Consider the following 113918-nt stretch of genomic DNA (forward strand, 5'->3'; position numbering starts at 1 on the left):
ACGCTGAGCTGCCGCTGCGCCGCCACACGCTCGTCACGCTGACGGCGGCCGGGTGGGGCGCGGCATTCGCCCGCGACCCCGCGCTCGCCGGTGATCCGCTCGTGCGTGCATGGGCCGAACGCGGCTGGCCGCTGATCGTGCGTCGCGCGTCGCCGGATGAAGCCGATGCCGGCCGCGTGCCGCTCGGCCTGCCGTTGCCGCCGTCGGCGGGCAAGCGGCGCATCGCGCTGAACGCGGCCGCCGGCGCGCTCGCGACGATCGGCCCGCTGCCGACCTTGACGGACGTACTCGCCGCCGCGCCCGCGGCATGGCATGCGCCGCTGCACGAGCTCGCGGCGCTCGGCGCACGCTGCGGCGTGCAGGGTCGCGTGTTCGGCAGCCTCGCCTGGCAGGCGCTGACGGGCGAGCCTTACCTCGGCGCCTCGTCCGATCTCGATATCGTGTTTCGGCTGCCGGATCCCGCATCGCTCGCCCCGTTGCTCGACGGCCTCGCGGCGATCGACGCGCGCGCACCGATGCGCATCGACGGCGAACTGCTGCGCGCCGACGGCGCGGGCGTCAACTGGCGCGAACTGCACGCGCGGTTGCCCGAAGTCGCGGTGAAGACCGCGATTGAGGTCGAATTGATGCGCGCCGACGCCTTCACCGGAGGCCCGCGATGACCGCACGGGCTGCCTGCCGCGTAGCGGCGCCGTCCGATGCCGAACGCATCGCGGCGCTGGCCGAGCGCAGCCTCGTGCTCGAGATCGACACCTATCCGAAGCCGGGCCTCGTCAGCCACGTCGACACCGGCAGTCACACGGACATGGATGCCGCGACGTTCGCGCGCAGCGCCGCCGTGCTGCGGCCGTACTTCGCGGAACTCGCCGACGCGGGTGCGCGCGACGCCGACATGGCCGTGCTGCGGAAGATCGGCCTGCGCGCCGAGCACGCGATGCTCGCCGCGACCGGCGGCGTCAATACGCATCGCGGCGCGATCTTCGGGCTCGGGCTGCTGTGCGCGGCCGCCGGCCGGCGCGCGATGCCGGGCGCGGTGCCGGCCGGGACGACGCTTGGCGCGTTCGTGTCGCGCCGGTGGGGCGTCGAGATCCTCGGCGGCCCGCGTTTGCCGGACAGCCACGGCGAGCGCGCGAGCCGGCGCTACGGTGTCGGCGGTGCGCGTCGTGAGGCGGCCGACGGCTTTCCGACCGTGTACGCGGTCGGATTGCCGGCGCTGCGCCGCGCCCGGCGCGACCTGCCGGACGATCCGGAAGCCGCGCGGGTCGCCGCGTGTTTCGCGCTGATCGCCGCGCTCGACGACACGAATCTGCTGCACCGGGGCGGGCAGGACGGCCTCGATTTCGCCCGCGTGACTGCCCGTGCGTTCGTCGCGTGCGGCGGCGTGCGGGCGCGCAACTGGCGGCTGCGCGCGACGGCCGCGCATCGTGCGTTCGTGGCGCGCCGGCTGAGCCCGGGCGGGGCGGCCGACCTGCTCGCGATGAGCGTGTTCGTCGATGCGCTCGAAGCCGAACGGGACGCGCGATGACGCTGGCCATCCTGTGCTCGGGCCAAGGCGCGCAGCGCGCCGACATGTTCGACCTCACTGGGTCGGCGCCGCAGGCCGATGCACTGTTCGCGCATGCGGGCCGGCTGCTCGGCGACGATCCGCGCATGTGGGTCCGGCAGGCCGGGCCCGATGCGCTGCGGGACAACCGTGCCGCGCAGATCCTCTGCACGGTCCAGGCACTCGCGGCGGCCGCGCTGCTCGACGCGGTGTGGCCGCGCCGACGCTGTGTCGCCGGCTACAGCGTCGGCGAGGTCGGCTCGTGGAGCGTCGCGGGGATGATCGGGCCGCACGACGCGCTCGACCTGACCGATGCGCGGGCGCGCGCGATGGATGCCGCGAGCAGCGGCGACGAGCGGATGGTGTTCGTGCGCGGCCTGACGCGCGTGCAACTGGCGCAGTTGTGCGACGGTCGCGACGCGGCCATCGCGATCGCGAACCCCGGCGATGCGTTCGTGGTCGCCGGGCGGCATGCCGATGTCGATGCCGTGGCCGACGACGCGCAGCGCGCCGGCGCGCTGCGCGTCGCGCCCGTCTGCGTGCGGATCGCGTCGCACACGCGCCGGCTGGCCGCCGCCGTGCCGGCATTCCGCGCGACGCTGGCCGCGACGCGCGTGCGCCGGCCGCTGCCCGGCACGCGGCTGTTCTCGGGAATCGACGGCGCGTCGGTGCTTGATGTCGATACGGGCCTCGACAAGCTCGCGCGGCAGATCGCGGAGCCGGTCGAGTGGGCAGCCTGCCTCGCCGCGTGCGTGGAAGCCGGCGCCACCGCGTTTCTCGAACTCGGCCCGGGGCGCGCGCTGGCCGAGATGGCGGGCGGCGCGTATCCCGCGTTGCCGGCGCGCAGCCTCGCGGATTTCCGTTCGGTCGACGGCGTGACGAGTTGGCTCGCGCGCGTCGCAGCCGGCTGATCGACGGGGTGAAACCGGCGTGAAACCCGGTCGCCGCGCCCTTGTTTTGCCCGGTGTGTTGCGCCGGCGCAGCAGCGTCGCAGCCGCCCCTTGTCACGCGAATTGGCGCCGCTACAATGGCGCCCGCCATGAGACCAGCCGCCTTCTTTCTCGCCGCGCTTTGCTGCACGACGAGCGTCCACGCCAGCCAGATTCCGTCCGACGCTGCATCGGTCGGCACGTACTTTTCGTATGACAACGCGGCGGCCGACGCGACCGTCGATCTGATCGAACAGGCCCAGCGCCGCGTGCTGCTGGCCGGCTATGCGCAGGTGCCGCCGGCTGTCGCGAGCGCGCTGCGCGCGGCCCGCGCGCGGGGGATCGAGGTACGCGTCGTGCTGGTGCGCCCGCCGCGCGCGGGGAAGTACAGCGGCGCCGGTTATCTCAAATCCGCCGGTATCGACGTCGCGATCGATTCGCGGCATGGCGGCCCCGCGTCGCGCTTCTTGATCGTCGACGACAGCGTCGCGCTGACGACGCTGTCCGACGGCGCGGCCGCGCAGGCCGACACGGTGAACGTGTTCCGGCGCGCGCCCGAACTCGCGCAGTCCTACGCGCAGTCGTTCTGGCGGCTGTACCGGCAGGCCGGCGGCCTCTGACCCTTTCCTGCGGCGACCCGTGCGCCGGTATGACCCTGCTTGCATCGGCGCGACCGATGAACCATCCTCGTTGACAGGCGCCGACGCGGCTTTCGCTCGTCCGGTGCAACGGCAGGGAGCCGATCGTGACCGAAAGCAGTTTTGCCGATCGCGCCGATGCCGGCCGCCAACTGGCCGATGCGTTGCGCGAATACGCGGGGCGAAGCGATGTCGTCGTGCTCGCGTTGCCGCGCGGCGGCGTGCCCGTCGCGTATCCGGTCGCATGCGCGCTGCGCGCGCCGCTCGACGTGCTGGTCGTGCGCAAGCTCGGCGTGCCGTTCGATCCCGAGCTCGCGATGGGCGCGATCGCGACGGGCGGCGCGACGCATCTGCAACGGTCGGTGATCCGCGCGATGGACGTATCCGATGCGCAACTCGCCGACGTGATCGCGCGCGAGACGGCCGAACTGCAACGCCGCGAAGCGCTGTACCGCGGCGCGGTGCCGCCGCTGGCGGTGGACGGACGCATCGCGATCGTCGTCGACGACGGCGTCGCGACCGGCGCATCGATGCGCGTTGCGCTGCAGGCGCTGCGCGAGCGCCACCCGGCGCGCATCGTCGCGGCGGTGCCGGTCGCGCCGGCGGCCGCGGCGCATGCGTTCGACGGGCTGGCCGATGCGTTCGTCACGGTGTCGCAGCCGCTGCGGTTCTTCGGGATCAGCCAGTTCTACGCGCGCTTCGAGCAGACGAGCGACGACGAGGTGCGCGCGCTGCTCGACGCGGCCCGTCCCTGACGCGCCATCAGTTTCGCGTGGTCCGGCGCGGGCGCGGTCGGCCGGCTTCCGCCGCCGCGAACACGCGCTGCAGCGCCGGATGGACGTTGCCGTGCCAGCGCGGCCCCGTAAACAACCCGTAGTGATCGCAATCGTCGATGTCGACGCGATGGCGCTCGTCGGTCGACAGGCCGCTGCACAGCTCGAGCGCCGCATGCGTCTGGCCGGCGCCGGTAACCGCGTCGCGGGCGCCTTCGACGGTCAGCAGCGCGACGTCGCGCAGCGCCGCCGGGTCGACGCGCCGGCCGTGCACGCGCCACGCACCGGTCGCGAGCAACATGCGCTGGAACACGACGTCGACCGTGTCGAGAAAATAGTCGGCCGGCATGTCGAGCAGCGCCGTGTATTCGCGCAGCGCACGCCGCGCGTCGGCAAGCCCGGTCATGTCGAAGCGGGAAGCCGCCAGCGCGTAGGTCTCGATCAGCGTCAGGAAGCGTTGCGGATACAGGAGCGCGATCTCGCCCTGTTGCAGATAGGTCGGAAACACGTGGCGGCCGTGCCCCGCGAAGCCGGGCGGCACGATGTCGATCAGGTGGCGCCGGCACCAGTCGAGCGAATGGGCGGCGGCCGCGGCGCCGAGCGCGCTCGGGTTCAGGCGGGCATCGATCGGACCGCCGATCAGCGTGATACTCGCGGGCGGCGCAAGGCCGCGCGCGGCGCGCAGCGCGAGTGCGCCGAGTGCCGGTACGGTCGCCTGGCATACGGCGACGACGTGTAGCGGCCGATCGTCGTGCTGGAGGGTGCTGACGAAGCCGTCGAGCATCGCGACGTATTCGTCGAGCCCGAAACGGCCTGCCGCGAGCGGCACGTCGCGCGCATTGCGCCAGTCGGTCACGCAGACGTCGCCATCGGCGAGCAGCGTTTCGGCGGTTTCGCGCATCATCACGGCCGCGTGCCCGACGAGCGGCGCGCACAGCAGCACCGTGCGGTGCGCATCGGCGTGCGCGAAGCGCCGCAGGTCGCAAAACGGGGTGTGCGCGACGATCTGCTCGCTGACGGCAGGCCACGCGAGGTCGAAGCCCGGCGGCGCGGCCTGCGGCCCGAGCAGCGGTTCGAACAGGTCGTCGTAGCACGATGACGCGGCGTGCGGCAGCGACGCTGCGGGCCATGCGTCGAACGCGTAGCGCGTCGCCGCGCGCCATGCGCGCATCCATTCCCGCTGCTGCTCGACGACGGCATACCACATGGCGGACCCTGGGGCGGAAGAAGCGTGAATCTCCATTATGGTCACAGTGGCCGGGCAGCGGGAGCCCGGTGCGCGGCCGGCTGATGCACATCAAGCGCACGGGCACGCTAGGCATTGCCGCGCGCCGCTGCTACAGTCGTCAGTCCCATTCCCTCGAAGCGGAGCGTTCGCGATGAAGCTGATCGGCATGCTGGATTCCCCGTTCGTGCGCCGCGTCGCCATTTCGGCGAAGCTGCTCGACCTGCCGTTCGAACACGAGTCGATCTCGGTGTTCCGTCATCTCGAGCGGTTCAGGACGCTCAACCCGGCCGTCAAGGCGCCGACGCTCGTGACCGACGGCGGCGCGACGCTGCTCGATTCGTCGCTGATCGTCGACTATCTCGACCACCTGGCCGCGCCGGAGCGGCGCCTGCTGCCCGACGCCGTCGAGGCCCGGCTGCGCGCGCTGGTGCCGATCGGGTTCGCGCTGGCCGCGGCCGAGAAAACCGTGCAGGTCGTCTACGAGCAGGCGCTGCGCCCGTCGGACAAGCAGCACGAACCGTGGGTCGATCGCGTGCTGAGCCAGCTCGAAGGGGCATACGGCGCGCTGGAACCACTGGTCGCGGCCACCCGCGGCTGGTTCGGCGGTGCGCGATTGCTGCAGTCGGACGTGACCGTCGCGGTGGCGTGGCGCTTCACGCAGTTCATGGCGGCCGACTATCCGGTGCTCGCGCGGATCGATCCGGCCCGTTATCCGGCGCTCGCCGCGCATTCCGCGCGGGCGGAAGCGCTGCCGGCCTTCGTCGACACGCCGCTCGTCTAGGCTTCGAAGCGGGGCGCCGGGCTGTCGCACGCCGCTGTCGGCGGCCGCGCGGCCTTGTCCGGCAAGCCGCGGCCGATTGTTCTCAACGGCTGACAAGTGACTTCGCATTCGCGCTGTTTATCCGGACCCGACCGATCCCTAGAATCCACTCCATCAAATCACGCATTGCCAGATGGAGCCGATGATGAAAGCCCTGATCGAATCGAGCCTGTACCACCCGTCCGTCGTGTTGCCGCTTGCCGCGCTGACGCAACTGATGGTCGAGCGCGATTTCAATCTCGGCCAGGTCGGGTTGATCATGGCCACGCGCGGTGCCCAGGCGGCGGTGTCGCGCTCGCGTGCGCTGATCTTCTGCCGCCATTGCGAAGCGCGCGCGTGAAGGCATCCGCATCGGAAGGATGAAAAAAAGCCCGGCCGGCGCAAGCCGGTCGGGCGGATCGGTTTCGATCGAGCCCCGGCTTCGGCCGGGGCTTTTTCATGGGGTGACGCTCACGCGCGGGCGGGAGTCGCGACGCCGTAGATTTCCGGTTCGTCGTCCTCCTCGCGCAACTGGCGCGCGAGCTGGTGCGCTTCGCGGCGCGTCGCGACGGCCGGCGGCGAGCCCTTCAGCGGCTGGCGCGCGGTTTCGGCGAGTGCGACGACCGACACGATGCCGATCAACGCGGCGCCCATCATGTAGTACGCGGGCATCATCAGGTTGTGCGTCACGTCGACGAGCCACGCGGTGACCAGCGGCGTCGTGCCGCCGAACAGCGACACCGACACGTTGAAGCCGATCGCGAGCGCGCCGTAGCGGATCTCGGTCGGGAACAGCGCGGGCAGCGCCGACGGCATCACGCCGGTGAAGCACGACAGCAGCACGCCGAGGATCAGCAGACCGCCGAACACCGACGCGGTGGTGCCCGCATGGATCAGCATCAGCGACGGGATCGACAGCGCCAGCAGGCCCACGCAGCCGGCGAGCATCACCGGCTTGCGGCCGACCTTGTCCGACAGGCGGCCGGCGTACAGCGTCATCGGCATCATCAGCACCATCACGATCAGCACCAGCACGAGGCTGTGCGATTCGTCGAAGTGCAGCGTCGACGACATGAAGCTCGGCAGGTACGACAGCACCATGTAGTCGGTCACGTTGAAGATCAGCACGAGGCCCACGCACAGCAGCAGTGCACGCCAGTTGCGCAGCAGCGTTTCGCGGAAGCGCGCCTTCGGCACGGCCTTGTCCTGCGCTTCGCGCTCTTCGGCCTGGCGCTTGAATGCCGGCGTTTCCTCGAGCTTCATCCGGATGTAGAGACCGATCAGGCCGAGCGGGCCGGCGATCAGGAACGGCACGCGCCAGCCCCACGACAGCAGCGCTTCCTGCGACAGCGACGCGGTGAGCAGCGCGACGACGCCCGCGCCCAGCACATAGCCGATCAGCGTGCCGAACTCCAGGAAGCTGCCCATGAAGCCACGGCGCTTGTCGGTCGAGAACTCGGCGATGAAGGTCGCCGCGCCGCCGTATTCGCCGCCGGTCGAGAAGCCCTGCACGAGGCGGGCGACGAGCAACAGGACCGGGGCCATGATGCCGATCGACGCATAGCTCGGAATCAGGCCGATCGCGAAGGTGCCGACGGCCATCATGATCATCGTCGCGGCGAGCACGCGCTGGCGGCCGATGCGGTCGCCGAGCGGGCCGAACACCATGCCGCCGAGCGGGCGCACGAGGAACGCGGCCGCGAACGTGCCGAAGGTCGCGAGCAGCTGCGCGGACGGGCTGCTGGACGGGAAGAACACCTTGCCGAGCGTGACGGCGATATAGCTGTAGACGCCGAAGTCGAACCATTCCATCGCGTTACCGATGGCCATCGCGCTGACGGCGCGCTTGAGCAGGCTCTGGTCGACGACGGTGATGTCGTCCGCGGCGAGCGGGGCCTCGCCGGACGACGAAGCGGGGGAAGAGACAGCGGTCGGGCTGACGTGTGTTGCGGTCAAGGTCATGCACTCCTTTGACAGCGCCGGAACGGGCGGGCCGTCCGACACGGTTTGCCGGCGAGCGCGGCGTCGTGTGCTGCGCGTCGGGGCAGACCATTAAGCACTTACTGCACAGGAGGCAGTAACGGGCTGCAAGGGGCTGCTTCGACGCGGGCCCGGTGGGCCGTCGCGACAGTGCGCTCATGAAGAATGGGCCGCGTGATGCAGGCGGCGGATGCCGGTGCGGACGAGGTGTCCGGCGTGCCGGCAACGCCCCGGAGGGGCAGCGAAACGAGAAAAGCGGGCCTGTCGGGCGGGCTTTCCTGTGGATGCAATTTCGATCGAGGCACCGGCCCGCAGCGTGCGGACGGACTTCTCTCAAAATCGAAAAGACAGAGATTGAATGTTGAAACAGGCGACATGATAGCACGATGACGGACGATCGTGCAAATTGCCGGGAGTCGCCCGTCTGGCGGGGCCTCCGGCGCGCCCCGCTCGGGTATGATCGGCGGCGCGCGGCGCGGCCGTGCCGCCCGTCGCGACGGGGCTGAATTCGCGAGGAACCGGATGACCGAACTGATCAGGATCGCGGCGCTGTTCGCCGCTACCGCGCTGGCCGAAATCGTCGGCTGTTACCTGCCGTGGCTCGTGCTGAAGGCCGGGCGTCCGGCCTGGCTGCTGGTGCCGGCCGCGCTGTCGCTCGCGCTGTTCGCGTGGCTGCTGACGCTGCACCCCAGTGCGGCGGGGCGCACGTATGCCGCGTACGGCGGCGTGTACATCGCGGTGGCGCTGGTCTGGCTGCGGGTGGTCGACGGCGTCGCGCTGACCCGCTGGGACGTGGCCGGCGCGGTGCTCGCGCTCGGCGGGATGGCCGTCATCGCGCTGCAGCCGCGCGCGTAAGCGCGGCCGCGGCGCGGGGCGCGTGCGTCAGGCCGCTTCGGCGGTATCCGTGTCGGCGGGCTGGCGCCACACGCAGGTGCCCTTGACCGACTTGTCGAGTTCGTCGAGCTGAGCCTGGTGCGCGGCCAACTCGTCGTCGCTTGCGACCACTACAGGCAGGTCGAGCGCGGCGAGCGACACGCGCTTGCCGTTCGCGGCGCCGCCGTCGGCGCTCGCGTCGTCGAGCATGTCGATCACGAGGCTGTCCTGGCCGCGCGTCATCGCGAGATACACCTCGGCGAGCAGCTCCGAGTCGAGCAGCGCGCCGTGCAGCGTGCGGTGCGCGTTGCTGATGCCGAAGCGGTCGCACAGCGCGTCGAGCGAGTTGCGCTTGCCGGGGAACATCTGCTTGGCCTGCACCAGCGTGTCGATCACGCCGCCGCAATGCTCGGTGAACGGCGGCAGGCCGAGCCGCGCGAATTCGGCGTCGAGGAAGCCCAGGTCGAACGGCGCGTTGTGGATGATCAGCTCGGCGTCCTTCACGAAGTCGAGGATCTGGTGGGCGACTTCCGCGAATTTCGGCTTGTCGCTCAAGAATTCGGTCGTGAGGCCGTGCACTGCCAGTGCGCCCGGATCGCTGTCGCGCTCGGGGTTCACGTAGAAGTGCAGGTTGTTGCCGGTGAGCCGCCGGTTCAGCAGCTCGACGCAGCCGATTTCGATGAGGCGGTCGCTCGTGCGGGCGTTCAGGCCGGTGGTTTCGGTATCGAGAATGATCTGGCGCATATCGGGAAAAGCAACAAAAACAGGAGAGGGCGGCCGCGGTTCAGGCGGCCAGCGATTCGACGCCGCGATTCGCGAGCGCGTCCGCGCGCTCGTTTTCGGGATGGCCCGCGTGACCCCTGACCCAGCGCCACTCGATCTCGTGCTGCGCGACGAGCGCGTCGAGCCGCTTCCACAGGTCGGCATTCTTCACGGGCGTCTTCGCCGCGGTGACCCAGCCTTTCTTCTTCCACCCGTGGATCCACTCGCTGATGCCCTTCTGCACGTATTGCGAGTCGGTATGCACGATCACCCGGCACGGCCGCTTCAGCGCTTCGAGCGCGGCGATCACGCCCATCAGCTCCATGCGGTTGTTGGTCGTGTTCGGCTCGCCGCCGAACAGTTCCTTTTCCTGACTGCCGTAGCGCAGCAGGGCGCCCCAGCCGCCGGGGCCGGGGTTGCCCTTGCAGGCGCCGTCGGTATAGATGTCGATGGTGTCGGTTGTCATGAACGTTCTTGGTGGGTGGTCGGGGAGGCCGCCGGCGTCAGGCCCGGTGCGAGCACGGGCTTCTTCATCTTGATCGGGCCGACGAGGCGCATGCCGCGCACGCGCTTGACGGCCGTCACCATGTAGACGGCGCCGAAGATCGGCCACCAGCGGTCGCCGGCGGCCTCCATGAAGCCGTAGCGGGCCAGCCACTTGTCGGTGGCGAGCGGCGGCCGGTAGCAGCCGAAGCGGCCGCGTTCGAGGTCGAAGCCGAGCAGCTTGATCCAGTCCTTGAGCCGGATGAACGCGATCTGGTCGCGCGTGGCCGGCACGAACGGGCGGTTCGCCATGCGCCCGAACGACTGCCGCATGCCCCACAGGCTCAGCGAATTGAAGCCGGTGATCACGAGCTGGCCTTCCGGCATCAGCACGCGCTCGGCCTCGCGCAGCAGACGGTGCGGGTCGGACGTGAATTCGAGCGTGTGCGGCATCACGATCAGGTCGACGCTCTGCGACTCGAACGGCAGGTCGAGCAGGTCGCACCACGTCGTGCTGCGATCGGCGGGCGCGTGGGCCGCCGTGTGTGCTTCGCGCGCCCACGGATACTGGTACGGCGCGCTCGCGCCGCTCGCCGGGTCGAGCACGAGGCCGCGATACGGCATGCGGTTCTCGCGCAGCGCGTCGAGTTGCGGCAGGCCGAGCTGCAGCGCGTGGAAGCCGAAGACGTCGGATACGATCCGGTCGAGCTGCGCCTGCTCCCAGCCCAGCACGTAGCGGCCGGGCGGCGAGTCGGTCCAGGCGGGCCAGTCTATAATTTGACGGTCAGACATAACGATGATTGCGCGCCTATGAACGAGCTGGAATACGTGCCGGTTCCGGCATTCGAAGACAACTATATCTGGCTCGTCTCGGACGGCCGCGATGCGATCGCCGTCGACCCGGGTGAAGCCGCGCCCGTACGCCGGGTTCTTGCCGAACGAGGCTGGCGGTTGACCGCTATTTTACTCACGCACCACCACGCCGACCACGTCGGCGGTGTCGACGCGCTGCTGCATAGCCAACCGGCCGATGTTCCGCTCACCGTTTACGGCCCCGCGGCCGAAGCGATCGACGTGGTCACGCGGCCGCTGTCGGGCGGCGATCGCGTGACGCTCGACGCGCCGGCCGTCGCATTCGACGTGCTCGACGTGCCGGGCCATACGCGCGGCCACATTGCGTATTTTCAGGCGGCCAGCCAAGGCGCGACCGGCCAAGGCGCGGCCGGCCACGGCAACGCGGTGCCGCACGTGTTCTGCGGCGACACGCTGTTCTCGTGTGGCTGCGGCCGCCTGTTCGAAGGCACGCCCGCGCAGATGCTCGCGTCGCTCGACGCGCTCGCGGCGCTGCCGGATGATACCCGCGTGCATTGCGCACACGAATACACGCTGTCGAACATCCGCTTCGCACTCGCGTGCGAGCCGGGCAATGCGGCGCTCGCCGCGTGGCGCGACGACGCGCAGGCGCTGCGTGCGCGCGGCGTGCCGACGCTGCCCACTACGATCGCCCACGAACGTGCCGTTAACCCGTTCATGCGGGCCGACAGCGCGGCGATCCACGCGACGCTCGAGGCCGAGCTGCACGAAACGGTGACGGATCGTCTGGCGGCATTCACGCTGATGCGCGAATGGAAAAACCGGTTCCGATGACGTTTTCCGGAGGACTCCAAAGCTCAAGCGGTGTCTGTAAAAATTGCTCCAAATGTAGGATTTCGCTGAGTTTTCGGTGTTTTTATTGACGTGAAGCACGCACTTCCGTAGTATCGCCTGCAATTTCCAGCCGTCGGAAGCCGAGATTTTCATGCGACTTATATTGAGTGCGATGGTGGTGCTGCTACTCGCCGCTTGTGCGAGCCAGCCTCCTGTCGCCAACAACGCCGCCGATTCGCAGGCGACGTCCAACTACCTCCGTAAATCAGCCACCGCCAAAGAAACTGTCGACGTCGACAAGCAATCCGTCGGCGACCTGACCAGTGCAGACTCCGATCTCTGGGCGCGCATCCGCCGCGGCTTCCAGATGCCCGATCTGCAGAGCGATCTCGTCGACATGCAGACGACCTGGTATACGCAGCGTCCCGATTACGTGCAGCGCATGACCGAGCGCTCGCAGAAGTACCTGTATCACATCGTCGAGGAACTCGAGGCGCGTCACATGCCGACCGAGCTCGCGCTGCTGCCGTTCATCGAGTCCGCATACAACCCGCAGGCGCTGTCGGTCGCGAAGGCGGCCGGCATGTGGCAGTTCATGCCCGGCACCGGCCGCACGTACAACCTGAAGCGCAACATGTGGCAGGACGAGCGCCGCGACGTGCTCGCGTCGACGAGCGCCGCGCTCGACTACCTGTCCCGTCTGCACGACATGTTCGGCGACTGGTATCTGGCGCTGGCCGCGTACAACTGGGGCGAGGGCAACGTGCAGCGTGCGATCGCGCGCAACCAGGCGGCCGGCCTGCCGACCGACTACCAGAGCCTGCGGATGCCGAACGAGACGCGCAACTACGTGCCGAAGCTGCAGGCGGTGAAGAACATCATCGCGAGCCCGCAGCAGTACGGCCTGACGCTGCCGGATATCCCGAACCACCCGTATTTCGTGACGGTCACGACGTCGCGCGACATCGACGTGGCGGTGGCCGCGAAGCTCGCGAACCTGCCGCTCGACGAGTTCCGCTCGCTGAACCCGTCGTTCTCGAAGCCCGTGATCCTCGGCGCGACCGAGCCGCAGATCCTGCTGCCGTTCGACAACGCGTCCGCGTTCGAGAAGAACCTGAAAGCCTATAGCGGCCAGTTGTCGTCGTGGACCACCTATACGGTCAGCGAGCGTGCGCGTCCGGCTGCGATCGCCGAGAAGATCGGCGTCGACGCCGATACGCTGATGTCGGTCAACAAGATTCCGGCCGGCATGCGCCTGAAGCCGGGCTCGACGATCGTCGTGCCGCGCGGCGATGACGACGACGAGGACATCAGCGCTGACGTCGCCGAAAACGGCGCACTCGCGATGGAGCCCGACGTCCCCGATACGCGCAAGATGCTGATCCGCGTGCGTCGCAAGCAGTCGATGGCGGCGCTCGCCGGCCGCTACGGCGTGTCGGTCGGCCAGTTGAAGGCGTGGAACCGGACGCACCGCGATGTCGTGATGCCGGGGCAGGCGCTCGTGCTGCACGTGCCGGTCGGCCGTTCGGTGCCGGCGGAGCCCGGTCCGGAGCGGATCGCGACGTCGACGGGCGGTGCGCACATCGAGCGCGCGAGCCTGGCGGTCGGCGGCAAGTCGCACGGCGGCAAGCGCGGCGCCGCCAAGTCGTCGGCCCGGCCGGCGGCGAAGTCGGCGAAGGCCGCTCCCGCGAAAGCCGCGCCGGCCAAGACCGCCGCGCACAAGGGCAAGAAGAAGTAAGCGCGGCTAGCGTGGCGGCCGGTCAGGCCGGCACGATTGCGCTATCATCCGACGAATTCGACGAAACGCCGTCACCGAGGTGACGGCGTTTTCGTTTGTGCGCGGCGGGCGGCGCTACGTCACGCGTCTTCATCTTCATGGGGCAAGGGGGAGCGATGTTGTCGGTACAGGTGAGGGTGCTCGCGCTGTTTTCGGTCGGGTATTTCGTATCGTATGTGTTCCGCGGCGTCAATCTGGGCTTCGCGCCGTTCGTCACGCACGAGCTCGGCCTGTCGGCCGCCGATCTCGGTCTCCTCACCAGCCTCTATTTCCTCGGTTTCGCGGGGGCGCAGATTCCGGCCGGCGTGATGCTCGACCACTTCGGCCCGCGCCGCGTGACGGCCGGCATGCTGCTGTTCGCGGCGGCCGGCGCGGCCGTGTTCGGCGCGGCGCACGGCATCGGCACGATGATGGTCGGCCGGCTGCTGATCGGCGTTGGCGTATCGGTGTGTCTCGGCGCGGCGTTCAAGGCGCTCGCGCAGCATTTCCCCGTCGGCCGGCTGCCGCTCGTCAACGGCCTCGTGATGGCCGTGGGCGGCCTCGGCGGCGTGATGGTCGGTTCGCCGCTGACCTGGCTGCTCGGCTGGGCGAGCTGGCGCGCGATCTGTCTCGGCCTCGCGGTGCTGACGGTGGTCGTCGCGGCATCGATCGGCTTCGGCGCGCCCGACGCGCAGCAGGCGCGCCATCAGGGCGGGCTCGTCAGCCAGTTCAAGGGCACGTGGCACATCCTGAGCAGCCGCGCGTTCTGGAAGATCGCGTCGTTCTCCGTCGTCACGCAGGGCGTGTTCTATGCGATGCAGTCGCTGTGGGTCGGCCCGTATCTGCGCGATGTCGGCGGGTTCGATGCGCCGCATGCCGCGCGTCTCGTGTCGGTGCTCGGCTTCGCGATGATGGCCGGCTGCGTCGGCTTCGGCGCGACGGCGCGCGTGCTCGAGCGGCGCGGCGTGTCGGTCTACGCAACCTGCGGCATCGGCATGGCGCTGTTCGTCGCGACGCAATTCGCGATCGTCGCGCGCGTGCCGTTGCCGCCCGCCGTGCTGTGGGCCGCCTACGGAGTGTTCGGCGGCGTGGGTATCCTGACCTACGCGGTGATGGCCGGCCACTTTCCCGCTCATCTGATCGGCCGCGCGAACACGACGCTCACGCTCGTGATCTTCCTGCTGATCTTCGCGTTCCAGATCGGCGTCGGCGCCGTGCTGTCGCACTGGCCGGCGGTCGACGGCCGTTATCCGGCCGCCGCGCACTTCACCGCCTGGGGCGTGCTGCTCGCGCTGCAGCTCGCGAGCGCGGTCTGGTATGTGTGGCCCGCGCGCGGCGCTGGCCAAGCGCACTGATCCGGCGGTACGCTGACAGGCAGGGCGGCCGCGAAAACAGGGCCGCAGCACGTCGCGCCGGGCGGCAGGGCGCGGCGCGCGTACGATCGGACGGCCATATCGATTGAAGATAGGGCCATTTTCAGGCTATAATTTGAAAGTTTGTGCTGATCAACCTCGCACCCTAGCGCCTACCTCATTCATCCCGTTCATCCGCCGCACGCCGCCTGCCGGGCGATGCCGCGAAGCCTCGTGCGCCACGCGCCGGGTTCGCGTCTCGACAACGCAGGCCGCGTCCAGCTAGCGACCACGCGCGCCCACGCAGCGCGGCGCTCGCGCGGCAGGGTAAACAGGTCGGCAGCAGGGTGTTCCCCAAGGAGCCTCCCGTGTTGCCGTCTTTTTCTCCCGCCTTGCTTGCACTCGCCGACGGCACGGTCTTTCGTGGTTATTCGATCGGGGCCGAAGGCCATACGATCGGCGAAGTCGTGTTCAATACCGCGATCACCGGCTATCAGGAAATCCTGACTGATCCGAGCTACTCGCGCCAGATCGTCACGCTCACCTATCCGCATATCGGCAACGTCGGCGTCAACGCCGAGGACGTCGAAGCCACGAAAGTCCATGCCGCCGGCCTGATCATCCGCGATCTGCCGACGCTCGCATCGAACTTCCGCATGGACCGCACGCTCGGCGACTACCTGCGCGACGAAGGCGTCGTCGCGATCGCCGGCATCGATACCCGCAAGCTGACCCGCATCCTGCGCGACAAGGGCGCGCAGAACGGCTGCATCCTGACGGGCTCCGACGACGAAGCGAAGGCGATCGAGCTGGCGCGCTCGTTCCCGGGCCTCGCCGGCATGGATCTCGCGAAGGTCGTGTCGACCACCAAGCCGTTCGAGTGGAAGCAGACGGAATGGCGTCTCGAAGGCGGCTACGGCATGCAGGAAGCGCCGAAGTACCGCGTCGTCGCGTACGACTTCGGCGTCAAGTACAACATCCTGCGCATGCTGGCCGAGCGCGGCTGCCATGTGACGGTGCTGCCGGCGCAGGCGAGCGCGGAAGATGCGCTCGCGCTGAATCCGGACGGCGTGTTCCTGTCGAACGGCCCCGGCGATCCGGAGCCGTGCGATTACGCGATCGCGGCCACGAAGGCATTCATCGAGCGCGGCGTGCCGACCTTCGGCATCTGCCTCGGCCACCAGATCATGGGCCTCGCGGTCGGCGCGAAGACGCTCAAGATGAAGACGGGCCACCACGGCGCGAACCATCCGGTGAAGGACCTCGGCGACGGCCGGGTCGTGATCACGTCGCAGAACCACGGCTTCGCGGTGGACGCCGATTCGCTGCCGGCCAATGCGCGCGTGACCCACGTGTCGCTGTTCGACGGCACGCTGCAGGGTTTCGAGCTGACCGACAAGCCGGCGTTCTGCTTCCAGGGCCACCCGGAAGCGTCGCCTGGCCCGCACGACATCGGCTACCTGTTCGACCGTTTCACCGCGCTGATGGATGCGGCGAAGCAGCGCAACGCCTAAGTCACTGACGCAACCGAAGGACGGGAGATTCACATCATGTTCGGCCACGCACTCGGCATCACGGATATCTGGACCTACGTGTTCGGCGTGATCTTCATCATCCTGCTGCCGGGGCCGAACTCGATGTACGTGCTGTCGCTCGCCGCGCAGCGCGGCGTGAAGGCCGGCTATCGCGCGGCCTGCGGCGTGTTCGTCGGCGATACGGTGCTGATGGTGCTGTCCGCCGCGGGCGTCGCGTCGCTGCTGAAGGCGAACCCGCTGCTGTTCTCCGTCGTCAAGTACGGCGGCGCCGCGTACTTGCTGTACATCGGCACCGGGATGCTGCGCAGCGCGTGGAGCAAGCTGCGCGCGCGCGGCGATGCACCGGTCGATGCGCCGCAGGCGGTGGACGGCGAACGTCCGTTCCGCAAGGCGCTGATCGTGAGCCTGCTGAATCCGAAGGCGATCCTGTTCTTCATCTCGTTCTTCATCCAGTTCGTCGACCCGGCATTCCCGCATCCCGCGCTGTCGTTCGTCGTGCTCGGGGCAATCGCGCAATGCGCGAGCTTCCTGTACCTGAGCACGCTGATCTTCGCGGGCGCGCGGCTCGCCGAGCATTTCCGCCGCCGCCGCAAGCTCGCGGCAGGCGCGGCGAGCAGCGTGGGCGGCCTGTTCATCGGTTTCTCGGTGAAGCTGGCGCTCGCGACCATGAGCTGAGCGCCGCCGGCCGACCCACGACAACGATTACTTATTGAATTCACAAGCCATGCCAAAACGCACAGACATCAAGAGCATCCTCATCATCGGCGCCGGCCCGATCATCATCGGCCAGGCGTGCGAGTTCGACTATTCGGGCGCGCAGGCTTGCAAGGCGTTGCGTGAGGAGGGCTACAAGGTCGTTCTCGTCAACAGCAACCCGGCGACGATCATGACCGACCCGAACACGGCCGACGTGACCTACATCGAGCCGATCACGTGGGAAGTCGTCGCACGCATCATCGAGAAGGAGCGCCCGGATGCGATCCTGCCGACGATGGGCGGCCAGACCGCGCTGAACTGCGCGCTCGACCTGCACCACCACGGCGTGCTCGAGAAGTTCGGCGTCGAACTGATCGGCGCGTCGCCGGAAGCGATCGACAAGGCTGAAGACCGCCAGAAGTTCAAGGACGCGATGACCAAGATCGGTCTCGGCTCCGCGAAGTCGGGCATCGCGCACTCGATGGAAGAAGCGACCAAGGTGCACGCCGAGATCATGGCGGCCACCGGCGGCAGCGGCTACCCGGTCGTGATCCGTCCGTCGTTCACGCTCGGCGGCTCGGGCGGCGGCATCGCGTACAACCGCGAAGAGTTCGAGGAGATCTGCAAGCGCGGTCTCGACCTGTCGCCCACGCGCGAGCTGCTGATCGAAGAGTCGCTGCTCGGCTGGAAGGAATACGAGATGGAAGTCGTGCGCGACCGCGCCGACAACTGCATCATCGTCTGCTCGATCGAAAACCTCGACCCGATGGGCGTGCACACCGGCGACTCGATCACGGTCGCGCCGGCGCAGACGCTCACCGACAAGGAATACCAGATCCTGCGTAACGCATCGCTCGCGGTGCTGCGCGAGATCGGCGTCGACACGGGCGGCTCGAACGTGCAGTTCTCGATCAACCCGAAGGACGGCCGCATGGTCGTCATCGAGATGAATCCGCGCGTGTCGCGTTCGTCGGCGCTCGCGTCGAAGGCCACCGGCTTCCCGATCGCGAAGGTCGCCGCGAAGCTGGCGGTCGGCTACACGCTCGACGAGCTGAAGAACGAAATCACCGGCGGCCAGACGCCGGCGTCGTTCGAACCGACGATCGACTACGTCGTCACGAAGATCCCGCGTTTCGCGTTCGAGAAGTTCCGCGAAGCCGATTCGCGCCTGACCACGCAGATGAAGTCGGTCGGCGAAGTGATGGCGATCGGCCGCACGTTCCAGGAATCGTTCCAGAAGGCGCTGCGCGGCCTCGAGGTCGGGGTCGACGGCCTCGACGAGAAGTCGACCAACCGCGACGAGATCGCGATCGAGATCCACGAGCCGGGCCCGGACCGCATCTGGTACGTCGGCGATGCGTTCCGCATCGGCATGACGGCCGAGGAAATCTTCGCGGAAACCGCGATCGACCCGTGGTTCCTCGAGCAGATCGAGCAGATCATCCTGAAGGAAAAGGCGCTGTCGGGCCGCACGCTCGCGTCGCTGACGTTCGACGAGCTGCGCTACCTGAAGCAGAGCGGCTTCTCCGACCGCCGCCTCGCGAAGCTGCTCGGCGCGACGCCGGAAGACGTCCGCCGCCGTCGCGTCGAACTGAACGTGCGCCCGGTCTACAAGCGCGTCGACACGTGCGCGGCCGAGTTCGCGACGAAAACCGCCTACATGTACTCGACCTACGAGGAAGAGTGCGAGGCGCAGCCGACCACGAACAAGAAGATCATGGTGCTGGGCGGCGGCCCGAACCGGATCGGCCAGGGCATCGAGTTCGACTACTGCTGCGTGCACGCAGCGCTCGCGATGCGCGAGGACGGCTACGAAACGATCATGGTCAACTGCAACCCGGAAACGGTGTCGACCGACTACGACACGTCCGACCGCCTGTACTTCGAGCCGCTGACGCTCGAGGACGTGCTCGAGATCGTCGACAAGGAAAAGCCGGTCGGCGTGATCGTCCAGTACGGCGGCCAGACGCCGCTGAAGCTCGCGCTCGACCTCGAGGCGCACGGCGTGCCGATCGTCGGCACGTCGCCGGACATGATCGACGCGGCCGAAGACCGCGAACGCTTCCAGAAGCTGCTGCAGGACCTCGGCCTGCGCCAGCCGCCGAACCGCACCGCCCGCGCCGAAGACGAAGCGCTCGCGCTCGCGGACGAAATCGGCTATCCGCTGGTCGTGCGCCCGTCGTACGTGCTCGGCGGCCGCGCGATGGAAATCGTCCACGAGCCGCGCGATCTCGAGCGCTACATGCGCGAGGCCGTGAAGGTGTCGAACGATTCGCCGGTGCTGCTCGACCGCTTCCTGAACGACGCGATCGAGTGCGACGTCGACTGCATCTGCGACGGCGAAGCGGTGTTCATCGGCGGCGTGATGGAGCACATCGAGCAGGCGGGCGTCCACTCGGGCGACTCGGCATGCTCGCTGCCGCCGTACTCGCTGTCGAAGGAAACCGTGGCCGAGCTGAAGCGCCAGACGGGCGCGATGGCGAAGGCGCTGAACGTGGTCGGCCTGATGAACGTGCAGTTCGCGATCCAGCAGGTGTCGCAGGCGGACGGCTCGAAGCAGGACATCATCTACGTGCTGGAAGTGAACCCGCGCGCGTCGCGCACGGTGCCGTACGTGTCGAAGGCGACCAGCCTGCCGCTCGCGAAGATCGCGGCGCGCGCGATGGTCGGCCAGAAGCTCGCGCAGCAGGGCGTGACGAAGGAAGTCGAGCCGCCGTACTTCAGCGTGAAGGAAGCGGTGTTCCCGTTCGTCAAGTTCCCGACCGTCGATCCGGTCCTCGGGCCCGAAATGCGCTCGACCGGCGAGGTGATGGGCGTCGGCCAGACGTTCGGCGAAGCGCTGTTCAAGTCGCAGCTCGCGGCCGGTTCGCGCCTGCCGGAGTCGGGCACGGTGCTGCTGACCGTGATGGACGCGGACAAGCCGAAGGCCGTCGAAGTCGCGCGCATGCTGCACGACCTCGGCTACCCGATCGTCGCGACCAAGGGCACGGCAGCCGCGATCGAAGCGGCCGGCGTGCCGGTGAAGGTCGTGAACAAGGTGAAGGACGGCCGTCCGCACATCGTCGACATGATCAAGAACGGCGAGATCGCCCTCGTGTTCACGACGGTCGACGAGACGCGCCAGGCGATCGCCGATTCGCGCTCGATCCGCATGAGCGCGCAGGCGCACAAGGTCACGTACTACACGACGATGTCGGGCGCGCGCGCGGCGGTCGAAGGCCTGCGCTACCTGAAGGATCTGGAAGTCTATGATTTACAAGGTCTTCACGCTCGCCTAAACTAAGCGGTCAGTTACCTGTCGAAGCAACACGTGCCGCGATTAGGCGGTGTTTCCAGTGCATCGGAAGCGCGCTTAATCGCGGTGATTTTTTTTATAGCCGTTTTTAGCGATTGAGCCGTTTATGAGCACCATTCCGTTGACAAAGCGTGGCGCAGAGCAACTGCGCGATGAATTGCAGCGCCTCAAGTCCGTCGAGCGGCCGGCCGTGATCAACGCGATCGCGGAGGCCCGCGCACAGGGCGATCTGTCCGAAAACGCCGAATACGACGCAGCGAAGGAAAAGCAGGGCTTTATCGAGGGCCGCATCGCGGAACTCGAATCCAAGCTGTCCGCCGCGCAAATCATCGATCCCACGGTGCTCGACGCCGATGGCCGCGTGGTGTTCGCCGCGACGGTCGAACTCGAGGATCTCGAGTCGGGCGACACCGTCAAGTACCAGATCGTCGGCGACGACGAAGCCGATATCGATCACGGCCTGATCTCGGTCAGCTCGCCGATCGCGCGTGCGCTGATCGGCAAGTCCGAAGGCGACGTTGCGGCCGTGCAGGCACCGAGCGGCGTGCGCGAGTACGAAATCATCTCGGTCAGCTACATCTGAAGCGGGGCGACGTGATGCCGCATCGCGTGTTCCGTCTGCTGTCGGCCGTGTGGGTCGGCAGCCTGCTGACGATCGGGTATGCGGTCGCGCCCGTATTGTTCAAGACGCTGGAGCGGATGACGGCCGGTTCGGTCGCCGCCCAGCTGTTCCGCATCGAGGCGATCCTCGGCGTCGTGTGCGGCGTACTGCTGCTCGCGTTGTCGAATCAGCAGGTGCGGCGCGGCAGCAGCGAGTATCGCCGCGTGCGCTGGATCGTCGCCGCGATGGTCGTATGCGTGCTGGTCGGGTATTTTGCGCTGCAGCCGTTCATGAACGCGCTGCGCGTGGCCGCGATGGATGCGGGCACCGATATCGCGAATTCGCCGTATGCGAGCCGCTTCGGGATGCTGCACGGCGTCTCGAGCGTGTTCTATCTCGTCGAAAGCGTGCTGGGGCTGATGCTGATCTGGCGTCTGCCGGCACGCGACGCCTGAACGCCCGTCGCTGCGCGTTGCGCAACGACGGGGCAGGGCGGCACGGCAATCCGTGCCGCACCGGCGCGTTACTTGTCCTGGAACGGCCGCTTGGTGCTGGCCTGGCGCTTTTTCGCGCGCTTCACGGTACCGCCTGCCGTCACGCGTTCGTTGCCGCGCACCGTGACCTTGACCGGCCGCGGACGGCGCACGGGGCTCGCGTTCGGCGACACCTTGACGACCTTGACGGTGCGCGGTGCACGGCCTTTCTTGTCGTCCGCGGCTTCTGCCGCGCTCGGCAGCGCACCGGCACGACGGCCGCGGGCCGGCGCCGCAACCGCGGCCTCGGGCTTCCAGATCACCAGCAGCTTGCCGATGTGTTGAATCGGCGCCGCGTTCAGGCGGTCGCAGATCTCGTCGTAGATCGCGATGCGCGTGTCGCGCTCGTCGCCGAACACGCGGATCTTGATCAGCTGGTGCGCATCGAGGTGCACCTTGATTTCCTTCAGCACGGCGTCGGTCAGCCCTTCGGCGCCGATCAGCACGACGGGCTTGAGCGCATGGGCCTGGGAGCGCAGCGCGGAGCGCTCGGCGGGAGAAAGCGAAAGGGCGGGCATGGAAATGTCGAAATCTAAATAAGGGCGCGCTGGCTGAAAAGCGATCGCGGGACGTTACCGCGTCAGCCGTGCGCCGAAACCACGTAAAATCGCGGCTTGGGCCTGAAAAGGGGCCGCAGCCGCGCGAAGAAGACGCGTATTATCCGCTAAAAGCGCGGCTTCACGAAGCAATTGGCAGCAATCTCTCTCTCGAATGGCAAAAAACCGCTTCAACCAGCACTGGCTGCACGACCACATCAACGACCCGTACGTCAAAATGGCGCAGCGGGAGGGCTATCGCGCGCGCGCCGCGTACAAGCTGAAGGAAATCGACGAGCAGGACAAGCTGATCCGTCCGGGCCAGGTGATCGTCGATCTCGGCGCCACACCGGGCAGCTGGAGCCAGTATGCCCGCAACAAGCTCGCGCAGGGCAAGAAGCGCGACGCGGAGCGCGAAGGCGGCATCGACGGCACGATCGTTGCGCTCGACATCCTGCCGATGGAGCCGATCGCCGACGTCCACTTCCTCCAGGGCGATTTCCGCGAGGACGACGTCCTTCACCAGCTCGAAGAAGTGCTCGAAGGCCGCGCGGTGGACCTTGTTATTTCCGACATGGCCCCCAACCTGTCTGGCGTGGCCTCGGCGGACGCGGCGCGCATCGAGCATCTCTGCGATCTGGCGCTCGAATTCGCGCAGAACCATCTGAAGCCGGACGGTGCGCTGCTCGTGAAGTGCTTTCACGGCAGCGGCTACAGCCAGATCGTCGAGAAATTCAAACAGCAGTTTAAGGTTGTCGCGCCGCGCAAGCCCAAGGCATCCCGCGACAAATCGTCCGAAACGTTCATTTTGGGTCGGCAGCTGAAGCATCCGCGCTGATGCGGAGTGCGGTGCCGCAAACGGGCTCCGGCCCTTGCCAGACAAGCGAAGCGCTATCGCCCCGGTTGTCAATGCTTATGGCGGGGGTGGTCGGACTGGATTAGAATGACCGAGGGGCGCCGCAAGGAAAATGTAGGCGCTCGTCTACGAGTGAAGGAGTGGTGCTTTGAACAACAATATGTTTTCGAAGGCAGCGGTGTGGCTGGTGATCGCACTGGTGCTGTTTACGGTGTTCAAGCAGTTCGACAAGCCCCGCGTCCAGGAAGGCGTGTCCTATTCGCAGTTCATGGACGACGCCAAGAACGGCAAGGTCAAGAACGTCATCGTTCAGGGGCGCAACCTCACCGTCACTCCGGCTGATGGCCAGAAATACCAGATCGTGTCGCCCGGCGACATCTGGATGGTCGGCGATCTGATGAAGTACGGCGTGCAGGTCAGCGGCAAGGCCGACGACGAGCCGAACGCGCTGATGTCCGCGCTGTACTACCTCGGGCCGACGATCCTGATCATCGTGTTCTGGTTCTACATGATGAGGCAGATGCAGGGGGGCGGCAAAGGCGGCGCATTCTCGTTCGGGAAATCGCGTGCGCGGCTGATCGACGAAAACAACAACGCGGTGAACTTCTCCGACGTCGCGGGCTGCGACGAAGCGAAGGAAGAAGTGTCCGAGCTCGTCGACTTCCTGCGCGATCCGCAGAAATTCCAGAAACTGGGCGGTCGCATTCCGCGCGGCGTGCTGCTGGTCGGCCCTCCGGGTACCGGCAAGACGCTGCTCGCCCGCGCGATCGCGGGTGAAGCGAAGGTGCCGTTCTTCAGCATCTCGGGTTCGGACTTCGTCGAAATGTTCGTCGGCGTCGGCGCGGCCCGTGTGCGCGACATGTTCGAGCAGGCGAAGAAGCATGCGCCGTGCATCGTGTTCATCGACGAAATCGACGCGGTCGGCCGTCATCGCGGCGCCGGCATGGGCGGCGGCAACGACGAGCGCGAGCAGACGCTGAACCAGATGCTCGTCGAGATGGACGGCTTCGAGGCGAATTCCGGCGTGATCGTGATCGCCGCCACCAACCGTTCCGACGTGCTCGACAAGGCGCTGCTGCGTCCGGGCCGTTTCGACCGCCAGGTCTATGTCGGCCTGCCGGATATCCGCGGCCGCGAGCAGATCATGCGCGTGCACCTGCGCAAGGTGCCGATCGCGAACGACGTCGACGCGGCAGTCATCGCACGCGGCACGCCGGGCTTCTCGGGCGCCGATCTCGCGAACCTCGTGAACGAGGCCGCGCTGTTCGCCGCACGTCGTGGCAAGCGCATCGTCGAGATGCAGGACTTCGAGGACGCGAAGGACAAGATCTTCATGGGTCCGGAGCGCAAGTCGGCCGTGATCCGCGAGGAAGCGAAGCGCGCAACCGCCTATCACGAGTCGGGCCACGCGGTGATCGCGAAGCTGCTGCCGAAGGCCGACCCGGTGCACAAGGTCACGATCATCCCGCGCGGTCGCGCGCTGGGCGTCACGTGGCAGTTGCCGGAGCATGACAACGAGACGTATTCGAAGGATTACCTGCTGGACCGCCTCGCGATCCTGTTCGGTGGCCGCGTGGCCGAAGAGCTGTTCATGAACCTGGTCAGCACGGGCGCATCGGACGACTTCAACAAGGCCACGCAGACGGCGCGTGCAATGGTCGCCCGGTTCGGCATGACCGACGCGCTCGGGCCGATGGTCTATGTCGACGACGAGAACGATGCGTCGCCGTTTGGCCGGGGCTTCACGCGCACGATCTCGGAAGCGACGCAGCAGAAGGTCGACTCGGAAATCCGCCGCGTGCTCGACGAACAGTACGGCCTCGCGCGCCGCCTGCTCGAAGAGAACCGCGACAAGGTCGAAGCGATGACGGCCGCACTGATGGAGTGGGAGACGATCGACGCCGATCAGATCAACGACATCATGGAAGGCCGTCCGCCGCGCTCGCCGAAGAGTTCGCCGGCTGTCGGCGGCGATTCGTCGGGCGGCGGCAGCAGCGCCGAGGTGAAACCCGGCAACGCGCCGGCGCCGGCCACGCCGGCGGCATAATCTCCGCTTTAACGCCGTTCACGGGCTGGTGTGGCTTCACACCGGCCCGTTTTGCATTCATCCACATCCGTTGCTCGTGTCCGACTCCGCAGTGTCCCCGTTCCTTCCCGCGCCGCTCCAGTGCGGCCGCTTCGAACTGACGTTCGAACGCCCGCTCGTGATGGGCATCCTCAACGCCACGCCCGATTCGTTCTCCGACGGCGGCCGCTTCCTCGCGCGCGACGATGCGCTGCGCCAGGCCGAGCGGATGATTGCCGAAGGCGCCGACCTGCTCGATATCGGCGGCGAATCGACGCGCCCCGGTGCGCCGCCCGTGCCGCTCGACGAAGAACTCGCGCGCGTGATCCCGCTCGTGGAGGCGTTGCGGCCGCTGAACGTGCCGCTGTCGATCGATACCTACAAGCCGGCCGTGATGCGCGCGGCGCTGGCCGCCGGCGCGGACCTGATCAACGACATCTGGGGGTTCCGCCAACCGGGCGCGATCGACGCGGTGCGCGACGGCAACAGCGGCCTGTGCGCGATGCACATGCTCGGCGAGCCGCAGACGATGCAGGTCGGCGAGCCCGACTACGGCGACGTCGTGACCGACGTGCGCGATTTTCTCGCCGCGCGCGCGCAGGCGTTGCGCGACGCCGGCGTGGCGGCGGAGCGCATCTGCGTCGATCCCGGCTTCGGGTTCGGCAAGGCGGTCGTCGACGACAACTATGCGCTGCTGGCCGCGTTGCCGGACACGGCGCCCGCGCGGCCCGACGGGCGCGCTTATCCGATTCTCGCGGGCATGTCGCGCAAGTCGATGCTCGGCGCGGTGATCGGCGGCAAGCCGCCGCTCGAGCGCGTCGCGGCGAGCGTGGCGGCCGCGTTGTGCGCTGTCGAGCGTGGCGCCGCGATCGTGCGCGTGCACGATGTCGCGGCGACGGTCGATGCACTCAGCGTCTGGAACGCCGTGCGCGCAGCCGCGCGGCAACGATAAGTCAGAAAACGAAGGAGGAAGGACCCCATGGGACGTCGATATTTCGGCACGGACGGTATTCGCGGCACGGTGGGCGACGCGCCCATCACGCCGGATTTCGTATTGCGTCTCGGTTATGCGGCCGGCAAGGTACTGGCCGGCTCGGCCGACGTCGCGGCAGGCTCGCGTCCGACCGTGCTGATCGGCAAGGACACGCGCGTGTCGGGCTACATGCTCGAAGCCGCGCTCGAGGCCGGCTTCTCGGCAGCCGGCGTCGACGTGATGCTGGCCGGCCCGATGCCGACGCCTGGCGTCGCGTACCTGACGCGTGCGCTGCGCCTGTCGGCCGGTGTCGTGATCAGCGCGTCGCACAACCCGTATCACGACAACGGGATCAAGTTTTTCTCGGCTGACGGCAACAAGCTGCCGGACGACACCGAAGCCGCGATCGAAGCGTGGCTCGACAAGCCGCTCGAATGCGCGGCGTCCGACGGGCTCGGCAAGGCGCGCCGCCTCGACGACGCAGCCGGCCGCTACATCGAATTCTGCAAGAGCACGTTCCCGGCCGCGTTCAACCTGCGCGGACTGAAGCTCGTGATCGATTGCGCGCACGGCGCCGCGTACCAGATCGCGCCGCACGTGTTCCACGAACTCGGCGCGGACGTCATTCCGATCGGCGTCGCGCCGAACGGCTTCAACATCAACGACGGCGTCGGCGCGACCGCGCCGGACGCGCTGGTGCGCGCGGTGCGGGCGAACCACGCCGATCTCGGCATCGCGCTCGACGGCGACGCCGATCGCCTGCAGGTCGTCGACGCGGCCGGCCGCCTGTACAACGGTGACGAGCTGCTCTACGTGCTGGTGAAGGACCGGATCGTCACCGACGGCAAGGTCGAAGGCGCGGTCGGCACGCTGATGACCAACCTCGCCGTCGAAGTTGCGCTGCAGCGCGAGGGCGTGAAGTTCGTCCGTGCGGCGGTTGGCGACCGCTACGTGCTCGAGCAGTTGCGCGAGCATGGCTGGCAGCTCGGCGCGGAAGGGTCGGGCCACATCCTGTCGCTCGACCGGCATTCGACCGGCGACGGCATCGTGTCGGCGCTGCTGGTGCTGGCCGCGCTGAAGCGCAGCGGCCGTACGCTCGCGCAGATGCTCGACGGCGTCACGCTGTTCCCGCAGAAGCTGATCAACGTGCGGATGAAGCCGGGCGCCGACTGGAAGGGCAGCGCGTCGATTCGCGCGGCGATCGACGCAGCCGAAGCCGCGCTTGCCGGCAGCGGCCGCGTGCTGATCCGCGCATCGGGCACGGAGCCCGTGCTGCGCGTGATGGTCGAGGCGCAGCAGGCGGCCGACGCGGTGCGCCATGCGGAGACGATCGCCGACGCGGTGCGGGCGGCGACGACCTGACCGGGACAGGGCGCGCGGCGGCCCGGCCGCTTGCGCGCCCGTTTTCGGTGAATGTGCATGCGGCGCCCTCGGGCGCCGCGGTTTTGTCGGACGCAAAGGTTTGCGACACCTAATAGAAGGGTCCTTCGCCAAACGCATTCTTCCGATCAATTCAGGCATCCGACCCCGGAACCACGCCTGCCACCGAACCGGGCTTCCCGTCCGGCCAACCCTGCGCTACGATGCGCGCGCACGCCCTTGAAAACGGGCGTTCACCCCGTCCCTCCGAGGCAGGCAATTCTTGCCGCCAGCGCCGCTGCGGCGCTCCGACGCGCCACCCGATACTCCCTTTCAACCAGTCATGTTACTGTCACGCCAGTTTCATCGATTGTCACATTACCGTCATGAGCAGCCCCTAACCTTCGCGGTGCCGTAGTCATCCGCTCACACACTGGAGGTCTCATGAAATTGATGCAAACCGCGATTGCCGGCCTGGCTGGCGCGCTTTTCGCCGTCGCCGCCCACGCTGCCGACATCACGGGCGCAGGCAGCACGTTCGCGATGCCGATCTATACGAAATGGGCCGCGGACTACCAGCAGTCCGGCGGTTCGAAGGTCAACTACCAGGGCATCGGCTCGTCGGGCGGCCTGAAGCAGATCGTCGCGAAGACGGTCGATTTTGCCGGTTCGGACGCACCGCTGAAGGATGAAGAGCTCGCGAAGGAAGGCCTGTTCCAGTTCCCGACGGTGGTCGGCGGCGTGGTGCCGGTCGTCAACGTGCCGGGCGTGAAGGCCGGCGAACTGACGCTGTCGGGCCCGGTGCTCGGCGACATCTACCTCGGCAAGATCAAGAAGTGGAACGACCCGGCGATCGCCGCGCTGAACCCGAAGGTCAAGCTGCCGGATACGGACATCGCCGTGGTCCGCCGCGCTGACGGTTCGGGCACGAGCTTCATCTGGACGAACTACCTGTCGAAGGTCAACGACGAGTGGAAGTCGAAGATCGGCGAAGGCACGACGGTCAACTGGCCGACGGGCACGGGCGGCAAGGGCAACGACGGCGTCGCGGCCTTCGTGCAGCGTCTGCCGGGCGCGATCGGCTACGTCGAGTGGGCGTACGCGAAGAAGAACAACATGACCTACACGGCCCTGAAGAATTCGACGGGCACGGTGGTCGAGCCGAAGACGGAAACGTTCAAGGCCGCGGCAGCCGGCGCGAACTGGTCGAAGTCGTTCTACCAGATCCTGACGAACCAGCCGGGCAAGGAAGCATGGCCGGTCGTCGGCGCGACGTTCGTGCTGCTGCACGCGAAGCAGGACAAGCCGGAGCAGGGCGCGGAAACGCTGAAGTTCTTCAGCTGGGCGTTCAAGAACGGCGAGAAGGCTGCCGACAGCCTCGACTACATCTCGCTGCCGGCGACGGTCGAGACGGAAATCCGCAAGCAGTGGAAGACGAAGGTGACGGACGCTTCGGGCAAGCCGGTCGCCGCCGAGTAAGCCATCCAGCGGTTCGCTGCCCGGCCGTGCCGGTCGGGCAGTGTGTGCGGTAAAGCCGGGCGTCACGGCGCCCGGCGATCAAAAGCAGGCACCCATGTCTGATATTTCATACACGTCCTCCCGATCGCCCGACAGTGCGCAGCAGCGCGCGCCGAGCCGTCTCGGGGATGTCCTGTTCGGCGGCCTCGCACGGCTCGCCGCGATCGTGACCCTGCTGCTGCTGGGCGGGATCATCGTTTCCCTGATCATTGCGTCGATGCCGACCATCCAGAAGTTCGGCATCGGCTTCCTGTGGCAATCCGAGTGGGATCCGAACTCGGATGTGTACGGCGCACTCGTGCCGATCTACGGCACCATCGTGACGTCGATCATTGCACTCGTCATCGCGGTGCCGGTCAGTTTCGGCATCGCACTGTTCCTCACCGAGCTGGCGCCCGTGTGGCTGCGCCGTCCGCTCGGCATCGCGATCGAGCTGCTCGCCGCGATCCCGTCGATCGTGTACGGCATGTGGGGCCTGCTCGTGTTCGCGCCGATCTTCGCCGAATACTTCCAGAAGCCGCTCGGCCGCCTGTTCAAGGACGTGTGGGTGCTCGGCCCGCTGACGTCCGGCCCGCCGATCGGCATCGGCATCCTCGCGGCCGGCGTGATCCTCGCGATCATGATCATCCCGTACATCGCGTCGGTGATGCGCGACGTGTTCGAAGTCACGCCGGTGCTGCTGAAGGAATCGGCATACGGGATCGGCTGCACGACCTGGGAAGTGATGTGGAAGGTCGTGCTGCCCTACACGAAGACCGGCGTGATCGGCGGCGTGATGCTCGGCCTCGGCCGCGCGCTCGGCGAAACGATGGCCGTGACGTTCGTGATCGGCAACACGAACCTGCTCGACAGCGTCTCGCTGTTCGCGCCGGGCAACAGCATTACGTCGGCGCTCGCGAACGAATTCGCGGAAGCGCAGCCGGGCCTGCATACGTCGGCGCTGATGGAGCTTGGCCTGATCCTGTTCGTGATCACGTTCATCGTGCTGTCCATCTCCAAACTGCTGCTGCTTCGTCTCGAGAAGGGAGAGGGCAAGAAATGAGCGAGCCCATCATGAATTTCCCGGGGCCGGACGGCGCCGTGCTCGACGCGATGCGCAATCGTCTGCAGCGCCAGCGCAAGGTCGTCAACGCGATCGCGCTCACCGCGTCGCTCGGCGCGATGGCTTTCGGCCTGCTGTGGCTCGTGTGGATTCTCTACACGACCGTGCACCTCGGCGTCGGCGGCCTGTCGCTGCAACTGTTCACCGAGTCGACGCCGGCCCCGAACACGGAAGGCGGCGGTCTCGCGAACGCGATCGTCGGCAGCCTGCTGCTGTGCGGCTTCGGCACGCTGGTCGGCACGCCGATCGGCATCCTCGCGGGCGTCTATCTCGCCGAATACGGCCAGAAGAACCTGCTCGCCAGCACGATCCGCTTCATCAACGACATCCTGCTGTCGGCGCCGTCGATCGTCATCGGCCTGTTCGTGTACGCGATCGTCGTCGCGAAGTCGGGGCGTTTCTCGGGCTGGGCCGGCGTGATCGCGCTCGCGCTGCTGCAGATTCCGATCGTGATCCGCACGACCGAGAACATGCTCAAGCTCGTGCCGAACGCGCTGCGCGAAGCGGCCGTCGCGCTCGGCACGCCGAAGTGGCGCATGGTGCTGAAGATCACGCTGCGCGCGTCGGTCGGCGGGATCGTGACGGGCGTGCTGCTCGCGGTCGCGCGGATCGCCGGCGAAACGGCGCCGCTGCTGTTCACCGCGCTGTCGAACCAGTTCTTCTCGGTCGACATGAGCCAGCCGATGGCGAACCTGCCGGTCACGATCTACAAGTTCGCGATGAGCCCGTTCGCTGAATGGCAGTCGCTCGCATGGGCGGGCGTGTTCCTGATTACGCTCGGGGTGCTCGGACTGAACGTTCTGGCGCGCTCGATCTTCTCGAAAAAGTAACGGCGGAGCAATCCGATGAATATGGCAGAAAGCCACCTGAATCCCGTCGAGCGCACCGCTGCGCCCGCCGGCACGCAAGACGCGGCGCACGGCCGTCCGCTCGCGCCGCTGAACGCGAAGATCGAGGTCAACAACCTCAACTTCTTCTACAACAAGTTCCACGCGCTGAAGAACATCAACCTGCGCATTCCCGAAGGGAAGGTGACGGCGTTCATCGGCCCGTCCGGCTGCGGCAAGTCGACGCTGCTGCGCACGTTCAACAAGATGTTCGCGCTCTATCCGGAGCAGCGCGCCGAAGGCGAAATCCTGATGGACGGCGAGAACCTGCTGACGACGAAGCGCGACATCTCGCTGCTGCGCGCACGGATCGGCATGGTGTTCCAGAAGCCGACCCCGTTCCCGATGTCGATCTACGACAACATCGCGTTCGGCGTGAAGATGTTCGAAAAGCTCACGCGCTCGGAAATGGACGACCGCGTCGAGTGGGCGCTCACGAAGGCCGCGCTGTGGAACGAAGTGAAGGACAAGCTGGGCCAGAGCGGCTACGGGCTGTCGGGCGGCCAGCAGCAGCGTTTGTGCATCGCGCGCGGCATCGCGATCCGTCCGGAAGTGCTGCTGCTCGACGAGCCGTGCTCGGCGCTCGACCCGATCTCGACCGGCCGCATCGAGGAGCTGATCGCGGAGCTCAAGAGCGACTACACGGTCGTGATCGTCACGCACAACATGCAGCAGGCCGCACGCTGCTCGGATTACACGGCCTACATGTACCTGGGCGAGCTGATCGAGTTCGGCGAAACCGAAAAGATCTTCATCAAGCCGGTGCGCAAGGAAACGGAAGACTACATCACCGGCCGCTTCGGCTGATGACGGAGAACAACAGTCATGTCGGATAAACATCTGTCGAGCCAGTTCGACGCGGACCTGAATGCCGTGTCGTCGAAAGTGCTGGAAATGGGCGGACTCGTGGAGTCGCAGATCGTCGGCGCGATGCACGCGCTGAACGAATTCGATCGCGAGCGTGCCGAGAAGGTGATCGCGGCCGAGGAAACGCTGAACGCGATGGAAGTGGACATCGACCAGGAATGCGGCAACATCATCGCGCGGAGACAGCCTGCCGCGCGTGACCTGCGTCTTTTGATGTCGATCTCGAAAACGATTACGAACCTCGAGCGTGCCGGCGACGAAGCGGAGAAGATCGCGAAGCGCGTGCGCCGCCTGATCGACGAGCCGGCCGCGCGCGCGGTCAACATCGCCGAGATCAAGGTGTCGGGCGAGATGGCCGTGACGATCCTGCGCCGCGCGCTCGACGCGTTCGCGCGCCTCGATACGGTGGCCGCCGCGCAGATCGTCAAGGACGACAAGGAAATCGACCAGGAATTCCGCGCGTTCGTGCGCAAGCTCGTGTCGTACATGCAGGAAGACCCGCGCACGATCTCGGTCGGCCTCGAATACCTGTTCATCGCGAAGGCGATCGAACGGATCGGCGACCACGCGAAGAACATCGCCGAATTCATCATCTACATCGTGAAGGGCACCGACGTGCGGCACCAGCCGCGCGACACGCTCGATCGCGAAGCCAACAGTTAATCGACTCCGTACAGGAAGAACAGAGGTGCCGATGCCCAGCAACATTCTCGTCGTTGAAGATGAGCCCGCGATTTCCGAACTGATCTCGGTGAATCTCCAGCACGCCGGTCACTGCCCGATCCGTGCGTACAACGCCGAACAGGCGCAGAACCTGATCAGCGACGTGCTGCCCGATCTCGTGCTGCTCGACTGGATGCTGCCGGGCAAGTCCGGCATCGCGTTCGCGCGCGACCTGCGCAACAACGAACGGACCAAACACATCCCGATCATCATGCTCACCGCCCGCGGCGACGAGCAGGACAAGGTGCTCGGCCTCGAAATCGGTGCGGACGACTACGTGACGAAGCCGTTCTCGCCGAAGGAACTGATGGCGCGGATCAAGGCCGTGCTGCGCCGCCGCGCGCCGCAGCTGACCGAGGACGTCGTGTCGATCAACGGGCTGCGCCTCGACCCGGCCACGCATCGCGTCGCCGCGCACGGCGACGGCAGCGAGATCAAGCTCGATCTCGGCCCGACCGAGTTCCGCCTGCTGCATTTCTTCATGACGCATCCGGAGCGCGTGCACAGCCGCACGCAACTGCTCGACCAGGTGTGGGGCGACCACGTGTTCGTCGAGGAGCGTACCGTCGACGTGCACATCAAACGATTGCGCGCGGCCTTGAAACCGGCCGGCTGCGATGCGATGATCGAAACCGTGCGCGGCAGCGGCTACCGCCTCGCCAAGCACGCGTAACGTATCCGGGCATGCCGTGTGCCGCGGCATGCCGTTCCTTCTTTCGGACGCTGAATCATGAACATCATCTGGGCGCGCTTCCTGGTGTCGCTCGTGCTGCTCGTGCTGATCGGCGTATTGGTCGGCGTCTTCGCCGGCCCGACCGCGGGCCTCGTGTTCGTGGTCGTGATGCTGGTCGCGCAGGGCTTTTTCAGCACCTTCCATACGCAGCGTCTGTGGCGCCTGCTCGATGCGCCGGTCTACGGCGAAGTGCCGAGCGCGCCGGGCATCTGGGGCGAGATCTACTATCGGCTGCACAAGCTCGCGAAACAGTGGCATGCGCAGGTGCGGCAGGTCGAACAGCAGCATTCGCGCTTCATCCAGGCGATCCAGGCGTCGCCGAACGGCGTCGCGATGCTCGACGACCACGACCAGATCGAGTGGTGCAACGCGATCGCCGAAGTGCATTTCGGCCTCGATGCGAAGCGCGACCTGCGCCAGCACATCACGAACCTCGTGCGCCATCCCGATTTCGTCCGCTACCTGAACGCGCAGCATTACGACGAGACGCTGTTGATGCGCGGCATGGGCGACTCGCGGCAGAACGTGCTGGCCGTGCAGGTGTTTCCGTACGGCGAGAACCGCAAGCTGCTGCTCACGCAGGACATCACCGAGCTCGAGCGTACCGACGCGATGCGGCGTGACTTCGTCGCGAACGTGTCGCACGAGCTGAAGACGCCGCTCACCGTGTTGTCGGGCTTCCTGGAGACGATGCGCGAGCTGCCGCTGAACGAGGAGGACCGCGCGCGCTATCTCGACATGATGGAGCAGCAGGCGTCGCGGATGCGGCACATCGTGACCGACCTGCTGGTGCTCGCGAAGCTGGAAGGCGAGAGCAAGCCGCCGGTCGATCACGCGATCGACATGCGTGCGGTGTTCGACCATCTGAAGGAGGATGCGCAGACGCTGTCGAGCGGGCATCACGACATCGCGTTCTCGATCGACGAGACGCTCGGTGTCACCGGTGCGCAGACGGAATTGTTCAGCGCGTTCGCGAATCTCGTCACGAACGCGATCCGCTATACGCCGGACGGCGGCAAGATCGTCGTGTCGTGGCGGCGCGAGGGCGCGCAGGGCGTGTTTTCCGTCACGGACAGCGGCTTCGGGATTCCGGCCGCCGACCTGCCGCGGCTCACCGAACGCTTCTACCGCGTCGATCGCAGCCGTTCGCGCGACACGGGCGGCACGGGCCTCGGCCTCGCGATCGTCAAGCACGTGCTGCAGCGGCACGATGCGCATCTGTACGTGCAGAGCGAGGAAGGCCGCGGCAGTACGTTCACCGCGCGGTTCCCGGGCTCGCGCATCATCGCGATCCGGCCGGCCGCCTACGAAGCATGATCGCGTCGCGTTCCGGCGTTAAAAAAGCAGCCCGCGGGCTGCTTTTTTCATGGCGATGCGGTACGTCGCCCGCATCGCACCGACGGCTCACGAACAGAACTTCGCGAGCAGCCCGAGTTGCGCGTTGCGAATCGTCTTGCCCGCGCGGCGCCGGCGATAGTGGCCGTCGCTGTGCATCTGCCATGCCGACTGGTTGTCGCCGAGGCACACCGACAGCCCCTCGGCGATCACGCGCCGCTTGAGCTTGCGATCGCGGATCGGGAACGCGACTTCGACGCGGCGGAACAGGTTGCGGTCCATCCAGTCGGCACTCGACAGGTAGACGTCCTCGGCGCCGCCTGCGTGGAAATAGTAGATCCGGTGGTGTTCGAGGAAGCGGCCGACGATCGAGCGCACCGTGATGTTTTCCGACAGCCCCGGCACGCCGGGCTTCAGCGCGCAGACGCCGCGCACGATCAGGTCGACCTTGACGCCGGCCTGCGACGCTTCGTACAACGCAGCGATCACCGATGGCTCGAGCAGCGCGTTCATTTTCGCGACGATGCGCGCGCGCTTGCCGGCCTGCGCGTTGTCGATCTCCGCGCGAATCGAATCGATGATGCGCGGATGCAGCGTGAACGGCGACTGCCACAGCTCGTGCAGCGTCAGTTCGCCGCCGATGCCGGTCAGTTGCTGGAACACGTGATGAACGTCCTCGCAGATCTTCTGGTCGGCCGTCATCAGCCCGAAGTCGGTGTAGAGGCGCGCGGTGCGCGGATGGTAGTTGCCGGTGCCGAGGTGCACGTAGCGGCGCAGCGATGCCTTGCCGGCCTGCACGACGCGCCGCACGATCAGCATCATCTTCGCGTGGCACTTGTGGCCGACCACGCCGTACACGACATGCGCGCCGACGGCTTCGAGCTGCGACGCCCAGTTGATGTTGGTTTCCTCGTCGAAGCGCGCGAGCAGCTCGACGACGACGGTCACTTCCTTGCCGTTGCGCGCGGCTTCCATCAGCGCGTCCATCAGCGGCGAGTCGGTGCCGGTGCGGTAGATCGTCTGCTTGATCGCGACGACGCTCGGATCCTTCGCGGCCTGCTGCAGCAGCTCGAGCACCGGCTGGAAGCTCTCGTACGGGTGGTGCAGCAGGAGGTCGCCGGCGTCGATCGCATCGAACATCGTCGGCGCGTTGGCGATTGCCGCGGGAGTCGACGCGGTGAACGGCGTGAACTTCAGGTCGGGTCGATCGACGAGATCTGGAATCTGCATCAGGCGCACGAGGTTCACGGACCCGGCCACGCGATAGCAGTCCTTGTCGCCGAGTTCGCTTTCCTCGAGCAGGCGTCGCACGATGTGCAGCGGCGTGTCCGCCGATACTTCGAGGCGTACCGCGTTGCCGAGGTGGCGCGCGGGCAGCTCGCCCTGCAGCGCGACACGCAGGTTGGTGATTTCGTCTTCGTCGACGAACAGCTCGCTGTTGCGCGTGATGCGGAACTGGTTGCAGCTCTTCACGACGAGTTGCGGGAACAGTTCGCCGACGAAGCGCTGCATGAACGAGCTCAGCAGCACGAAGCCGTGCTCGAAACCCGACAGCGCGTGCGGCATGCGCACCACGCGCGGCAGCGCGCGCGGCGCCTGCACGATGCCCATCACGGCCTGGCGGCCGAACGCGTCGCGGCCTTCGAGCTCGACGACGAAGTTCAGGCTCTTGTTCAGCACGCGCGGGAACGGGTGCGCCGGATCGAGGCCGATCGGCGTCAGCACGGGCAGCAGCTCGTCGAGGAAGTAGTGTCGCGCCCATTCGAGCTGCTCGTCATTCCACGTGTCGCTCGCGTGGAAGTAGATGCCTTCCTGTTCGAGCGCGGGCAGCACGGTTTCGTGCAGCATCGTGTACTGTCGATGGACGAGCCGCTGCGCGCGTTCGACGACGAGATCGTAAGCGTGCTGTAACGACATGCCGTCGGGCGTCAGCGCGCCGGGATTGTCGCGGATCTGCTCCTGCAGGCCGGCCATCCGGACTTCGAAGAATTCGTCGAGGTTGCTGCTGGTGATGCAGATGAAGCGCAGGCGCTCGAGCAACGGGACTTGCGGATCGGCCGCCTGGGCCAGCACGCGCTCGTTGAAACCGAGGATGCCGAGTTCACGATTGAGAAGCGGGTAACGGACGGACATCGGCAGAGTAGGGGGTAATTCAGGCGATGATTCGAAAGGACGCTCGGAAACTCTCACGGTACGATGACGTGCTGATGACAATAATGGTTTTATATCGGGAAATTCTACGCCGTAACCCTTTCGTCGCATAAATGTTTCGGCTATATGGAATCGAGCAGTGTGCATGCCCGTGAAGCGTGGCAACGGCAAGCGTTCCACGCTTAAAATGTCGCCTTTGATTGATCGCCCTCGGTTGCCGGAACGGCTGCCGCGGAAGAACGCGCACGGAGCCCCCTTCTGATGGTTACAACTCCCCACTTGCTGGCTGCCGTGGATCTCGGCTCGAACAGCTTCCGGCTGATCGTCGGGCGCGTCGAGGAAACGCCGGCAGGCAGCCAGATCTATCCGGTCGACGCGCTGCGCGAGCCGGTCCGGCTGGCCGCGGGCCTGTCGAGCGACAAGATGCTCGACCGCGCGTCGCAGGAGCGTGGCTGGGAGGCGCTCAAGCGGTTCGGCGAGCGCCTGCGCGATTTTCATCCCGATCATGTGCGCGCGGTGGCGACCAACACGCTGCGTGTCGCGAAGAACGCCGCGGAATTTCTCGGCGAGGCCGAGGCGGCGCTCGGGTTCCCGATCGAAGTGATCGCGGGCCGCGAAGAGGCGCGCCTCATCTATGCGGGCGCCGCGCACTCGGTGCCGGCGAGCGCCGGCAAGCGGCTCGTCGTCGACATCGGCGGCGGCTCGACCGAATTCATCATCGGCTCGCACTACACGCCGATCGTGATGGAGAGCCTCTATATCGGCTGCGTGAGCCATAGCCGCACGTTCTTCCCGGCCGGCAACGTCGACGAGTACACGATGCGGCAGGCCGAACTCGCGGCCAAGCGCGAGATCCAGATTATTTCGAGCGAGTACAAGAAGGCCGGCTGGGACCAGGCGATCGGCTCGTCCGGCACCGCGCGCGCGCTCGCGGAACTCGTCGAGGCGAACGGCTTCAACGATCCGGGCATCACGCACGGCATTTCGCGCGGCGGGCTCGAGCGGCTGAAGCGCGCGCTGATCAAGTCGGAGAACGTCAACCGGCTGAAGCTGATCGCGCTGAAGCCCGACCGCGTGCCGGTGCTCGCGGGTGGCCTGGCGATCATGCTGGCGGTGTTCGAGGAACTCGGCGTCGACTACGTCGACACGACCGACGGCGCGCTGCGCCTCGGCGTGCTGTACGACCTGCTCGGCCGGACGCAGCACGAGGACATGCGTGCGGTGACCGTCGAGGGTTTCACGCGCCGCTACGGCGTCGATCGCGCGCAGGCCGAGCGGATCGGGGCGCTCGCGGCGCGTTTCTACGACGAGCTCGAGGAAGACGACGAGGAAGCGCGCGAGGAAGGGCGGATGTTCCTCGGCTGGGCGGCTGCGTTGCACGAGATCGGCCTGTCGATCTCGCACAGCGCGTATCACAAGCATTCGGCCTATATCGCGAGCAATGCGGACATGCCGGGTTTTTCGCGCACCGACCAGGCCCGGCTCGCCGCGCTCGTGCTCGGCCATGCGGGCAAGCTCGGCAAGCTGTCGCAGTCGCGTGAGGTCGAGTGGCCGCTGCTGTTCTGCCTGCGGCTCGCGGCGCTGCTGTGCCGGCGCCGGACCGATGCGGGGCTCCCCGATATTTCCGTCTCGCAGATGAAGAAGGGCGGTTATGAGGTGCGCCTGCCGAACGCGTGGGTCGAGCAGAACCCGTTGACCGACTACAGCCTCAGCCAGGAGGCGGCGGAGTGGGAGAAGGTCGGTATCCCGTATCGCGTGGTGTATACCGGCGCGTGACGGGGCGATAGCGGGCCCGGAAGGTGTTTCGGGATGCCTGGAGCCGGGTGGGCGGTATGCTGCGCCATCCGTTCGGCGTGGCCGCACGCTCGTGCTGGCGGCCCGCTCAGTCCGACGAGCAGACGATCGCGGTCAGGAACGGGAATGCCTGCTTGACGGTGGCGTCGCTGCCGGCCTTGCGCACGGCTTCCTCGACCGAGCCCTTCGTGCCGCGTACGACGACGCCGTAGGCCCAGTCGCCGATCGGCGTGCCGTCGCCCGGACGGAAGATCGGGTCGTTCGCCTGGTAGCCGAGCACGACATAGACGCCGAAGCCGTAGGCCGTCAGCGGGTGGTTCGTGCGGAACGCATTGACCGAGTTCGATTCGACGTGCATCGGCTCCGACTGGATGTCGCCGGCGGCGAGCAACGGTGCGACGAACTTGTGGCCGGTCGAATGGCAGTCGAGCGCGTCGTCGAGCGCTTTCGCCGACGCGGTGCCGGCGGCGGCGGTCGCGAGCATGAGCAGCGACGCGCAGAGGGCTGGCTTGAGAACGTTGTTTTTCATGCGCGGTTGCCGGGTTGTTTCACACGTATTATCGCGTGTTCCAGCAAGTTTCGTGCGCGGGCTTGACGGCGGATGCGCGGGCGCATCGACGTGGTGGTGGGCCCGTACCCGGGCCGGGCCGCCGCGCGCTGCGGAAAATCGGTGGGCGATTCCAGGGCCGGTAAAAAGCGCCCGTAAACGGAAAAGGGGCTACGGTGTTCAACCGTAACCCCTTGATTCCTTTGGTCGGAGCGAAAGGATTCGAACCTTCGACCCTCTGATCCCAAATCAGATGCGCTACCAGGCTGCGCTACGCTCCGACGAGCCAAAGATAATAACGTCGAATGGCCGATCCGGTCAATCACGATATGCGGATAAATGCCGCGGCGGCGAGCGGTCCGCGATTTGCGACAATTCACGGGACGATCGGCCGGCCCGTACGCATGCGCGCGCGGGCGCTCGCCGAAGCAAGGAGAACATCATGATGAACCTGATCCTGTGGCGTCACGCCGAAGCCGAAGATTACGCAACGAGCGATCTCGCGCGCCAGTTGACCGTGCGCGGCCGCAAGGACGCGCAGGCGATGGCCAAATGGCTGCGCGGGCGGCTCGAGACGAATACCGTGATTCTCGCGAGCCCGGCGGCGCGCACCGTGCAGACCGTGGAGGCGCTGACCGACCAGTACCGGACCGTCGACGCGCTCGCGCCGGGCGGCGGCGTCGACGACGTGCTGACGGCGGCCGGCTGGCCGGAAGGCATCGCGCCGACGGTCGTGATCGTCGGCCACCAGCCGACGCTCGGCAGCGTCGCCGCGCAGCTGGTCGCCGGCGGCGACGACAGCTGGAGCGTCAAGAAGGGCGGAATCGTGTGGCTGGCGAGCCGCACGCGCGACGGCAACCGGCAGGCCGTGCTGCGGGCGGTACTGACGCCCGAACTGGTGTAAAGCCCCGTCTGAATAGGTTTGAAGGGATTGATCATACGGTTTCGCAAGCTTTCTGCTAAAGTCAATTCGGCGACACGTCATTGAAAGGACACGGTCGTGCCACATAACGGTCACGGCCGATTACTACATTGGCGGGCATGTCGTCCTATTCCTTACGACCAGGAAAGCCTAATGCGAGAACTGCCGACGCCTACGCTCCCCTTTGCCTCGCTGCCCCTCGACACGTCGCGGCGCCACCTGCCGCGCGCCAGTGAAACCGTCACATCCGAGTATCGCCTGCGCGCCGCATGGGCGCGCACGGAAGACGAATTGCGCGAAGCCCAGCGCCTGCGCTTCAGCGTGTTCGCCGAAGAGATGGGTGCGCAGGTCAGCGGCCCGTCCGGTCTCGACGTCGATCCGTTCGACGCGTATTGCGACCACCTGCTGGTCCGCGATCTCGACACGCTGAAAGTCGTCGGCACGTACCGCGTGCTGCCGCCGCACCAGGCGGCGCGGGTCGGCCGCCTGTACGCCGAAGGCGAATTCGACCTGTCGCGCCTCACGCACCTGCGCGGCAAGATGGTCGAGGTCGGCCGCTCGTGCGTGCACAGCGACTATCGCAGCGGCGCCGTCATCATGGCGCTGTGGGGCGGGCTGGGCGCGTACATGATGCAGAACGGCTACGAGACGATGCTCGGCTGCGCGAGCGTGTCGATGGCCGACGGCGGCCACTACGCGGCGAACCTGTACCAGTCGCTGTCGGCCGGCTCACTGACGGCGCCCGAGTATCGCGCGTTCCCGCACACGGCCCTGCCGGTCGACGAACTGCAGACGGGCACCGTCGTCGCGCCGCCGCCGCTGATCAAGGGTTATCTGCGTCTTGGCGCGAAGATTTGCGGCGCACCGGCCTGGGATCCCGACTTCAACTGCGCGGATTTCCTGACGCTGTTCCGCCTGTCGGACATCAACGCGCGCTACGCCCGCCACTTCCTGGGCTGAGTGGTCCGAATCGCAGCGCGCCCTCTGAGGGCGCGCTGCGCGCAAGCGAACGCCGTCGCGTGGCAGACGTCACGCGACGGCGTTCGTGTATCCGGTCGATGTGTGTGTATCGGGCCCCGATAATTTCGGCGACATGCGGCGATCACCGTGCCGCCGAGCGGCACGTTCGCACCGGCCCCGGGGACGGGCCGGACGGCAGCGACGCGCTCAGTGCTTGCGCCGCCAGTCGAGCAGGTGGTGTTCCGCCATCCAGTGGTGGATCATCCCTTCGCCTTCATGGCTGCGCTTGTATTCGCGCGACTCGAAGTACGACAGCGCGACGAGCACCATCAGACCGATGAACAGGCCGATCAGGCCCGCAATTTCTTCAGACGACATGGCAGCCTCCTTTCAACGGCACAGCGCCATGCGTACATAGTAGGACATGCGCGGCGCAACCCCGAAACCCGATTTCCGCTAGACTCGGCGCGGTCTCGGCGTGCGTTCGGCGCGCCGTTTTCCGGAGCCCTACCTGATGACCCGTTTCGTGCTGGCCGTGCTGGCCGCATCCCTCCTTGCCGCTTGCAGCAGCGATCCCCGTCAAGCACGCCGCGGCCACCCGCCGGAAGATCCGGCCGACTATCACGGCGTGCCGACCGACATGACGCCGCCGTCGATGCTCGACGCGCCGTCGCCGAAACCCGTGCAGTCGCAGTAACGGTCGGCCGGGGCCGCTGTCACGCGCGGGCTGCCGATGCGGCCTGCGGGTCGGCGCCGACCCGCCGCAACAGCGCCGGCAGATAGCGCGCGAGCGTCGCGCCGCGCGCCGCCATGAACAGCAGCAGCGCGAACCACAGGCCGTGATTGCCGAACGTGCCGACGGCGGCGAGCGTGGCCGCGACGAAGATCGACAACGACGCGACCATCGCGCGCATCAGCGATTGCGTCTGCGTGGCGCCGATGAACACGCCGTCGAGCAGGAAACCCCAGACCGACACGATCGGCGAGATCGCGGCCCACGGCAGGTAGCGCAGTGCGACGGCGCGGATCTCGGCCTGATCGGTCAGGCGCGCGACGATCCAGCCGCCTGCGGCCCAATAAACGAGCGCGAACAGCAGCGCGCCGAGTGCCGACCAGAACAGCGTGACGCGCACGGCTTGCCGGAATGCGCGGCGATCGCGCGCGCCGGCCGCCGCGCCGACGAGCGCCTCGGCCGCATGCGCGAAGCCGTCGAGGCCGTATGCCATGAAGGTCTGGAAATTCAGCAAGAGCGCATTCGCGGCGAGCGTCGCGTCGCCTTGTTGTGCGCCGAGATGCGCGAACCATCCGAAGGCGCCGAGCAGGCACAGCGTGCGCAGGAAGATGTCGCGATTGAGCGCGATCAGCCGCTTGAGCGCTGCACGGTCGGCAAGCGCGCGTACCGCGAGCGGTGCAAGGCCGCGCGGCCGCAGCCGCCACAGCATCCATGCACCGAGCGCGAAGCCGCACGCGTCCGCGGTGGCGGTCGCGGCGCCGATGCCGGCGATCCCCCAGCCGAAACCATACACATAGAGCAGCACGGCACCGATGTTCACCGCATTGATGAACACCTGCGCGACGAGCGCGAGCCGGACGCGCTGCATGCCGAGCAGGTAGCCGAGCACCACGTAGTTCGCGAGCGCGAACGGGGCGCTCCAGATCCGTGCGTGGCTGTACCCGAGCGCCGTCGCGCGGACGGCCTCGCTGCCGCCGAGCGCGGACAGCGCGAACGACAGCAGCGGCACCTGCAGCGCAAGCACCGCGGCGCCGAGCGCGAATGCGACGATCAGCGCGCGCAGCAGGTTCAGGCGGATCCCGGCGGCGTCGCCGGCGCCATGCGCCTGCGCGACGAGGCCGGTCGTCCCCATCCGCAGGAAGCCGAAGCCCCAGAACACGAAATTGAAGAACAGCCCGCCGAGCGCGACGCCGCCGAGATATTGCGCGCCGTCGAGGTGGCCGGCGACGGCCGTGTCGACGGCGCCGAGGATCGGTTGCGTCAGGTTCGCGAGGACGATCGGGAACGCGAGCGCGAGGACGCGCCGATGCGTGACGGCGGCCGACGCGCTACCGGCCCCGTGCGGTAAGGCGGATTCGGACATGGTGGACGCGTCAGGCGCGTTCCTGCACGCAGACCCACGGCGAGACGACGACCGCCCACAGCTCCGGATTGCGCGCCGCGTAGTCGGCGGCGGTCTCGGCCGGCATGCGCGCGACGAGGCCGGACGACAGCCAGCGCGTGACCTGTCCGGTGTCGTCGCTGGCGACCGCTTCCGCGACGCTGACGAGATCGAGGTCGCGCGCAACGGACAGCAGCTTGCCCTGCGCGAAGAAGCGCTCGAGGTCGCACCAGTCGATCTTGGCGGTTTCGCCGAGGAGTTTGGCGTAGAGCGGGCTGTGCGACGCGCCCGCGGCGGCGTGTTGATCAGAGGACATCGGTTTCTTGGAAAGACTGCGTGGCGCCACTATAAACCATCCGGCCGGGCGGGCCGAGCGGGGACAGTGCGCTCACGCGTCGCGCAGCGCGCGCCGCACGATCTTGCCGGTCGCGGTCATCGGCAGGCTGTCGACGAACGCGATCGCGCGCGGATACTCGTGCGCGGCGAGCCGCGTGCGCACGTGGGCCTGCAGTGTGCTGACGAGCGCTGCGTCGCCGACGTGGCCGGGGTTCAGCACGACGAATGCCTTGACGATCTCGGTACGCGTCGCGTCGGGCACGCCGACGACGGCCGCCATCCGCACTGCCGGATGCGTGAGCAGGCAGTCCTCGATCGGGCCGGGGCCGATCCGGTAACCGGCGCTCGTGATCACGTCGTCGTCGCGGCCGACGAAGCGCACGAAGCCGTCGGCGTCGATCGTGCCCGTATCGCCGGTGAGCAGGTAGTCGCCCGCGAACTTGTCGCGCGTCGCGTCGGGGTTGCGCCAGTATTCGAGAAACATCACCGGGTCGGGGCGGCGCACCGCGATGCGGCCTTCGACGCCGGGCGGCAGCGGCGTGCCGTCCGCATCGACGATCGCGACCGCATGACCGGGCACCGCCTTGCCGATCGCGCCGGGCTGCGCATCGAACAGCGCCGCGCATGACGACAGCACCATGTTGCACTCGGTTTGCCCGTAGAACTCGTTGATCGTCACGCCGAGCGCGTCGCGGCCCCACGCCGTCAGTTCGGTGCCCAGCGATTCGCCGCCGCTCGCGACCGATTTCAGCGACAGCGCGTAACGTTCGCGTGGCGCCGTGACCGCGCGCATCAGCTTCAGCGCGGTGGGCGGCAGGAACGCGTGGGTGACGCCGTGCCGCGCCATCAGCGCGAATGCCGCGTCGCCGTCGAATTTCTCGAAGCGGCGCGCGAGCACCGGCACGCCGTGATGCCATGACGGCAGCAGCACGTCGAGCAGCCCGCCGATCCATGCCCAGTCGGCGGGCGTCCAGAACAGGCGCGCGTCGCGCGGGAAGCACTGCTGCGACATCTCGACGCCGGGCAGGTGGCCGAGCAGCACGCGATGCGCATGCAGCGCGCCCTTCGGCTTGCCGGTCGTGCCGGACGTGTAGATGATCACGGCCGGATCGTCGGCGGCCGTATCCACCGGCACGAAATCCGGCGCTTCGGCGGCGAGCGCCGCGTCGTAGCGCAACACGCCGGGCACGTCGGGCGCATCGTCGCCGATGCAGTAGACGGTATGCAGCGCCGGCAGTTGCGCGCGCAGCGGCGCGATCTTCGCGTAGCCGGCCGCGTCGGTGACGAGCGCGGCCGCCTCGCTGTTCGCGAGCCGGTTAGAAGCATTCCTCAGGTCGTCGAACGTGAGGCGCGAAACGTCGCCTTGCGCCGTTTCGTGGATCAGCGCGAGGCGTCCGCTGCCGTCGGCCCATTTGTCGCACACGTCCACGCCGATGTTGTAGCGCGCCGGAAGGTCCCACCGGAAGCGGGCGAGGAGGTGATCGTAGCGGTCGGCGGCGGGCAGCATCGCGTGGTCTCCTGATGTCGAGCGGGGCGTCCGGTGAGCGGCTTACATCAGGATTTCACGCAGACGAATCCACAATGGTGTTTGCTGATAGGGAATGTTCGGACTCGTCCAGTAGGCGAGCCTCAGTGCACGATTTCACAATGACGCATAAGATCAAGACAAAACAGTGGTGTGACCATGGATTTGCTTCTGATAGCTGCGGGGTTCAGCCTGATCGGAATCGGTGTGCTGGTGGCGTTTGCTCGTCATGTCGATCCGTTGTCCGGCCGTGTCACCGGACGTCTGCGCAAGCGCTGACGCGACTTTTTTCCGTTTTCGCCGCGACGGCACGCGATGCGTGCCGGCATCGCGCGCCGTCTGTCGTGCGCTCAACGCGCCGGCAGGTAGCGTGACGGATCGATCGAGCGGCCGCCATAGCGCAGCTCGAAATGCAGCGCGACACGATCGCTGTCGCTGTTGCCCATCTCGGCGATCGATTGCCCTTGCGTGACCGATTGGCCTTCCTTCACCAGCAGCGCGCGGTTGTGCGCGTAGGCCGTCAGGTAATCGGCGTTGTGCTTCAGGATGATCAGATTGCCGTAGCCGCGCAGCCCGTTACCGGCATAGACGACGACACCCGGCGCGGCCGCGACGACCGGCGTGCCCGGCGAATTCGCGATGTCGATGCCCTTCGATTTCGAGCCGTCGAACGTGCGTACCACGTTGCCGGCCGCCGGCCAGATCAGCGCAATGCTCGTGGCCGGCTTCACGGCCGATTCGACCGGCGCGGAAGGGGCCGGGCGTGCGCGGCCCGCGCTGCCGGTGCCGGTGGTCGATGCGGTGGTCGTGCCGGGCGGCGGCGCGACGCGCAGCACCTGGCCGACTTCGATCGCATCGGGGTTCGTCATCTGGTTCCAGCGCACGATGCTCTGTACCGACGTGCGGTTGTCGCGCGCGATCTTGTAGAGCGTGTCGCCACGCTCGACGCGATAGAACCCGGGGCCGACGGGCGCGGAGCCGCACGCGACGAGCAGGGCGGCGCAGGCGGCTGCGAAGAGTCGCTTCGTTGTTGTTCCGAACATTGAACCTCGCAAAACCCTGCCGCGCGTGACGCGGCAGGCAACACAAAACGTCCGATTTTAACGGGTTCGACCCGCGCACCGCAGTTTCGGTCGCTACCGGGGCCGCCGTGCCCCGGTTCGGTGCGTGTCGAATCAGCCGGCGAGCGGGGCGACACGGATCCGCAGCGTGGCCGTTTCAGTCGCGCCCGGCGCGAGCATGCGCAGGCCGCGGCCGTTGTGGATCGCATCGGGCAGGCCGAGCCACGGCTCGACGCAATAGAAGTCCGAATCCGGCTTTTCGGTCCACGTCGTGACCGCGTACCACGGGATCGAGCCCGGCACGTCGAGTGCGATCTCGATCGTGCGGTGGCGGCCCGGCATCACGATGCGCACCGGTGCGGACGGCTCGCCGTCGAGGCAGTGGAAGCGGTCGAGGATCTCCGGATCGTCGAGGCGGTAACGGACCTCGCCCGGTTCGAGCGGGCTGATCGAGCCGTCCGCGCGCTGGTGGCAACGGCGGGTCGGTGGCAACTCGAGGCGGGTGTCGGCCCGCTCGCCGTGCGGCAGCGCGAAATAGAAATGGTGGCCGGCGTAGTAGGGCAGCGGCGTGTCGCCGCGATTGGTCGTCGTCAGCGCGACTTCCAGCGTATGGGCGTCCGCCAGGCGGTAGGTCGTTTCGAACCGGAAATCGAACGGATAGCTCGCGCGCAGCGTGTCGTTCGCGTCGAGCGTCATCGACAACGCGGCGCCGTCGGCCGACGGCTGCGCGTCGAACGGCAGATCGCGCGCGAAACCGTGCATCGGCAGGTCGCGAACCACGCCGGCGGCGTCGCGCCAGCGGCCGAGTTCGCCGTCGACGCGGTGGCGGCCGAGGAACGGGAACAGCAGCGGATTGCCGCCGCGCACGCGGGCGAGGTTGCTCCAGTCGGCGGTTTCCGGCCAGAAGATCACCGGTTCGCCATCGACGTGCCAGGACAGCAGGCGGCCACCGAATTGCGGGGCGACCCGGACGAGCGACGGGCCGGCGTGAAGTTCGTGAATGTCGTGTTGCTGGAAGATCGGCATGGCGAATCGGGTTGGGCGGGTGAGGGGAGCAACGTGCGTTCCATTATCGGGCCGCGACCGCTCGGGGAAAACCCTTCTCGGGAAATTGCGAGTTTTTAACACTGTCGACGGTCTGGATAATGCCTCTAAACCGGTGATGTTGCCGGGTCATGACACTTCGTGGAGGGGGCCATGGATCTGGCAATGGCAATGGGTATCGCACTGTTCGGCATGTTTACCGGTAGCACGGTATTATTTTTCTATCAGCTCGGCCGCTGACGGCAATTCCTGCCGAAGTGGACAAGCCCGCCATGCAAATGGCGGGCTTTTTGCTTTCTGCGCGCTTACAAATTGCAAGTGTTTGTGTGCATTGCCGCAATATCCTGCCAAATGCCTTGGCGCAGTAATCCTGGCTCGGCATAATCGGGGCGCGTTTTTCAGGACGCGCATCGCGTCGTCCGCCTTCCTTCCCGCTTAATCTTTACTAAAAGGACCGACGCGTGAGCCTCTGGTTTCTGGTATTCCTGAGCGTCCTGCAGGGCGTCACCGAACTCTTCCCCGTCAGCAGCCTCGGCCATACGCTGCTCGTGCCGGCGCTGTTCGGCATGCACATCGACAAGCATGCGCCGCAACTGCTGCCCTTCCTCGTCGCGCTCCACCTCGGCACCGCGCTGGCGCTGCTGTGGTACTTCCGCGCGCGCTGGATCGCACTGATCGGCGGTTTCTTCGCGCAGCTCGGCGGCCGCAAGAACGACGACGGGCACCTGATGTGGGCGCTGATCATCGGTACGATCCCGACCGGCATCGTCGGCCTGCTGCTGGAAAAGCGCATCGAGCGCGTGTTTCATGATCTGCGGATCGTCGCGATTGCGTTGATCGTCAACGGCGTGTTGCTGTGGCTCGGCGATCGCATCCAGCGCAGCCGCGCCCATCAACCGCCCGAGAAGATGACGTTCAAGCAGGCGTTCTTCGTGGGCCTCGCGCAGATCGGCGCGCTGATTCCGGGCTTCTCGCGCAGCGGGCTGACGATAATCGCCGGCAACGCGGCCGGGCTGACGGCGGAGAAGGCGGCGGAATTCTCGTTCCTGCTCGGCACGCCGATCATCTTTGCCGCGGGCGTGCTCGAATTGCCGAAGCTATTCCATGCGCGCGACCAGCTCGCCGATGCGCTGCTCGGTGGCGTGCTGACGGCGATCGCCGCGTACCTGAGCGTGCGATTCCTGATGCGCTATTTCGAGGGGCGCGGCCGGCTCGCGTCGTTCGGCGTGTATTGCGTGATCGCCGGCGTGTTCTGCCTCGGCTGGTTCATGCTGCATCCGCAGCCGGTTTGATGCTGCGAGCGCCGGTCTCCGTGATCTGGCGCGATGATCGGGTATAATTTCGGGCTCGGCTTCGTGCCGGGCCCGTTTTGTTTCGGGGTTTCGAGTTGTTTGGGGCGGCGTCGCTGCTGCTTCGTGACTCAAACCCGATGCCGAATGCGGCCCGTGTCAGACCGTGTCTTTTCTCTTTGACCGCCCTTAGCTCAGTTGGATAGAGCAACGGCCTTCTAAGCCGTAGGTCACACGTTCGAATCGTGTAGGGCGGGCCAGGATTCTTCGCTTATTCAGTCACTTAGTCACGCGAGCGACTGCTGTCAAGTTGGCTCCCTTCGCCGTTCGGTGTGAACGGAGTGTGAATGAATTCCACCCGATGACCGCCCGATACTTTGCCGGAGGCCGCGTCATCATCTGTTGAGCGCTTGGGTTAGCAGTGTTCCTCCAACGCCCTGTACTGCGCCCATGACGGCCGCTATCAATTTAGCGAGGATGTCATTGCGCTTTCGCTGCCAGAACGATTTCCGGGCGTCACGTCGGATGCCATAAAACACAGTGTCCCGTCTTGGGTCTGGCCTAAATACGGCTATGCACATCGCAAGGCCGATACCGGCTAGGCAGGCGAAGGGCACCACTTGCCACGATTTGTAGTGGAGCGCTGCTTGCCCAATTCCAAACCAACTTACGGCTCCCGAAATGAACACAACCCATCCTCGATCTCGAAGACCATTCGCAAGCGCGCCACTTGCCGACCAAGGCCTGATAGCGCACCAGCCGGACAGTCTGGCGTCCAGGTGAGGATGTTTTAGAATTTGGCAGGCTGATACGATCAGCATGGAGCACCCGAATAATTGTAATGAATGTAAACGAGGGCGTCATGTTTAAGGGCATCAGTGCCATTGTGATTGGGGTGGGCCTTCTTGTCGCTGCTGCAATCAGCGCACAGTCGACTAGAGAATTTCTTCGAACATCGATTGTGGTACCGGGCCTCGTCGTTAAGCTCAATGCTGGCGGATACCATCCCGAGATTCAATTCACCACCAAGACAGGACAGCAGATTTCGTATCCGCAAGGCGGGATTGTCACGAAAGTGGAGCTCGGTCAGCGAGTCGAGGTGCGGTACCAGGCCGACGATCCTGATGGCAGCGCAACGATGAATGTCTTCGCCGCGATCTGGGATTCGACGATTGTTTTTGCCTTCATGGGTGCAGTTGCAATCGTGTGCGGGATTATGAATCTGCCGTCACGAACATAACGAGAAGCAGAAGAGAGAGGGCGTATGTCGTATCTTCGAAAGAGCAAGTGGAAATATGACACTGGCGCGGGCGGTGGGGTGAGCGTTGACATCGTAGTTGCGACGGGGGGGAATATCATTCTCACTGATCCACAGAAACATTCGCAAAGCTTCTACTACGGTGGTGTGGGTATTGGTTACGGCTGGGGCGCCAGGATTCCGAAAATCAAATTGCCGAGGTTCACAATCCCAGAATTGAAATTGCCGAACTTCGGTAGCCATGATGCAAGTGCTGCTGGCTCGACGTATGATTTCCCGAGTCATGGGACCGTTTACATGACCAGTGCATTCAAGGGCAGTGAACTTACGCGGTCCGATTTGCAAGGCGGAACCGTTTATCTCGACGGTTACGGTGGGGTGGTTGTCGCACAGGGAGCGACTGTGATGCTGTTGGGCATCAATCCGGCAATGCTTGCGTTGGGCTTGACAAGCCCGGCCATGTCGATGATTTTGGCGGACGCCGTTGCGAATGCTCCGGCGCTGCTATATATGCACGGTCGAACGGCTGGCTTTCAAGCTGGTGTGGGTGGGGGGATTCTGGCTGGCTATCTCCACTGACCTATACCAGCGGTTGTGTCCCAGGGCGTGGAGCGCACCGCAAAAGCTCCTTGCCGCTCTCGGCCGATAACACGACGAGTTGAACGTAGCTGTTTGACTGAGCGTGCGGGCCGAAGAGTCGGTCCATGACAGCCGAGAACCGATGCAGGCTGACATCTCGTGTCGCAGCCTCGGAGAACGAAAGCAGGATCTCCACACCGCGAACAAATGACGGGAAGTGATTGTCGAGAGACATCCACCTGATCGCTGGTTTGCAGTCGAGCGATGCGATCGCGTCGATGCAACGTTGGGCAACCACGCTGGAACGCGGAGCATGGAAACGGAGAAACTCCTTCAGCGCGGGTAGTCCGGTCCGCGTCAGGTCGAGCGGATGCGGCGCCAGTGCCGACAGGACGCGCCAAAGTGCACCGCCACGCGGCAAGGCAGCCGGCAAGGTAGGGCGGGAGAGCAGCATGATCGGGCACGCCAATGCCGAACCCTCGTACAGAAGATCGCTATCGGGGGCTCCGATCGGCAACCGGGACGGCATTGCTCCGTTGGTTGCCAGGACATCGACATCGACCTGAGGGTGTCGCGGATGAGCGGTTTGACCCTTTAAGTCGACCAACGCCAGTTGCGATTCCGCCAGCGCGCCGTCCGGCATGGTCTCCGGATCTCGGTAGGCCAGCCAATAGATGGCGGACGAATCCATGGGCCGCGCGTGACTGAATGCACGATACGGCCACACCTGCGTGCGCGGTGCCGCATGTGAAGCGATGGCGGCCTTGTCTTCGCCCGACTTCGTACGCTCGCCCAGATACACGGCCTCAACCGAGTAGACGCTCAGCGGAATGCCGGTTGCCAACGGGGTCGGCGTGATCGGATAGGTGGCATCGTGACTGGTTAGCTGGATAGGCGTTGCCGCGCGTTCGAACAGGTTGACGACCGGTGTGCAAAACAATCGGAACGTGCTGGTGTTCAGCGTTGCCAGGATCTGAGCGGTGCCGGAATCATGGGCGGTGCCTTGCACGGCGACGTGAAGCGTCAGTCGTCGAGCTGCTTCGGCGCGCGCGGCGCGACGCATTCGACCCAGGTCGATGTCGACGAAATCAAACTTCTCGGGGAAGGCAAAATACTCGATCAGATGCCTGAACGATTGTGCGCTTGTATCGTCTTGCTTCGGCAACAATCGCTCGCCATCGGCAAAGCCGGCCGCCTCAATGGGGACTTTCGACAAGCGGGTCCAGCGTCCGCTTTCGTCCACCTCCACGTAGGCGGCCGATGCACGAAGCAACAGCGTATCGGAAAGCGCAGCGACGAGCGGCCGCTCTCCGGACAGATGTACCCGCACTGGGGTGGACGGAATGGCGTCATCGAATGCTTGCGACGCGGATTCGCTTGTAAAAGTAATCGAAATGATCCCCGTCACTTCTGCCGGGATGCGCGCCGCTGCTGGCGCGAGCGTCGCTGATGAATAGCGTGCCGAGTAAATACGCAACGGCGATAACGTGACGTCGTAGAGTGTACGGAAGCGGCACGGTGCGGCATTGGCGTCCAGCATCGTGCCGCGCGCTATCGTCAGCGGTTCGGTAAGCTGACCGAACAGAACCGATGGGTCGAACGAGGCAACCGCGCATGACGGGACCGTGCGCAGATAGTGCGGATAGGCAATTTCGAGAAGTGCCTCGGTGAATTGCGGATAATCGTCATCAAGCTTCGCATCGACACGAGCCGCTAGCAGCGCGAACGTCTGTACCATTCGGTCGACGTGCAGGTCTTCGACGTGGCCACCAGACATGCCCAGGCGTGCTGCAATCTTCGGAAAGCGTCGAGCAAAGTCCGCCAGACTGCGTGCAAGCAGTCCGACTTCACGTTCGTAATGTGACAGCAGATGGTCCATTCGCTGCAATATTCAATAATCCGCGATAATCGGTCCCCGTTTTCCGGAGCCGACATCTAGTCAAAATGGCGCGCAGGCATATTAAAATGGCCGCGCCGACAAAAAATTGCCCCTCCGCTGAGAGATTCCGAGGCTATATATGCAAATGTCCGAAATTGCGAGCTTCTTCCAGCTCCAGAGCAATCGCCTGTTTACGATTGAAACGCCATTGAAAGGTCGATCGGATCTCGTGCTCGTCGATTTCCATTGTACCGAGGGGTTATCTCAGAATTTCGAGATGCATGTCCGGCTCGCGTCGCAAGACAAGAATATCGAGCTGAAGAAGTTGATCGGCCAACCTGTGACAATCACGTTGCAGTTGACCGATGCGCTCGCCAGCTCGGAAGAGCGTTACTTCCACGGATACGTCGCGGCGTTTTCGCATCTCGACACCGATGGTGGTTTTGCGATGTATAGCGCAACGATCCTGCCGTGGCTCTGGATGCTCTCTCGCCGACAGGACATTCGGATCTTTCAGGAAGAGAACACAGAGGCGATTCTCGCGCGCGTGTTTCGGGAGTACGGCAAGCTCGCGTCGTTCGAATTCCGGCTCTCGAAAGGAACGCAGAATCGCAGCTATTGCACGCAGTACCGTGAGACGGATCTTGCTTTCGTCGAACGGCTGATGCGAGAGGATGGCTTGTTCTATTACTTCGAGCATGCGAAGGATGGGCACAAGCTGATCATCGCCGATAACTCGGTGACCGCGAAGCCGATCGACGGGCGCAGTCCATCGCTGCAATACAATCAGGGCGAGGCGATGGACAATCTCGCCGTCATCACGTCATTTCAAGCACAGCGTCAGCTTGCACCGGACACGGTCGGACTGAAAACGTTCGACTACAAAATTCCTCATGCCCGGCGATTCGTGTCGGGCGGCACGGAAGTCAATCAAGGCGACGTACCGTCCTACGAGATCTACGACTACCTCGGCGAGCATGGTTTCGCTGACAGTGATCGGGGCGAAGAGCTCGCGCGCTTCCGGACGGAAGCGCTGGCTGCACACAGCAAAACGTTCGTCGGGGTGACGACGGGTCGGCGGATGATGCCGTGCCGATACTTCGAGCTGGACGACCACTACGATCACGCCAGTACCAAACAGGAAGACCGGCAATTCCTGTTGCTGACTGTGTCGCACACAGGCACGAACAACTACGAGCCTGGCGAGGGGACTTCTGCGTATTCATGCAGCTTCACCTGCATTCGCAAGAAAATTCCGTACCGTCCGGCATTCGAGGGCGAGCGTCCGACGATCGTCGGGCCGCAGACGGCGATCGTCGTAGGTCCGAAAGGCGAGGAGATTTATACGGATAGTCTCGGCCGGGTGAAGGTGCAGTTCCACTGGGATCGTCTCGGCAAACGCGACCAAGGGAGTTCCTGCTGGGTGCGCGTGAGCCAGCCGTGGGCGGGTAGCGGTTTCGGGATGATTCAGATCCCGCGAATCGGGGATGAGGTGGTCGTGAGTTTCCTTGATGGAAATCCGGACCGTCCCCTCGTGACGTCGCGCGTTTACAACTCGCAGAACATGCCGCCGTGGGCGTTGCCAGCCAACGCGACACAGAGCGGGATTCTGACGCGTTCGACCAAGACCGGTAACGTCAACACGGCCAATGCGATCCGCTTCGAGGACAAGAAGGGTGAGGAAGAGGTCTGGCTTCACGCCGAGAAGGATCAGCGCATCGAGGTCGAGCACGATGAGTCGCATTGGGTAGGTAACGACCGCACCAAGAATATCGATCACGATGAGACGGTGCACGTCGGTCACGATCGTACGGAAACGGTCGACAACAACGAGACGATTCACGTTGGGGTCGATCGCACCGAGACCGTTGGTAACAACGAGACGCTGACGGTCGGCGGCAACCGGAACGAGACCATCCAAGGGATGGAGAATCTCCTGATTGCGCTGACGTCGACGGAGACGGTGGGGCTTGCAAAAGCACTGACCGTGGGCGGCGCGTATACGGTGACGGTAGCGGGCGCGATCAACACGGCGGCCGGGCTTGCCAGCGCCGAGGAGGTGGGGCTATCGAAAACCACGATGGTGGGCAAGACCTATACGGTTACTGCGGGCGATCGTATTGAGTTGCGAACCGGTAAAGCGTCGATCGTTCTCGAAAGCAGCGGACACATCACGATTAGCGGGACGAGCATCGACATTCTCGGTTCCGACGCGGTGAAGGTCGACGGCAAGACCGTCGATCTGAACTAAGTGCTACGACGATGGAGTTCCGTAACCTCACGCCCTTGCATGCGATGGCGTTCAATGCCGTCGACGTGCCGGGCAACGAAATCCACGTGGTGGCGCTCAAGGCGGCGTATCGGCTTGAGCCGGCGCAATCGTTCGACCCCGATGGCGATACACATCGTTGCGTGTTGCTGAGCGGTGACAACGCCGTCCCGTTGGCGATGTCAGACGAATACGAAGGCGAAACGGGTAAGAGCAGCGTGAAATGGGAAAGCGATCTCGCGCCGTTCAAACCGAAGTGTGATGTCCTGGTTCGAGCGACAGCACACGCCCCGCATGGCACGCCTGCGGCATCGTGGCCCGCTCGCGTACGCGTATTCGACGCCGGGACGATGGTCATCGACAAAGGACTGCGCGTCACGGGACCGCGCTCATTTACGAAGGGCTGGCGCGGGTGGAAGCTCGGTGAGCCTGAACCGACACGAGCTGTTCCGGTGCGCTGGGAGCAGGCATACGGCGGCACGAGCCGCGTCGCCCTTGCGCAGAGCGCAAAGGGGACGAGCGCGGATCTTGAACTGAACGAAGTCTGCTTCACCAACCCGCTGGGCCGCGGTTGGGTCGAGAAGCGCTTCCTCGATCGGGCGACCCATAAGTCGGTCGTCGCTTCGTTGTGTGCATCATCGATTCCAGGACCATTGCCGAAGATTGCCGAAATTCTGGCGCCGCAGATAGAAGCATGGGACATTCCGATAACCAGTCTCGACGTTGCCGAGCACTCCGCTTCGGGGCTGGATGCCAAGCAGATGAAAGAGGTCGTAGCCCGCTACGCGACGACGCCTGTCGGATTGGGTGTTGTCGGTCGCGCCTGGACACCCCGTTTGCAGTTTGCCGGGACTTACGACGAGACCTGGCATAAGACAAGATGGCCGTACCATCCGGTGGATCATGACTTCCACTATTGGAATGGTGCGCCGGCAGATCAGCAGATCGAATGGCCTGCGCCGGGACTCGCCTTCGAGCTTGCCAATCTCGCGCTGCCGGAGCACACGCATGCAGGCTTTTTGCGTGCGAGGCTTCCGGGGCATCGCGCCCTTGTGGCGCTTCGCTTCAAGAGCGGGGAAATCGTGCCACTCGAGATGAAGCTCGACACACTTTTGATCGATACCGAAGAAATGCGCGTATCGGCTACATGGCGGGCGGTTTTTCCGTTGCAGCCGGCGGTGCGCGTGTGCGAGGCACGTTTCGAACTCGATCGGCATGCGCCTCTGCTGCGAATGGCTGTCCCGAAAACAACCAGCGAACCGGAGGACGCGTGGCAGACAACGTAATGGCTCGCAAGGATGGCCAGTGGACGATAGTGTCGATGATGCCGGACGTATGCAAAACCCCCATGGGGAGTAGCACGCCGCCCGTACCTTATCCTGTCACAGCGAGCCTCGGCGACAGTCAGATGACGTCGAAGACGGTCTTTGCGAACGGCAATCCGATCGTGCGGTTCGATTCGAGTTTCGCGCCGGATACGATCGGCGATCAGGCCGGTGTGGCACATGGAGTCGAAAGCGGAACCGTTGGCGCCAAGTGCTGGCCTATCGACCATAGCAAGACCGTTCGGGTCGAGAGCAAGATGGTCGTGCGTCACAGCGATCAGTTCTGGATGAACGGCAATTACGTCGGGAAGGAAGCAAAGGCTGCCCGTTGGCGAGGTCGGAAGGCCCAGATTGCCGAGGCACGGGAGAAAGCTGCTTCGATGTCGCCGGGACCGGAGCGGAGCAAACTCGAAGCGGCGGCAAATCGCTTTGAGCAAAACAATACGGCCGTCGAAAAGGCGCGCTTGGCTGAGAACGTTTACCACCCGGGGCAGGCGGCGCCAGAGGGATGGACGAACGTCAGCAGCGACCCTGCGAAACTGGCTCAGTTCAAGTTGAAGCCCAACGATTTTTCGATACCGGGGACAAACTTTCGTGCCCAGGTCTACGAGCCCGATCCGGCAGTTTTCGGAAACGACTTCAAGACGCAGGTGGTTTTTCAGGGGACAGACAAGTACAAATGGTCCGACTGGGCCAATAACATCGCTCAAGGAGCCAATAAGAACTCAGCCTATTACGATCGTGCAGTCAAGATCGGGCGAGCGCTTGAGAAGAGTGGAACCGATGTGGATATTGTGGGGCATTCGCTCGGCGGCGGCATGGGTTCTGCCGCATCGCGCGCAAGTGGCTTGGCTGCGACCACGTTCAACGCAGCTGGCCTCAATCCGGCGACGGTAGCGCGCTATGGCGGGACAACGGTGGCATCCGATATTCAGGCGTACCGCGTGGAAGGGGAGATCCTGACGAAGGTTCAGGAAGGCAGTCACGGCATGATGCCTACAGCTGTAGGCACGCCGCACATCCTTCCGGGAACGGGTGGTGCGGTCGCACGCCATGGCATGAATCAGGTCATCGATGGCATCGAAGCACAAAAAACAGCCGATCAGGCGACGATCGTTCAGGAGACTCGTCCTTGAGGACCAATACGACAACTTCGCCGGCCCGAAGCGTGAGGTATACGGCGCGGTGGCGGTGGATGGCTCTAGCCGCTGTCTCTGCACTAACAATCATCGTAAGTGGATGCAATATGAGCGCGAACTCACCCAGCAAGTATTTTGACGGCAGCTATCTGTCTGCTGCCAAGGCGATCAGCGATGGCGACGTTGCTCAACTGAAATCGGCGTTGTCCGGGATCGACGTGAACAAGCCCGGGCGACAAGAGATGACGTTGCTTTGGTTTGCCATCTCGACCAAGAATTTCCCCGCGATCAGCGAACTGATCGCGCATGGCTCAAAGCCGGACGCTCAAATTGTGGAGGGGCTGGGCAGCGCGATGTACTTCGCGATCACCAATGAAGACACTCGCTACCTGAAGGCCATGCTCGACGGGGGCTTGTCGCCGGATACGGTCGATAGCGATGGCACGAGTCTGTTACAGCGGGCGATGGAAGGCAACGGCGCGATGGAGCGAGTAAAGCTGCTAGTCGAACATCACGCAAACATCAATCATCGCGACAGCATTGGCGGGACCGCACTGGATTCCGCGCTCGACGTCGCCAAGCCGGACATTGCGATTTTTCTCGTTGAGCATGGTGCCGATGTCAACGCCCATACGACGAACGGCGTGAGCGTGGCCTACTCCGTGCAGAAAGACATCGACGCACTGCAACCGGAGGCCAAGCAGGCCACGGTCACCGACATCTCGTTGGATAAGGATGGGCAACCGGTCAGAACGGCACAGACGCCTCCCGCACCAGGGTTGTCGCCCGAGGGCAAGGAGCGCTTGGAAAAATTCGAGCGTCTGCGCGCGCTGATGATTGCGAAGGGAGCGAAGTTTCCGCCCGACCCGCCGGCGAAGGTTCGAGAGCAGATGAGCCAAAAATAAGGCGCGGGGCATATCGTGAGCGATCAAGGGAACACCGTCGGTAGGCTCTACGGACAAACGGCTATGTCGCGTGTTGCTGCGTCGGCGGCCAATCCACCTGTCGTGGCTGAAACAGCGGCGGAAGCGGGATGGTTCAGTCAGGCAGTGGGATACGTTCACACCGGACTGGATGTCCTTGGGGCCATCCCGGAAGTTGGCGCCATATTCGACGGTGCGAACGGTTTGATTTACGCGGCCGAAGGCAACACGGCGGAGGCGGCTATTTCCGGTGGCTCAGTCATTGCGGACCTTGTGCCCGGCTTAGGCACGGCCGGAAAAGCTGTCAAGTACGGGGCAAAGGGCGTGGCAAAGCTGGGGGCCAAGGAAGCTGCGGAGCAACTAGCGAAGCAAGAAGCGAAAGTACTCGCCGAGAGAGAGGCCAAGCAATTGGCAGAGCAGGAAGCTAAACAGGCCGCAGAGCAAGCCGCTAAAAAGGCCGAGAAGGAAGCCGCTGAGAAGGCGGAGAAGGAAGCCGCTTCGAATGGCGGAAAAGACGGCGGCAAGGTCAAGGGTAAGGGTCGCTGCAATCTTCGTCCCTACCAGCCAGATACCTGCAAAGCGGAAGGAAAGACCGGACACCATGTCGTGGCAGACCGAGCTTTTCGCTTACCGGGGGCGCGCAGAGGATCTGAGCGTCGTCAGATTCCTGGAGGCATTTCGGAAGGCGACGGTTTGGTGATCTGTTTAGAGGGCAAGGATCGTACACCGACAACCGAGCATGGTAAGGCGCACGCATTGTACGATGCAGCGGAGTTGGCATTGGGCTTGAAGGGCAATCCGCCGGGTACGACTGAACTCTGGAAACTAGAGGCGGCAGGAGCAGCGTCGGTCGCAGCGGTAACAAAATGTAATCCAGCTTTAATTATGGCTGAGCTTCGGGCGTACCATCAATTGAAAGGCATGGGGCCAGACTTCAAGGTCCGTGCCGATCCGACGGGGGGCTTAACTAAGGGTATGGAATTGAAGGATTTTGCCGAGCAGATGAAGACTGGGGCAGGCGACTTCTGAGGAAGATTTTTATGGCGAAGCAAAAAACGAAGCTGACATTCGGCACTGGTTGCGCAATTAATCGAGACATGTTCTATCTGTCAAGCACTTTGGACGAGTTGGAGGCTACGGAAGACACTCCTGTTTCGCGGATGGTGTTTTATCAACATCAAACGGCCGACAAATGGTTCTACCATGACCTTCCTGCGTGGCGTGTTGTGTCAACCTGCTACCCAAATCCCGCTCCCAATAGTGTTCGCAAGATCTATGCACTGAGTGAGCAAGGAGATGTCGAAAGTTACAGTCGGGATGGTTCGGTAATCGAGAAAATCGCGGATGCTGGCCTAGAGCCGGTGTCACCCAACTACGGATACGTTACGCGTATTCGAGAAATTGATGGTCACCTTTATGTTTGTGGATATGGTGGCCAAGTCTATAAGCGCGACTCAGCGGGCTGGGCACATGTTGATGCCCAGCTTCTCCAGAAGAAAGTTGACATTGGTAGCATTGAAGATGCGAGCGAGTTACTTGCGGCATTGACCAAATCCGCCGACGAAACGATCGGTCTCATCGACATCAATGGTCTCGATGAGAAATCTATCTATGTCGTCGGTAATGATGGATACATGGCGTTCTTTGACGGCACGAGCTGGACAAAATTGCCAAAAGTAACAGCAGCTCATCTCAATTGTGTCATGCCAGTCTCGGCCGATAGCGTTTGGGTCGCCGGAAGCAAAGGGACTTTGCTAAAAGGCAACTTTCAGACCGGTTTTGGTGCGGTGGCCCGAAAGAGCCTCAGTACGGACTTTTATTCGCTGGCGTGGTTTAACGATCGACTCTTCATCGGTGCCGGCGACGGCATCTATGAGCTCGATGAAAATGGACCACAAAGGTTGATGGTTAGCGACAAGTTTTCCTTGGACGGCGTTTCGACCGTGGAGGCGAAGGATGGTGTTTTATGGGTGTTGGCGTCTCGAAGGCTGGCCCGATACGACGGAGCACAGTGGGAAGTATTCGAAAATCCTCACAATAGTCCCTGAAGTCTGGGTAGGTTTGCATATCGTCGACCTCGGGGCTCTCGGAAGAATTGATCATGGACATATATTGAATTAATGCGATCTATGACGTGAGGTCATTCGAGAGTTCTTGTCTGTGACATCGAGGTTGTGCATCGTTGCGTAAGGTTGAAGTCATGAAGCTCTCGGAAGATCTGATCAAAGACATATACGCTTACGGCGTTGCTGGTCGGGAGGCGTGGAAGAAGGGGAAAATTGCTGACGCTGAGGTAAGTTTCATTAGAGCGTGGGAGATTTTGCCTGAGCCTAGAGAACAATATGATCTCGCGCAATCGATGACGCGTGGATTCGTCGTTTTTTATCGAAATACTAAACAGTTCGATAAGGCTGTTCACTGGTTGGCAGAAGTGAAGAGGGCGTACGGGTCTGGAACCGGCCCGGATCTGATAATCGGCTTTCTCAGCGGAACAGTGTATTTCGAAGCCGGCGATCTAGATAAATCCGCGGAATTTTTTGTGCCGCTGTATGAGCAATTTGGAAGCAGACCATTTTCCGGTGAGGATAAGAAGTATCTCGAATTTGCGAAGCTTGCATCGAAGGGAAGCAAATAAAGATGACGAGGTTCCCCAAGAAAATCCAAGATGAGTTAGAGGCTCTCTCGGAACAGGGTAATGTCTTGTGTGATGCATTGAAGTTCGATGAAGCGATTCAGCGATGGAGTGCAGCTCACGAGTTGCTTCCCGAACCTCGGGTTGATTGGGAAGGCATCTCGGCTCGATGACAAGCAGCAGGCTGCGCATCCCGATCAAGATAACGTTCCGGTGGCGCATACGGCCTGCGAAAACAATCCGATCGGTCTGGGATTTGCTGAACGTTGGTTCCTTGATGCGACGAAGCTGCAGCGGGTCGCTGCTCCGCAGATCGAAGCCGGCAGCGAACCCATCTCAATGCAAGGGTGGCTCGCAGCTGTGAATGGGCAGGCGCATCCGTCGCTGCATCCGGCTGGCGTCGGTATCGTCGGGAAGGCGTGGAAATCGAGGCGTGAGCTTGCTGGCACGTACGATGACCAGTGGCTCGCTGAGCGCCATCCGGGCTTGCCGGACGATTTTCAGTTCAGGTACTGGAATGGCGCGCACCCACAGATGCAGGTGCCGCACTTGAAGGGTGACGAGACGATCGTGCTGACGAATCTTGTTCCAGCTGGCACGCCCGGATCGACCGTCGGCGAGCGGGGCAATACGATCCTGCGCATCGCCTTGCCAGGCCATCTACCGATGGGATCGGTCTACACCGACCAGTCGCTCAAGTTCGCGCCGCTGCTGCTCGATACGTTGTCTGTCGACCTGTCGGAGGCTGCGAAGCCCGTGGTGACGTTGGCGTGGCGCGCAACGCTGATGAAGTCCGTGCGTGCGCAGCGCTTCGAGGCAAGGTTTGTCGACCGGGCGGGCTGGAGCGGCTTGCCGCGACATCGTCGGGTAACGCGGTCGATCCGGCGGAGGTGCGGCATGGCTGAACCACTAACGGTCACCATCACCGGAGATGCGGGTGACGTTTTTCGGGAGCATTTCAACATCCAGAGTGTGGAGCAGGCTCGTGACGCAGTAAAAAATCTCGACTCTTTATGGAATACGCCGAATCCGTGGCGCGATCGCCCGGACCTGCACGATATATTCGATGAAGCGGGGAAGTCAGTCCAGAGGCGCTTTGAAACGGGCGTCTATAAGCCGCAGGATCAGGCGCAGCCGTCCGATCACTTCTCCAAGGGCTATCGTGCGCAACAATTGCCTCCGGATACCGTCCAATCGCTTTTTGTAGATATTCGTGGTCAAGTAGTCAGTCGTGGTGAGCTGCAAAACGTTATTCAGTCAATCTCCACGCGCAGTAACGGTATAATTCAGCCAAGTAACATTACCATATTGAGGTAGCACATGTCAGTTGGCGTACGAGTCGGATCGATAGTTGACGAGGTCGGAGCATCGAGCTTTTTTAACTCGTTCTTTTCCACAATCTGGGGGCTCTTGGAGTCCAATGGTCCGGGAACCAAGTTTCCCGTTGTATCGAAAGAGTTTTATGAGGGGCGTGTGCCAGCGGAGCACGTTGGGCAGGGCCTAGAGGAGTTGAAGAAAATTCGTGAAGAGTTGAATAATTTTCCGCCCTCTTCGGTAATATGGGATTATGAAGATCGAGCCAAGCAACCTCCTTGGGGAGCGGATATTAGTTCAGATATTACTTCGATGGGCAATTACTTTGTATCTAGTACGGGGCGCGATTTGTTTGATCTGTTGATTGAGGCTTTTGATGATGCGCTGAAGAATAAAGCGGATGTTGTGATTGAAGAGATTTAGTCTATCTCGTTTACGCATCGTGCTTCAACCGTGAGCGCTCATCTCGAATCGTGACATGACAAAAGGCCCAATTTCTGCTGGCCGAAAAGCTGTGGGGCGGCACGCCTTGTCGGTGTTCGACGGCATGCCCAAGGTGCAGGAATATCTGCACGATGACTTGCCCATGGCGGTCGACGTACTCTCAGTCGCGGACTCGCCTGACCCCGATCTCGTGTCTTACAGCACGATAGGTCTCTTTGAGACTGCTCTTGGCGGCGAGACGGAGTTAGGGACTCGTATTGAGTTGTGTGGTGCAATGCCCGCTGATATTGAGCACTGGCCAAATGTGCTTGCGTTTGCTGCTTTTGCGCTAATGCGATCACGGTGGGCGGTGATGCCAGGGGGCGTGCTGGAAGGGTATGTCGCGGAATGCTACGGCGACACGTTAGTCCCACATCTGTATCTGACAGCACCGTTTCTGTGGAATGACGGGCATTTCAAGCAACTTGACTTGGAGAGCGGAGAGAAAGTCAATTGGTTGCAAGGAATCCCTATTTCTGATGCAGAACTTGAGATCCTCCGCACGCGCGGGGATAGTGAATTTGAAGATTTGCTTGAACAAGCGGATGTAGATGTATTTGACTTGTATCGATCTTCGTTGAAGTAAAGCTACGTTTGCCTGCAAAGCCGTTTGGGCCGGTTCGCGCGTCCAGTCGACGGAGCTCAGCATCTGCGCAGCTACGACTCATCTGTCTGGGCAACCTAACGCCTGCGCTTCGCCGCCGAACATCCGGCGATGTGGGCAGCGGTCGAGTCGATTGCGCCGATGATTGGGTGTACGCCGCAGACGCTGCACGAATGGATCAAGCGTGATCAGGTTGACCAGGGGAGCGCGATGGCGTGACCACTGACGAACGCGAACGGCTGAAGGCCCTGGAGCGCGAGGTCAAGGAACTGCGTCGTGCCAACGAGATTCTCAGGGTTGCGAGCGCGTTTTTTGCCCAGGCGGAACTCGACCGCCGTTTCAAGTCCTGACGGCGTTCGTCGATCAGCATCGCGACACCTTCGGGGGCGAGCCGATCTGCAAGGTCTTGCGGAGCGCCCCGTCGGGCTGCCGATGCCATGCGGCACAGCTTCGCGATCCGTCCAGACGCAGCGCCCGCGCGAAACGCGATGAGATTCTGCAACCCGAGATCAGGCGTGTCTGGCAGGCCAACATGCAGTCTATGGCGTGCCGAAGGTCTGGAAGCAGATGAACCGCGAGGGCATTGTGGTCGCGCGCTGCACGGTCGGTCGGCTGATGAAGCTGCAAGGTCTGCGTGGTGCGGTTCGCGGCAAACGGATTCGCACCACGATCGCCGACAAGAGCGCACCGCGCCCGCTTGACCGGGTCAACCGGCAATTCAACGCGCAGCGGCCGAATCAGCTCTGGGTGTCGGACTTCACGTACGCTTCGACGTGGCAAGGCTGGCTTTACGTCGCGTTCGTGATCGACGTATTCGCCCGCCGTATTGTTGGCTGGCGCGTCAGTTCGTCGATGACCACGGACGGCGCCAGATAGATCGCCTCGTTGCGGACCGCGCCTTCGTCACGAATCTTGACATCCAACGCGTAAAAATAACGAATATTGTCCGCACTACACTGAACCGAGTCCCTGTCTACGGTCAGTATTCACCATGCCCGCCACTGCCCTGCAATTCGCGCTGCTCGCCAAGCAGCAGGAAATCGCGTCGCTGCGCCAGCTGGCCGAGCAGATCGAATTGGTCGACCTGCTCGGCCGCCTGATCCATGCGCTGCAGCGCGAGCGCGGCGCCACCAGCATCTATCTGGCGTCGAGCGGGAAGCGCTTTGTCGCCGAACACGCGGCTTCGCGCGGCGAATCGGCGCCGCTCGTCGCGCAGTTGCGCGAGCGCCTCGATCGGGAGCTGACACCCGCGCGCGGCTCGACGTCGCGCCTGCTGTCGCTGATCGCCTGGGTGCTGCTCGACCTGGAATCGCTGGATGTGCTGCGCGAACAGATCGACCATCTTGCGCTGTCGGCGCCGGATTCGGTCCAGGCGTTCAGTACCGTGATCGGCGGCCTGGTGGAGCTGATTTTCCAGTTTGCCGATAGCGGGGCGGATCCGTCGGTGTCGCGCATGCTGATTGCCCTCGTCCATGTCGTCGAGGGCAAGGAAGAAGCGGGACAGGAACGCGCCGTCGGTGCGCACATGTTTGCGGCGGGCACGTTTTCGGCGGACCAGCAGCAGCGCTTGCTGTATCTGATAGCCGCGCAGGAGCGCAGTCTCGAAGTCTTCGCGAGCTTCGCAAGCACGGCGCAAAACGCATGGTGGGAAACCCGCATGACGGAGCCGCACATGGCGGCGCTCGAGAAGCTGCGCCGCGTACTGTGCACGGTGCACGCCGGCGATGCGCTCGATGCCGGCCTGAGCGAAGCATGGTTCGACGCCGCGAGCGCCCGCATCGATGATCTCTGGCACCTTCAGATTGCACTGACGCTGCAGGTGCAGGAAACGTGCGACGCGCGAATCGACGACGCGCACCGAACGCTGCGCGACTCCGAGCGCCTGATGGCGCAGTTGCGAAACAATCCGCCCCCGCATATCCAGGCGCTCGCCCAGTTCTTTGCCGGCGATCCGTTGTCGGCGCGCGCGGCGGTTCACGAACTGCCGGGACGTCTCTCCGGCTCCGACCCGGGGACGCTCGCCAGCCTGAAATCCCTGCTGGAGGCGCAATCGGCGCGACTGGCCGGCGCGGAGGTCGAGCTCGACGCGGCACGTCGAGCGCTCTACGAGCGAAAGCTCGTGCAGCGCGCGAAAAATACGCTGATGACGCGCTTCAGCCTGCGGGAGGACGAAGCGTATCGGATGCTGCAGAAGGCGTCGATGGACGGCAATCGGCCGCTTGCCGATATCGCGGAAGACGCGCTGACGTCGCCCGAGCGATTCGTCGACGAGCACGCGCAGACTTCCGTGCGACGTCGTATGCAGCGAAGCGCGCCGGAGACACCGCACGACGACGGCACGACCTGACCGGAACGCACCGCACCGCGCTTCACGCACCACGGCGGCGCCCGAAGCGCGTGCACGAAGTGCAGTTCGCACCGCGCGAGTGCGATTCGCTGCGTTCGGCTGCGGCCTTTCCCTCCGGCATCTCGCGTCCGGCCGGCCTGCATCGCGATATCCCCGCCACTGGTATGAAAGTTGCGAACATCTCGCTCGTCGGGCTAATGGCGGCCTGACGATCACGCCATGTCGAACCGTGGCGGCCGATCACGTGGATAACAGCGTCCGCGCCAGGCACTCGCATGTCGAGCGAGTGCCTGGCGCGTTTTTTTTGCCCGTCCAACTTTACGAGCGCATACCATGGCCTACCTCACACCCAACGAATTCGTCACCAGGATGGTGGACGCCGGTGAATCGAAGCTGTCGATGTCGACCCGCGATACGCTGATTCGCGCGTACATGGCGGGCGCGATCCTCGCGCTCGCAGCCGCCTTCGCGGTCAGCATCACCATCAACACCGGCAACGCGCTGGCCGGTTCGCTGCTGTTTCCGGTGGGATTCTGCATGCTGTACCTGCTGGGCTTCGACCTGCTCACCGGCGTCTTCACGCTCGCGCCGCTCGCGGTGATCGATCGCCGGCCCGGCGCGACCTGGGGTGGCGTGTTCCGCAACTGGACGCTCGTGTTCTTCGGCAATTTCGCGGGCGCGCTGACGGTCGCGGTGTTCATGGCGATCATCTTCACATTCGGCTTCTCGGAAGCGCCGAACGCAATCGGACAGAAGATCGGCGGCATCGGCGAAGCACGCACGCTCGGTTATGCGGCGCACGGCGCCGCCGGTATGCTCACGCTGTTCGTGCGCGGCGTGATGTGCAACTGGATGGTGTCGACCGGCGTGGTCGCCGCGATGATGTCGACGTCCGTACCCGGCAAGGTGATCGCGATGTGGATGCCGATCCTCGTGTTCTTCTACATGGGCTTCGAGCACTCGGTCGTGAACATGTTCCTGTTCCCGTCCGGCCTGATGCTCGGCGCCCACTTCACGATCGTCGACTATCTGCTGTGGAACGAGATCCCGACGGTACTCGGCAACCTGGTCGGCGGGCTGGTGTTCGTCGGCGCGGCGCTGTACAGCACGCACTACAAGACCGCACCGAAACGCGCGCCCGTTTCGCCGGTGGGTGTCGTCGCGCGCAAGGCCTGATCGCGCTGCGCAAGCCGCAACCGAACGCCGGCGACGCGCGGAAACGCACCGGGGGCGGGCGAGCTTCACGTCGGCGGATGCGCCGGGGTTGATCTACGACGCGATCACGGTCACGCCGACGAGTGTTGCCGCGCGCCGGACAATCGCCCTGCAGCGTGAGCGGCCGGCGCGCCGCGAGTGGTTCGGCGAGCGACTCGTGGAGGCGCCAGCTAGACGCGTCACCTGGTCGCGCGTGGTGTCGACATCACCCGGCGAAGTGACAACGTAACTTCGCAAACGGTGACGACTTTCTTTGGGGCTATGCAGCGGGCGGCTGTCGAGACACTCACAAAAATGCGCTCAACGTTACAACCCGCGTAGGGATGTGCCGAGCGTGCCATTTCGTGGTTGACGCCCAAGGCGGAACGTCTCTGCTCCATGGCCGGGAACCGCCTGACTTTTCCGATTCTTGCCACGATGCGACCCGCCCTGTGGCGCCGTAACCGTTGAGCATGGATCAAACCTTGCCTTGTCGAGTGCGGCGTCCGCCCCGTTTTCGGGAGCAGGTGCAAGTTTTGCTCCAGTGGCTGGCCGTTATCCACCTTTAGACAGAGGCCAGCCATGGCGAACACGAACGAGACGCAGCGCCACAAGCATGACCGCGATGAAGCTGACACTCCGTCAGCGACCGGCGCTATCGCGCTACTTGAGTCTGACCATCGTGCGGTCGAAAAGCTGTTCACGATCTTTGAAAAAACCGCCGACGAGGACCTCGATGCCAAGCACGCGCTCGTTAGGCGCGCCTGCGAAAAATTGACCGTCCACGCGATGATTGAGGAACAGATTCTTTACCCAGCTGCGCACGATGCGCTGTCCGGCGGCCCCCAAAAGGATGTCGACAAAGCCTACGTCGAGCACTTTCTCGTGAAGACGCTCATCGAGAAATTCGAAACCCTCAAGCCTGGTATGGAAGGGTTTGATGCCACTTTCGCGGTGCTGATGGAAAACGTCCGGCATCACATCAAGGAAGAGGAGACGGAGCTCTTTCCCGAACTGCGCTCATCGGGACTCGACCTTGTCGGACTTGGACTCAAGCTCGCCGAACGAAAGGCGCAGCTGGAGGCCCGACTACCGAAAGACGCGGGCGACCGGACTTGGCCGATGACCCGGATATTTCAGTAGTTGCCAGCGAAAAGGACCCGTGCCGTGTCGCGCGGGCACGGGCAATGTCTGAAGCGTACGAGGTGCGGGATGTCGCTGCAGATAGGCTGAACCCGCAGCGAAGATTCCTGCGTTCGGTGCCAGTCGACGGACCCTGAAGCCGCTGGCGGTTTCGATGCCAACTCGCAAGGCGAGGTCGATCCATCTCGATCAGTGTGACGCCGTGCGTTCTTCTAACCCGTGGGTTACACGTTCGAATCGTGTAGGGCGGGCCAGTTTGTGATCTTCGCGGCTTCGCGCCGGATTGCGCAAACGAATCACTCCACCGTCACCGATTTCGCCAGATTCCTCGGCTTGTCGATATCCGCGCCGCGCAAGCACGCCGCGTGATACGCGAGCAACTGCAACGGCACGACGTGCAGAATCGGCGACAGCAGCCCGTAATAATCCGGCATCCGCAATACCGACACGCCTTCGCCGTTGTCGATCCGCGTATCGGCGTCCGCGAACACGTAAAGCTGCCCGCCGCGCGCCCGCACTTCCTGCATGTTCGACTTGAGCTTTTCGAGCAGCGCATCGTTCGGCGCGATCGTGGCAACCGGCATCGTATGCGTGACGAGCGCGAGCGGCCCGTGTTTCAACTCGCCCGCCGGATACGCTTCCGCGTGGATATATGAAATCTCCTTCAGCTTCAGCGCGCCTTCGAGCGCGATCGGGTAGTGCAGCCCGCGCCCGAGAAAGAGCGCGTTTTCGTGCTGCGAGAATTCCGCCGCCCAGCGCTCGATCTGCGGCTCCAGCCCGAGCACGTCCTCGAGCGCGCCAGGCAGGCGCCGCAACTGCGTCGTATAACGCGCGAGCTGCGCGTCGTCGACGTAGCCGCGCAGCCGTCCGAGCGTGACGGCGAGAATGAACAGCGCGACGAGCTGCGTCGTGAACGCCTTGGTCGACGCGACGCCGATTTCCGGGCCGGCGCGCGTCAGGAAGCGCAGGCCGGTCTGGCGCATCATCGCGCTGGTCGGCACGTTGCAGATCGCCAGCGTGTCGATGTGACCGAGCGCCTGCGCGTACTTGAGCGCGGCGAGCGTGTCGGCGGTCTCGCCGGACTGCGACACGCTGACCACCAGCGTATTCGGCATCGCGAGCGCGTCGCTGTAACGGTATTCGCTCGCAATCTCGACCTGCGCGGGGATGCGCGCGATCGTCTCGAGCCAGCGGCGTGCAGTCAGGCCCGAGTAATGGCTCGTGCCGCACGCGAGGATCAGCACGTTGTCGATCTGCTCGAACGCGCGCGCGGCGTCCGGGCCGAATACGGCCGGATCGAACAGCCCGGCATCGGGAATGGTCGCGGCCACGGCCTGTGGCTGCTCGAAGATTTCCTTCTGCATGAAATGCCGGTATGGCCCGAGTTCGACCACGCCCTGCGCGGACGAGACGGTCTGTATCGCGCGTTCGATCGGTGCGCCGCTGCGATCGAGCACCCGCACGCCGCCCGGCGTCAGCTCGACGATGTCGCCTTCCTCGAGAAAGATGAAGCGGTCGGTGATGCCGGCGAGCGCGAGCGCATCCGACGCGAGATAGCATTCGCCGTCCTTCACGCCGACGACGAGCGGCGAGCCGGCGCGTGCGCCGATCAGCCGTTGCGGCTCGTGCTTGCTGAACACCGCGATCGCGTACGCGCCGTGCAGCTGCGAGGTCGCGTCGCGTACGGCGGCGAGCAGGTCGCCGCGATACTTGCTGTGGATCAGGTGCGCGACCACCTCGGTGTCGGTCTGGCCGTCGAACTCGTAGTGTTCGTCGGCTAGTTGCTTGCGCAACGTTTCGTGATTCTCGATGATGCCGTTGTGCACCAGCGCGATCTCGTCGCGCGAAAAGATCGGATGTGCGTTGCAGGTTGCCGGCGCGCCGTGGGTTGCCCAGCGCGTGTGCGCGATGCCGGTGCTGCCGGTCAGGCCGGCGCTGCGCACGTGCGCGTCGAGATCGGCGACGCGCGACATGCTGCGCTCGCGGCGTGCCTGGCCGTCGACGACCGTCGCCACTCCGCATGAATCGTAGCCGCGATATTCAAGGCGGCGCAAACCTTCGATCAGAATCGGGACGATATCCCGTTGCGCGACCGCGCCGACGATGCCACACATGACACGTTTCCTTCCCTGTAGATTGCCCCGGACCGTGCGCACGCGTGGATCAGCGTGACGCGGTCTCCGTTGTCGCCGCCGTCGTGAAGCCGCATTGAGCGGGCGCGACCGGGTCGGCCATCCGGCTTTCGAATGCCAGGTAAAGCGCCTCCTCCAGTACATTCCAGTGTGCGCCGTGCCGGTACGGGCCCGATCGCGCATGCCAGCACGCGACCGTGTTCCAGTCGTTCATCTTGAATGCGACGAGTGCGATCAAGCCCCACGGATAATCGGAGCCGGCGAGTTGCAGCCAGGTCTTGCCGTACTTCTGCATCCACTGCGCGTAGATCGTCTCGTTCGATTGTTTGGGAACCTGAATGCCGGACAGGAGCGGAAAGACCTGCGCGACTTTCGCCGGATAGAACGTCGTGTCGCTGATGCGCTGCGTGCTCGCGCGAAAGCCGGACTGTGTGCCGCGCCAGAACACCTTCAGGATCGCGGACGCGAGCCGGTCGGCGCGCTGAGTCCACGGGCCGGCGCGGGCAGCGTCGGCATGCCGGACGTAATACGCGGCGAGCGCCTGGAACGCGCTGTGCACCTCGACGTTGTCCATCAGCAGCGCGACGTGCAGCGTCGACGAGATCTGATAGACGCCTGCGGGCTTGCTGAGCAGCGCGTCCAGATGCGCGGCCGCGCGATTGAGGCTGAGTTCCCATGCGGCGGGCAGGCCCTCGGGCGGCGCGAAGCGGGCGAGCAGTTCGATCCAGGTCGCCATCATCGCATCGTCGGCGTCGGCTTCGGCGCATGAGCTGTACTGGCCGCTCTTCACGCAGTAGCGATCGAAACCGCCGTCCGGACGCTGGCGCGGCAGCAGCCACGCGATCCATGCGAGCGCGGCCCGATGTGCGTCGAGCCCGGCATCCTCGGCGCCGAGCAGTGCCTTCGCCGCGAAATAAGGATCGATGCCGGCGCCGTTCAGGCGCACGGTGATCGCCCCGTCGGGGCGTTGATAGAGTCCGTTGAGCTGAAGTTCCGCGGCGCTCGCCTGCAGCGCGATGCCGCACGCGGCGACACAGCAGGCGACGCGCCACAGGCCGCATAGCCGGGCGGTGGCCGTCACGCGTGCGCGTGCGGCCGGGAAAAGCGCGGGCCGGTTCATGGTCGGGGGCTCCTGCGCGATGGTCCTGCGCAAATCCCGCCGGGCGCGGCGTTGGCCGCGTCGCGCGCCGACGGGGGTGTCGATGTCGTAACTCAGTGCACCTTGGCGCTGGTGAACTTGAGACTGGTGCCGCTGTTCGCGGTCACGAGCCAGTACGTCGAGTCGGTGATGACGACGCTGCCGAAGCCTTGCGTGATGATCGGCAGTGCGAATCCCTTCTTCGGCAGCAGCCACGTCATGTTCGCGAGGCTGGTCGGATGGCTGGCGGCGAACGCCCAGCCGCTGCCCGTGTCGGTGGCCGACCATGTGACGTTCAGGCGTGCACGATCGAAGGTCGTGATGTCACTCATCGTGTACCACTTGAACTGACCCGTCAGTTTCAGCGTATTGGCTTGCGAGAAGATCGCGGACAGCGTCGACGTGTAGGACGATGCGCCGAGCGGGTGCGCATAGATCAGCCGGCTCGTGCGGTTCGCGACGACGAAGTTCATCAGCGACGCGTACCAGTTGTTCACGTCGGCAGTCGGCACCGCGTATTGCTGGAACTCCTCGAACGTCGCGTACTTGCCGAACGGCATCACGGGGTAAGCCCACAGGCCCGGGTTCAGCAACGCGCCGTTGCGGTAGGCGCGGGTCGGTGCCGAGCCGGTGTGGCCGGTGAAGTAGTAGCCATTGAAGCCATTGCTTTCGAGCCAGTTGACCGACCAGGTCGGGGTATTGCCTTCCGGTGCCGCGTACTCGACGTCCGGCTGACCGGTCGCGGCCTGGACGGCCTGGTGGTTCATCACGAGGTACTGCGTGAACGTACTTGCGTTCGTTTCGCTCGCATTCGCCCCCCAGTAATCGTGAATCCAGCCGCCGTGGCTGCCGACGCGATGGCCCTTGGTCACGAAATACCTGAGGAGATTCTGCGCGGTCGGGTTGTTCGCGAGGTTGATGCCGTTGCCGTCGCCGAAGGCCGCTTCATCGGGGCCCGCCGTGATCACGAGCGAGAACGGCCCGTTGTTCCACACGCCGAGGCTCTTCAATTGCAGTGCCGGCTGGATCTGGTCGCCCGCGCAGAAGTGCCAGTTGAACACGAGGCCGGCCATCGCCTTCGGCAGCGGCGACAGCGACGGCAGGTTCAGCATCTGCGTGCCGAAATAATGCAGGTAGCCGTGAATCAGCATGCCGTCGGTCTGGCCGTCGAGGTAGGCGAGCGGCAGGTTGACGAACAGCACGCCGCCGTTGCCGTACGTGTTGTAGCCGGACACGAGGCCGAAGGTCGGCGAGGTCAGGATCGTCGTGCCGGTGTACGTGCCCTGCGTGACGAAACTCGGATAGGTGAGGAAGCCGTACACGTAGCCGGAGATGCCTTCGAGCGTGTCGGTGGTGGTGGCCAGCGTCGACGCGAGCGTGTTGGCCGTCTTGCCGGTCGACGTGCTCAGGAGCGAGTTGGCGGTATACGTCGTGGTCTTCTTCAGCTTGCCGGTCACGGTGCCGGTCAGCTTCGGCGGCGTCTGGCTCAGCACGCCGCTGCCCGTAGGCGGCGTCGCGTACTGGAACCAGGCCCCGTGGTTGTAATTGGCGAGGCCGCCCGGATTCGACGGGCTGGCGGCCAGAAACAGCGTGCTGCCCGACGTCGAACTCGTCGACGTGCCGGCGGTGCTGGGCGATGCGAGCGCCGTCGCGGTCGTGGTGGTCGACGACGTCGTGGTCCACGCCATCGACTTGCCGGGCGGCACCTGGAGCGTGCGCAGCCAGCTGCTCATGCCGGTCACGTTGCCGAGGCCGATCATGTTGCCGCCGTATTGGTCATACAGCACGTAGTCCACACCGGCCATGCTGCTGAAGCGCGATTTCGGGCTGACGTAGAAGCCGGCCGAATTCAGCACGCCGAAATCGTAGACGAGCATCACCTTGCCGCCGTTCAGTGCGTAGTTCTGAATCGCGGTCACGAGCGTGTCGTCGGCCGTCGTATGCACCTGATCGGGCAGGATCAGGCCCGGATACTGCGACAGCGACGCGCCGGCCGCCATGAACTGGCTGTCGGTCATCACCTTGATCTGCAGCCCTTCCTCCTGCGCGCTGTCGAGCCAGGCGGACACGCGCGAATCGGGCAGTGTCAGCGTATCGGGCACCAACAGGAGAAGCTGGTTGGTGGCCGCCCGAACGCCGCCCGGACCGAATGCGAACGCGAGCGCGAACAGCGCGAACAGGATCCGCAAGAACTTGCCTGACTTTGCCAACATGGTGTGCTCCTCGCTCAAGGAATGGGGCGTGCGGCAGCCGTGATGCGCGTGCCGCCAGGTCGACCAATCCAGCCCCGTAGACGTGTGCGGCTGTCCGGTTCGTCGGGTATCGAGCGGTGCGTGCCGACAGCGGCCGGAACGCGCGAATGCGCCGGTGTGCCATGCTGTCTTCGCCGATGAGAGGACTCGATGCGACGCATTGGAAGAAGCGAACAACGTGCCATTGGCGCAGGAGGCCCGGTACTGCTGGCTTCTTGCGATGCGGGCCGGGCGGTGCGTCCGGAAACACGGCGGAATCGTTTCATCGCTGATACGGCGCGTTCGAACGCGCTATCAGCAGACGGAATCGCGATCGCGCGTCAGTGCGCCGGGCCAGCTTGCGCAGTAGGTATAGAGCGTGACCAGCAGGCCGATCAGCAGCGGCCCGCCGAGCAGGAAATAGCAGAACGGCAAGAACAGCAGCGAGCCGTGATGGATGATCGTCGCGTGCAGCAGCATCACGAATGGCAGCGCGAACACGAAGTAGCCGAGCACCAGCAGCGATGCGACGGCCTTTTGCAGCAGCGAGAAATCGAGCGGGTAGTACAGCGCGGCCATCACCAGCGGGATCAGCGCGATCGCCGCGCCGTGCAGCACGAACATGTCGCGCAGATGCAGTGGCGGCACATACGGGAACGTGTCAGGCGCGAGCCAGAAGTACGCGCAAATCAGCAGCTGGGTGAAGCTCGCGATACGTAACAGATATGCAACAGGCAGCCAGCGTGTCCGACGGACGAACGAGGCGGCGAAGCCGATCGCGCACAGCGCGGCGGTGGCGAGCAGCAGCGTGCCGCCCGGCAGGCGGGCCGCGACGTCGATCGACAGCAGCGGCACGCGTGGCGCGTCGGCTGGATAACCGAGCACGATCACGTGCAGCGCCGGATCGATCTGCTGCGCGCCCCATGCCATGACCGCCCGCCAGTAGCGCCACGCCAGCGGCAGTCCGAACCACAGCGACGCGTACAGCGCGGGCGTCAGCAGCGCGATCGACGACAGCCAGCGCTGCGGGTACGCGTGGGTGCGCAGCGAACGGTCGACGGGAGGACGGACGGGATGCGTGGGCATGGCGTCCGCCCGCTCACCAGCGATAGAACACGCTGAGCTCGCCGCCGATCCGTGAGTAGTACGGGTTGTGGTAATAGTCGAATTCGAGTTGCGTGCCCCATTTGCGCGTGAACCAGTAGCGCCATTTCGCGGTGATCTCGTGGCTGCGGAAATCCGCGATCTGCGAGCCGGACCCGGTGACCTGATACGCTTCGCGGCCGAACCCGCCGCGCAGCACGATCACGCTCTTGCCGACTTCGCCGTAGGTGACGGCGCCGTAGTACGCAGGTGCCTTGACCGAGCCCGGTGAATCGACCGTATAGTTCGCGCCCGCCTCGAAAATCCACTTCGGCAATGCATACCAGATCACGCCGGCGTGATAGAGCTGATCGCGGTGGCCGCTGCGGTTCCATGCGTAGCCGGCGCCCAGCGACACGACCAGCGAACGATCGGACAATAGCTTGCGGTTGAGCGACAGGTCGACGCGCGCGCTCGGCAGGATCGTGCCCGACGTGGTGCCGGAAAAGCCGATTCCGCCGAACCAGTCGGGCCCGAGGTTCTGCACGTAGGTCAGCGCGCCGAGCTGCGTGTTCTCGCCGAAGCGGTGCAATTGCGCCAGTTCGCCGAGCACGGTGCGCACGCCGTCCTGATAGACGCCGCGCAGATGCACGCCGTACCAGTCGCCATAGCCGTGCGTCAGGTGCGCGCTCGAATAGCCGAGCGACAGTTCGGTGTGCGATTCCTGCGGCGCCTGCGCATGTGTGACGATGGCGTCGGGCAGCGGTGGCCGGTTCGTATCCTCGGGCGTGAACTCGGCGAGCGGCCCGCCGTCGGGGAGGCCTTCGGCGTCCACGCGCACGAACATCGATTCGTCGCGCATCCGTGGCGTGATGACGGTCGCGGGGTCCGGGGGCTGCACGGCGGGCACGGCGGCGGCATCGTCCGGCTGCTCCGCCAGCGCCGCGGGCGCGCCGAAGGCGACGCCGCACAGCATCGCGAGGGTGGCAACCGGCACGCGCGGGCCGCGATGGCTGGGGCGATCGGACATGAGGCGCTCCTTAACGGGATGTGTGGAACCAGCCGCTGCGCCACGCGACGAGATCGCCATGCACGCAGGCATGATTGACGACCGAGACGTCGCGCGCGCACGCGCTGACCGGATGACCGGCGACGCCGATGCGCGCCCCCGTCAGCCGCAGCAGGCCGCCGGCCGACACGACGCCGTCGATGCAGCTCGCGTGGGCGAGCAACACATCGTCGCGCGCGAATACCGCGCCATGCAGCAACGCGTGGCGTTCGAGCTCGACGCGATGCGCCTTGACGCTGCCGCGCAGCACGCAGCCTTCGCCGAGTACGAGCGTGCCTTCGACGATCAGGTTGCCTTGCACGACCGTGTGCGCGGGCAGGCGGACGTCGCACGGCACCAGGTAACGGCCGTGCAGGAAGCGATGCGGCAGCGACGCGAAGTGGCGGGTCAGCGAGATCGCGCGGCGCGGGGCGGCCTGCGGGTCCGCGGGCCGCGCGCCGGGCGCCGCGCCGAACACGAGCGGCTCGCCATACAGGCACGCGAAGCCGCCGGCGCCGTGCAGATGCACCGTGTCGCCGACCACGACGCCGCGCAGTACCGCGCCGTCGACGTCGATCAGCGGTGCATGCGCGAGCGTGCCGATCGTCGCGCCGGCACGAATGTCGATGCGCTCGTCGGCGAACGCGTACGCGGCCCGCGCGCCGTCGTCGAGCGTGATCGTGCGATCGGCGTAAAGCACGTCGTCGCGATGTGTGTCCCGTGCGACGTGGATCGCGTCCGCATGCTGCACGGCCAGGCCGAGCGCTTGCCACGGCGGTGTGGCGGCCGCATCCGCCGGCGACGTGCCGGCCGCGTGCGCGCGCAGCGCGTCGTGCCAGCGCGCGGCCAACAGCGCCTGATCGACGAACGGCCCGTCGCCGATCGGCAGCGCCGCGACGTCGCTGCGCCGGATCAGTTCGTGCAGCATCGGCAGGAACGGCAGGGTGAGCACGCCGGCCACCGGCACCATCACATTGAAGGTCGTCATCGCTCATCGCTCCGGTTTCAATTGCCGGCGAAAACGCTCGGTCTTGTCCCATTTCAGTTCGCGGCGGAACGCGGCGTCGAGCGCGAGCCCCCATAGCGCGGCGACGACCGCCGCAATCGTCACGCAAAAGCCGACGACGTTGACCGGTACGAGCCGCAGGCGCGTCGCGCGGCCGTCGAGCCGCGCGGCGACGACGATCTCGAAGAAAACGCCGAAGTTGCCGAAGGTGCTGAACGAGAACAGCGCGAACAGCGACAGGAGCAGGCCGAGCGCGGTCGAATTGACGCCGTTGAACAGGTAGAGCGCGAGCGCGGCGCTCCACGCGATCGCGAGCAGCGCGGGCATCGTGAACACGCCGAGCAGCAGGGCGCCATCGAGCCGGCAGCGCCGCGAGATCAGCGGATTGCGCAGCACCGGCAACAGGTAGCGCAACATCGTCTGGTTGTGCCCCTTCGCCCAGCGCGTCAGTTGCCGGGCGCGGACGGCCCAGCGCTCCGGTACTTCCTCATAGCATTCGGCGTGGTTCAGATAGACCGTGCGCCAGTCGCTCAGCAGCAGGCGGTAGGTCATGTCGGTATCTTCGGCGAGCGTGTCGTCGCACCAGCCGCCCACGGCGTCGAGCGCACCCTTGCGGATGCCGCCGACCGTGCCGCCGTACTGCGGCACCAGGTCGAGATTGTTGCGGGCTTGCTGGTTGACCTGGTAGCCGCCCGCGCGCTCGAGATCGAGCAGCCGCGCGAGCAGGTTGCTGTCCGCGTTCTGCGGCACGACGCGGCCCATCACCGCGCCGACTTCCGGATCGAAGAACGGCGCGACGAGTTCCTTCAGCAACCCCGGCCGCGGCAGGTAGTCGGCGTCGAATACCACCATGATGTCGCCGCGGATGAAGCGCAGCGCATCCTTCAGCGCGGCTGCCTTGCCCGGCTTGCCGGTCTCGCGATGAAACGGCTGGATCAGTTCGGGCGCGAGTGCGCGGACTTCGTCGATCAGCACGCGCGTGTTGTCGGTCGAGCGGTCGTTGACCGGGATGATCGTCAGCCGGTCGCGCGGGTAGGTCGTGGCCAGCAGCGCCATCAGGCAATCGACGATGACGGTTTCCTCGTTGTGGGCGGCGACGAAGACCGTGAGCCGCGGCCAATCGCCGTGGGTCATCGCGCGGTAGGGCGCGTGCTGCGGCTTGAACAGGCGGTCGAGGCTGAACAGGTAGTGCCGCGCGGCATACCCGCACGTCAACAGCGTGAACAGCCACAGGTACGCCACGCACGGCATCAGCAGCAGCTCGGGATCGAACGTGATGCTCGGCGTGCCGGCCGGCGGCGGTTCGAGCGACGCATCCGGATCGGGCGAGGCCGGTGCGGCGAGCGAGAACGTCACGCTGTCGAGCGCGGTGCGTTCCATTGCGAGCCCGGTGTTTGCCGCGTTGGCGGCGTTGACGGCGGGCACGCCGAACCGGACCGGTTCGGCGATCGCCTGCGATGCGGTGTCGCGGACGATCAGCGAGCAGGCAAGCACGATCAGCAGCAGGATGCCTTGTTCGCAGAGTGACGCCGCCCGCGTTTTCTTCATGTCCTGGTCCCCGTGCCCGCGACGACGACCGATGAGAGCTGAAGGCGCTCCGTGGATCGCGCGGACGTCAATGGGAAGCCGTGGCGCGTGGGTCGTGGCGGGCGATTGTCGGTCGCCCCGGACGAACGCGTCGCGTCGCCTCCCGGCTTCGTTGCTTTGGCGTCCCCGTCTGTCTGCTGCCGTGCGAGTGCTTCGGGACGCACCTGTCTGACATTAAGCAAGGCGTGAGCCATCTGTCGGGATGCCGCGCGCAGCAAGGATCGACGCGAAGGAAGCGGATGCGGAAGTCGCGCGGGCGGCGGGTTTTGATTCACTGACGAATCAGTGTGTATGCGTCGCATTCGACCCCATACGGTCGGTTGCGTGCGTAGAACACTTCGCACGGCGGGGGCTTCGCATCCATCGGTGGCGCCTTGCCGGGTGAAGCTTGCATGACTGATCGTCGTGCTTCATTCGTCGCACGCGCGTTGGTGTGGTGATCGAAACCGACGCCGGTTTCATGTGAGACAAATAGACCGGACTCCGATGTATTTTCCGGTTTTTGAACCGCGTTACACATACGCAACATTTCCCGCGCACCGATTCGTGTGACGCAAGCGCCGTCGCGTGTCGGAGAAATCCTGCGCGTGCGTGGGTGGCCGACGCTCGCGTGCGCGCCGCACAGTGCACAGACGAAAGTGGCGAATCGAGACGACGCAACGCGCGTCGAAAGATGCCGCAGATTCGCTGCGTCGCGGCGGCTCGACATGCGTGCACGATTCGTCGGACGACGTCGTCAGACGGATCGGTTGAGCGTCCGGCTGTTTATCGTTGTCGTGTCGATCCGGCGCGGCGAGCGCCCGTAGCAGTTGTGAAACATTCCGCAACACGCCGTCCGCACGCGACGGCCGCTGAGCGAAGCGGGCCGGGATGCGGGCCCGCTGGTTTGAATATTGCTGTAGTGGGAGGACGTAATGCTCGACACAGCGAGGAACCGCTCATGACGTGATCGATCCAGTGCAACGGGACGCCGGTAGTACGACGATTCGCGCGGCCCGGACCGCGCGGACGAGGTGGCGCGCTCGCCCCGCAGCATCGCCGCGTGTCGAGCGCGTGCGAGTACGCGATGCGCTGCCGAATACATGCTTCGCGCCACGTGCAGGATCGCCAGGCGCGCAGTGGCTAAACGAGGACAACGATGAAGAAGATCTTGCTTGTGTTCGGGACCCGGCCGGAGGCCATCAAGATGGCGCCGCTGGTGCGCGCATTGAAGGCGCAAGCGGATGTCGACGCCCGCGTATGCGTGACCGCGCAGCATCGCGAAATGCTCGACCAGGTGCTGACGCTGTTCGACATCAAGCCCGACTACGATCTCAACCTGATGCGGCAAAGCCAGACGCTGACCGACGTGACGACCGGCATTCTCCAGGCGATCGGCATGGTCTTCGACGAACTGCGGCCGGACGTCGTGCTGGTGCACGGCGATACGACGACCACGCTCGCGGTCAGCCTCGCGGCGTTCTATCGCTATCTGCCGGTCGGGCACGTGGAGGCCGGCTTGCGCAGCGGCGACATCTGGTCGCCGTGGCCGGAGGAACTGAATCGCCGCGTGACCGATGCGGTGTCGTCCTGGCATTTCGCCCCGACCGGGCAGGCGCGCGACAACCTGCTGAGCGAAGGCGTGCCGGGCGGCGCGGTCTCGCTGACCGGCAATACCGTGATCGACGCGTTGCACGAGGTCAAGCGCATGCTGGATCGCACCGCCACGCTGTCGGACAAGGTCGCCGCGTACTTCCCGTTTCTCGAACCGTCGCGACGCGTCGTGCTGATCACCGGCCATCGCCGCGAAAGTTTCGGCGAACCGTTCCGGCATTTCTGCGACGCCCTGTGCACGCTGGCGAACCGCTATCGCGATGCGCAGTTCGTCTATCCGCTGCACCTGAATCCGAACGTGAGGGAACCGGCGCGCGCGCGGCTCGGCGACGTCCCCAATATCTACCTGATCGAGCCGCAGGAATATCTTTCGTTCGTCTTCCTGATGTCGCGCGCTTATTTCATCATCACGGATTCGGGCGGCATTCAGGAAGAAGGGCCGGCGCTCGGCAAGCCGGTGCTGGTCACGCGCGAGACGACCGAGCGGCCCGAGGCGATTCAGGCCGGCACCGCGCGGCTCGTCGGCACCGATCAGGACAGGATCGTATGGGAGGCGTCGCGTCTGTTCGACAGCGAGAGCGCTTACGAGGAAATGTCGCGCGCGAGCAATCCGTACGGCGACGGCCATGCGAGCGAGCGGATCGTTCACGCGCTGATGCGCACGCCCGGTGTGCCGACGAAGACGACGAGTTTCTCGATGGGCGCTGCGGAAATGCCGTTCAACGCGCTCACGCTCGGATTGCAGGCATTGCGGTCGCCGTGAGGAAGGGCGCGCGGTAGCGCCTTCCGGCGCGTTCGACGCAGGCGTCAAGCATCCGGTCCGGCCGCGAGGTCGGCCGGATGCTTGCCTGTGCGCGACCCGGAACCCATTTTCCCGATGCATTCAAAAGTGTTTTCGCGGGAAGCCTCTTTCGCGAAACGGCGCCATGCACGGATACTTCAGCGGATATCCCACCCGCATCTTCCGGAAATCGCATCGACGCGACGAAATCCGATGCGGGCTCCTTGCACTTGCACGCGATCGCCGAGCGCCCGTCGTGTGTCACACCCTGCCATTCCCCCATGACTCAATCCATTCATCAAGCCTCGTTGCCGGCCCGCTATCGCGCGTGGACCTGGCAAGGCAGCGAGCATCCCGCGCAGTTGCGTCTCGAACAACGGGAAACGCCGGGACTGAAACCCGGCCAGGTGCTGGTCCGCAATCACGCGATCGGCCTCAATCCGGTCGACTGGAAAGTGCTCGGCGGCGCGCTCGTGAACTGGCGCCCCGGGCATGTGCCCGGCGTCGATGGCGCGGGCACGGTGGTCGCGGTCGCGGACGACGCGATGCGCCACCTGCTGGGCCGCCGCGTCGCCTATCATCAGGCGCTCGGCGAGCACGGGAGTTTCGCGGAATACACACCGGTTGCGGCCGGCGTGCTGCTGACGGTGCCCGACACGCTCGATTTCGAAACGGCGGCGAGCGTTCCGTGCCCGGCGCTGACCGCATGGCAGGCGCTCGAGAAGGTGCCGTGCCGTGCGGCGAGGGAAATCCTCGTGAGCGGCGCAGGCGGCGCGGTCGGCAACTATCTGGTGCAGATCGCCGCCGCTCGCGGGTTCGTGGTGTCGGTATCGAGCCACGAACGACATTGGGAGCGCCTGCGCGAGCGCGGGGCAAGCCATTGCCTGCCGCGTCCCGTCGATGCAACGATCGGCGCGATGCCCGAACTGGCCCGGCGTTTCTATGCGGTGTTCGACATCGTCGATGCGCGGCATGCGGCCTGCTGGGCACCTGCCGTGGCCGCGAACGGGCATATCGTGTGCATCCAGGGGCGCTTCGACACGCCGCCGCTACCGCCGTTCACGTCGAGCGCGTCGCTTCATGAAGTCGCGCTGAATGCGTTGCACACCTATGGCGACGATGCGGCGTGGCTCGAGACGACCGCGGCGGGCAGCATGCTGCTCGCCGGTATCGCGAACGGCCGGATGCAACCCGAAGCACGCGTCACCGGCGACTTCGGGAAGTTGCCGGCGCAACTGGAAGGGCTGCGGGAGCGGCGGTTCTCGGGTAAGCCGGTGGTGCTGGTCGACTGACGGAAGCGGTCGGCGCGTGGCGCGATCGGCCGGCGACGCATGCCGTGTCCGGCCGAATTCCCGTGCCGTTTGCCTGAAACGCTCGAACCGCGCCGATCCGACATCAAATCCGAAATGGCTCGATAATGCGGACGGCGATTCATGCGGACGAGCGGCTGGCTGGAATGGCGTCGAAAGGTTGCGCGGGCAACCGGCCGACGGCATCGTTCGCAGCATCCGCCCGGCCGTGCCTGCACGCGACACGGTCGACGAAACGGCGCCACGCCTGCCTGGTCGTTCGGAATGTGCGCCGCGCCGTTCGAATCCCCACTCGATGCCTGCCCGGCGGGCATCGCAACCAGGAGGTGAACGATGATCACGCTGACCGTCAACGGTAGCGAGCAGCACTTCGACGGCAATCCCGACATGCCGTTGCTCTGGTATCTGCGCGATGTGCTCGGCCACACCGGCACCAAGTTCGGCTGCGGGATGGCGCTGTGCGGTGCGTGCACCGTGCATCTCGACGGCGTGGCGATCCGCGCGTGCATCACGCCCGTCGCGGCGGCGTCGGGCAAGCGCGTGACGACGATCGAGGGGCTGTCGACGGACCTCACGCACCCGCTGCAGCAGGCGTGGCAGGAACTGAACGTCGCGCAATGCGGTTACTGCCAGTCCGGGCAGATCATGCAGGCCGCGTCGCTGCTGAAGACCAATCCCCATCCGACCGACGCCGACATCGACGATGCGATGTCCGGCAACATCTGCCGCTGCGGCACCTATACGCGCATTCGTGCCGCGATCCGGCTGGCCGTGCGCCGCGGAGGTGCCGCATGAGCGCGCCCGAACTCTCCGTCCACAACGAAAGCCGCCGCGCGTTGCTGCTCGGCTTCGCGTCCGGCGGGCTGCTGCTCGCGTTCGGCGTGCCGTCGCTCGCTCGGGCGGCCGCGCCGGTGCAGCCGCCCGTCAGCGCGAATCCGCAGTATGGCGGCGCCGGGATGCCGCACGGCTTGCGCGACGATCCGAACCTGTTCGTTGCGATCGCACCGGACGGCACCGTCACGGTGACCTGCATCCGCTCCGAGATGGGGCAGGGCGTGCGCACGAGCGTGGCGCTCGTGGTGGCCGACGAACTGGGCGCGGACTGGGCGCGCGTGAAGGTCGCGCAAGCGGTCGGCGACGAGCCGCGCTACGGCAACCAGAACACCGACGGGTCGCGCAGCCTGCGCCAGAGCTTCGCCGCGCTGCGCCGTGCCGGGGCGGCCGCGCGCACGATGCTCGCGCAGGCAGCCGCCGGCGAATGGGGCGTCGACGTGCGCCAGGTGAAGGTGACGGTGCACGAGGTCGTCGACTCGAAGAGCGGGCGCAAGCTCGGCTTCGGCGAACTGGCCGCGAAGGCGGCCGCGCTGCCGGTGCCCGATACGAAAAGCGTGCAGTTGAAGGCGCCGGCCGAATTCCGCTATATCGGCAAGGGCAAGACGGCGCTGATCGACGGACGCGACATCGTCGGCGGCCGGGCGCAGTACGGAATCGATACGCGGCTCGACGGCATGCTGTATGCGGTCGTCGCGCGGCCGCCGGCCTACGGCGATACGGTGGCGTCGTTCGACGCGTCGGCCGCCGGGAAGCTGCCGGGCGTCGTCAAGGTCGTGCAACTGGCGGCGACGCCGCTGCCGTCCGGCTTCCAGCCGCTCGGCGGCGTGGCCGTCATCGCGCGCGATACGTGGACGGCCATCCAGGCGCGCGCGCAGTTGAAGATCGACTGGAAGCACGGACCCAACGCGGGCTACGACTCGACCGAATATCGCAAGACGCTCGAAGCGGCTGCCGCGCAGCCGGGCGACGTGATCCGCAACGACGGCGACGTGGCGGCCGCACTCGCCGGCGCCGCGAAACGCGTACGCGCGACCTACTACGTCCCGCATCTCGCGCACGCGACGATGGAGCCGCCCGCGGCCGTCGCGCGCGTGGCCGACGGCCGCTGCGAGGTATGGACCTGCACGCAGGCGCCGCAGACCACGCGCGACGAGCTCGCGAAGGCGCTCGGCTTGCCGGCGGAGCGCGTGACGGTCAACGTGACGCTGCTGGGCGGCGGCTTCGGCCGCAAGTCGAAGCCCGACTACGTGGTGGAAGCCGCGCTGCTGTCGAAGGCGGTCGGCGCGCCCGTGAAGCTGACCTTCACGCGCGAGGACGACATCGCGCACGACTACTTCCACGCGGTGTCGCTCGAAGCGTTCGACGGCGGGGTCGATGCATCGGGGAAGGTGGTCGCGTGGCAGCATCGCACGGTCGCGCCGTCGATCCAGTCGACGTTCCGGGCCGGCGTCGTGCACGAGCAGCCGGGCGAGCTCGCGCAAGGCATCGCGGATCTGCCGTTCGCGATTCCGAACGTGCGGCTCGAGAATCCGGCCGCGGAAGCGCACACGAGGATCGGCTGGTTCCGCTCGGTGTACAACATCCCGCATGCGTTCGGCATCCAGAGTTTCGTGTCGGAGCTTGCGCATGCGGCCGGCCGCGATCCGAAGGATTTCCTGCTCGAGCTGATCGGGCCCGCTCGGCGTTTCGAGCCGCACATCACGGTGAAGAACGTGAACTACGGCGAGGATCCCGCGCTGTATCCGGTCGATACGGGGCGGCTGCGACGCGTGGTCGAGACGGTCGCGCGCGAAGCCGGCTGGGGCCGCAAGCTGCCGAACGGGCATGGGCTCGGGATCGCCGCGCATCGCAGCTTCGTGTCGTACACGGCCGCGGTGTGCGAGGTGCAGGTCGACGCGGACGGCAAGATCTCGGTGCCGCGCGTCGACATCGCGATCGACTGCGGGCCGCAGGTCAATCCGGAACGGGTGCGCTCGCAGCTCGAGGGCGCGGTGGTGATGGGGCTCGGCATTGCGCTGCACGGCGAGATCACGTTCAAGGACGGCCACCCGGAGCAGAGCAACTTCAACGGCTTCCAGGTGTTGAGAATGAACGAGGCGCCGCGTGAAATCCGCGTGCATCTGGTGGCGCCCGACGACTTCGCGACGCCGCTCGGCGGGGTCGGTGAACCGGGCCTGCCGCCCGTCGCGCCGGCGCTGACCAACGCGATCTTCGCGGCGACCGGCACGCGCATCCGCAGCCTGCCGGTGGCCGATCAGCTCGCGAAACCGCAGGCTGGTTGACGCAACCTCTGTCCCGCGCCGGGCCGCATCGTGCGGCCCGGTTTGCATCGACCCCTTGAACAAGGAGTGTGACGTGGCCTCATCCGATGTCAGTGTGAAGCAGACGGTTTCCCCCGCCGAATGGGAGGCGCGCGTCAACCTGGCGGCCGCGTATCGCCTCACCGCGCTGTTCGGCTGGGACGATCTCGTGTTCACCCATATTTCCGCGCGCGTGCCCGGCCCGGAGCACCACTTCCTGATCAACCCGTACGGGATGATGTTCGACGAGATCACGGCGTCGTCGCTGGTCAAGGTGGATCTCGACGGCCGCAAGGTGTCCGAATCGCCGTACGAGATCAACCCGGCCGGCTTCACGATCCACAGCGCGGTGCATGCGGCCCGCGACGATGCCCAATGCGTGATGCATACGCATTCGATCAACGGTGTGGCCGTCTCGGCGCAGGAAGCGGGCTTGCTGCCGCTGTCGCAGCAGTCGCTCGGCGTGCTCGCGTCGCTCGGCTATCACGACTACGAGGGCATCGCGCTCGACGAGGGCGAGAAGGCGCGCCTCGTGCGCGATCTCGGCAGCAATACGAACCTGATGCTGCGCAATCACGGGCTGCTGACCGTCGGTGCGACGCCGGCCGATGCGTTCGTCGCGATGTACTTCTTCGAAGCGGCCTGCATGATCCAGGTCCGCGCGCAGGCGGGCGGCTCGGCGCTGCTGCCGATCGCGCAGCCGATTCTCGACGGCATCAAACAGCAGATCGCCGCGGTCACGCGCGGGATGGGCGCCGGGGCGCTCGTCTGGCCCGGGCTGCTGCGCCGGCTCGATCGGCGCGATCCCGGCTACGCGGACTAGCGTGTTCGTCGTTGTCGTTTTCGAACGACCGTGCTAAATTCCTGCCAGCACTTGGAGCCACGCAACCCTTCATTCGGCTGACACGGCCGGCACCCCGGGAGGCAGCACGATGAGCCTGTTGATGTCGCGACGCGATCTCGCGTTCCTGCTGTACGACTGGCTCGACGCCGAAGCGCTCGTCGCGCTGCCGCGTTACGCGGAGCATAGTCGCGAGACCTTCGACGCGGTGCTCGACACCAGCGAACGGATCGCCGAAGACCTGTTCGCGCCGCATGCGGCGCGCGGCGATCGCGACGAGCCGCGGTTCGACGGCGAACGCGTGACGCTGATCCCGGAAGTCGAACCGGCCGTGCGCGCGTTCGCGGACGCCGGGCTGATCGCCGCGGGGCATGACGAAGCGCTCGGCGGCATGCGCTTGCCGAAGCTGGTCGAAGCCGCGTCGTTCCTGTTCTTCCAGGCCGCGAACATCGCGACGGCCGCGTATCCGTTCCTGACCGTCGCCAATGCGAACCTGCTCGTCGCGCACGGCAGCGCCGCGCAGATCGACGCGTTCGCGCGCCCCGAGCTGGAAGGGCGTTTCCTCGGCACGATGTGCCTGTCCGAGCCGCAAGCCGGCTCGTCGCTGTCCGACATCGCGACGCGCGCCGATTTCGAATGCGATTCGCCGCTCGGCCCGCGCTACCGGCTGACCGGCAACAAGATGTGGATATCCGGCGGCGAGCACGAGCTGGCGGAGAACATCGTCCACCTCGTGCTCGCGAAGATTCCCGACGAACATGGTCGGTTGCAACCCGGCACGCGCGGCATCTCGCTGTTCATCGTGCCGAAGTTCCTGACGGGCGCCGATGGCGATGCGAACGGCGAGCACAACGACGTCGTGCTCGCCGGGCTGAACCACAAGATGGGCTATCGCGGCACGACCAACTGCCTGCTGAATTTCGGCGAAGGGACGCGTTACCGTCCGGCAGGGCGTGCGGGCGCGATCGGTTATCTGGTCGGCCAGCCGAATCATGGGCTGGCCTACATGTTCCACATGATGAACGAGGCGCGCATCGGCGTCGGCGCGGGCGCGGTGGCGCTCGGCTACACCGGTTATCTGCACGCGCTCGACTATGCGCGCAACCGTCCGCAAGGGCGCCCGCTCGGACCGGCCGGCAAGGATGCGGCCGCGCCGCAGGCGCCGATCGTCGATCATCCGGACGTGCGGCGCATGCTGCTCGCGCAGAAGGCTTACGTCGAAGGCGGGCTCGCGTTGATCCTGTACTGCGCGAAACTTGTCGACGAAGCGCGCGCGCACGACGATGCGGCGGTGCGCGCCGATGCCGCGCGCCTGCTCGACATCCTGACGCCGATCGCGAAAAGCTGGCCGTCGCAGTGGTGCCTTGCCGCGAACGATCTCGCGATCCAGGTGCACGGCGGTTACGGCTATACGCGCGACTACGCGGTCGAACGGCTCTATCGCGACAACCGCCTGAATCCGATTCACGAAGGCACGCACGGCATCCAGGCGCTCGATCTGCTGGGCCGCAAGGTGAGCCAGGACGACGGCGCGTCGCTCCGCGCGCTCGATGCGCGGATCGGCGCGACCGCCGAGCGTGCGCGAGCGCTGGATGCCGGCATGCGCGAGCAGGCCGAGGCATTGGCCCGGCGCTGGGCGCGGCTGGGCGACGTGACACGCCAGTTGAGCGAGATCGGCGATCCGCAGACGCGGCTCGCGAACGCGAGCGTGTATCTCGAAGCGTTCGGCCATCTCGTCGTCGCCTGGCTGTGGCTCGACGTGACGCTCGCCGCGCACGGGCACGACGGCGATTTCCACGACGGCAAGCGCGCGGCGGGCCGCTACTTCTTCCGCTGGGAACTGCCGAAGGTGGATGCACAGCTCGACCTGCTGTCGAGCGTCGACACGACCACGCTCGACATGCGCGACGCGTGGTTCTGAACGTGGTTTCAACGACATTCCGGAATATCGACGAGCGCGCGGATGCCGACGGCCATCGCGCGCGCGTCGTGAACCGGCCGCGCGGGGGCGCCCGCGGACCGTACCGATGCCCGGCCACACCGGGCAAGGAGAGAAGCGCATGAAAGCCCTGTTGTGTACCGCATTCGGCCCGATCGACCGCTTGCGTATCGAAGATGTCGCGATTCCCGAACCGGCGGCCGGGCAGGTCCGGATCCAGGTGAAGGCGGCATCGCTCAATTTCCCCGACGCACTGATCGTCCAGGGGCTGTATCAGGTGAAACCGGCGCTGCCGTTCTCGCCGGGCGCCGAGTTTGCCGGCGTGATCGACGCGGTCGGCGATGGCGTCACCGCGTGGCGGCCCGGCGATTCGGTGATGGCGTTCACCGGGCACGGCGGGTTCGCGGAACACTGCGTGGCCGATGCGCACCAGCTCGCCGCGCTGCCGCCGGGGATGACGTTCGAGCAGGGCGCGGCGCTCGTGCTCGCGTACGGCACGTCGCTGCACGCGTTGCAGCAGCGGGCGCGCCTGCAGGCGGGCGAGACGCTGCTCGTGCTGGGCGCGGCGGGCGGCGTCGGGATCGCCGCGATCGAGATCGCGAAAGCGCTCGGTGCGCGCGTGATCGCCGCGGCGTCGAGCGCGGACAAGCTCGCGCTGTGCCGTGAAGCCGGCGCCGACGAGACGATCGACTATGCGACCGAAGACCTGCGCCGCCGCGTCGACGAGCTGACCGGCGGGCGCGGCGCCGACGTCGTCTACGATCCGGTGGGCGGCGCGTACAGCGAAGCGGCGCTGCGTGCGACCGCGTGGCGCGGGCGGTTCCTCGTTGTCGGCTTCGCGGCCGGCCAGATCCCGAAGATCGCGCTGAACCTCGCGCTGCTGAAGGAGCGCGACATTCTCGGCGTGTTCTGGGGCGATGCGGTGCGGCGCGACCCGGCGCAGCATGCCGCGAACATGCGGCTGCTCGCCGAATGGTTCGCGGCCGGCAAGGTGCGGCCCGCGATCACCGAGCGCGTGTCGCTGGCCGGCGCGGCCGACGCGATCGCGCGGATGGCGAACCGGCAGGTGAAGGGCAAGGTCGTGATTTTTCCGGACGCGTGATCCGGTTTCGCCGCGCGGCGACGCCATGCAGGCCGCGCGGCCGCTTCTTCATGACGGCGAAGGGCGGCGCGACCCGCTGCCACCACGCCGGACTATGCAGGCGAGCACGCGGTGCCGCGCGGCGCTGAAACGAACGCCGCCCGTCCTGCGTCAGCGGCTTCAGTCCTTCGGCAGGCGCAGCGTCTCGAGCGCATGCTGCGAAAACTCGACCCAGAACCGCTCGTTCGCGATGCCGGCCTGCAGCACCAGATGCTGCAGCCGCTTCGTGCGTGAATCGCCGGCCGCCGGAGCGCCGGCCGCCGGATCGCCGGCCGTCGCAAAGTCGCGCGCCTCGATCTGCAGATACAGATCCAGCTTTTCCTGATGAAGCGCAATGCGCCGCCGGATCTCGTGCTCGAGGCCGGCCGGCCCGAGCACGGCTTCCGCGCGCAGACGCACCATCAGCGCCTCGCGCAGCGGCGTCGGATCTTCCGGTTCGGCGATCCAGCGGCGCAATTCCTTCTTGCCGGCCGGCAGGATCCGGTACGCGCGCTTGCGGCCGCGACCGGACTCGGCGGGCAGCGATTCGATCCAGCCCATTTCCTCGAGACGCCCGAGTTCGCGATAGATCTGCTGGTGCGTCGCCTGCCAGAAGTAGCCGATCGAGCGATCGAAACGGTCGGCGAGCTCGGACCCCGAACCGGGGCGTTCGGCGAGGGCGGTGAGAAGCGCGTGCGGCAGGGACATGTCGGATCGAGGCAGGCGGCGGAATGAACCGCATCTTGCCATATCGGGGCCGCAGCACAAATGGCGAACGCATGTTTATGCAACATGTTGCATAAAAAAGGCGGCGGGCTACCATCAATGCAACTTGTTGCATAAACATGGAGACACCCGATGGCTTCCCGTTATCCGCATTTGACGACTCCGCTCGAACTCGGCTTCACGTCGCTCAGGAACCGCGTGTTGATGGGGTCGATGCACGTCGGCCTGGAGGAAGCGCCGAACGGCTTCGAGCGGATGGCCGCGTTCTATGCGGAGCGCGCGCGCGGCGAGGCCGGCCTGATCGTCACGGGCGGCTTCGCGCCGAACGAGCGCGGCCGTCCGGCGCCCGGCGGCGCGATGCTGACGACCGAAGCGGACGCCGAACGGCATCGCGTCGTGACGCGCGCGGTGCAGGCGGAGGGCGGTCGCATCGCGTTGCAGATCCTGCATTTCGGGCGTTATGCGTATCACCCGGCGCTCGCGGCGCCGAGCGCGCTGAAGGCGCCGATCAACCCGTTCACGCCGCATGCGTTGACGAGCGACGAGGTCGACGAGACGATCGCCGATTTCGTGCGATGCGCGGCGCTCGCGCAGCATGCGGGCTACGACGGGGTCGAGATCATGGGCTCCGAGGGCTACCTGATCAACGAATTCATCGCCGCGCGCACGAACCATCGCGACGATGCGTGGGGCGGCGCGTACGACAACCGCATCCGCTTCGCGGTCGAGATCGTGCGGCGCGTGCGCGAGCGTGTGGGAGCGAACTTCATCGTCATCTATCGGCTGTCGATGCTCGATCTCGTCGAAGGCGGCTCCACGCTCGACGAGGTGATCCGGCTCGCGCGGGCGATCGAGGCGGCCGGCGCGACGATCCTCAATACCGGCATCGGCTGGCACGAGGCGCGCATCCCGACCATCGCGACCAAGGTGCCGCGCGCCGCGTATGCGTGGGTGACGCGGCAACTGATGGGCAAGATCGGCATTCCGCTCGTCGCGACCAACCGGATCAATACCCCGGAAGTCGCCGAGCAACTGCTCGCCGACGGCTATTGCGACATGGTGTCGATGGCGCGGCCGTTCCTCGCCGATGCCGAATTCGTCCGCAAGGCGCGGGAAGGGCGCGCGGACGAAATCAACACGTGCATCGGCTGCAACCAGGCGTGCCTCGACCATACGTTCAGCGGCAGGATCACGTCGTGTCTCGTGAATCCACGTGCGTGTCATGAAACCGAGCTCGTGATCGCGCCCGCGCCGCGCCGCAAGCGGATCGCGGTGGTCGGCGCCGGGCCGGCGGGCCTTGGCTTCGCGGTCACGGCGGCCGAGCGCGGTCACGCGGTCACGCTGTACGAAGCGGGCGCCGAGATCGGCGGTCAGTTCAATCTCGCGAGGAAGGTGCCCGGCAAGGAGGAGTTCAACGAGACGCTGCGCTATTTCCGCCGGCAGATCGAACTGCGCGGCATCGCGCTGCACGTCGATACGCGTGCGACGGCCGAGATGCTGTTGCAGGGTGAATTCGACGAAGTGGTGATCGCGACCGGCATCGTGCCGCGCACGCCGCCGATCGACGGTGTCGGTCATCCGAAGGCGCTCGGTTATCTCGACGTGCTGCGCGACGACAAGGCCGTCGGCAACTCCGTCGCGATCGTCGGCGCGGGCGGTATCGGCTTCGACGTCGCGGAATATCTCGTTCATCGCGATCGCGGCGAGCATGGCGACGCGGACCGGTTCTTCAGCGAATGGGGCGTCGATCGATCGTATGCGAATGCCGGCGGGCTGGGCGCCGCGCGGCCCGAACCGGCCGCGCGGGAAGTGCACCTGCTGCAGCGCAAGGCGTCGAAAGTCGGCGACGGGCTCGGCAAGACCACCGGCTGGATTCACCGCACGGCGCTGAAGGCGCGCGGCGTGGGGATGTCGTCGTCGGTCACGTACCGGCGCATCGACGATGACGGCTTTCACGTGACGATCGACGGCGTCGAACGGACGCTGCCGGTGGACAACGTGGTGATCTGCGCGGGGCAGGAGCCGTCGCGCGAGCTGGCGGAACAGCTGCAGGCAGCCGGATGCCGCGTGCATCTGATCGGCGGCGCATACGAGGCCGCCGAACTCGATGCGAAGCGCGCGATTCACCAGGGCACGACGCTGGCCGCGACCCTTTGATACCGATTCGTTTCTTCCCCCGTCCAACAACGTTACTGGAGATTGCGATGACGCACCCGCCGCTGAATGTTCATCCCGCCGTCGCGAAATCGCTCGACGCGTGGCACGCGATGGTCGAACGCAAGGATTTCGGCGCGCTGGAATCGATCGTCCATCCGGACGCCGTGTTCCGTTCGCCGATGGCGTTCAAGCCGTACGGGCCGGCGCCCGCGTTGCTGATGGCGCTGCGCACGGTGATCACGATCCTCGACAACTTCACGTATCACCGCCAGTTCGTGACCGACGACGGCAAGAGCGTCGTGCTGGAGTTCGGTGCGACCGTCGGCGACAAGGCGCTGAAGGGGATCGACATGATCCGCTTCGACGACGACGGCCGGATCGTCGAATTCGAGGTCATGGTCCGTCCGTTCAATGCGCTGCAGGCGCTCGGCGCGGAAATGGGCGCGCGGCTCGGGCAGCAGTTGCCGGCATTCAAGACCGGCGGTTGAGCGGTGCAGCGGTTGCCGCATGTCGTCACGCCCGCGCGAGCCGCTCGACGAACCAGTCGCACGCGAACGCGGTGCGCTCGGATGCGTGGTTGTAGATCGTATGCTCGCCGTCCGGCCAGACCCTGAGCGTCGCGTCGCCGGACGTCGCGGCGTCGAGAAACGGCTGTTGATCGTCGAGCCGGATCAGCGGGTCCGCGCCGCCATGCAGCACCAGCAGCGGGCATGCGATGCGGTCGCGTTCGGACGAAAAGCGCATGCGCGCGAAGTTCGCCGACACCGCCTCGGGATCGTCGTTGCCGAGCATCGCCGCCGCCTGTTCGACGAACGTGCGGAACGGCAGCAGCGTGGGTGCCGCGAGCGCGCCGTTTACGCAACAGGCCGCGATCCGTGCGTCGGATGCGGCGGTCGACGCCGCCCACAACCCGCCGATGCTGTTGCCCCAGATACCGATCGGCCCGGGCACGCGCGCGGCGACGTGATCGACGAAGCGTCGGTACGCGGCGCGCGTGTCGACGTCGACGAAGATCCGCTGTTCGAGCCGCGTCTCGCCCTGGCCGGGCCCTTCGGCAAGCAGCGTCGCGACGCCGCGCGCGGCGAGCGCGCGGGCGATCGGCCAGTACGCGAAGCCCCAGCCGCTCTGGCCGCCGAACACGATCACGGTGCCGCGGATGGGCTCCGTCGTCGGACGAACCAGCCAGCCGATCAGGCGCGCATCGCCGAACGGCACTTCGACGCGTTCGATCCGTTTGTCGGACCAGCGCGCGAGGCCGTACGACGCGTCGACGAGCCGCGCATACAGCGCGCGCTTGCGCGGCACGTCGTGATTGAACGCCATCTGCGCGAACAGCAGATCGGCGATGGCCATTGCCTGCGCGTCGGCGGCCGTGACGAGGTGGCCGGCGTCCGCCGCCTGGGTGGCGCGCGCGAGCTGCGCGTCCGCCAGCGCTTCGGCCGCGACGTCCCATGGTTCGCCGGCCGACGTGCGTGCGTGCAGCGCCACGGCGTCCGCGTAGTCCATTCCGCAATCGAGCAGGCGCGTGACGGGCATCGCGCGTTGCAGCGACAGCGCGAACGGTGACAGTTCGGTCGTCATGCGTGCGTCTCCTTCACGAAACGTGGGCGGTTGGGGCCGACACCGCGGCCGGCGTGGTGGAACGGGGCGACCAGTGCAGCGTGTCGCGCAGGGCGTCGACGAGTGCGCCGAGGCCGCGCAGGTCGGCCACCGAACCGAACACGATGAAATCGGGCCGCTTGATGTACGCGGCGATGCCGTGCGCCTGCAGGAACGCGTGCTGTTCGCCGTCGACGTCGATCACCGCATCCGGCGCGCAGACGTCATCGGCCAGCACGGCAACGTGGCAACCGAGTTGCGCGAGGAACGCGCGCTGCGCGTCGTCGAGATGGCGGGCGGGGTGCTCGCGCGTGACGAGCTGAAAACCCTGGCCGACCACGTCGTCGAAGCGGCCTTCGGCCGCGCCGCGGCGGACGCGCCCTTGCGGCGCCGGCGCGCCGGTCGTCGGCAGCAGCGTACCGTCGGCTTCGGCGTGCACGATGCCGTGCTCGAGCTTCGGGAACGGCGGCATCGGCGGCATGGCGCCGGAGCGGAACGCCGCGTCGCGCTCGGCGACCTTGCGCGGATCGTCCTCGTTGACGATCTGCCCGAGGAACAGCGACATCTGCGTGATCGCGCTCACGTGCGGGCGGCGCTCGGCTTCGTAGGTGTCGAGCAGGTCGGCATGCGCGCGCCCGGTCAGCACGAGATCCAGCTTCCATGCGAGGTTGATGCCGTCGCGCATGCCGGAGCACGCGCCTTGTCCCATGTACGGCATCATCGTGTGCGCGGCGTCGCCGGCGAGCAGCACGCGGCCGGCGCGCCAGCGTTCGGCCATGCGCGTTTCGAACGTGTAGACGACGTGGCGCAGCAGCGTCAGGTCGTCCGGTCCGTAACCGTAGTGATCGTCGAGCCACTTCCAGCCGGCCGCTTCGGTTTCCCAGTCGGCCGTCGATTCGTTCGGCAGCACGCGCAGCTCGAAACGCGTGCGCTTCGTGCCGATCGGCATGTGCATGTACGCGCGGGCCGGGTCGCAGTAGATCGTCGTGCGCGCGCAGCCATCGCCGAGATCGAGCCTGTTCTCCGAGTCGAGATTGAGCCAGCGCTCGTTGTAGCCGAAATCGGACCGCTCGATGCCGAGCGTGCGGCGCACGAAGCTGTTCGCGCCGTCCGCGCCGATCAGGTAGCGTGCGCGGATCGTGCGCGGCTGGCCGGTCCATTGCGCGTCCTGGCCGCCGCGCCACGGATGCGCGGTGAGCGTCACGCCGTCGTCGTCCTGTTGCAGCATGTCGACTTCCCAGCCGCGCAGGATCGTCACGTTGCGGAACGTGCTCGCGCGTGCATCGATCGCATCCTCGATATCGGGCTGGTAGATCGAGATGTGCGCGGGATAGCCGCACGCGCGGCCGGTCCAGTTCAGTTCGAGCAGCAGGTCGCCGTTCGCGTCGCGGTAGTGGTAGGTGTCGACCGCCTTCGCGTTGCGCAGCGCGTGATCGACGTCGGCGCTGGCCTGCACGATCCGCGCGGTTTCGCCGTCGATGTGCGTGAGGCGCGGCAGGCCGTACGGCGTCGGCCAGCGTTCGAGGACGATCACGCGATGGCCGGCGCGGCCGAGCATCGATGCGGCGACGAGGCCGGTCGGGCCGTAGCCGACGATCGCGACGTCACAGGGTTCGACGGTGCGCTCGCCGTGCGCGCTCGATTCGGTATTCATGCGGGTTGTCTCCATGACGGTTTCGTTTATTGGTTTGTCGTGTGTTCGCGCTCAGCGTAGCGTCGAGCCGGGCAGGTTGCCGTCGAACGCATCCTGCAGCAGCGCGCGCAGGCCGTCGCGTTCGATCGGGCGCGGGTTCCAGTACGGATTCGCGGCCGCGAGGTCGGCGGCGCGGTCGAGGTCGGCTTCCCGCATGCCGATCGCCTTCAACGAGATCGGCGCGCCGTTGTCGCGTGCCAGCGCGTAGAGGCCGCGCGCGGCGTCGTCCGTGCCGATCGCGCGGGCGATCCGCTGCATCGCGTCCGGCGCGTGCGCCGCGTTGTATGCGAGCGCATGCGGCAGCACGACCGTGTGGGTCGGTGCGTGCGGCAGATTGAAGCTGCCGCCGAGCGTATGGCAGAGCTTGTGGTGCAGCGCCATGCCGACGTTGCCGAGCACCATCCCGCACAGCCACGCGCCGTAGAGCGCCTGGCCGCGCGCGTCGAGATTGGCCGGGTCGCGGCGCACGCCGGGCAGGCCGCGCGCCAGCGCGCGAATGCCTTCCTCGGCCACGAGGCTCATGACCGGATTCGCGTTGTTCGCGTAGAGCCCTTCCGCCGCATGCGCGATCGCGTTGAGGCCGCTCGTCACCGACAGTTCGACCGGCAGCGTGACCGTGAGCGCGGGATCGTAGATCACCGTCTTCGGCAGCACGCGCGCGTCGTTGCCCGTACGCTTCACGCCGCCTTCGGTGAGACCGTAGATTGGCGTCATTTCGCTGCCGGCGTAGGTCGTCGGGATCGCGAGGATCGGCAGGCCGCTTTCGAGCGCGATGGCCTTGCCGAGGCCGATCGTCGAGCCGCCGCCGATCGCGACCGCGCAATCGGCGTCGCGGGAGCGGGCGAACGCCTGCGCATCGCGGGCGATCTCGATCGGCACGTGCATCGTCGCGCGGTCGTACAGCCCGGCGGCGCGCGCACCGAGCCGCTCGACGATGCGCTCGGCGAGGTCGCGCTGCTCCGGCGTGCACAGCACGATTGCGCGCTGCGCGCCGAGTGCCGGCACTTCGCGTTCGAGATGCGCGAGGCTGCCCGCGCCGAAGACCACGCGGGCGGCGCGCGCTTGGTAGAGGAAGTCCATGTGCTCGTTACTCCGTTGCGTAGTCGACCTGGTGGCGCGCGATGCGCAGCCCGGTCAGCGCGTCGCGCACGCGGGCGTGTTCGGGATGCGTCGCATAGCCGTCGAGCGCTTCGCGCGACTCGAATTCGGCGACGAGGATCAGGTCGCATGCGTAATCGGCCGCGCTGAAATCCGCGCCGATCTCGAGGTGCGTCATGCCCGGAATCCGGCCGCGCAAGCTTTCGAAGGCCGTCTTCACGGTGGTGCGCGCGACGCTGCGTTCGTGGTCGGTTGCGCCGGCAACCTTCCACATCACGACGTGCCGGATCATGCGGCACGCTCCGCGCGATTGAGCACGAAGCCGTAGTCGAGCGTGTAGAACGGCGTGTCCATGCGCGAGCCGTCGGGCGCGATGCCGGGCGCATGCCGGACCCAGTCGGCGACCAGCGTCGAACGCACGCCGAACACCGCATCGGAGTCGAGATAGCGGTCGCCGTCGCGGAACACGTGCGTGATCAGCGTTTCGTAGCCGCGCGCTTCGATCATGAAATGCAGGTGGGCGGGGCGCCACGGATGGCGGCCGAGCGCATCGAGCATCGCGCCGACGGGGCCGTCGTGCGGAATCGGATACGGCTCGGCGAGGATCGAGCGGAACGCATAGCGGCCGTCGGCGCCGCTGCGCAGCCGGCCGCGCGCGCGATGCGTGACCGACCCGTCGTCGCCAGGCAACTGCACGTCGTAGTGGCCGTCCTCGTCGGCTTGCCACACTTCCAGCGACGCATGCGCGACCGGCGTGCCGTCGATGCCGCGTACCTGGCCCGACACGAAGCACGGCTCGCCGCATGCGCCGTTCGCGATGTCGTCGAACATCCCGAATTCGGGGCTGCCGTCGACGTAGAACGGCCCGAACACGGTCGCCTCCGTGCAGCCGGCCGGCTTTGCATGGTTCTGCGCGGTCACGAGCGTCGACAGCCCGAGCACGTCGGACAGCAGGATGAACTCCTGGCGCTTGTCGTCGGTGATGCGGCCGACGGCCGTCAGGAAGCCGATCGCGGCCTGCCACTCGGCCTCGGTGAGCTTCGTTTCGCGGGCGAACGAATGCAGGTGCTGGACGAGGCTCGTCATCACCGTGCGCAGCCGCTCGTCGCGACAGCCGGAGAGCGACGCGATCACGGCCTGCGTGATGGTGTCTTCGTTGAGATTGCGCATTGGGGTTTGTCTCCTGATGTCGTTCGATGGCGCGTTGACGTAACATTAATTCCTCCCCGAATCGTAAAAAAGTGGGTTTGGAGGAGTTTTGTTCTCCGCCAGGTGGAAGAATCGAACGCATGGACAAGTGGACGCAAATCGAGTTTTTCGTACAGGTGGCGGAGCTCGGCAGCCTGTCGAAGGCCGCTGAGCGGCTCGGCATGTCGAGCGCGGCGGCGAGCCGCTGCCTGAACGCGCTGGAAGAGCGGCTGGGCGCGCGGCTCGTCGAGCGGACCACGCGCCGGCTGTGGCTGACCGACGCCGGGCACGAGTACCACCGGCGTTGTGTCGCGATCCTCAACGAGCTGTCGGAAGCGGACGCGGCCGTCAACGAAGCGAGCGTCATTCCGGCCGGTACGCTGCGCGTGACCGCGTCGGTGTCGTTCGCGTCGATCTGCATCGCGCCCGCGCTGCCCGAATTTCACCGGCGCTACCCGAACCTGAACGTGCAGATCGTCGCGGCGAACCGTTACCCGGATTTCATCGAGGCCGGCATCGACGTGGCGATCCGCACGCGCGAACACGAAGCGGATTCGGGCATCACCGTGCGCAAGCTCGCCGAGACACGGCGCGTGCTGGCCGCGTCGCCCGGGTATCTGGCGAAACACGGCGCGCCGGCGACGCCCGACGCGCTGGGCGATCACCGGCTGCTCGTCTACAACCTCGCGAACGATCCGTACGTGCTGCATTTCCGCCATGGTGCGAAGAAGCAGTCGGTCACGATCAAGAGCGTGCTCGATGCGAACGAAGGGCAGGTGATCCGCGCGGCGGCGCTCGTCGGGCTCGGCATCCTGATCCAGCCGCTTTACATCATTCACGACGATATCGTCGCCGGGAAGCTGGTGCCGGTGCTGACCGACTGGCAACTGCCCGCGCTCACCGTCAACATCGCGTACCAGAGCCGCCGACACCAGCCGGCGAAGATCCGCGTCTTCACCGAGTTCCTGATCGAGCGTTTCGAACGACTCGGACTCGCGCGCAAATGGAAGGAAGTCGGCCGCTGAGTACCCGCGGGCGCCGCGCCGTCGCGCATTTCTCCGTGTGACGGAGAACTGTTCTCCCGATCGTCGTCTTTTTCGCCGCTGTCGTGCGTTTTACATTGCGTCTCCCCGGGCCGGCGGTGTCCGGCTCGCGATTACACGATAACAATCGGTCTGGAGACGACATGAAATACGCATTGCGACGGGTGCCGTTGGCACTCCTGATCGCCGGAGCCGTGCACGTTCCGGCGTCGGCTGCCGAGAGCGGGCAGATCAGCTATCCGTTCGGCGTCAACACGGTGCTGAACGGTCTGCTGCCGCCGCCCGGCCACACGCAGTACTTCAACTATTCGCTTTACTACACGGCGAACCGCTTTGCCGGACCGGACGGCGGCGGCGCGGTGCCGGGATTTCACCTGAGCGTGGTCGCCGAAACGCCGCGGGTCGTCCATACCTGGGGCGCGACGCTCGGGCCGTTCTCGTTGTCGAGCAGCGCGATCGTGCCGATCGTGCGCCTGCATCTGTCGACGCCGGGCGGCACCGGCAACCGCACGTCGCTGGGCGACGTGATCCTCGAGCCGTTCATGATCGACTACGCGAATGCGTCGCAGACGTTCTTCGCCTTTTTCTCGCCGTCGTTTGCGGTGCCGACCGGCGCGTATGCGGTGAACCGGATCGCGAACCCGGGGCTGAACACCTATGCGTTCCTGCCGTATCTCAGCACGACGTGGTTTCCGGGCCGCGACTGGGAGATTTCGACGAGCACGCTGCTGGAGCTGAACTCGCCGAACCACGCGACGCGCTATCACTCGGGCGCGCTCGCCGTGCTCGACTACCTGATCGGCTATTCGCTCGACCGGCGCGTGCAGGTCGGCGTGCAGGGCACGTTCCTGAAGCAGTTCACGGACGATACGCAGGACGGCGTGAAGGTTGGCGCGGACGGCTTTCGCGGGCAAACGGTCGCGATCGGTCCGCAGTTGCGCGTCATGTGGGGGCCGGCGTCGGGCGTGGTCGTGAAGTACCAGCACGAGTTCGCGGTGCGCAACCGGCCGCAGGGCGACAAGCTGTGGGTGCAGTTCAGTTTCCCGCTGTAGACGCGCGGGGCGTGAACCCGGGCTGTCGAAACCCTGACGGATCAAGTTGATATATTGTATCATCTGACGTTTTCGTCGCCGGCCGGCCGGGTTGCCGGGCCGGCCGCGTGCGACGACACCAACGAAGATCGATACGACGTGACGAGAACCGGACATACCCCGGCGCGCGGGGAGCGGCGCCATGCCGCGCCGCGCCGGAACACGGGCGCCTGGCGCGCACGCGCGGCACGCAGTTGCACGACCTTGCTGGGCTGCGCGATGGCCACCACCGGCGCGCTGGCCGCCGAAGCCGCCGCCTCGGCGCAGGACGACCGGCACGCGCTGCCGGCGATCAACGTCACCGCATCGTCCGCGTCGGCCGACCCGCTGACGCAACCGCTCGAAACGGGCTCGCGGCTCGGGCTCGCGAGCCTCGACACGCCCGCGAGCGTCGAAACCGTCACGGCCGACACGATCGAGGCGCGCGGCGATCGCACGGTGCTCGACGCGGTCACGCGCACGGCCGGCTTTGCGAGCGCGATCGCGCCGGGCACCGGCGGCACCGCGCTGAGCGTGCGCGGCTTCAGCGGACAGGAGTCGGTGATGACGTTGCTCGACGGCGTGCGGCTGATGCCGGCGGCCGGCACGATCACGTTTCCGTTCGACACATGGTCGGTCGCGCGCATCGAGGTGCTGCGCGGCCCGGCATCGGTGCTGTACGGCGAAGGGGCGATCGGCGGGGTCGTGAACGTGGTGCCGAAGCGGCCGCAGCGCACGCGCGAGACGACGCTGCAGGTCGGCGTCGGTCCGGACGGCGCGAAGCGCTTCGCGTTCGATACGACGGGCGCGCTCGGCCCGCGGCTGTCGTACCGCTTTTACGCGAGCGATGCGCGCGCGAACGGTCTCGCCGAGCGGGCCGATACGCATACGACGGCGATCGGCGGCGCGCTGACATTCGACGTGAGCCCGCGGCTCACGCTGACGCTCGACTACGACTACGGGCGCCAGATGCCGGCGACGTACTATGGCGTGCCCGCGCCGAACGGCGTGCTCGATCCGTCGCTGCGCAAGCTGAACTACACGGTCGGCGACGCGACGATTTCCTACTACGACCAATGGACGCGCCTGTCGGCCAGCTACCGGCCCACGGCCGGCGTGACGATCGACAACCAGCTTTACTATCTGACGTCCAACCGCCACTGGCGCAACGCCGAATCGTACGTGCTCGACCCGGCGACCGCGCGCGTCACGCGCGGCGACTATCTCGACATCGGTCACCACCAGCGGCAGATCGGCGACCGGCTCAGCGCACGCTTCGACGGGATGCTGTTCGGCCGGGCGAACCGTTTCGTCGTCGGCACGGAATTCAGCCAGACCACGTTCAGCGGTACCAACAATTCGCCGTACGGCGGCGAAACGACGGTACCCGTGCACGGCTTCGATCCCGGCGTCTTCACGAGCCCCGACCCGACCGTGCCGCAGTTCAGCACGCGCGCGCGGCAGGCCGCGGTATTCGCGGAGAACCGGCTCGAGGTGCTGCCGCGGCTCGCGTGGGTGAGCGGCCTGCGCTACGACCACATCGCGTTCAGCCGCGAGCAGGCGGCGACCGGCGCGGGCTTCGACAAGCGGTTCGCGAACATCGGCTGGCGCACCGGTTTCGTGTTCGACATCGCGCCGATGTTCAGCGCGTATGCGCAGTACACGACGGGCGCGGAGGGCGTCGGCTCGCTCGTGACGCTGTCCGCGTCGCAGATGAACGACCGGCTTGCGACCGGCGCACAGTGGGAAGCCGGGCTCAAGCAGACGCTGCTCGACGGTCGCGCGTACTGGACGGTCGCGGTGTACGACATCACGAAGCGCAACCTGCTCAGCACCGACCCGTTCAATCCGGCGCTGCGCCAGCAGGTCGGCCGGCAGTCGTCGCGCGGCGTCGAGCTGACCGGCGGCGCGCGGCTGCCGCACGGCTGGACGATCGATGCGAACGTCGCGCTGCTGCGTGCGCGCTACGACGCATTCAACCAGACGGTCGGCGGCGCGACGGTGTCGCGGGCCGGCAACGTGCCGTCCGGCGTGCCGCAGCAGACCGCGAACCTGTGGGTCGGCTGGGCGTTCGCCGAGCGCTGGCAAGCGAACGCGGGCGTGCGTTACGTCGGCGCGACCTACGGCGACGACGCGAATCGCGTGCAGGTGCCGTCGTATACGGTGTTCGATGCGTCGCTGCGCTGGCAGCCGACGTCGCGCACCGAACTCGCGCTGTATCTGCGCAATCTCGCGAACCGCACGTACGCGGTGACGACGTCGAACGGCGGCGAGCAATGGCTGCTCGGCCCGTCGCGCTCGGCGGAGCTCGTCGCGACGATGCGCTTCTGAAGCGGCACGACATGCGCTCCGTGACCCACATGCTCGACATCGAACGCGTGCGCTGGTCGCCCGGCGGCGCGCCCGACGTCCTCGATGCGGTGACGCTGACGGTCGCCGACGGCGAGTTCGTCGGGCTGGTCGGCCCGAACGGCAGCGGCAAGACGAGCCTGCTGCGCTGCGTGTTCCGCTACGCGCGGCCCGACGCCGGCCGCGTCGCGCTCGACACGCAGGACGTGTGGCGCATGCGGCCGCGTGCGGTCGCGCAGCGCATCGCGGTGCTGCAGCAGGAAACGCCGGACGATTTCGGGCTGACGGTCGACGAACTGGTCGGCATGGGCCGCACGCCGCACAAGCGGCCGTTCGATGCGGAGTCGGCCGACGATCGCCGGATCGTCGACGCCGCGCTGCACGATGTCGGTCTCGTCGAGCGTCGCGCGCAACGTTTCGCGTCGCTGTCGGGCGGCGAGAAGCAGCGCGCGCTGCTGGCCCGCGCGCTCGCGCAGCAGCCCGAACTGCTGTTGCTCGACGAACCGACCAACCATCTCGACCTGCGTCATCAGCTCGAACTGCTCGCGCGCGTGCGCCGCCTCGGCATCGCGACGCTCGCGACGATTCATGACCTCAATCTCGCGGCCGCGTACTGCGACCGGCTCCATGTGCTCGCGCATGGCCGCGTCGTCGCGTCCGGCGCGCCGGACGACGTGCTGACCGAAGCGCTGCTGCGCGACGTGTTCGGCGTCGCCGCGCTCGTCGATCGCCACCCCGTCACGGGCCGGCCGCGCATCACGCCGCTTCATCCGGAATGACCGCCATGCTTGCTGCCTTGTCCTCCATCTCCCGCCGGCTGGTTGCCGCTGCCGTGCTCGGCTGCGCGGCCGGTCATGCGGGGGCCTATCCCGTGACCGTGCGCAGTTGCGATCGCGACGTGACGTTCGAGCGTGCGCCGACGCGCGCGGTGAGCAACGACGTGAACCTGACCGAGATGATGCTCGTGCTCGGCCTGAAGGATCGACTCGTCGGCTATACGGGCATCGGCGGCTGGAAGACGGGCACCGCGCGCGTGCGTGACGCGTTGCGGGGCGTGCCCGAACTGGCGAGCCAGTATCCGTCGCTGGAAGTGCTGGCCGCCGCGCGCGCCGACTTCTATCTCGCGGGCTGGAACTACGGAATGCACGTCGGCGGGCCGGTCACGCCCGCGACGCTCGCGCCGTTCGGCATTCGCACGTACGAACTGACCGAATCGTGTTCGCACGTGATGAAGCAGTCGGCCGCGTCGTTCGACGACGTGTTCCGCGACCTGAACAATCTCGGCCGTATCTTCGGCGTCGATGCGCGCGCCGCGCAGGTCGTCGCCGGAATGCGCGCGCGGCTTGCGGCGGTGTCGCGCGCGATCGGGCGCCCGGCGCCGCTGCGCGTGTTCGTGTACGACAGCGGCACCGACAAGCCGATGACGGCAGGCGGGCTCGCGATGCCGACCGCGCTGCTCACGGCGGCGGGCGCGCGCAACGTGATGGACGACCTGCCGCGCAGCTGGACGCAGGTGAGTTGGGAAAGCGTGGTCGCGCGCGATCCGCAGGTGATCGTGATCGTCGACTATTCGGCGGTCACGGCCGCGCAGAAGCAGCAGTTCCTGTCGAGCCAGCCGGCGCTCGCGCGCGTGGCCGCGATTCGCGACCGGCGCTTCGTTGTGATTCCGTACGATGCGGCGACGCCGGGCCCCGAGAACGTCGCGGCCGTCGAGACGCTCGCCCGCGCGCTGTATCCGGCCGCATTCGCCGGCGCGGCACGATGAGCGTGCGCGGGCAGGTGGCGCGGCCCCGCATGCGCGTGGTGCTGCCGATGCTGGCCGTGCTGTTGGTCGTGTCGATCGTCGTGTCGGCCGCGTTCGGTCCGGCGCCGATTGCGATGCCGGATGCCGTACGAATCGTCGCCGCGCACGCCGCGTCGGCGTTCGGTGGTGCCGACGCGTTCGCGGCGGTATCGGGCGACGACAGCATCGTATGGCTGATCCGGATGCCGCGTGCGCTGCTGGCGGCGCTCGTCGGCGCGACGCTGGCGACGGTCGGCGTCGCGTTGCAGGCGGCGACCGCGAACCGCCTGGCCGATCCGCACCTGCTCGGCGTGAGCGCGGGCGCGATGCTCGGCGCGATCGCGGTCACGGTGGTGGCCGGCGCGGCGTTCGGCCCGTTCACGCTGTCGGTCGCCGCGTTCGCGGGTGCGCTCGCGGCGACCGGCTGCGTGGTCGCGCTCGCTTACCGCGGCGGCCGGCTCGAATCGGACCGGCTGCTGCTCGCGGGCGTGTCGGTGTCGTTCATGATGGCCGCGTTCGGCAATCTGCTGCTGTATCTCGGCGACCAGCGCGCCGCGTCGTCGGTGCTGTTCTGGATGCTCGGCGGCGTCGGGCTCGCGCGCTGGGATCTGCTGCCGGTGCCGGCCGTGTGCGCGGTGCTCGCCGGCGGCGCGCTCTATGCGCGTCGACGCGAACTGAATGCGCTGATGTCGGGCGATGTCGCCGCCGCGTCGCTCGGCGTGCCGAGCGCGCGGATGCGGCGCGAGGTGTTCGTCGTCGCGTCGTTCGCGACGGGCGCGATGGTCGCGGTGAGCGGCGCGATCGGCTTCGTCGGGCTCGTGACGCCGCATCTGTGCCGTCGCGTCGTCGGGGCCGAGCACGGCCGGCTGCTGCCGGTCGCCGCGCTGGCCGGCGCGATCCTGCTCGTGTGGGCCGATGTCGCCGCGCGCACGCTCGCGGCGCCGGAGGATCTGCCGATCGGCATCGTGACCGCACTGTTCGGCAGCCTGTTCTTCGTCGCGCTGTTGCGCCGGCGCTGAGCGAAGGGGCGGGCAGGCAGCGGCGGGTGGACACCCGCCGCCTGTTTCATCGCAGCGGGACGACCGTGCCCGTGCCGCTGCGGCGGCGCGCATCGACATGCGTGCTTTCCACGTGCTGCGCGACGTCGAAGAGACTGTCCGGCAGCGCACGCGCGGGGAGCGTGATCACGAAGCGCGCGCCGCCGAGCGGCGAATCCTCGAGCCGCACGTCGCCGCCGTGTACCTGCGCGACGCGCCGTACGATCGCGAGCCCGAGCCCGAAGCCGCCGGTCTGCCGGTCGCGGCTCGAGTCCAGCCGCTGGAACGGCTCGAACACGCGGGCGCGTTCGGCGGCCGGAATGCCGGGGCCGTCGTCGTCGACGCTCAGCACGAGGGCGCCGGACCGGTCGCGGGTGGCGGCCAGCAATACCTTGCGCGACGCATAGCGGGCGCCGTTGCGGATCAGGTTCAGCAGGGCGCGGGCGACGAGCTTCGGGTCGCAGACGTGGGTCGCGGGTGCGTCGAGCGTCGACACGTCGAGCGCGATGCCGCGATCGGCGATGTCGTCCGCGACGTTGCCGGCGACGCTGTCGATCAGCGCGTCGACGACGACTTCCATCGGCGCGAGTTCGCTCGCCCCCTGTTCGAGCCGGCCGATCGTCAGCAACTCGGTGACGAGCTCGTCGAGTTCGCGCACGTCGCGCCGCAGCGCGTCGCGACGCTCGCGCATCCGGCCCGTTTCGTCGGGATCGGCGAGCAGCGCGAGGCCGAATTCGAGCCGGGCGAGCGGCGTTTTCAGTTCATGCGAGATGCCGTGCATCATTTCACGCTGCTGCTTGATCGATGCCTCGATGCGCGCGGCCATGTCGTTGAACTGCTGCGACAGCTCGTAGATGTTCGATTTTCCCGACAGCTTCACGCGCGTCGACAGCGTACCGGCGCCGAATGCGCGCGCGGCGTCCTGCAGCCGGCGAATGTCGCGCCAGTGATAGTGAATCCACAGCACCACCGCGAACAGCGTCGCGAGCGCGAGCAGCATGTACGCATAGATGCGGATGTCGAGGTCCGGCGCCTCGATCGGGCGCGCATGCAGCACCGAGCCGTCCGCGAGCGGCATGTAGTAATCCTTGCCGTTGTAGCTGATCGCGATTTTGCCGGCATCGAGATCGCGCAGCGGCGCGCCGCTCAGCTGCGCACGCGCGTCGGCCATCGACATGAAGCCGAATCCTTCGCGGCCGTGCAGCGCCAATTCGCGCAAGGCGAGCTCGCGCTGCGCGCCCGGATGGCGTTCGAGGTAATCGTTCAGCACGAACGAGTAGGTCGTCAGCGAGTCGCGCTGCGCCTGCGCGCCGCGCTCGTAGAAGATCCGGTCGAACGACAACTGGATGAAGATGATCGACGCGCCGACGAACAGGATCACGACGAGGTACAACCGGAGCAACGGGCGCAGCATTTATTCGTCCCACGCAGAAGGGCTGAACAGGTAGCCGCGACCCCAGATCGTCTTGATCTTGTGCGGCTCCGACGACGCATCCTCGAAGCGGCGGCGCAGCTTCGAGATGCCGGAATCGACCGAGCGGTCGAGCCCGTCGAATTCGATCCCGCGCAACTGCTTCAGGATGTCGTCGCGGCTCAGCACGGTGCCGGCCGCGCGCGCGAGGATCAGCAGCAGGTTGAATTCGGCGGTCTTCAACTCGACCGGCTCGCCGCGCCACGTGACGGTGCGGTTCGGCGGCGAGATCGTGAGTTCACCGAATACCAGTGCGTCGGGCGCGACCGCGGGCGTGTCCGCCGCAGCCGGCTGCGCGCGACGCAACAGCGCGCGGGCGCGGGCGACCAGCACGCGCGGCTCGATCGGCTTCGTCACGTAGTCGTCGGCGCCCGTCTCGAGCCCGGCGACCTGGTCGTACACGTCCGCACGCGCGGTCAGGATCAGCACGGGGACGTTGGTGAACGCGCGGATGCGGCGGCAGACTTCCATGCCGTCGAGATTCGGCAGCATCAGGTCGAGTATCACGAGGGCCGGCTGATGCTCGCGCACCGCGGCGACGGCGAGGTCGCCGCGCCGCACGACCGTCACCGCGAATTCATAGCCGTCGAGGTATTCGCGGACGAGCTGCGCGAGGCGATCGTCGTCCTCGATCAGCAGCACACGGTATTTGAGCGGAACTTCGTTCATGGTCTCCTCAGGATGCACGCGCCAGCTCACACGCAGGCCGATGCGCGGCGCGGCACGCGAATTTTATCCGGCGGACCGGCGGCCGGGGCAGCAGGGCGACAATCTCGAACAATCGAACACAATTGAGCACAGATTCGCCGCACATTCAGGACAGTCTCGGCGCGGGGCGGCACCTAGACTGCGGGCTTCGTCACTCTTATCTCAATATTGTGCGCCCATTACTTCGCCGCTACCGCTATTGCATGCCGCTCGCCGGCCTGACCCTCGCCGCCGCCGCTCACGCGGAAAACCAGTATTCGTTGTCGCTCGGCGGCGGGTTCGCACCGCGCTACCCGGGCAGCAACCAGTATCGCGGCGTCGTTGCGCCGTCGTTTTCCGCCACGTTCGGCAACGGCTTCTTCATCGACAGCACGGAGGGTGCCGGTTATCGGCTGAACCTGCCGCACGGGGCGTTCGTGTCGGCGGCGGTGAGCTACGACGCGGGCCGCGCGGACGAGAACCGCTTCGACCTGCCGGGCTCCGACTACCTGAAGGGGATGGGCCGGATTCCGGGCTCGGTGCTCGTCGGCGTGCGTGCCGGGGTGACGCTTTTCGATGCGGCGGAGCTGAGCGTCACGATCGATACGCCCGTCACGCACACGTCGCGCGGTGTGTCGGGGCACGTGGATCTCGCGGTACCGGTGCTCAAGACGTCGCAGCACGAGATCGTCGTGACGGGCACCGTGCACGCGGGCTCGGGACGCTACATGCAGACTTTCTACGGCGTGACCGACGCACAGTCGATGACGAGCCGGTTCCGGCCGTATTCGGTGAGCGGCGGAATCGACAGCGCCGCGATGGCGGTCGCGTGGACCTGGTCGCTGTCGCGGCACTGGTCGGTGCTCGCGACCGGCGGCGTGACGCGGCTGCTCGGTCGCGCGGGCGACAGCCCGATCGTCCAGTCGCGCAACAACTATTACGGCATCGCGGGCGTGACGTACAAGTTCTGAGCGGATGGCCCGGTGTGCGCAGCGCGCGCACACGAACCCTCGGCGTCGCGCCGTCGCCGCGAACCGCGTGCGGTAACATGCGGGCGGGTTCGGCGTCAGGCCGGGCCTGCGACGCAGGTGCGCCGAGGCGGCTCGGCCGGGTCGCGAAAGACCGCCATTCGCCGGCCGGCTTCGTCAGGAAACGGCCGGCGGCGTGCGGAATCGATCACGCATGCGACGCCCGGTCGCGCACGAATGCCGCACAGGGACCGCCGGGCCGCGACAGGGAGAAACCGATGAAGAAAACGATCGCGATGCTCGTTGCACTCGTTGCGAGCGCAACCTTTTCAGGATGTGCGGACATGGACACGAAACACCCCAACGCCACCGCCGGCGGCGCGGCCAGGGCCCCTTTGCAGCCGGGCGCCGCGCAGGTATGCAAGGCGGATGCCGCGCCCGACGATGCGCTGGTCGGCAAGACCGAAGCCGATGCGACCGCGCTGCTCGACGGCTGCCTGTGGCGCGTGCTCGAGCGCGACGGCAAGTCGTTGCCGGGCACGATGGATTACCGGGAGGAGCGTCGCAATCTCGGCATTCGCGACGGGAAAGTGATCTGGGTGCGGCGAGGGTGACGGATTCAGCCGCCGACGAAAATCGGTTGCGGCCGATGTCGCTTTTGCGAGTGCGGCTATCGCCGGCATGCACGTCGCGCGCGACCGATCGGTCGGCCGCACGCGTCGCGATTCATCGCCGCGGGTAGCGGCATGGGTGTCCGCGGCGGTCAGGCGCCTCGATACCGTCGTCGACCGGGGCTCGCACGACGCGTGACGCGCCGCGCTGACCGGCGCGTCATGTCACGCCGCGACCGTTCCGGATTGCGGCACCGATGCCGTGGTGTCGACCGTCATCGCCGGCGTGACGAGCATCACGCCACGTGCGAGCGGGTCGCTGACCGATGCCGCCAATACCGCTTGCCCTTCCTCTGTCGCGTGATCGGCGGCGACGGCCAGTGCAGCGAGCGCGAGCGCCGCGCCGCCCGCCCCGTTGGCGAGCCCGAGGTGGCGGCTGCGCTCGGCGGCATCATCGCCCCAGATCTGCTCGCTGACCGTCACGACTTCGGTGCGGCGACTGCTGCGTTGATCGGCGTCGGTGACGAATCCGGGTGCCGACAGGTCGGGACGTAACGTCGACAAGCGCGTACGCGTCGCCGCCAGCAACTGTTCGAGTGTCGTCGCTTCGGCCTTGCCGTGATCGGCGGAAATCGCGCGGCGCGCGGCCGCGAGCCGGTGGATCGACGGGACGGACATCGCATGCGGTGTGTCGGGATGGCCGAGCAGCAATGCACATGCGCCTTCACCGGGCATCATGCCGTTCGGTCTATCGCGACCGTAGAGCCGGCCTGCGCGATCCAGCGCGTCGACTGCGTCCTGACTGGCGGTGGAATCGAACGCGAGGACGACGTGCAGTTCGCCGGACGGTTGCAGGTGCAACGCCTGGATCAGTTCGTCGACGACCGCCCATGCTTGTACGGGATCGGCGACCGTGCGCAATTGCGCACGGACGATACCCGGTGCGACGGCTTCCCGCGCCGCGTGCGCATCGAGCCATGCGGCGAGCGTGGCGGCGACGGGTCGCCAGCGCTCCGGCATCAGCAGATGGAGCCTGAGCGGCGGCGCGTCGGCGGCCGCGCCGGACAACACGGCATGACGCTCGCGCAATTCGTCGAGTGCATCGGCGGCCAGCAGCAGCCCGCGCCAATGCTCGTCCTGCAGCGTTTCCCGCGCGTCGGTTGCAAGCAGGCTGGTATCGAGCCGGTCGAGCGACACCGAGTCGACCGTGCTTGCGAATACGCCGGTTCCGTCCGGGCGTTGCAGTTCGGGATGAAGCGCGACGGAACGCTCTTCCCGGGCCGCCGCATCGATGTCTGCGGTCGTCGCCCCCGTCGGCAGCCTCACGCTGCTGTCGAGCAGCAGGGCCGACCACGTGTGCGACGTCGGATCTTGCGTGGCAGCGGCGCCCGTCGATGCGGACGAACTCGGCGGTGCGACGGCCGCGAGCGCCGGATGCGGGCCGAGCGCCCGGCGCAGCCATGCCGCGCAGACGGCGAGGGCCGCCGGCAGCACGAGCCCGCACAGCAGCAACTCCCTGGCGGTGGGGGCATGCCGGGTCGTTTTCCACCAGACGAACACGGCGATCCACACCGCGACGAACAGCGCGGCGACGAATGCCGTCTTGCGCAATCGCGTGATCATTTCCGTCGATTCCCCCGTGACTTGCGGCGTCGTGTATCAGTTGCCGTCGCTGCCCGCCGTCCGGCTCGCGACCAGTACGGCGCCGCAGGCCGTCTTGTAGCCGTCGCGCGCGACGCCTTCGCCCTGCACGATCATTGTGTCGTCGCCGTCGACGATGTAATTCGGGCCATGGATCGGACACGTCACCGTGTCGTTGCGGCGCGCGATGCCGCGGCCGTCGACCGACGACAGCGTGGACGCGCTTGTCACCGTGCCGCCATGGCTGTGCTTGTCCCCGAGGACGATGAAGGGTTGGGTCATCCGGATAGGCCTCCTGGCTGGAATCATCGACGATGCAGCGCCGCTTTGCCGCCCGGTGCGGGAGGGCGCGCGCGTGTCATCGGCAACGTTTTTCGAATCGATTCCGGCTGAATCGGGTATTTATTACCTTTCGGCAATAGTTGCCTGTTTCGATTGAGCCGTAATGTAGCTTTCGAGCCGAAGGCCGTCATTATCGTGCGTGATGGCCGCACGTCAAGGTCGGCATTTTTAAATCCGGGTCTGTTTGCTTATGGCGAAGCCCCGCGACGTAATCTAAAATAGTAAGCTTCAATAGGGGTCGCATCACCTGATCCGATTGGCGTGCGTACAGCCAGACAGCGGGTGGTGTTGCGGGGGAGCCCGCGCATTTCCCGCCGGATCGGCATGTCGATCGCGCGATGCCGGCAGTCGTGCATCATCCCGTGTTCGTCGCAGCAATATCTATTTAAAAACGTCAAATCCTGAGAGAGCGGGATCGCATGAGCGTCATCACGGAATTTGCGTCTCTTTTTGGCGCATTCAATCGCCTGTATTCGCTGGACGGATCGGGCGCGCTTGCGGCATTTCAAATCGAGCGCTGGACCGGCCGCGAATCGCTCTCCGATCTCTTTGAATGGAACGTCGATGCGCTGTCGACGGATCCTGCACTGGATCTCGACGCGATGCTCGGGCAGCGTGTCGCGATTCGCACCACGCTCGCGAACGGCACGACGACGCTGCGCAGCGGTCTCGTCGCCGAGGCCGAGTGCAGGGGCTACGACGCAGGCCTCGCTCGCTACCATCTCCGGATCGTGCCGTGGCTCGCCGCACTCGCGCATGCGCGCGACGAGCGAACCTTTGTGAACCAGACGCTTGCCGACGTGCTCGACACGGTGTTCGCGCCGTACGCCGGGATCGCGCGGTGGCGCCTCACGCCGGATGCTGGCCGGCGGCTCGATGCGCTGGGCCCTACTGCGTATCGCGTGCAGTACCGAACCCATACGCACTACGAATTCGTGCAGCATCTGCTGGCCGAGGCTGGCCTCGGGTTCTGCTTCGTCGAAGACGAGGACGCGCCTGCCGGGCATACGATGCTGGTCTTCGACGACAGCGCGCAGCTGGCCGAGGACGATACGTCCGCGCGACGCGGCGGGGTGCCGCGCCGCTCGAGCGGGACGGCGACCGGCGCCGACGACGTGATCCTCGGGATCGGGCAGTCGCTGTCGCTGACGGCCGATCGCATCACACTGATCAGCAGCGATTATCGCGTGAACCGGGCGACTACCGCGAGTACGACGCTCGGCCGACCGGCGGGCGCGCGCGAACTCTACGACGACGTCGGGCCGGAGGCGTTCGACAGCTTGCGCGAAGCGGAAGATACGGTAAGGCGCCAGGCCGATGCGATCGTGTCGCGCGCCAGTTTCTGGACCGGCTACGGCACGCTGCGCACGGCGCGCGCAGGACGCGCGCTGAAACTCGTCGATGCCGGCTGGCAGCCCGTGCGCGGCGCCGCGGCGCCCGAGGATTTTCTGCTGACGCGCGTCGAGCACGTCGGGATCAACAATCTGCCGGCGACCGTGATGGAGGCCATCGAACGGCGACTCGGGCCGTTGCCGGCGGCGGCGCTCGATCCGCGCGTGGTTCGGCAAGCGCAGGCCGGCGGTTATGCAAACCGGTTCGATGCGGTGCCGCGAACGCAGGTCTGGCGGCCCACGCTGGCCGACGGAACCGGGCAGCGACTCAATCCGGTTCCGACGGCGCTGGGTGCGCAGACGGCGATCGTCGTCGGGCCGGCCGGCGACGCGCGGCCCGGTTCGACGGGGCCCGTGCACGCCGATGCGCAGGGACGGTTGCGCGTTCGCTTCCACTGGCAGGCGCAAGACGATGCGGGTACGTATCCGACGCGCGCCATACAACGGCTCGCGAGCGACGGGCACGGCCTTCAGCAGCTGCCGCGCATCGGTCATGAAGTCCTCGTGCAGTTTCACCATGGGCTGATCCACCGGCCGATCGTGCTCGGCGGCCTGTTCAATGGCCGCGGCGAAGGCGGCGAGTCGCCTTCGCCGGGCGGGGCGGCCGGCAAGCCGCTCGACGCGTCGATCTACACGCAGGCGGGCGATCATGCGCCGAGCGCGCAGGGCAATCTGGCAAGCGGGCTGAGCCCCGCGTGGCATGGCGCCGGCGGCGGCACCGATCGTCACAATCACGCCGGCGCGCTGTCGGGCTTCAAGAGCCAGGGTTTCGACGGGCATGGCCACAACCAGCTCGTCGCCGATGATTCGGACGGCATGGGACGCCTGCAGATGGCGACCACGCACGCGGCCACGCAACTGAACCTCGGTCATCTGCGCCATCAGGCGGACAACTATCTCGGCAGTTTTCGTGGCCAGGGCGTCGAATTGCGCTCGGATGCGTACGGTGCAATGCGTGCGACGCGCGGCCTGCTGGTGTCGAGCTACGCGCCTGCCGGCGCCGCCCAGCCGGCGGGCGATGCGTCCGCGCTGCAGGCGCTGCTCGCGCGGCACACCGCATTGGTTCGGCGATTCGACCAGACGGCCGATACGCACGGGACGCTGCCGTTCGCCTCACAGCGCGGCGTGGAGCAGGCGGGCCAGTCGTCGTTGAACGGCAGCGCCGCGCCGCTGGATGCGCTTGCGCAGAGCTTCGCGACGACGGTCGGCGCGAACGGCTACACGCAGGCGTCGGCCGACGCCGCCCAGCGGTCGACCGGCAACGCACTGCCGCACACGGGCGACCCCGTGCTCGGCATCGAGGCACGGGGCGGGCACGGGCTGGTTGCCGGCCAGGCCCTGCAATGGGCGGCCGGCGAAACGCTGTCGCTCGGCAGCGGTGGCGACTTCAATCTCGCCGCTGCGCAGCAGCTGCGCATTCACAGCGGGCAAGGCATCGGCTGGCTGGCCGGCGCGAGCCATGCGGAGCGTGTCGGCATCGGCATGATCGCCGGCAAGGACGGACTGACGCTGCAGGCGCAGCGCGATGTGCTGGGCCTGCACGCGCGCGACGATCTGACGCTCGCGTCCGCGAGCGCGGACGTCGAGATCGCCGCGAAGAAGACCGTGCATCTCGCGGTGAGCGGAGGGGCGCACGTGACGATCGAAGGTGGCGACGTCACGTTCGGTTGCCCGGGCAAATTCGTCGTATATGCCGCGCAGCATGCATTCGTGGGGCCCGCTCAACTGAATACGCCGTTGCCGCAGTTTCCCGAAAAGGTCTGTGTCGAATGCCTGCTGCACGCGATGCAGTCGGGCAGCGCACTCGCGGGCAAGGCGATCTGAGCATGACGATCGAAACGACCGACTGGATCGACCGCTATCCCGACGACACGCCGGACCGGCTGAATGCGCTCTTCGAGCGCGTGCCGGCCGACGGCCGTTGGCACCTGCTGCTCGACATGAGTTTCGCGCCGGCGTTGCGTGACCGGATGCCCGCGGTCGAGCGCAACGATGCCGTCGTGTTGTACGAAGGGGTGTACGACGGCGACGACTTGCTGGCGATTTCGCCGTGCCTCGTACCGCTGCCGGCGGACGCGGCGGCGCGCCGGGCGATGCTGGAGACCGTGCTGCGCGAGACGTCCGGACGACCGATGGTGAGCCTGCTGCATGGCGCGCGCGATACGGCCGCGCTCGCCGCGCATCTGCGCGGACAGATGGAGGCGAGTGCGGCATCCGACGGCGAGGCATTTCTGGTGCGTCTCGCCGATACGCGTTGCCTGCCCGCGTGGCTCGCGGCGCTGACGCCCGCACAGCGCCGCCGCTTCACGAATGGCATCGACGCGTGGCATGTGTTCGATCGCACCGGCGCGCTCGTCCCGCTCGATTTCGACACCGTGGGCGAGGCGGCCGGCGGTGAAGCGGACGCCGGGCGCAGCGGCGAGCCCTACGTGCTCGACGACGAACAGATCGAATGGCTTCGACAGGCTGCGAAGATCGACACGCTGATTTTTCATGTTCGCCAGCGTCCGGAGAGTTTCGGCCGTCTGGTGGCCACGCCGTCGCAAGCCCATGCGTGTGTGAGTGCGGCGTGGGCGCGGCACGACGGTCCCCCTGAGGCGGCGTCGCGAGCCGCGCTCGATGCGCTCGTGGCGGCCGGGTATCTGGTGACGGAGCTCGCGCCGGCGACGTCGTCCGCATAGAACGACACGGGTTTGCGTGCATGCGACAGCGCACGTGGTTGATAGCGATCCACGCCGCACGGCGTCGGACAAGAGGATGAAAAGATGAGTTTGAATGCCGGTTCCACGACGTTTGCCGCTCGGCTGCTGATGTTCATGGCCATCCTGCTCGGGACGGCCGGATGCTCGCGTGCGACCGACGTGTCGCCTGCCGCATCGACTGCGGCCGGGGCGTCGGGCGGCGCGTCGGGC

General features: G+C 66.2%; 100 protein-coding genes, 2 tRNA genes, 2 pseudogenes and 1 other annotated feature (3 of these 105 only partly in view). Of the genes and pseudogenes, 71 read left to right on the forward strand and 33 right to left on the reverse strand.

What is annotated here, in order from left to right:
- Positions 1 to 7 carry the 3' end of a biotin-independent malonate decarboxylase subunit gamma gene (mdcE, locus tag H0X90_RS05675; RefSeq protein ID WP_077189624.1) on the forward strand. The gene continues 701 nt to the left of window position 1, outside the view, so only the last 7 of its 708 coding nucleotides appear in the window; its start codon lies off the left edge, out of view; the stop codon is at positions 5 to 7.
- Positions 1 to 662 carry the 3' portion of a malonate decarboxylase holo-[acyl-carrier-protein] synthase gene (gene mdcG, locus H0X90_RS05680; RefSeq protein WP_077189625.1) on the forward strand. It extends 7 nt beyond the left edge of the window, so 662 of the gene's 669 nt are visible here — the last part of the coding sequence; the start codon falls outside the window, past its left edge; the stop codon is at positions 660 to 662. The genes mdcE and mdcG overlap by 14 nt, the downstream gene beginning before the upstream one ends.
- On the forward strand, positions 659 to 1525 hold the full coding sequence (mdcB, locus tag H0X90_RS05685) for a triphosphoribosyl-dephospho-CoA synthase MdcB (RefSeq protein WP_077189626.1): 867 nt from the start codon (positions 659 to 661) through the stop codon (positions 1523 to 1525). Before mdcG ends, mdcB begins: the two co-directional genes overlap by 4 nt.
- Positions 1522 to 2454 carry an acyltransferase domain-containing protein gene (locus H0X90_RS05690; RefSeq protein WP_062910848.1) on the forward strand — a complete coding sequence of 311 codons (933 nt, stop codon included), beginning with the start codon at positions 1522 to 1524 and terminating at the stop codon, positions 2452 to 2454. Before mdcB ends, H0X90_RS05690 begins: the two co-directional genes overlap by 4 nt.
- Before the next feature lie 116 nt (positions 2455 to 2570).
- A complete protein-coding gene (locus H0X90_RS05695) occupies positions 2571 to 3092 on the forward strand; it encodes a phospholipase D-like domain-containing protein (RefSeq protein ID WP_034200766.1) in 522 nt (173 codons plus the stop codon).
- Positions 3093 to 3217: 125 nt separating this feature from the next.
- Positions 3218 to 3865, forward strand: a complete 648-nt coding sequence (locus tag H0X90_RS05700; RefSeq protein ID WP_058901313.1) for a phosphoribosyltransferase — start codon at positions 3218 to 3220, stop codon at positions 3863 to 3865.
- A gap of 7 nt (positions 3866 to 3872) precedes the next feature.
- Here the strand turns inward: H0X90_RS05700 and H0X90_RS05705 are convergent, their stop codons facing one another.
- Positions 3873 to 5090 carry an esterase gene (locus tag H0X90_RS05705; protein ID WP_048989191.1) on the reverse strand — a complete coding sequence of 406 codons (1218 nt, stop codon included), beginning with the start codon at positions 5088 to 5090 and terminating at the stop codon, positions 3873 to 3875.
- Between the two features lie 172 nt (positions 5091 to 5262).
- On the opposite strand from H0X90_RS05705, the gene H0X90_RS05710 reads away from it, so the two are divergent.
- Positions 5263 to 5892 carry a glutathione S-transferase family protein gene (locus tag H0X90_RS05710; protein WP_006491322.1) on the forward strand — a complete coding sequence of 210 codons (630 nt, stop codon included), beginning with the start codon at positions 5263 to 5265 and terminating at the stop codon, positions 5890 to 5892.
- Positions 5893 to 6064: 172 nt separating this feature from the next.
- On the forward strand, positions 6065 to 6271 hold the full coding sequence (locus tag H0X90_RS05715; protein WP_006491323.1) for a hypothetical protein: 207 nt from the start codon (positions 6065 to 6067) through the stop codon (positions 6269 to 6271).
- A 110-nt stretch (positions 6272 to 6381) separates the two neighbouring features.
- On the opposite strand, the gene proP is transcribed toward H0X90_RS05715, so the two are convergent.
- Positions 6382 to 7872, reverse strand: a complete 1491-nt coding sequence (gene proP / locus H0X90_RS05720) for a glycine betaine/L-proline transporter ProP (protein ID WP_006497622.1) — start codon at positions 7870 to 7872, stop codon at positions 6382 to 6384.
- Between the two features lie 540 nt (positions 7873 to 8412).
- Between proP and H0X90_RS05725 the strand changes: the two genes are divergently transcribed.
- Positions 8413 to 8745, forward strand: coding sequence for a YnfA family protein (locus tag H0X90_RS05725; protein ID WP_034200763.1), 333 nt, complete (start codon positions 8413 to 8415; stop codon positions 8743 to 8745).
- 27 nt (positions 8746 to 8772) lie between these two features.
- Here the strand turns inward: H0X90_RS05725 and dnaQ are convergent, their stop codons facing one another.
- Genes dnaQ through H0X90_RS05740 form a run of 3 tightly spaced genes read right to left on the reverse strand, consistent with a single transcriptional unit; the run spans position 8773 to position 10800 of the window.
- Positions 8773 to 9507, reverse strand: a complete 735-nt coding sequence (dnaQ, locus tag H0X90_RS05730) for a DNA polymerase III subunit epsilon (protein WP_077189627.1) — start codon at positions 9505 to 9507, stop codon at positions 8773 to 8775.
- A 40-nt stretch (positions 9508 to 9547) separates the two neighbouring features.
- Positions 9548 to 9991 carry a ribonuclease HI gene (gene rnhA, locus H0X90_RS05735; protein ID WP_006490549.1) on the reverse strand — a complete coding sequence of 148 codons (444 nt, stop codon included), beginning with the start codon at positions 9989 to 9991 and terminating at the stop codon, positions 9548 to 9550.
- Positions 9988 to 10800 (reverse strand): class I SAM-dependent methyltransferase, encoded by an 813-nt coding sequence (locus H0X90_RS05740; RefSeq protein ID WP_059721253.1) that lies wholly within the window; start codon positions 10798 to 10800, stop codon positions 9988 to 9990. The genes rnhA and H0X90_RS05740 overlap by 4 nt, the downstream gene beginning before the upstream one ends.
- Before the next feature lie 18 nt (positions 10801 to 10818).
- Here H0X90_RS05740 and gloB point away from each other — a divergent pair, with 18 nt between their 5' ends.
- The 8 genes from gloB to H0X90_RS05780 all read left to right on the forward strand — a co-directional run bounded on the left by gloB (position 10819) and on the right by H0X90_RS05780 (position 21345).
- The gene (gene gloB, locus H0X90_RS05745) at positions 10819 to 11655 is read left to right on the forward strand and encodes a hydroxyacylglutathione hydrolase (protein ID WP_077189628.1); all 837 of its coding nucleotides are present in this window, start codon (positions 10819 to 10821) and stop codon (positions 11653 to 11655) included.
- 151 nt (positions 11656 to 11806) lie between these two features.
- Entirely contained in the window at positions 11807 to 13393 is a 1587-nt protein-coding gene (locus H0X90_RS05750) for a transglycosylase SLT domain-containing protein (RefSeq protein ID WP_012492491.1), read from the forward strand.
- A gap of 155 nt (positions 13394 to 13548) precedes the next feature.
- Positions 13549 to 14766, forward strand: a complete 1218-nt coding sequence (locus tag H0X90_RS05755) for a nitrate/nitrite transporter (RefSeq protein WP_077189629.1) — start codon at positions 13549 to 13551, stop codon at positions 14764 to 14766.
- Positions 14767 to 15131: 365 nt separating this feature from the next.
- Positions 15132 to 16277 carry a glutamine-hydrolyzing carbamoyl-phosphate synthase small subunit gene (gene carA / locus H0X90_RS05760; RefSeq protein ID WP_006490550.1) on the forward strand — a complete coding sequence of 382 codons (1146 nt, stop codon included), beginning with the start codon at positions 15132 to 15134 and terminating at the stop codon, positions 16275 to 16277.
- A 36-nt stretch (positions 16278 to 16313) separates the two neighbouring features.
- Complete coding sequence (gene leuE, locus H0X90_RS05765) at positions 16314 to 16973, forward strand: leucine efflux protein LeuE (protein WP_006490589.1); 660 nt, start codon at positions 16314 to 16316, stop codon at positions 16971 to 16973.
- A 49-nt stretch (positions 16974 to 17022) separates the two neighbouring features.
- Positions 17023 to 20277 carry a carbamoyl-phosphate synthase large subunit gene (gene carB, locus H0X90_RS05770; protein WP_077189630.1) on the forward strand — a complete coding sequence of 1085 codons (3255 nt, stop codon included), beginning with the start codon at positions 17023 to 17025 and terminating at the stop codon, positions 20275 to 20277.
- Between the two features lie 118 nt (positions 20278 to 20395).
- Positions 20396 to 20872 carry a transcription elongation factor GreA gene (gene greA, locus H0X90_RS05775; RefSeq protein WP_006476345.1) on the forward strand — a complete coding sequence of 159 codons (477 nt, stop codon included), beginning with the start codon at positions 20396 to 20398 and terminating at the stop codon, positions 20870 to 20872.
- 14 nt (positions 20873 to 20886) lie between these two features.
- Positions 20887 to 21345 (forward strand): DUF4149 domain-containing protein, encoded by a 459-nt coding sequence (locus H0X90_RS05780; RefSeq protein WP_006497614.1) that lies wholly within the window; start codon positions 20887 to 20889, stop codon positions 21343 to 21345.
- 68 nt (positions 21346 to 21413) lie between these two features.
- Here H0X90_RS05780 and H0X90_RS05785 read toward each other — a convergent pair whose 3' ends face one another.
- Positions 21414 to 21941 carry a YhbY family RNA-binding protein gene (locus H0X90_RS05785; protein ID WP_006490572.1) on the reverse strand — a complete coding sequence of 176 codons (528 nt, stop codon included), beginning with the start codon at positions 21939 to 21941 and terminating at the stop codon, positions 21414 to 21416.
- Positions 21942 to 22134: 193 nt separating this feature from the next.
- Here H0X90_RS05785 and H0X90_RS05790 point away from each other — a divergent pair, with 193 nt between their 5' ends.
- From H0X90_RS05790 to phoR, 11 genes are all read left to right on the forward strand, one after another.
- Complete coding sequence (locus H0X90_RS05790; RefSeq protein WP_006476343.1) at positions 22135 to 22797, forward strand: RlmE family RNA methyltransferase; 663 nt, start codon at positions 22135 to 22137, stop codon at positions 22795 to 22797.
- A gap of 166 nt (positions 22798 to 22963) precedes the next feature.
- The gene (gene ftsH / locus H0X90_RS05795) at positions 22964 to 24862 is read left to right on the forward strand and encodes an ATP-dependent zinc metalloprotease FtsH (protein WP_006490511.1); all 1899 of its coding nucleotides are present in this window, start codon (positions 22964 to 22966) and stop codon (positions 24860 to 24862) included.
- Between the two features lie 28 nt (positions 24863 to 24890).
- Positions 24891 to 25832 carry a dihydropteroate synthase gene (folP, locus tag H0X90_RS05800; protein ID WP_077189631.1) on the forward strand — a complete coding sequence of 314 codons (942 nt, stop codon included), beginning with the start codon at positions 24891 to 24893 and terminating at the stop codon, positions 25830 to 25832.
- A 27-nt stretch (positions 25833 to 25859) separates the two neighbouring features.
- Positions 25860 to 27215 (forward strand): phosphoglucosamine mutase, encoded by a 1356-nt coding sequence (gene glmM, locus H0X90_RS05805; RefSeq protein WP_006497611.1) that lies wholly within the window; start codon positions 25860 to 25862, stop codon positions 27213 to 27215.
- A 441-nt stretch (positions 27216 to 27656) separates the two neighbouring features.
- Positions 27657 to 28691 (forward strand): phosphate ABC transporter substrate-binding protein PstS, encoded by a 1035-nt coding sequence (gene pstS, locus H0X90_RS05810; protein WP_006490565.1) that lies wholly within the window; start codon positions 27657 to 27659, stop codon positions 28689 to 28691.
- A 94-nt stretch (positions 28692 to 28785) separates the two neighbouring features.
- On the forward strand, positions 28786 to 29772 hold the full coding sequence (gene pstC, locus H0X90_RS05815; protein ID WP_006490596.1) for a phosphate ABC transporter permease PstC: 987 nt from the start codon (positions 28786 to 28788) through the stop codon (positions 29770 to 29772).
- Positions 29769 to 30662, forward strand: a complete 894-nt coding sequence (gene pstA, locus H0X90_RS05820; RefSeq protein ID WP_034178403.1) for a phosphate ABC transporter permease PstA — start codon at positions 29769 to 29771, stop codon at positions 30660 to 30662. Before pstC ends, pstA begins: the two co-directional genes overlap by 4 nt.
- Before the next feature lie 15 nt (positions 30663 to 30677).
- Positions 30678 to 31526, forward strand: a complete 849-nt coding sequence (pstB, locus tag H0X90_RS05825; protein ID WP_006490515.1) for a phosphate ABC transporter ATP-binding protein PstB — start codon at positions 30678 to 30680, stop codon at positions 31524 to 31526.
- A gap of 18 nt (positions 31527 to 31544) precedes the next feature.
- On the forward strand, positions 31545 to 32249 hold the full coding sequence (phoU, locus tag H0X90_RS05830; RefSeq protein WP_006490618.1) for a phosphate signaling complex protein PhoU: 705 nt from the start codon (positions 31545 to 31547) through the stop codon (positions 32247 to 32249).
- 31 nt (positions 32250 to 32280) lie between these two features.
- Positions 32281 to 32982 (forward strand): phosphate regulon transcriptional regulator PhoB, encoded by a 702-nt coding sequence (gene phoB, locus H0X90_RS05835; protein ID WP_006750313.1) that lies wholly within the window; start codon positions 32281 to 32283, stop codon positions 32980 to 32982.
- 57 nt (positions 32983 to 33039) lie between these two features.
- On the forward strand, positions 33040 to 34359 hold the full coding sequence (phoR, locus tag H0X90_RS05840; protein WP_006490622.1) for a phosphate regulon sensor histidine kinase PhoR: 1320 nt from the start codon (positions 33040 to 33042) through the stop codon (positions 34357 to 34359).
- 87 nt (positions 34360 to 34446) lie between these two features.
- On the opposite strand, the gene ppk1 is transcribed toward phoR, so the two are convergent.
- On the reverse strand, positions 34447 to 36510 hold the full coding sequence (gene ppk1, locus H0X90_RS05845) for a polyphosphate kinase 1 (protein ID WP_006490552.1): 2064 nt from the start codon (positions 36508 to 36510) through the stop codon (positions 34447 to 34449).
- A gap of 279 nt (positions 36511 to 36789) precedes the next feature.
- Here ppk1 and ppx point away from each other — a divergent pair, with 279 nt between their 5' ends.
- On the forward strand, positions 36790 to 38304 hold the full coding sequence (gene ppx, locus H0X90_RS05850) for an exopolyphosphatase (RefSeq protein ID WP_006490522.1): 1515 nt from the start codon (positions 36790 to 36792) through the stop codon (positions 38302 to 38304).
- Positions 38305 to 38410: 106 nt separating this feature from the next.
- On the opposite strand, the gene H0X90_RS05855 is transcribed toward ppx, so the two are convergent.
- On the reverse strand, positions 38411 to 38851 hold the full coding sequence (locus H0X90_RS05855; RefSeq protein WP_012492497.1) for a hypothetical protein: 441 nt from the start codon (positions 38849 to 38851) through the stop codon (positions 38411 to 38413).
- A gap of 222 nt (positions 38852 to 39073) precedes the next feature.
- A tRNA-Pro gene (locus H0X90_RS05860) sits at positions 39074 to 39150 on the reverse strand.
- A 161-nt stretch (positions 39151 to 39311) separates the two neighbouring features.
- Here H0X90_RS05860 and sixA point away from each other — a divergent pair.
- Both sixA and H0X90_RS05870 read left to right on the forward strand, forming a co-directional pair.
- Entirely contained in the window at positions 39312 to 39773 is a 462-nt protein-coding gene (gene sixA, locus H0X90_RS05865) for a phosphohistidine phosphatase SixA (protein WP_006490592.1), read from the forward strand.
- A 171-nt stretch (positions 39774 to 39944) separates the two neighbouring features.
- The gene (locus tag H0X90_RS05870; RefSeq protein WP_006490555.1) at positions 39945 to 40751 is read left to right on the forward strand and encodes a GNAT family N-acetyltransferase; all 807 of its coding nucleotides are present in this window, start codon (positions 39945 to 39947) and stop codon (positions 40749 to 40751) included.
- 207 nt (positions 40752 to 40958) lie between these two features.
- Here H0X90_RS05870 and H0X90_RS05875 read toward each other — a convergent pair whose 3' ends face one another.
- Positions 40959 to 41129, reverse strand: a complete 171-nt coding sequence (locus tag H0X90_RS05875; protein ID WP_006476323.1) for a hypothetical protein — start codon at positions 41127 to 41129, stop codon at positions 40959 to 40961.
- A 136-nt stretch (positions 41130 to 41265) separates the two neighbouring features.
- On the opposite strand from H0X90_RS05875, the gene H0X90_RS05880 reads away from it, so the two are divergent.
- Positions 41266 to 41448 (forward strand): hypothetical protein, encoded by a 183-nt coding sequence (locus tag H0X90_RS05880; protein ID WP_006490588.1) that lies wholly within the window; start codon positions 41266 to 41268, stop codon positions 41446 to 41448.
- 19 nt (positions 41449 to 41467) lie between these two features.
- On the opposite strand, the gene H0X90_RS05885 is transcribed toward H0X90_RS05880, so the two are convergent.
- The 5 genes from H0X90_RS05885 to H0X90_RS05905 form a co-directional block, all read right to left on the reverse strand.
- A complete protein-coding gene (locus H0X90_RS05885) occupies positions 41468 to 42847 on the reverse strand; it encodes an MATE family efflux transporter (protein ID WP_006490551.1) in 1380 nt (459 codons plus the stop codon).
- A gap of 10 nt (positions 42848 to 42857) precedes the next feature.
- Complete coding sequence (locus H0X90_RS05890) at positions 42858 to 43181, reverse strand: DUF2288 domain-containing protein (protein WP_034200759.1); 324 nt, start codon at positions 43179 to 43181, stop codon at positions 42858 to 42860.
- Positions 43182 to 43253: 72 nt separating this feature from the next.
- Positions 43254 to 44708 (reverse strand): acyl-CoA synthetase, encoded by a 1455-nt coding sequence (locus tag H0X90_RS05895; protein WP_077189633.1) that lies wholly within the window; start codon positions 44706 to 44708, stop codon positions 43254 to 43256.
- A gap of 368 nt (positions 44709 to 45076) precedes the next feature.
- Positions 45077 to 45769, reverse strand: coding sequence for a peptidoglycan DD-metalloendopeptidase family protein (locus H0X90_RS05900; RefSeq protein ID WP_006490610.1), 693 nt, complete (start codon positions 45767 to 45769; stop codon positions 45077 to 45079).
- A gap of 132 nt (positions 45770 to 45901) precedes the next feature.
- Positions 45902 to 46813, reverse strand: a complete 912-nt coding sequence (locus H0X90_RS05905; RefSeq protein WP_006490569.1) for an aldose 1-epimerase — start codon at positions 46811 to 46813, stop codon at positions 45902 to 45904.
- Between the two features lie 479 nt (positions 46814 to 47292).
- Between H0X90_RS05905 and H0X90_RS05910 the strand changes: the two genes are divergently transcribed.
- From H0X90_RS05910 to H0X90_RS05925, 4 genes are all read left to right on the forward strand, one after another.
- Positions 47293 to 48123 (forward strand): undecaprenyl-diphosphate phosphatase, encoded by an 831-nt coding sequence (locus H0X90_RS05910; RefSeq protein WP_077189634.1) that lies wholly within the window; start codon positions 47293 to 47295, stop codon positions 48121 to 48123.
- Positions 48124 to 48303: 180 nt separating this feature from the next.
- A tRNA-Arg gene (locus H0X90_RS05915) sits at positions 48304 to 48380 on the forward strand.
- Positions 48381 to 48982: 602 nt separating this feature from the next.
- Positions 48983 to 49360 (forward strand): DUF3592 domain-containing protein, encoded by a 378-nt coding sequence (locus H0X90_RS05920; RefSeq protein ID WP_012492498.1) that lies wholly within the window; start codon positions 48983 to 48985, stop codon positions 49358 to 49360.
- A 24-nt stretch (positions 49361 to 49384) separates the two neighbouring features.
- The gene (locus H0X90_RS05925) at positions 49385 to 49957 is read left to right on the forward strand and encodes a hypothetical protein (RefSeq protein WP_043205777.1); all 573 of its coding nucleotides are present in this window, start codon (positions 49385 to 49387) and stop codon (positions 49955 to 49957) included.
- A 1-nt stretch (position 49958) separates the two neighbouring features.
- Here the strand turns inward: H0X90_RS05925 and tssF are convergent, their stop codons facing one another.
- Positions 49959 to 51836 carry a type VI secretion system baseplate subunit TssF gene (tssF, locus tag H0X90_RS05930; protein ID WP_077189635.1) on the reverse strand — a complete coding sequence of 626 codons (1878 nt, stop codon included), beginning with the start codon at positions 51834 to 51836 and terminating at the stop codon, positions 49959 to 49961.
- Between the two features lie 139 nt (positions 51837 to 51975).
- Between tssF and H0X90_RS05935 the strand changes: the two genes are divergently transcribed.
- The 15 genes and pseudogenes from H0X90_RS05935 (at position 51976) to H0X90_RS06005 (ending at position 67209) form a co-directional block, all read left to right on the forward strand.
- Positions 51976 to 54087 (forward strand): type VI secretion system Vgr family protein, encoded by a 2112-nt coding sequence (locus H0X90_RS05935; RefSeq protein ID WP_006497600.1) that lies wholly within the window; start codon positions 51976 to 51978, stop codon positions 54085 to 54087.
- 11 nt (positions 54088 to 54098) lie between these two features.
- Positions 54099 to 55391 carry a DUF2169 domain-containing protein gene (locus H0X90_RS05940; RefSeq protein WP_127447487.1) on the forward strand — a complete coding sequence of 431 codons (1293 nt, stop codon included), beginning with the start codon at positions 54099 to 54101 and terminating at the stop codon, positions 55389 to 55391.
- 38 nt (positions 55392 to 55429) lie between these two features.
- Entirely contained in the window at positions 55430 to 56566 is a 1137-nt protein-coding gene (locus H0X90_RS05945) for a PAAR-like domain-containing protein (protein WP_227739796.1), read from the forward strand.
- Positions 56567 to 56676: 110 nt separating this feature from the next.
- On the forward strand, positions 56677 to 57474 hold the full coding sequence (locus H0X90_RS05950; RefSeq protein WP_077189637.1) for an ankyrin repeat domain-containing protein: 798 nt from the start codon (positions 56677 to 56679) through the stop codon (positions 57472 to 57474).
- Between the two features lie 63 nt (positions 57475 to 57537).
- Positions 57538 to 58521, forward strand: coding sequence for a hypothetical protein (locus H0X90_RS05955; protein WP_127447488.1), 984 nt, complete (start codon positions 57538 to 57540; stop codon positions 58519 to 58521).
- 11 nt (positions 58522 to 58532) lie between these two features.
- The gene (locus tag H0X90_RS05960) at positions 58533 to 59540 is read left to right on the forward strand and encodes a hypothetical protein (protein WP_127447489.1); all 1008 of its coding nucleotides are present in this window, start codon (positions 58533 to 58535) and stop codon (positions 59538 to 59540) included.
- Between the two features lie 152 nt (positions 59541 to 59692).
- Positions 59693 to 60127 (forward strand): hypothetical protein, encoded by a 435-nt coding sequence (locus H0X90_RS05965; RefSeq protein ID WP_227739768.1) that lies wholly within the window; start codon positions 59693 to 59695, stop codon positions 60125 to 60127.
- An 87-nt stretch (positions 60128 to 60214) separates the two neighbouring features.
- A complete protein-coding gene (locus tag H0X90_RS35705) occupies positions 60215 to 61441 on the forward strand; it encodes a DUF2169 domain-containing protein (RefSeq protein WP_227739769.1) in 1227 nt (408 codons plus the stop codon).
- A 3-nt stretch (positions 61442 to 61444) separates the two neighbouring features.
- On the forward strand, positions 61445 to 61861 hold the full coding sequence (locus H0X90_RS05980) for an Imm70 family immunity protein (protein WP_077189639.1): 417 nt from the start codon (positions 61445 to 61447) through the stop codon (positions 61859 to 61861).
- 55 nt (positions 61862 to 61916) lie between these two features.
- Positions 61917 to 62507: a suppressor of fused domain protein gene (locus H0X90_RS05985; protein ID WP_227739770.1), complete on the forward strand. Its 591-nt coding sequence runs from the start codon at positions 61917 to 61919 to the stop codon at positions 62505 to 62507.
- A gap of 117 nt (positions 62508 to 62624) precedes the next feature.
- Positions 62625 to 63389, forward strand: a pseudogene (locus tag H0X90_RS36165) (IS3 family transposase); the annotation flags it as partial.
- Positions 62830 to 62946: a sequence feature (AL1L pseudoknot), on the forward strand. Its footprint overlaps the pseudogene before it by 117 nt.
- A 127-nt stretch (positions 63390 to 63516) precedes the next feature.
- The gene (locus tag H0X90_RS05995) at positions 63517 to 64872 is read left to right on the forward strand and encodes a nitrate regulatory protein (RefSeq protein ID WP_062910790.1); all 1356 of its coding nucleotides are present in this window, start codon (positions 63517 to 63519) and stop codon (positions 64870 to 64872) included.
- A gap of 333 nt (positions 64873 to 65205) precedes the next feature.
- On the forward strand, positions 65206 to 66048 hold the full coding sequence (locus H0X90_RS06000; RefSeq protein WP_077189641.1) for a formate/nitrite transporter family protein: 843 nt from the start codon (positions 65206 to 65208) through the stop codon (positions 66046 to 66048).
- A gap of 17 nt (positions 66049 to 66065) precedes the next feature.
- A pseudogene (locus H0X90_RS36170) lies at positions 66066 to 66187 on the forward strand (ABC transporter substrate-binding protein); the annotation flags it as partial.
- A 461-nt stretch (positions 66188 to 66648) separates the two neighbouring features.
- Entirely contained in the window at positions 66649 to 67209 is a 561-nt protein-coding gene (locus H0X90_RS06005; protein WP_006492112.1) for a hemerythrin domain-containing protein, read from the forward strand.
- Positions 67210 to 67505: 296 nt separating this feature from the next.
- Here H0X90_RS06005 and glmS read toward each other — a convergent pair whose 3' ends face one another.
- The 7 genes from glmS to H0X90_RS06040 form a co-directional block, all read right to left on the reverse strand.
- Positions 67506 to 69323, reverse strand: a complete 1818-nt coding sequence (gene glmS / locus H0X90_RS06010; RefSeq protein ID WP_077189643.1) for a glutamine--fructose-6-phosphate transaminase (isomerizing) — start codon at positions 69321 to 69323, stop codon at positions 67506 to 67508.
- 49 nt (positions 69324 to 69372) lie between these two features.
- Positions 69373 to 70461 (reverse strand): hypothetical protein, encoded by a 1089-nt coding sequence (locus H0X90_RS06015; protein ID WP_077189644.1) that lies wholly within the window; start codon positions 70459 to 70461, stop codon positions 69373 to 69375.
- Between the two features lie 92 nt (positions 70462 to 70553).
- A complete protein-coding gene (locus H0X90_RS06020) occupies positions 70554 to 72692 on the reverse strand; it encodes a polysaccharide deacetylase family protein (protein WP_006497592.1) in 2139 nt (712 codons plus the stop codon).
- Between the two features lie 333 nt (positions 72693 to 73025).
- The gene (locus H0X90_RS06025) at positions 73026 to 73796 is read right to left on the reverse strand and encodes a hypothetical protein (RefSeq protein ID WP_006490531.1); all 771 of its coding nucleotides are present in this window, start codon (positions 73794 to 73796) and stop codon (positions 73026 to 73028) included.
- A 13-nt stretch (positions 73797 to 73809) separates the two neighbouring features.
- A complete protein-coding gene (locus tag H0X90_RS06030; RefSeq protein ID WP_077189645.1) occupies positions 73810 to 74823 on the reverse strand; it encodes a YaiO family outer membrane beta-barrel protein in 1014 nt (337 codons plus the stop codon).
- Positions 74824 to 74833: 10 nt separating this feature from the next.
- A complete protein-coding gene (locus tag H0X90_RS06035) occupies positions 74834 to 75829 on the reverse strand; it encodes a polymer-forming cytoskeletal protein (protein WP_059721272.1) in 996 nt (331 codons plus the stop codon).
- Between the two features lie 3 nt (positions 75830 to 75832).
- Positions 75833 to 77395, reverse strand: coding sequence for a glycosyltransferase family 2 protein (locus H0X90_RS06040; RefSeq protein ID WP_058901331.1), 1563 nt, complete (start codon positions 77393 to 77395; stop codon positions 75833 to 75835).
- Between the two features lie 1177 nt (positions 77396 to 78572).
- Between H0X90_RS06040 and wecB the strand changes: the two genes are divergently transcribed.
- The 7 genes from wecB (at position 78573) to H0X90_RS06075 (ending at position 88134) form a co-directional block, all read left to right on the forward strand.
- Entirely contained in the window at positions 78573 to 79790 is a 1218-nt protein-coding gene (wecB, locus tag H0X90_RS06045; protein WP_006497588.1) for a non-hydrolyzing UDP-N-acetylglucosamine 2-epimerase, read from the forward strand.
- Between the two features lie 299 nt (positions 79791 to 80089).
- Entirely contained in the window at positions 80090 to 81100 is a 1011-nt protein-coding gene (locus H0X90_RS06050) for a zinc-binding dehydrogenase (protein WP_227739771.1), read from the forward strand.
- 351 nt (positions 81101 to 81451) lie between these two features.
- Positions 81452 to 81913 (forward strand): (2Fe-2S)-binding protein, encoded by a 462-nt coding sequence (locus tag H0X90_RS06055; protein ID WP_006490528.1) that lies wholly within the window; start codon positions 81452 to 81454, stop codon positions 81911 to 81913.
- Positions 81910 to 84234 carry a xanthine dehydrogenase family protein molybdopterin-binding subunit gene (locus H0X90_RS06060; RefSeq protein WP_077189646.1) on the forward strand — a complete coding sequence of 775 codons (2325 nt, stop codon included), beginning with the start codon at positions 81910 to 81912 and terminating at the stop codon, positions 84232 to 84234. Before H0X90_RS06055 ends, H0X90_RS06060 begins: the two co-directional genes overlap by 4 nt.
- Positions 84235 to 84307: 73 nt before the next feature.
- Entirely contained in the window at positions 84308 to 85075 is a 768-nt protein-coding gene (locus tag H0X90_RS06065; protein ID WP_006490608.1) for a class II aldolase/adducin family protein, read from the forward strand.
- A gap of 109 nt (positions 85076 to 85184) precedes the next feature.
- Positions 85185 to 87014 (forward strand): acyl-CoA dehydrogenase, encoded by a 1830-nt coding sequence (locus H0X90_RS06070; protein ID WP_077189647.1) that lies wholly within the window; start codon positions 85185 to 85187, stop codon positions 87012 to 87014.
- 139 nt (positions 87015 to 87153) lie between these two features.
- Positions 87154 to 88134 carry an NADPH:quinone oxidoreductase family protein gene (locus tag H0X90_RS06075; protein ID WP_077189648.1) on the forward strand — a complete coding sequence of 327 codons (981 nt, stop codon included), beginning with the start codon at positions 87154 to 87156 and terminating at the stop codon, positions 88132 to 88134.
- A gap of 159 nt (positions 88135 to 88293) precedes the next feature.
- On the opposite strand, the gene H0X90_RS06080 is transcribed toward H0X90_RS06075, so the two are convergent.
- Positions 88294 to 88860, reverse strand: coding sequence for a PadR family transcriptional regulator (locus H0X90_RS06080; protein ID WP_006497582.1), 567 nt, complete (start codon positions 88858 to 88860; stop codon positions 88294 to 88296).
- Positions 88861 to 89010: 150 nt separating this feature from the next.
- Between H0X90_RS06080 and H0X90_RS06085 the strand changes: the two genes are divergently transcribed.
- Both H0X90_RS06085 and H0X90_RS06090 read left to right on the forward strand, forming a co-directional pair.
- The gene (locus H0X90_RS06085; protein ID WP_062910785.1) at positions 89011 to 91035 is read left to right on the forward strand and encodes an FAD-dependent oxidoreductase; all 2025 of its coding nucleotides are present in this window, start codon (positions 89011 to 89013) and stop codon (positions 91033 to 91035) included.
- Between the two features lie 47 nt (positions 91036 to 91082).
- Complete coding sequence (locus tag H0X90_RS06090; RefSeq protein ID WP_006490563.1) at positions 91083 to 91523, forward strand: nuclear transport factor 2 family protein; 441 nt, start codon at positions 91083 to 91085, stop codon at positions 91521 to 91523.
- Positions 91524 to 91548: 25 nt separating this feature from the next.
- Here H0X90_RS06090 and H0X90_RS06095 read toward each other — a convergent pair whose 3' ends face one another.
- From H0X90_RS06095 to H0X90_RS06115, 5 genes are read right to left on the reverse strand one after another with little or no spacing between them, the layout of a single operon-like run.
- Entirely contained in the window at positions 91549 to 92616 is a 1068-nt protein-coding gene (locus H0X90_RS06095; RefSeq protein WP_034200738.1) for an alpha/beta hydrolase, read from the reverse strand.
- Positions 92617 to 92629: 13 nt separating this feature from the next.
- Positions 92630 to 94288 (reverse strand): bifunctional 3-(3-hydroxy-phenyl)propionate/3-hydroxycinnamic acid hydroxylase, encoded by a 1659-nt coding sequence (locus tag H0X90_RS06100; protein WP_077189650.1) that lies wholly within the window; start codon positions 94286 to 94288, stop codon positions 92630 to 92632.
- A gap of 51 nt (positions 94289 to 94339) precedes the next feature.
- Positions 94340 to 95407 carry a maleylacetate reductase gene (locus H0X90_RS06105; RefSeq protein ID WP_077189651.1) on the reverse strand — a complete coding sequence of 356 codons (1068 nt, stop codon included), beginning with the start codon at positions 95405 to 95407 and terminating at the stop codon, positions 94340 to 94342.
- Positions 95408 to 95414: 7 nt separating this feature from the next.
- A complete protein-coding gene (locus H0X90_RS06110; RefSeq protein WP_006492128.1) occupies positions 95415 to 95717 on the reverse strand; it encodes a Dabb family protein in 303 nt (100 codons plus the stop codon).
- Positions 95714 to 96595, reverse strand: a complete 882-nt coding sequence (locus H0X90_RS06115) for an intradiol ring-cleavage dioxygenase (protein WP_077189652.1) — start codon at positions 96593 to 96595, stop codon at positions 95714 to 95716. Before H0X90_RS06115 ends, H0X90_RS06110 begins: the two co-directional genes overlap by 4 nt.
- 119 nt (positions 96596 to 96714) lie before the next feature.
- Between H0X90_RS06115 and H0X90_RS06120 the strand changes: the two genes are divergently transcribed.
- From H0X90_RS06120 to H0X90_RS06145, 6 genes are all read left to right on the forward strand, one after another.
- Entirely contained in the window at positions 96715 to 97638 is a 924-nt protein-coding gene (locus tag H0X90_RS06120; protein ID WP_077189653.1) for a LysR family transcriptional regulator, read from the forward strand.
- A 161-nt stretch (positions 97639 to 97799) separates the two neighbouring features.
- Positions 97800 to 98708: a transporter gene (locus tag H0X90_RS06125; protein WP_077189654.1), complete on the forward strand. Its 909-nt coding sequence runs from the start codon at positions 97800 to 97802 to the stop codon at positions 98706 to 98708.
- A gap of 258 nt (positions 98709 to 98966) precedes the next feature.
- Positions 98967 to 101057, forward strand: coding sequence for a TonB-dependent siderophore receptor (locus H0X90_RS06130; RefSeq protein WP_077189666.1), 2091 nt, complete (start codon positions 98967 to 98969; stop codon positions 101055 to 101057).
- Between the two features lie 11 nt (positions 101058 to 101068).
- A complete protein-coding gene (locus H0X90_RS06135) occupies positions 101069 to 101854 on the forward strand; it encodes an ABC transporter ATP-binding protein (RefSeq protein WP_043205766.1) in 786 nt (261 codons plus the stop codon).
- A gap of 5 nt (positions 101855 to 101859) precedes the next feature.
- The gene (locus tag H0X90_RS06140) at positions 101860 to 102840 is read left to right on the forward strand and encodes an ABC transporter substrate-binding protein (RefSeq protein ID WP_006497573.1); all 981 of its coding nucleotides are present in this window, start codon (positions 101860 to 101862) and stop codon (positions 102838 to 102840) included.
- On the forward strand, positions 102837 to 103877 hold the full coding sequence (locus tag H0X90_RS06145) for an iron ABC transporter permease (RefSeq protein WP_048989013.1): 1041 nt from the start codon (positions 102837 to 102839) through the stop codon (positions 103875 to 103877). The genes H0X90_RS06140 and H0X90_RS06145 overlap by 4 nt, the downstream gene beginning before the upstream one ends.
- Positions 103878 to 103923: 46 nt before the next feature.
- On the opposite strand, the gene H0X90_RS06150 is transcribed toward H0X90_RS06145, so the two are convergent.
- Both H0X90_RS06150 and H0X90_RS06155 read right to left on the reverse strand, forming a co-directional pair.
- The gene (locus tag H0X90_RS06150) at positions 103924 to 105309 is read right to left on the reverse strand and encodes an ATP-binding protein (RefSeq protein WP_034200732.1); all 1386 of its coding nucleotides are present in this window, start codon (positions 105307 to 105309) and stop codon (positions 103924 to 103926) included.
- Entirely contained in the window at positions 105310 to 106035 is a 726-nt protein-coding gene (locus H0X90_RS06155) for a response regulator (RefSeq protein WP_006490542.1), read from the reverse strand.
- A gap of 242 nt (positions 106036 to 106277) precedes the next feature.
- Between H0X90_RS06155 and H0X90_RS06160 the strand changes: the two genes are divergently transcribed.
- Positions 106278 to 107024 carry a MipA/OmpV family protein gene (locus H0X90_RS06160; RefSeq protein WP_069351984.1) on the forward strand — a complete coding sequence of 249 codons (747 nt, stop codon included), beginning with the start codon at positions 106278 to 106280 and terminating at the stop codon, positions 107022 to 107024.
- A 275-nt stretch (positions 107025 to 107299) separates the two neighbouring features.
- Complete coding sequence (locus H0X90_RS06165; protein WP_077189656.1) at positions 107300 to 107635, forward strand: hypothetical protein; 336 nt, start codon at positions 107300 to 107302, stop codon at positions 107633 to 107635.
- 222 nt (positions 107636 to 107857) lie between these two features.
- On the opposite strand, the gene H0X90_RS06170 is transcribed toward H0X90_RS06165, so the two are convergent.
- Both H0X90_RS06170 and H0X90_RS06175 read right to left on the reverse strand, forming a co-directional pair.
- On the reverse strand, positions 107858 to 109255 hold the full coding sequence (locus H0X90_RS06170) for a hypothetical protein (protein WP_077189657.1): 1398 nt from the start codon (positions 109253 to 109255) through the stop codon (positions 107858 to 107860).
- A gap of 36 nt (positions 109256 to 109291) precedes the next feature.
- Complete coding sequence (locus H0X90_RS06175) at positions 109292 to 109555, reverse strand: PAAR domain-containing protein (protein WP_006497567.1); 264 nt, start codon at positions 109553 to 109555, stop codon at positions 109292 to 109294.
- A gap of 479 nt (positions 109556 to 110034) precedes the next feature.
- On the opposite strand from H0X90_RS06175, the gene H0X90_RS06180 reads away from it, so the two are divergent.
- The 3 genes from H0X90_RS06180 to H0X90_RS06190 all read left to right on the forward strand — a co-directional run.
- Positions 110035 to 112830 carry a type VI secretion system Vgr family protein gene (locus tag H0X90_RS06180; RefSeq protein WP_077189658.1) on the forward strand — a complete coding sequence of 932 codons (2796 nt, stop codon included), beginning with the start codon at positions 110035 to 110037 and terminating at the stop codon, positions 112828 to 112830.
- Positions 112831 to 112832: 2 nt separating this feature from the next.
- Positions 112833 to 113687, forward strand: a complete 855-nt coding sequence (locus H0X90_RS06185; protein WP_077189659.1) for a DUF4123 domain-containing protein — start codon at positions 112833 to 112835, stop codon at positions 113685 to 113687.
- An 84-nt stretch (positions 113688 to 113771) separates the two neighbouring features.
- Positions 113772 to 113918, forward strand: partial view of a DUF3304 domain-containing protein gene (locus tag H0X90_RS06190; RefSeq protein WP_077189660.1) — the beginning only. The gene runs 474 nt beyond the window's last position; 147 of the gene's 621 nt are visible here — the first part of the coding sequence; the start codon lies at positions 113772 to 113774; its stop codon lies beyond the right edge, outside the window.

This window comes from Burkholderia sp. 9775_39 (genome assembly GCF_015712225.1).
Lineage (GTDB): Bacteria > Pseudomonadota > Gammaproteobacteria > Burkholderiales > Burkholderiaceae > Burkholderia > Burkholderia cenocepacia.

Excerpts from the sequence above, each read along its gene's own strand:
- mdcB (WP_077189626.1), top strand. The coding sequence starts at position 659 with ATGACCGCACGGGCTGCCTGCCGCGTAGCGGCGCCGTCCGATGCCGAA.
- H0X90_RS05690 (WP_062910848.1), top strand. The coding sequence starts at position 1,522 with ATGACGCTGGCCATCCTGTGCTCGGGCCAAGGCGCGCAGCGCGCCGAC.
- H0X90_RS05695 (WP_034200766.1), top strand. The coding sequence starts at position 2,571 with ATGGCGCCCGCCATGAGACCAGCCGCCTTCTTTCTCGCCGCGCTTTGC.
- H0X90_RS05705 (WP_048989191.1), bottom strand. The coding sequence starts at position 5,090 with ATGTGGTATGCCGTCGTCGAGCAGCAGCGGGAATGGATGCGCGCATGG.
- H0X90_RS05710 (WP_006491322.1), top strand. The coding sequence starts at position 5,263 with ATGAAGCTGATCGGCATGCTGGATTCCCCGTTCGTGCGCCGCGTCGCC.
- H0X90_RS05715 (WP_006491323.1), top strand. The coding sequence starts at position 6,065 with ATGGAGCCGATGATGAAAGCCCTGATCGAATCGAGCCTGTACCACCCG.
- proP (WP_006497622.1), bottom strand. The coding sequence starts at position 7,872 with ATGACCTTGACCGCAACACACGTCAGCCCGACCGCTGTCTCTTCCCCC.
- H0X90_RS05725 (WP_034200763.1), top strand. The coding sequence starts at position 8,413 with ATGACCGAACTGATCAGGATCGCGGCGCTGTTCGCCGCTACCGCGCTG.
- dnaQ (WP_077189627.1), bottom strand. The coding sequence starts at position 9,507 with ATGCGCCAGATCATTCTCGATACCGAAACCACCGGCCTGAACGCCCGC.
- rnhA (WP_006490549.1), bottom strand. The coding sequence starts at position 9,991 with ATGACAACCGACACCATCGACATCTATACCGACGGCGCCTGCAAGGGC.
- H0X90_RS05740 (WP_059721253.1), bottom strand. The coding sequence starts at position 10,800 with ATGTCTGACCGTCAAATTATAGACTGGCCCGCCTGGACCGACTCGCCG.
- gloB (WP_077189628.1), top strand. The coding sequence starts at position 10,819 with ATGAACGAGCTGGAATACGTGCCGGTTCCGGCATTCGAAGACAACTAT.
- H0X90_RS05750 (WP_012492491.1), top strand. The coding sequence starts at position 11,807 with ATGCGACTTATATTGAGTGCGATGGTGGTGCTGCTACTCGCCGCTTGT.
- H0X90_RS05755 (WP_077189629.1), top strand. The coding sequence starts at position 13,549 with ATGTTGTCGGTACAGGTGAGGGTGCTCGCGCTGTTTTCGGTCGGGTAT.
- leuE (WP_006490589.1), top strand. The coding sequence starts at position 16,314 with ATGTTCGGCCACGCACTCGGCATCACGGATATCTGGACCTACGTGTTC.
- carB (WP_077189630.1), top strand. The coding sequence starts at position 17,023 with ATGCCAAAACGCACAGACATCAAGAGCATCCTCATCATCGGCGCCGGC.
- greA (WP_006476345.1), top strand. The coding sequence starts at position 20,396 with ATGAGCACCATTCCGTTGACAAAGCGTGGCGCAGAGCAACTGCGCGAT.
- H0X90_RS05780 (WP_006497614.1), top strand. The coding sequence starts at position 20,887 with ATGCCGCATCGCGTGTTCCGTCTGCTGTCGGCCGTGTGGGTCGGCAGC.
- H0X90_RS05785 (WP_006490572.1), bottom strand. The coding sequence starts at position 21,941 with ATGCCCGCCCTTTCGCTTTCTCCCGCCGAGCGCTCCGCGCTGCGCTCC.
- H0X90_RS05790 (WP_006476343.1), top strand. The coding sequence starts at position 22,135 with ATGGCAAAAAACCGCTTCAACCAGCACTGGCTGCACGACCACATCAAC.
- glmM (WP_006497611.1), top strand. The coding sequence starts at position 25,860 with ATGGGACGTCGATATTTCGGCACGGACGGTATTCGCGGCACGGTGGGC.
- pstS (WP_006490565.1), top strand. The coding sequence starts at position 27,657 with ATGAAATTGATGCAAACCGCGATTGCCGGCCTGGCTGGCGCGCTTTTC.
- pstC (WP_006490596.1), top strand. The coding sequence starts at position 28,786 with ATGTCTGATATTTCATACACGTCCTCCCGATCGCCCGACAGTGCGCAG.
- pstA (WP_034178403.1), top strand. The coding sequence starts at position 29,769 with ATGAGCGAGCCCATCATGAATTTCCCGGGGCCGGACGGCGCCGTGCTC.
- pstB (WP_006490515.1), top strand. The coding sequence starts at position 30,678 with ATGAATATGGCAGAAAGCCACCTGAATCCCGTCGAGCGCACCGCTGCG.
- phoU (WP_006490618.1), top strand. The coding sequence starts at position 31,545 with ATGTCGGATAAACATCTGTCGAGCCAGTTCGACGCGGACCTGAATGCC.
- phoB (WP_006750313.1), top strand. The coding sequence starts at position 32,281 with ATGCCCAGCAACATTCTCGTCGTTGAAGATGAGCCCGCGATTTCCGAA.
- phoR (WP_006490622.1), top strand. The coding sequence starts at position 33,040 with ATGAACATCATCTGGGCGCGCTTCCTGGTGTCGCTCGTGCTGCTCGTG.
- ppk1 (WP_006490552.1), bottom strand. The coding sequence starts at position 36,510 with ATGTCCGTCCGTTACCCGCTTCTCAATCGTGAACTCGGCATCCTCGGT.
- ppx (WP_006490522.1), top strand. The coding sequence starts at position 36,790 with ATGGTTACAACTCCCCACTTGCTGGCTGCCGTGGATCTCGGCTCGAAC.
- H0X90_RS05855 (WP_012492497.1), bottom strand. The coding sequence starts at position 38,851 with ATGAAAAACAACGTTCTCAAGCCAGCCCTCTGCGCGTCGCTGCTCATG.
- sixA (WP_006490592.1), top strand. The coding sequence starts at position 39,312 with ATGATGAACCTGATCCTGTGGCGTCACGCCGAAGCCGAAGATTACGCA.
- H0X90_RS05870 (WP_006490555.1), top strand. The coding sequence starts at position 39,945 with ATGCGAGAACTGCCGACGCCTACGCTCCCCTTTGCCTCGCTGCCCCTC.
- H0X90_RS05875 (WP_006476323.1), bottom strand. The coding sequence starts at position 41,129 with ATGTCGTCTGAAGAAATTGCGGGCCTGATCGGCCTGTTCATCGGTCTG.
- H0X90_RS05880 (WP_006490588.1), top strand. The coding sequence starts at position 41,266 with ATGACCCGTTTCGTGCTGGCCGTGCTGGCCGCATCCCTCCTTGCCGCT.
- H0X90_RS05885 (WP_006490551.1), bottom strand. The coding sequence starts at position 42,847 with ATGTCCGAATCCGCCTTACCGCACGGGGCCGGTAGCGCGTCGGCCGCC.
- H0X90_RS05890 (WP_034200759.1), bottom strand. The coding sequence starts at position 43,181 with ATGTCCTCTGATCAACACGCCGCCGCGGGCGCGTCGCACAGCCCGCTC.
- H0X90_RS05895 (WP_077189633.1), bottom strand. The coding sequence starts at position 44,708 with ATGCTGCCCGCCGCCGACCGCTACGATCACCTCCTCGCCCGCTTCCGG.
- H0X90_RS05900 (WP_006490610.1), bottom strand. The coding sequence starts at position 45,769 with ATGTTCGGAACAACAACGAAGCGACTCTTCGCAGCCGCCTGCGCCGCC.
- H0X90_RS05905 (WP_006490569.1), bottom strand. The coding sequence starts at position 46,813 with ATGCCGATCTTCCAGCAACACGACATTCACGAACTTCACGCCGGCCCG.
- H0X90_RS05920 (WP_012492498.1), top strand. The coding sequence starts at position 48,983 with ATGTTTAAGGGCATCAGTGCCATTGTGATTGGGGTGGGCCTTCTTGTC.
- H0X90_RS05925 (WP_043205777.1), top strand. The coding sequence starts at position 49,385 with ATGTCGTATCTTCGAAAGAGCAAGTGGAAATATGACACTGGCGCGGGC.
- tssF (WP_077189635.1), bottom strand. The coding sequence starts at position 51,836 with ATGGACCATCTGCTGTCACATTACGAACGTGAAGTCGGACTGCTTGCA.
- H0X90_RS05935 (WP_006497600.1), top strand. The coding sequence starts at position 51,976 with ATGCAAATGTCCGAAATTGCGAGCTTCTTCCAGCTCCAGAGCAATCGC.
- H0X90_RS05940 (WP_127447487.1), top strand. The coding sequence starts at position 54,099 with ATGGAGTTCCGTAACCTCACGCCCTTGCATGCGATGGCGTTCAATGCC.
- H0X90_RS05945 (WP_227739796.1), top strand. The coding sequence starts at position 55,430 with ATGCCGGACGTATGCAAAACCCCCATGGGGAGTAGCACGCCGCCCGTA.
- H0X90_RS05950 (WP_077189637.1), top strand. The coding sequence starts at position 56,677 with ATGAGCGCGAACTCACCCAGCAAGTATTTTGACGGCAGCTATCTGTCT.
- H0X90_RS05955 (WP_127447488.1), top strand. The coding sequence starts at position 57,538 with ATGTCGCGTGTTGCTGCGTCGGCGGCCAATCCACCTGTCGTGGCTGAA.
- H0X90_RS05960 (WP_127447489.1), top strand. The coding sequence starts at position 58,533 with ATGGCGAAGCAAAAAACGAAGCTGACATTCGGCACTGGTTGCGCAATT.
- H0X90_RS05965 (WP_227739768.1), top strand. The coding sequence starts at position 59,693 with ATGAAGCTCTCGGAAGATCTGATCAAAGACATATACGCTTACGGCGTT.
- H0X90_RS35705 (WP_227739769.1), top strand. The coding sequence starts at position 60,215 with ATGAAGCGATTCAGCGATGGAGTGCAGCTCACGAGTTGCTTCCCGAAC.
- H0X90_RS05980 (WP_077189639.1), top strand. The coding sequence starts at position 61,445 with ATGTCAGTTGGCGTACGAGTCGGATCGATAGTTGACGAGGTCGGAGCA.
- H0X90_RS05985 (WP_227739770.1), top strand. The coding sequence starts at position 61,917 with ATGACAAAAGGCCCAATTTCTGCTGGCCGAAAAGCTGTGGGGCGGCAC.
- H0X90_RS05995 (WP_062910790.1), top strand. The coding sequence starts at position 63,517 with ATGCCCGCCACTGCCCTGCAATTCGCGCTGCTCGCCAAGCAGCAGGAA.
- H0X90_RS06000 (WP_077189641.1), top strand. The coding sequence starts at position 65,206 with ATGGCCTACCTCACACCCAACGAATTCGTCACCAGGATGGTGGACGCC.
- H0X90_RS06005 (WP_006492112.1), top strand. The coding sequence starts at position 66,649 with ATGGCGAACACGAACGAGACGCAGCGCCACAAGCATGACCGCGATGAA.
- glmS (WP_077189643.1), bottom strand. The coding sequence starts at position 69,323 with ATGTGTGGCATCGTCGGCGCGGTCGCGCAACGGGATATCGTCCCGATT.
- H0X90_RS06015 (WP_077189644.1), bottom strand. The coding sequence starts at position 70,461 with ATGAACCGGCCCGCGCTTTTCCCGGCCGCACGCGCACGCGTGACGGCC.
- H0X90_RS06020 (WP_006497592.1), bottom strand. The coding sequence starts at position 72,692 with ATGTTGGCAAAGTCAGGCAAGTTCTTGCGGATCCTGTTCGCGCTGTTC.
- H0X90_RS06025 (WP_006490531.1), bottom strand. The coding sequence starts at position 73,796 with ATGCCCACGCATCCCGTCCGTCCTCCCGTCGACCGTTCGCTGCGCACC.
- H0X90_RS06030 (WP_077189645.1), bottom strand. The coding sequence starts at position 74,823 with ATGTCCGATCGCCCCAGCCATCGCGGCCCGCGCGTGCCGGTTGCCACC.
- H0X90_RS06035 (WP_059721272.1), bottom strand. The coding sequence starts at position 75,829 with ATGACGACCTTCAATGTGATGGTGCCGGTGGCCGGCGTGCTCACCCTG.
- H0X90_RS06040 (WP_058901331.1), bottom strand. The coding sequence starts at position 77,395 with ATGAAGAAAACGCGGGCGGCGTCACTCTGCGAACAAGGCATCCTGCTG.
- wecB (WP_006497588.1), top strand. The coding sequence starts at position 78,573 with ATGAAGAAGATCTTGCTTGTGTTCGGGACCCGGCCGGAGGCCATCAAG.
- H0X90_RS06050 (WP_227739771.1), top strand. The coding sequence starts at position 80,090 with ATGACTCAATCCATTCATCAAGCCTCGTTGCCGGCCCGCTATCGCGCG.
- H0X90_RS06055 (WP_006490528.1), top strand. The coding sequence starts at position 81,452 with ATGATCACGCTGACCGTCAACGGTAGCGAGCAGCACTTCGACGGCAAT.
- H0X90_RS06060 (WP_077189646.1), top strand. The coding sequence starts at position 81,910 with ATGAGCGCGCCCGAACTCTCCGTCCACAACGAAAGCCGCCGCGCGTTG.
- H0X90_RS06070 (WP_077189647.1), top strand. The coding sequence starts at position 85,185 with ATGAGCCTGTTGATGTCGCGACGCGATCTCGCGTTCCTGCTGTACGAC.
- H0X90_RS06075 (WP_077189648.1), top strand. The coding sequence starts at position 87,154 with ATGAAAGCCCTGTTGTGTACCGCATTCGGCCCGATCGACCGCTTGCGT.
- H0X90_RS06080 (WP_006497582.1), bottom strand. The coding sequence starts at position 88,860 with ATGTCCCTGCCGCACGCGCTTCTCACCGCCCTCGCCGAACGCCCCGGT.
- H0X90_RS06085 (WP_062910785.1), top strand. The coding sequence starts at position 89,011 with ATGGCTTCCCGTTATCCGCATTTGACGACTCCGCTCGAACTCGGCTTC.
- H0X90_RS06090 (WP_006490563.1), top strand. The coding sequence starts at position 91,083 with ATGACGCACCCGCCGCTGAATGTTCATCCCGCCGTCGCGAAATCGCTC.
- H0X90_RS06095 (WP_034200738.1), bottom strand. The coding sequence starts at position 92,616 with ATGACGACCGAACTGTCACCGTTCGCGCTGTCGCTGCAACGCGCGATG.
- H0X90_RS06100 (WP_077189650.1), bottom strand. The coding sequence starts at position 94,288 with ATGAATACCGAATCGAGCGCGCACGGCGAGCGCACCGTCGAACCCTGT.
- H0X90_RS06105 (WP_077189651.1), bottom strand. The coding sequence starts at position 95,407 with ATGGACTTCCTCTACCAAGCGCGCGCCGCCCGCGTGGTCTTCGGCGCG.
- H0X90_RS06110 (WP_006492128.1), bottom strand. The coding sequence starts at position 95,717 with ATGATCCGGCACGTCGTGATGTGGAAGGTTGCCGGCGCAACCGACCAC.
- H0X90_RS06115 (WP_077189652.1), bottom strand. The coding sequence starts at position 96,595 with ATGCGCAATCTCAACGAAGACACCATCACGCAGGCCGTGATCGCGTCG.
- H0X90_RS06120 (WP_077189653.1), top strand. The coding sequence starts at position 96,715 with ATGGACAAGTGGACGCAAATCGAGTTTTTCGTACAGGTGGCGGAGCTC.
- H0X90_RS06125 (WP_077189654.1), top strand. The coding sequence starts at position 97,800 with ATGAAATACGCATTGCGACGGGTGCCGTTGGCACTCCTGATCGCCGGA.
- H0X90_RS06130 (WP_077189666.1), top strand. The coding sequence starts at position 98,967 with ATGGCCACCACCGGCGCGCTGGCCGCCGAAGCCGCCGCCTCGGCGCAG.
- H0X90_RS06135 (WP_043205766.1), top strand. The coding sequence starts at position 101,069 with ATGCGCTCCGTGACCCACATGCTCGACATCGAACGCGTGCGCTGGTCG.
- H0X90_RS06140 (WP_006497573.1), top strand. The coding sequence starts at position 101,860 with ATGCTTGCTGCCTTGTCCTCCATCTCCCGCCGGCTGGTTGCCGCTGCC.
- H0X90_RS06145 (WP_048989013.1), top strand. The coding sequence starts at position 102,837 with ATGAGCGTGCGCGGGCAGGTGGCGCGGCCCCGCATGCGCGTGGTGCTG.
- H0X90_RS06150 (WP_034200732.1), bottom strand. The coding sequence starts at position 105,309 with ATGCTGCGCCCGTTGCTCCGGTTGTACCTCGTCGTGATCCTGTTCGTC.
- H0X90_RS06155 (WP_006490542.1), bottom strand. The coding sequence starts at position 106,035 with ATGAACGAAGTTCCGCTCAAATACCGTGTGCTGCTGATCGAGGACGAC.
- H0X90_RS06160 (WP_069351984.1), top strand. The coding sequence starts at position 106,278 with ATGCCGCTCGCCGGCCTGACCCTCGCCGCCGCCGCTCACGCGGAAAAC.
- H0X90_RS06165 (WP_077189656.1), top strand. The coding sequence starts at position 107,300 with ATGAAGAAAACGATCGCGATGCTCGTTGCACTCGTTGCGAGCGCAACC.
- H0X90_RS06170 (WP_077189657.1), bottom strand. The coding sequence starts at position 109,255 with ATGATCACGCGATTGCGCAAGACGGCATTCGTCGCCGCGCTGTTCGTC.
- H0X90_RS06175 (WP_006497567.1), bottom strand. The coding sequence starts at position 109,555 with ATGACCCAACCCTTCATCGTCCTCGGGGACAAGCACAGCCATGGCGGC.
- H0X90_RS06180 (WP_077189658.1), top strand. The coding sequence starts at position 110,035 with ATGAGCGTCATCACGGAATTTGCGTCTCTTTTTGGCGCATTCAATCGC.
- H0X90_RS06185 (WP_077189659.1), top strand. The coding sequence starts at position 112,833 with ATGACGATCGAAACGACCGACTGGATCGACCGCTATCCCGACGACACG.